The organism is Empedobacter sp. EJD.6dd (assembly GCF_057369435.1).
Genome location: NZ_CM170667.1, coordinates 2,998,044 through 3,113,386 on the forward strand (window position 1 = coordinate 2,998,044; position 115,343 = coordinate 3,113,386).

Annotated in this window: 108 protein-coding genes, 3 tRNA genes, 3 rRNA genes and 1 pseudogene (1 of these 115 only partly in view); 72 read left to right on the forward strand and 43 right to left on the reverse strand. The window is 31.5% G+C overall.

What is annotated here, in order from left to right; genetic code table 11:
- Positions 1-77 precede the first annotated feature (77 nt).
- From AC2I98_RS14040 to AC2I98_RS14065, 6 genes are all read left to right on the forward strand, one after another.
- Positions 78-1,244: a tetracycline-inactivating monooxygenase Tet(X2) gene (locus AC2I98_RS14040; protein WP_008651082.1), complete on the forward strand. Its 1,167-nt coding sequence runs from the start codon at positions 78-80 to the stop codon at positions 1,242-1,244.
- A 198-nt stretch (positions 1,245-1,442) separates the two neighbouring features.
- Complete coding sequence (locus tag AC2I98_RS14045) at positions 1,443-2,516, forward strand: hypothetical protein (protein ID WP_486412278.1); 1,074 nt, start codon at positions 1,443-1,445, stop codon at positions 2,514-2,516.
- A 210-nt stretch (positions 2,517-2,726) separates the two neighbouring features.
- On the forward strand, positions 2,727-2,996 hold the full coding sequence (locus AC2I98_RS14050) for a hypothetical protein (protein ID WP_225542878.1): 270 nt from the start codon (positions 2,727-2,729) through the stop codon (positions 2,994-2,996).
- Positions 2,984-3,457 carry a macro domain-containing protein gene (locus tag AC2I98_RS14055; RefSeq protein WP_225542877.1) on the forward strand — a complete coding sequence of 158 codons (474 nt, stop codon included), beginning with the start codon at positions 2,984-2,986 and terminating at the stop codon, positions 3,455-3,457. The genes AC2I98_RS14050 and AC2I98_RS14055 overlap by 13 nt, the downstream gene beginning before the upstream one ends.
- 224 nt (positions 3,458-3,681) lie before the next feature.
- On the forward strand, positions 3,682-4,485 hold the full coding sequence (locus AC2I98_RS14060; protein WP_486412279.1) for a hypothetical protein: 804 nt from the start codon (positions 3,682-3,684) through the stop codon (positions 4,483-4,485).
- 168 nt (positions 4,486-4,653) lie between these two features.
- Positions 4,654-5,262 (forward strand): hypothetical protein, encoded by a 609-nt coding sequence (locus tag AC2I98_RS14065; protein WP_486412280.1) that lies wholly within the window; start codon positions 4,654-4,656, stop codon positions 5,260-5,262.
- Between the two features lie 27 nt (positions 5,263-5,289).
- Here the strand turns inward: AC2I98_RS14065 and AC2I98_RS14070 are convergent.
- Positions 5,290-5,883, reverse strand: a pseudogene (locus tag AC2I98_RS14070) (transposase); the annotation flags it as partial.
- A gap of 59 nt (positions 5,884-5,942) precedes the next feature.
- On the opposite strand from AC2I98_RS14070, the gene AC2I98_RS14075 reads away from it, so the two are divergent.
- The gene (locus AC2I98_RS14075) at positions 5,943-6,857 is read left to right on the forward strand and encodes an IS481 family transposase (protein WP_486414082.1); all 915 of its coding nucleotides are present in this window, start codon (positions 5,943-5,945) and stop codon (positions 6,855-6,857) included.
- Positions 6,858-7,242: 385 nt separating this feature from the next.
- Here the strand turns inward: AC2I98_RS14075 and AC2I98_RS14080 are convergent, their stop codons facing one another.
- The 11 genes from AC2I98_RS14080 to AC2I98_RS14130 all read right to left on the reverse strand — a co-directional run bounded on the left by AC2I98_RS14080 (position 7,243) and on the right by AC2I98_RS14130 (position 14,177).
- Positions 7,243-7,527, reverse strand: coding sequence for a helix-turn-helix domain-containing protein (locus tag AC2I98_RS14080; RefSeq protein WP_230475676.1), 285 nt, complete (start codon positions 7,525-7,527; stop codon positions 7,243-7,245).
- Positions 7,528-7,721: 194 nt separating this feature from the next.
- Positions 7,722-8,615 carry a hypothetical protein gene (locus tag AC2I98_RS14085; RefSeq protein WP_486412281.1) on the reverse strand — a complete coding sequence of 298 codons (894 nt, stop codon included), beginning with the start codon at positions 8,613-8,615 and terminating at the stop codon, positions 7,722-7,724.
- Between the two features lie 114 nt (positions 8,616-8,729).
- The gene (gene arsB / locus AC2I98_RS14090; protein ID WP_486412282.1) at positions 8,730-9,764 is read right to left on the reverse strand and encodes an ACR3 family arsenite efflux transporter; all 1,035 of its coding nucleotides are present in this window, start codon (positions 9,762-9,764) and stop codon (positions 8,730-8,732) included.
- Between the two features lie 3 nt (positions 9,765-9,767).
- Positions 9,768-10,379: an arsenate-mycothiol transferase ArsC gene (locus AC2I98_RS14095; RefSeq protein WP_486412283.1), complete on the reverse strand. Its 612-nt coding sequence runs from the start codon at positions 10,377-10,379 to the stop codon at positions 9,768-9,770.
- Between the two features lie 4 nt (positions 10,380-10,383).
- Positions 10,384-11,454, reverse strand: coding sequence for an ArsO family NAD(P)H-dependent flavin-containing monooxygenase (locus tag AC2I98_RS14100; protein WP_115001976.1), 1,071 nt, complete (start codon positions 11,452-11,454; stop codon positions 10,384-10,386).
- Between the two features lie 168 nt (positions 11,455-11,622).
- A complete protein-coding gene (locus AC2I98_RS14105) occupies positions 11,623-12,087 on the reverse strand; it encodes a DUF6428 family protein (RefSeq protein WP_068599374.1) in 465 nt (154 codons plus the stop codon).
- 59 nt (positions 12,088-12,146) lie between these two features.
- Positions 12,147-12,476: an ArsR/SmtB family transcription factor gene (locus AC2I98_RS14110; protein WP_280037919.1), complete on the reverse strand. Its 330-nt coding sequence runs from the start codon at positions 12,474-12,476 to the stop codon at positions 12,147-12,149.
- 190 nt (positions 12,477-12,666) lie between these two features.
- Complete coding sequence (locus tag AC2I98_RS14115; protein ID WP_219035457.1) at positions 12,667-12,924, reverse strand: Txe/YoeB family addiction module toxin; 258 nt, start codon at positions 12,922-12,924, stop codon at positions 12,667-12,669.
- A complete protein-coding gene (locus AC2I98_RS14120; RefSeq protein ID WP_486412284.1) occupies positions 12,925-13,179 on the reverse strand; it encodes a type II toxin-antitoxin system Phd/YefM family antitoxin in 255 nt (84 codons plus the stop codon). It abuts the gene before it with no gap.
- An 88-nt stretch (positions 13,180-13,267) separates the two neighbouring features.
- Entirely contained in the window at positions 13,268-13,945 is a 678-nt protein-coding gene (locus AC2I98_RS14125) for a tyrosine-type recombinase/integrase (RefSeq protein ID WP_291060599.1), read from the reverse strand.
- 100 nt (positions 13,946-14,045) lie between these two features.
- A complete protein-coding gene (locus AC2I98_RS14130; RefSeq protein WP_221857142.1) occupies positions 14,046-14,177 on the reverse strand; it encodes a transposase in 132 nt (43 codons plus the stop codon).
- A 725-nt stretch (positions 14,178-14,902) separates the two neighbouring features.
- Between AC2I98_RS14130 and AC2I98_RS14135 the strand changes: the two genes are divergently transcribed.
- From AC2I98_RS14135 to AC2I98_RS14160, 6 genes are all read left to right on the forward strand, one after another.
- Positions 14,903-16,421: ribosomal RNA gene (locus AC2I98_RS14135) — 16S ribosomal RNA — on the forward strand.
- Between the two features lie 184 nt (positions 16,422-16,605).
- Positions 16,606-16,679: transfer RNA gene (locus tag AC2I98_RS14140), tRNA-Ile, on the forward strand.
- Positions 16,680-16,723: 44 nt separating this feature from the next.
- A tRNA-Ala gene (locus tag AC2I98_RS14145) sits at positions 16,724-16,797 on the forward strand.
- Between the two features lie 201 nt (positions 16,798-16,998).
- Positions 16,999-19,780, forward strand: a 23S ribosomal RNA gene (locus tag AC2I98_RS14150).
- Between the two features lie 186 nt (positions 19,781-19,966).
- A 5S ribosomal RNA gene (rrf, locus tag AC2I98_RS14155) occupies positions 19,967-20,074 on the forward strand.
- The 16S, 23S and 5S rRNA genes sit together here with 2 tRNA genes alongside, the layout of an rRNA operon.
- A 530-nt stretch (positions 20,075-20,604) precedes the next feature.
- On the forward strand, positions 20,605-21,033 hold the full coding sequence (locus AC2I98_RS14160) for an NUDIX hydrolase (protein WP_486412285.1): 429 nt from the start codon (positions 20,605-20,607) through the stop codon (positions 21,031-21,033).
- On the opposite strand, the gene AC2I98_RS14165 is transcribed toward AC2I98_RS14160, so the two are convergent.
- Genes AC2I98_RS14165 through greA form a run of 4 tightly spaced genes read right to left on the reverse strand, consistent with a single transcriptional unit; the run spans position 21,030 to position 22,881 of the window.
- Positions 21,030-21,413: a hypothetical protein gene (locus AC2I98_RS14165; protein ID WP_486412286.1), complete on the reverse strand. Its 384-nt coding sequence runs from the start codon at positions 21,411-21,413 to the stop codon at positions 21,030-21,032. The two genes, AC2I98_RS14160 and AC2I98_RS14165, sit on opposite strands and share 4 nt — an antisense overlap.
- Complete coding sequence (locus AC2I98_RS14170; protein WP_486412287.1) at positions 21,414-21,983, reverse strand: tetratricopeptide repeat protein; 570 nt, start codon at positions 21,981-21,983, stop codon at positions 21,414-21,416.
- 3 nt (positions 21,984-21,986) lie between these two features.
- The gene (locus AC2I98_RS14175; RefSeq protein ID WP_486412288.1) at positions 21,987-22,379 is read right to left on the reverse strand and encodes an HIT family protein; all 393 of its coding nucleotides are present in this window, start codon (positions 22,377-22,379) and stop codon (positions 21,987-21,989) included.
- 22 nt (positions 22,380-22,401) lie between these two features.
- A complete protein-coding gene (gene greA, locus AC2I98_RS14180; RefSeq protein WP_486412289.1) occupies positions 22,402-22,881 on the reverse strand; it encodes a transcription elongation factor GreA in 480 nt (159 codons plus the stop codon).
- Between the two features lie 133 nt (positions 22,882-23,014).
- Here greA and AC2I98_RS14185 point away from each other — a divergent pair, with 133 nt between their 5' ends.
- The 8 genes from AC2I98_RS14185 to AC2I98_RS14220 all read left to right on the forward strand — a co-directional run bounded on the left by AC2I98_RS14185 (position 23,015) and on the right by AC2I98_RS14220 (position 30,240).
- Positions 23,015-23,464: a hypothetical protein gene (locus AC2I98_RS14185; protein ID WP_486412290.1), complete on the forward strand. Its 450-nt coding sequence runs from the start codon at positions 23,015-23,017 to the stop codon at positions 23,462-23,464.
- A gap of 196 nt (positions 23,465-23,660) precedes the next feature.
- Complete coding sequence (eno, locus tag AC2I98_RS14190) at positions 23,661-24,953, forward strand: phosphopyruvate hydratase (RefSeq protein WP_486412291.1); 1,293 nt, start codon at positions 23,661-23,663, stop codon at positions 24,951-24,953.
- 80 nt (positions 24,954-25,033) lie between these two features.
- Positions 25,034-26,317, forward strand: coding sequence for a citrate synthase (locus AC2I98_RS14195; protein WP_486412292.1), 1,284 nt, complete (start codon positions 25,034-25,036; stop codon positions 26,315-26,317).
- A 131-nt stretch (positions 26,318-26,448) separates the two neighbouring features.
- Positions 26,449-27,117 carry a sterol desaturase family protein gene (locus AC2I98_RS14200; RefSeq protein ID WP_486412293.1) on the forward strand — a complete coding sequence of 223 codons (669 nt, stop codon included), beginning with the start codon at positions 26,449-26,451 and terminating at the stop codon, positions 27,115-27,117.
- Between the two features lie 305 nt (positions 27,118-27,422).
- A complete protein-coding gene (locus AC2I98_RS14205) occupies positions 27,423-27,890 on the forward strand; it encodes a hypothetical protein (RefSeq protein WP_486412294.1) in 468 nt (155 codons plus the stop codon).
- A 70-nt stretch (positions 27,891-27,960) separates the two neighbouring features.
- Positions 27,961-28,869, forward strand: coding sequence for a M28 family metallopeptidase (locus AC2I98_RS14210; RefSeq protein ID WP_486412295.1), 909 nt, complete (start codon positions 27,961-27,963; stop codon positions 28,867-28,869).
- 63 nt (positions 28,870-28,932) lie between these two features.
- Positions 28,933-29,451, forward strand: a complete 519-nt coding sequence (locus AC2I98_RS14215; RefSeq protein ID WP_486412296.1) for a DUF421 domain-containing protein — start codon at positions 28,933-28,935, stop codon at positions 29,449-29,451.
- A gap of 216 nt (positions 29,452-29,667) precedes the next feature.
- Positions 29,668-30,240: a DUF1572 family protein gene (locus tag AC2I98_RS14220; RefSeq protein ID WP_486412297.1), complete on the forward strand. Its 573-nt coding sequence runs from the start codon at positions 29,668-29,670 to the stop codon at positions 30,238-30,240.
- Positions 30,241-30,263: 23 nt separating this feature from the next.
- Here the strand turns inward: AC2I98_RS14220 and AC2I98_RS14225 are convergent, their stop codons facing one another.
- The 3 genes from AC2I98_RS14225 to gcvP form a co-directional block, all read right to left on the reverse strand.
- Positions 30,264-31,457 carry a PDZ domain-containing protein gene (locus AC2I98_RS14225; protein WP_486412298.1) on the reverse strand — a complete coding sequence of 398 codons (1,194 nt, stop codon included), beginning with the start codon at positions 31,455-31,457 and terminating at the stop codon, positions 30,264-30,266.
- A gap of 46 nt (positions 31,458-31,503) precedes the next feature.
- Complete coding sequence (gene aqpZ / locus AC2I98_RS14230) at positions 31,504-32,214, reverse strand: aquaporin Z (RefSeq protein ID WP_486412299.1); 711 nt, start codon at positions 32,212-32,214, stop codon at positions 31,504-31,506.
- 139 nt (positions 32,215-32,353) lie between these two features.
- Positions 32,354-35,209, reverse strand: a complete 2,856-nt coding sequence (gene gcvP / locus AC2I98_RS14235) for an aminomethyl-transferring glycine dehydrogenase (protein ID WP_486412300.1) — start codon at positions 35,207-35,209, stop codon at positions 32,354-32,356.
- Between the two features lie 228 nt (positions 35,210-35,437).
- Here gcvP and hisE point away from each other — a divergent pair, with 228 nt between their 5' ends.
- The 3 genes from hisE to AC2I98_RS14250 are packed head-to-tail and all read left to right on the forward strand — an operon-like array spanning position 35,438 to position 37,263.
- A complete protein-coding gene (hisE, locus tag AC2I98_RS14240) occupies positions 35,438-35,782 on the forward strand; it encodes a phosphoribosyl-ATP diphosphatase (RefSeq protein ID WP_486412301.1) in 345 nt (114 codons plus the stop codon).
- 19 nt (positions 35,783-35,801) lie between these two features.
- The gene (locus tag AC2I98_RS14245) at positions 35,802-36,578 is read left to right on the forward strand and encodes a M48 family metalloprotease (protein WP_486412302.1); all 777 of its coding nucleotides are present in this window, start codon (positions 35,802-35,804) and stop codon (positions 36,576-36,578) included.
- Between the two features lie 16 nt (positions 36,579-36,594).
- On the forward strand, positions 36,595-37,263 hold the full coding sequence (locus AC2I98_RS14250) for a TPM domain-containing protein (RefSeq protein WP_486412303.1): 669 nt from the start codon (positions 36,595-36,597) through the stop codon (positions 37,261-37,263).
- A 450-nt stretch (positions 37,264-37,713) separates the two neighbouring features.
- On the opposite strand, the gene AC2I98_RS14255 is transcribed toward AC2I98_RS14250, so the two are convergent.
- Positions 37,714-38,115 carry a thiol-disulfide oxidoreductase DCC family protein gene (locus AC2I98_RS14255; RefSeq protein WP_486412304.1) on the reverse strand — a complete coding sequence of 134 codons (402 nt, stop codon included), beginning with the start codon at positions 38,113-38,115 and terminating at the stop codon, positions 37,714-37,716.
- A gap of 72 nt (positions 38,116-38,187) precedes the next feature.
- Between AC2I98_RS14255 and AC2I98_RS14260 the strand changes: the two genes are divergently transcribed.
- Positions 38,188-39,576 carry an HTTM domain-containing protein gene (locus tag AC2I98_RS14260; protein ID WP_486412305.1) on the forward strand — a complete coding sequence of 463 codons (1,389 nt, stop codon included), beginning with the start codon at positions 38,188-38,190 and terminating at the stop codon, positions 39,574-39,576.
- 42 nt (positions 39,577-39,618) lie between these two features.
- The gene (locus AC2I98_RS14265) at positions 39,619-40,122 is read left to right on the forward strand and encodes a DUF2314 domain-containing protein (RefSeq protein WP_486412306.1); all 504 of its coding nucleotides are present in this window, start codon (positions 39,619-39,621) and stop codon (positions 40,120-40,122) included.
- A 73-nt stretch (positions 40,123-40,195) separates the two neighbouring features.
- Here the strand turns inward: AC2I98_RS14265 and AC2I98_RS14270 are convergent, their stop codons facing one another.
- On the reverse strand, positions 40,196-42,328 hold the full coding sequence (locus tag AC2I98_RS14270) for a Tex family protein (RefSeq protein WP_486412307.1): 2,133 nt from the start codon (positions 42,326-42,328) through the stop codon (positions 40,196-40,198).
- A 364-nt stretch (positions 42,329-42,692) separates the two neighbouring features.
- Here AC2I98_RS14270 and AC2I98_RS14275 point away from each other — a divergent pair, with 364 nt between their 5' ends.
- A complete protein-coding gene (locus AC2I98_RS14275) occupies positions 42,693-43,115 on the forward strand; it encodes an acyl-CoA thioesterase (protein ID WP_486412308.1) in 423 nt (140 codons plus the stop codon).
- Between the two features lie 55 nt (positions 43,116-43,170).
- Positions 43,171-44,376 (forward strand): RsmB/NOP family class I SAM-dependent RNA methyltransferase, encoded by a 1,206-nt coding sequence (locus tag AC2I98_RS14280; RefSeq protein ID WP_486412309.1) that lies wholly within the window; start codon positions 43,171-43,173, stop codon positions 44,374-44,376.
- Positions 44,377-44,436: 60 nt separating this feature from the next.
- Here AC2I98_RS14280 and AC2I98_RS14285 read toward each other — a convergent pair whose 3' ends face one another.
- A complete protein-coding gene (locus AC2I98_RS14285; protein WP_486412310.1) occupies positions 44,437-46,671 on the reverse strand; it encodes an OmpA family protein in 2,235 nt (744 codons plus the stop codon).
- Positions 46,672-46,918: 247 nt separating this feature from the next.
- Between AC2I98_RS14285 and AC2I98_RS14290 the strand changes: the two genes are divergently transcribed.
- The 6 genes from AC2I98_RS14290 to AC2I98_RS14315 all read left to right on the forward strand — a co-directional run bounded on the left by AC2I98_RS14290 (position 46,919) and on the right by AC2I98_RS14315 (position 54,326).
- Positions 46,919-47,785: a cupin-like domain-containing protein gene (locus AC2I98_RS14290; RefSeq protein ID WP_486412311.1), complete on the forward strand. Its 867-nt coding sequence runs from the start codon at positions 46,919-46,921 to the stop codon at positions 47,783-47,785.
- Positions 47,786-47,950: 165 nt separating this feature from the next.
- A complete protein-coding gene (locus AC2I98_RS14295; RefSeq protein ID WP_486412312.1) occupies positions 47,951-49,267 on the forward strand; it encodes a Na+/H+ antiporter NhaC family protein in 1,317 nt (438 codons plus the stop codon).
- 64 nt (positions 49,268-49,331) lie between these two features.
- Complete coding sequence (mnmA, locus tag AC2I98_RS14300; protein WP_486412313.1) at positions 49,332-50,525, forward strand: tRNA 2-thiouridine(34) synthase MnmA; 1,194 nt, start codon at positions 49,332-49,334, stop codon at positions 50,523-50,525.
- Positions 50,526-50,834: 309 nt separating this feature from the next.
- The gene (gene nagB / locus AC2I98_RS14305; RefSeq protein ID WP_486412314.1) at positions 50,835-52,760 is read left to right on the forward strand and encodes a glucosamine-6-phosphate deaminase; all 1,926 of its coding nucleotides are present in this window, start codon (positions 50,835-50,837) and stop codon (positions 52,758-52,760) included.
- A 98-nt stretch (positions 52,761-52,858) separates the two neighbouring features.
- Positions 52,859-53,836 carry a hypothetical protein gene (locus AC2I98_RS14310; RefSeq protein ID WP_486412315.1) on the forward strand — a complete coding sequence of 326 codons (978 nt, stop codon included), beginning with the start codon at positions 52,859-52,861 and terminating at the stop codon, positions 53,834-53,836.
- A 100-nt stretch (positions 53,837-53,936) separates the two neighbouring features.
- Positions 53,937-54,326 (forward strand): GNAT family N-acetyltransferase, encoded by a 390-nt coding sequence (locus AC2I98_RS14315; RefSeq protein ID WP_486412316.1) that lies wholly within the window; start codon positions 53,937-53,939, stop codon positions 54,324-54,326.
- 4 nt (positions 54,327-54,330) lie between these two features.
- On the opposite strand, the gene AC2I98_RS14320 is transcribed toward AC2I98_RS14315, so the two are convergent.
- On the reverse strand, positions 54,331-55,053 hold the full coding sequence (locus tag AC2I98_RS14320) for a YqjF family protein (protein ID WP_486412317.1): 723 nt from the start codon (positions 55,051-55,053) through the stop codon (positions 54,331-54,333).
- Positions 55,054-55,143: 90 nt separating this feature from the next.
- Between AC2I98_RS14320 and AC2I98_RS14325 the strand changes: the two genes are divergently transcribed.
- Positions 55,144-56,178, forward strand: coding sequence for an alpha/beta hydrolase (locus tag AC2I98_RS14325; protein ID WP_486412318.1), 1,035 nt, complete (start codon positions 55,144-55,146; stop codon positions 56,176-56,178).
- A gap of 76 nt (positions 56,179-56,254) precedes the next feature.
- On the opposite strand, the gene AC2I98_RS14330 is transcribed toward AC2I98_RS14325, so the two are convergent.
- Complete coding sequence (locus AC2I98_RS14330) at positions 56,255-56,746, reverse strand: metallophosphoesterase family protein (protein ID WP_486412319.1); 492 nt, start codon at positions 56,744-56,746, stop codon at positions 56,255-56,257.
- A 34-nt stretch (positions 56,747-56,780) separates the two neighbouring features.
- On the opposite strand from AC2I98_RS14330, the gene truA reads away from it, so the two are divergent.
- The 4 genes from truA to AC2I98_RS14350 all read left to right on the forward strand — a co-directional run bounded on the left by truA (position 56,781) and on the right by AC2I98_RS14350 (position 60,850).
- Positions 56,781-57,536, forward strand: a complete 756-nt coding sequence (gene truA / locus AC2I98_RS14335; protein ID WP_486412320.1) for a tRNA pseudouridine(38-40) synthase TruA — start codon at positions 56,781-56,783, stop codon at positions 57,534-57,536.
- A complete protein-coding gene (locus AC2I98_RS14340) occupies positions 57,523-59,283 on the forward strand; it encodes an ABC transporter ATP-binding protein (RefSeq protein ID WP_486412321.1) in 1,761 nt (586 codons plus the stop codon). The genes truA and AC2I98_RS14340 overlap by 14 nt, the downstream gene beginning before the upstream one ends.
- Positions 59,284-59,359: 76 nt before the next feature.
- Positions 59,360-59,776 carry a hypothetical protein gene (locus AC2I98_RS14345; RefSeq protein ID WP_486412322.1) on the forward strand — a complete coding sequence of 139 codons (417 nt, stop codon included), beginning with the start codon at positions 59,360-59,362 and terminating at the stop codon, positions 59,774-59,776.
- 123 nt (positions 59,777-59,899) lie between these two features.
- On the forward strand, positions 59,900-60,850 hold the full coding sequence (locus AC2I98_RS14350) for a LysR substrate-binding domain-containing protein (RefSeq protein ID WP_486412323.1): 951 nt from the start codon (positions 59,900-59,902) through the stop codon (positions 60,848-60,850).
- A 70-nt stretch (positions 60,851-60,920) separates the two neighbouring features.
- On the opposite strand, the gene AC2I98_RS14355 is transcribed toward AC2I98_RS14350, so the two are convergent.
- Positions 60,921-62,039, reverse strand: a complete 1,119-nt coding sequence (locus AC2I98_RS14355; RefSeq protein WP_486412324.1) for a calcium:cation antiporter — start codon at positions 62,037-62,039, stop codon at positions 60,921-60,923.
- Positions 62,040-62,205: 166 nt separating this feature from the next.
- On the opposite strand from AC2I98_RS14355, the gene AC2I98_RS14360 reads away from it, so the two are divergent.
- Positions 62,206-62,520, forward strand: coding sequence for a DUF3817 domain-containing protein (locus tag AC2I98_RS14360; protein ID WP_486412325.1), 315 nt, complete (start codon positions 62,206-62,208; stop codon positions 62,518-62,520).
- Between the two features lie 29 nt (positions 62,521-62,549).
- On the opposite strand, the gene AC2I98_RS14365 is transcribed toward AC2I98_RS14360, so the two are convergent.
- A complete protein-coding gene (locus AC2I98_RS14365) occupies positions 62,550-62,855 on the reverse strand; it encodes a helix-turn-helix domain-containing protein (RefSeq protein ID WP_486412326.1) in 306 nt (101 codons plus the stop codon).
- A gap of 594 nt (positions 62,856-63,449) precedes the next feature.
- On the opposite strand from AC2I98_RS14365, the gene fabV reads away from it, so the two are divergent.
- Positions 63,450-64,649 carry an enoyl-ACP reductase FabV gene (gene fabV / locus AC2I98_RS14370; protein ID WP_486412327.1) on the forward strand — a complete coding sequence of 400 codons (1,200 nt, stop codon included), beginning with the start codon at positions 63,450-63,452 and terminating at the stop codon, positions 64,647-64,649.
- Positions 64,650-64,959: 310 nt separating this feature from the next.
- Positions 64,960-66,369 (forward strand): amino acid permease, encoded by a 1,410-nt coding sequence (locus AC2I98_RS14375; protein ID WP_486412328.1) that lies wholly within the window; start codon positions 64,960-64,962, stop codon positions 66,367-66,369.
- A gap of 109 nt (positions 66,370-66,478) precedes the next feature.
- On the opposite strand, the gene AC2I98_RS14380 is transcribed toward AC2I98_RS14375, so the two are convergent.
- Positions 66,479-66,563: transfer RNA gene (locus tag AC2I98_RS14380), tRNA-Ser, on the reverse strand.
- Between the two features lie 173 nt (positions 66,564-66,736).
- Here AC2I98_RS14380 and AC2I98_RS14385 point away from each other — a divergent pair.
- Both AC2I98_RS14385 and AC2I98_RS14390 read left to right on the forward strand, forming a co-directional pair.
- The gene (locus tag AC2I98_RS14385) at positions 66,737-67,159 is read left to right on the forward strand and encodes a GNAT family N-acetyltransferase (protein WP_486412329.1); all 423 of its coding nucleotides are present in this window, start codon (positions 66,737-66,739) and stop codon (positions 67,157-67,159) included.
- 44 nt (positions 67,160-67,203) lie between these two features.
- On the forward strand, positions 67,204-68,385 hold the full coding sequence (locus AC2I98_RS14390; RefSeq protein ID WP_486412330.1) for an MFS transporter: 1,182 nt from the start codon (positions 67,204-67,206) through the stop codon (positions 68,383-68,385).
- On the opposite strand, the gene AC2I98_RS14395 is transcribed toward AC2I98_RS14390, so the two are convergent.
- Positions 68,360-68,743 (reverse strand): hypothetical protein, encoded by a 384-nt coding sequence (locus tag AC2I98_RS14395; RefSeq protein WP_486412331.1) that lies wholly within the window; start codon positions 68,741-68,743, stop codon positions 68,360-68,362. The two genes, AC2I98_RS14390 and AC2I98_RS14395, sit on opposite strands and share 26 nt — an antisense overlap.
- Positions 68,744-68,957: 214 nt before the next feature.
- On the opposite strand from AC2I98_RS14395, the gene AC2I98_RS14400 reads away from it, so the two are divergent.
- Both AC2I98_RS14400 and AC2I98_RS14405 read left to right on the forward strand, forming a co-directional pair.
- Positions 68,958-69,584, forward strand: coding sequence for a hypothetical protein (locus tag AC2I98_RS14400; protein ID WP_486412332.1), 627 nt, complete (start codon positions 68,958-68,960; stop codon positions 69,582-69,584).
- Between the two features lie 87 nt (positions 69,585-69,671).
- Positions 69,672-69,923, forward strand: a complete 252-nt coding sequence (locus tag AC2I98_RS14405) for a hypothetical protein (RefSeq protein WP_486412333.1) — start codon at positions 69,672-69,674, stop codon at positions 69,921-69,923.
- Positions 69,924-69,984: 61 nt separating this feature from the next.
- Here the strand turns inward: AC2I98_RS14405 and lysA are convergent, their stop codons facing one another.
- Positions 69,985-71,196: a diaminopimelate decarboxylase gene (gene lysA, locus AC2I98_RS14410; RefSeq protein WP_486412334.1), complete on the reverse strand. Its 1,212-nt coding sequence runs from the start codon at positions 71,194-71,196 to the stop codon at positions 69,985-69,987.
- Between the two features lie 161 nt (positions 71,197-71,357).
- Positions 71,358-72,491, reverse strand: a complete 1,134-nt coding sequence (locus AC2I98_RS14415; RefSeq protein WP_486412335.1) for an MBL fold metallo-hydrolase — start codon at positions 72,489-72,491, stop codon at positions 71,358-71,360.
- 131 nt (positions 72,492-72,622) lie between these two features.
- On the opposite strand from AC2I98_RS14415, the gene AC2I98_RS14420 reads away from it, so the two are divergent.
- From AC2I98_RS14420 to AC2I98_RS14465, 10 genes are all read left to right on the forward strand, one after another.
- A complete protein-coding gene (locus AC2I98_RS14420) occupies positions 72,623-73,171 on the forward strand; it encodes a YeeE/YedE family protein (RefSeq protein ID WP_486412336.1) in 549 nt (182 codons plus the stop codon).
- A 4-nt stretch (positions 73,172-73,175) separates the two neighbouring features.
- The gene (locus AC2I98_RS14425) at positions 73,176-73,589 is read left to right on the forward strand and encodes a YeeE/YedE family protein (protein ID WP_486412337.1); all 414 of its coding nucleotides are present in this window, start codon (positions 73,176-73,178) and stop codon (positions 73,587-73,589) included.
- A gap of 2 nt (positions 73,590-73,591) precedes the next feature.
- Positions 73,592-74,221, forward strand: a complete 630-nt coding sequence (locus tag AC2I98_RS14430; protein WP_486412338.1) for a Crp/Fnr family transcriptional regulator — start codon at positions 73,592-73,594, stop codon at positions 74,219-74,221.
- Between the two features lie 229 nt (positions 74,222-74,450).
- The gene (locus tag AC2I98_RS14435; protein WP_486412339.1) at positions 74,451-75,302 is read left to right on the forward strand and encodes a YeiH family protein; all 852 of its coding nucleotides are present in this window, start codon (positions 74,451-74,453) and stop codon (positions 75,300-75,302) included.
- Positions 75,303-75,408: 106 nt separating this feature from the next.
- Positions 75,409-75,972: an MBL fold metallo-hydrolase gene (locus AC2I98_RS14440; protein ID WP_486412340.1), complete on the forward strand. Its 564-nt coding sequence runs from the start codon at positions 75,409-75,411 to the stop codon at positions 75,970-75,972.
- A 36-nt stretch (positions 75,973-76,008) separates the two neighbouring features.
- Positions 76,009-76,803: a rhodanese-like domain-containing protein gene (locus AC2I98_RS14445; RefSeq protein ID WP_486412341.1), complete on the forward strand. Its 795-nt coding sequence runs from the start codon at positions 76,009-76,011 to the stop codon at positions 76,801-76,803.
- Between the two features lie 25 nt (positions 76,804-76,828).
- Positions 76,829-77,095, forward strand: coding sequence for a rhodanese-like domain-containing protein (locus AC2I98_RS14450; protein WP_486412342.1), 267 nt, complete (start codon positions 76,829-76,831; stop codon positions 77,093-77,095).
- Positions 77,096-77,538: 443 nt separating this feature from the next.
- On the forward strand, positions 77,539-77,916 hold the full coding sequence (locus tag AC2I98_RS14455; RefSeq protein WP_486412343.1) for a GreA/GreB family elongation factor: 378 nt from the start codon (positions 77,539-77,541) through the stop codon (positions 77,914-77,916).
- A 392-nt stretch (positions 77,917-78,308) separates the two neighbouring features.
- On the forward strand, positions 78,309-81,026 hold the full coding sequence (locus AC2I98_RS14460) for a M36 family metallopeptidase (RefSeq protein ID WP_486412344.1): 2,718 nt from the start codon (positions 78,309-78,311) through the stop codon (positions 81,024-81,026).
- 17 nt (positions 81,027-81,043) lie between these two features.
- On the forward strand, positions 81,044-83,452 hold the full coding sequence (locus AC2I98_RS14465; RefSeq protein ID WP_486412345.1) for a T9SS type A sorting domain-containing protein: 2,409 nt from the start codon (positions 81,044-81,046) through the stop codon (positions 83,450-83,452).
- Between the two features lie 73 nt (positions 83,453-83,525).
- Here AC2I98_RS14465 and murI read toward each other — a convergent pair whose 3' ends face one another.
- The 4 genes from murI to AC2I98_RS14485 all read right to left on the reverse strand — a co-directional run bounded on the left by murI (position 83,526) and on the right by AC2I98_RS14485 (position 86,791).
- The gene (gene murI, locus AC2I98_RS14470; RefSeq protein WP_486412346.1) at positions 83,526-84,335 is read right to left on the reverse strand and encodes a glutamate racemase; all 810 of its coding nucleotides are present in this window, start codon (positions 84,333-84,335) and stop codon (positions 83,526-83,528) included.
- 51 nt (positions 84,336-84,386) lie between these two features.
- Complete coding sequence (locus AC2I98_RS14475) at positions 84,387-84,968, reverse strand: hypothetical protein (RefSeq protein ID WP_486412347.1); 582 nt, start codon at positions 84,966-84,968, stop codon at positions 84,387-84,389.
- 235 nt (positions 84,969-85,203) lie between these two features.
- Entirely contained in the window at positions 85,204-85,758 is a 555-nt protein-coding gene (locus AC2I98_RS14480; protein WP_486412348.1) for a DUF4256 domain-containing protein, read from the reverse strand.
- Complete coding sequence (locus AC2I98_RS14485) at positions 85,751-86,791, reverse strand: hypothetical protein (protein ID WP_486412349.1); 1,041 nt, start codon at positions 86,789-86,791, stop codon at positions 85,751-85,753. The genes AC2I98_RS14480 and AC2I98_RS14485 overlap by 8 nt, the downstream gene beginning before the upstream one ends.
- 203 nt (positions 86,792-86,994) lie before the next feature.
- Here AC2I98_RS14485 and AC2I98_RS14490 point away from each other — a divergent pair, with 203 nt between their 5' ends.
- The 5 genes from AC2I98_RS14490 (at position 86,995) to proA (ending at position 97,007) form a co-directional block, all read left to right on the forward strand.
- A complete protein-coding gene (locus AC2I98_RS14490) occupies positions 86,995-87,567 on the forward strand; it encodes a helix-turn-helix domain-containing protein (RefSeq protein ID WP_486412350.1) in 573 nt (190 codons plus the stop codon).
- Between the two features lie 12 nt (positions 87,568-87,579).
- The gene (locus AC2I98_RS14495; RefSeq protein ID WP_486412351.1) at positions 87,580-88,404 is read left to right on the forward strand and encodes a DUF3347 domain-containing protein; all 825 of its coding nucleotides are present in this window, start codon (positions 87,580-87,582) and stop codon (positions 88,402-88,404) included.
- Between the two features lie 23 nt (positions 88,405-88,427).
- Positions 88,428-88,853, forward strand: coding sequence for a hypothetical protein (locus AC2I98_RS14500; protein ID WP_486412352.1), 426 nt, complete (start codon positions 88,428-88,430; stop codon positions 88,851-88,853).
- Between the two features lie 9 nt (positions 88,854-88,862).
- A complete protein-coding gene (locus tag AC2I98_RS14505) occupies positions 88,863-91,127 on the forward strand; it encodes a multicopper oxidase domain-containing protein (protein ID WP_486412353.1) in 2,265 nt (754 codons plus the stop codon).
- 168 nt (positions 91,128-91,295) lie between these two features.
- Complete coding sequence (proA, locus tag AC2I98_RS14510) at positions 91,296-97,007, forward strand: anti-phage protein ProA (protein ID WP_486412354.1); 5,712 nt, start codon at positions 91,296-91,298, stop codon at positions 97,005-97,007.
- Between the two features lie 57 nt (positions 97,008-97,064).
- On the opposite strand, the gene AC2I98_RS14515 is transcribed toward proA, so the two are convergent.
- From AC2I98_RS14515 to AC2I98_RS14525, 3 genes are read right to left on the reverse strand one after another with little or no spacing between them, the layout of a single operon-like run.
- Positions 97,065-97,643: a TlpA family protein disulfide reductase gene (locus AC2I98_RS14515; RefSeq protein ID WP_486412355.1), complete on the reverse strand. Its 579-nt coding sequence runs from the start codon at positions 97,641-97,643 to the stop codon at positions 97,065-97,067.
- A gap of 2 nt (positions 97,644-97,645) precedes the next feature.
- A complete protein-coding gene (locus AC2I98_RS14520; RefSeq protein WP_486412356.1) occupies positions 97,646-98,617 on the reverse strand; it encodes a TQO small subunit DoxD in 972 nt (323 codons plus the stop codon).
- Positions 98,618-98,668: 51 nt separating this feature from the next.
- Positions 98,669-99,031 carry a hypothetical protein gene (locus tag AC2I98_RS14525; RefSeq protein ID WP_486412357.1) on the reverse strand — a complete coding sequence of 121 codons (363 nt, stop codon included), beginning with the start codon at positions 99,029-99,031 and terminating at the stop codon, positions 98,669-98,671.
- 112 nt (positions 99,032-99,143) lie between these two features.
- On the opposite strand from AC2I98_RS14525, the gene AC2I98_RS14530 reads away from it, so the two are divergent.
- From AC2I98_RS14530 to AC2I98_RS14545, 4 genes are all read left to right on the forward strand, one after another.
- The gene (locus AC2I98_RS14530; RefSeq protein ID WP_486412358.1) at positions 99,144-100,121 is read left to right on the forward strand and encodes a FecCD family ABC transporter permease; all 978 of its coding nucleotides are present in this window, start codon (positions 99,144-99,146) and stop codon (positions 100,119-100,121) included.
- Positions 100,118-101,107, forward strand: a complete 990-nt coding sequence (locus tag AC2I98_RS14535; protein ID WP_486412359.1) for an ABC transporter ATP-binding protein — start codon at positions 100,118-100,120, stop codon at positions 101,105-101,107. Before AC2I98_RS14530 ends, AC2I98_RS14535 begins: the two co-directional genes overlap by 4 nt.
- On the forward strand, positions 101,076-101,765 hold the full coding sequence (locus AC2I98_RS14540) for an SDR family NAD(P)-dependent oxidoreductase (protein WP_486412360.1): 690 nt from the start codon (positions 101,076-101,078) through the stop codon (positions 101,763-101,765). The genes AC2I98_RS14535 and AC2I98_RS14540 overlap by 32 nt, the downstream gene beginning before the upstream one ends.
- A 74-nt stretch (positions 101,766-101,839) precedes the next feature.
- Positions 101,840-102,664 (forward strand): GLPGLI family protein, encoded by an 825-nt coding sequence (locus AC2I98_RS14545; protein WP_486412361.1) that lies wholly within the window; start codon positions 101,840-101,842, stop codon positions 102,662-102,664.
- A gap of 114 nt (positions 102,665-102,778) precedes the next feature.
- On the opposite strand, the gene AC2I98_RS14550 is transcribed toward AC2I98_RS14545, so the two are convergent.
- Genes AC2I98_RS14550 through aroB form a run of 4 tightly spaced genes read right to left on the reverse strand, consistent with a single transcriptional unit; the run spans position 102,779 to position 106,130 of the window.
- The gene (locus AC2I98_RS14550) at positions 102,779-104,110 is read right to left on the reverse strand and encodes an MATE family efflux transporter (protein ID WP_486412362.1); all 1,332 of its coding nucleotides are present in this window, start codon (positions 104,108-104,110) and stop codon (positions 102,779-102,781) included.
- A 9-nt stretch (positions 104,111-104,119) separates the two neighbouring features.
- A complete protein-coding gene (locus tag AC2I98_RS14555) occupies positions 104,120-104,506 on the reverse strand; it encodes a hypothetical protein (protein ID WP_486412363.1) in 387 nt (128 codons plus the stop codon).
- A 47-nt stretch (positions 104,507-104,553) separates the two neighbouring features.
- On the reverse strand, positions 104,554-105,090 hold the full coding sequence (gene msrB, locus AC2I98_RS14560; protein ID WP_486412364.1) for a peptide-methionine (R)-S-oxide reductase MsrB: 537 nt from the start codon (positions 105,088-105,090) through the stop codon (positions 104,554-104,556).
- Positions 105,078-106,130: a 3-dehydroquinate synthase gene (aroB, locus tag AC2I98_RS14565; RefSeq protein WP_486412365.1), complete on the reverse strand. Its 1,053-nt coding sequence runs from the start codon at positions 106,128-106,130 to the stop codon at positions 105,078-105,080. The genes msrB and aroB overlap by 13 nt, the downstream gene beginning before the upstream one ends.
- Before the next feature lie 162 nt (positions 106,131-106,292).
- Here aroB and AC2I98_RS14570 point away from each other — a divergent pair, with 162 nt between their 5' ends.
- From AC2I98_RS14570 to AC2I98_RS14600, 7 genes are all read left to right on the forward strand, one after another.
- On the forward strand, positions 106,293-107,447 hold the full coding sequence (locus tag AC2I98_RS14570; RefSeq protein WP_486412366.1) for a GlmU family protein: 1,155 nt from the start codon (positions 106,293-106,295) through the stop codon (positions 107,445-107,447).
- Positions 107,448-107,576: 129 nt separating this feature from the next.
- On the forward strand, positions 107,577-108,614 hold the full coding sequence (locus AC2I98_RS14575) for a PLP-dependent cysteine synthase family protein (protein WP_486412367.1): 1,038 nt from the start codon (positions 107,577-107,579) through the stop codon (positions 108,612-108,614).
- A gap of 93 nt (positions 108,615-108,707) precedes the next feature.
- On the forward strand, positions 108,708-109,967 hold the full coding sequence (locus tag AC2I98_RS14580; protein WP_486412368.1) for an aminotransferase class I/II-fold pyridoxal phosphate-dependent enzyme: 1,260 nt from the start codon (positions 108,708-108,710) through the stop codon (positions 109,965-109,967).
- Positions 109,968-110,128: 161 nt separating this feature from the next.
- The gene (serC, locus tag AC2I98_RS14585; protein ID WP_486412369.1) at positions 110,129-111,199 is read left to right on the forward strand and encodes a 3-phosphoserine/phosphohydroxythreonine transaminase; all 1,071 of its coding nucleotides are present in this window, start codon (positions 110,129-110,131) and stop codon (positions 111,197-111,199) included.
- Positions 111,200-111,283: 84 nt separating this feature from the next.
- A complete protein-coding gene (locus AC2I98_RS14590) occupies positions 111,284-112,234 on the forward strand; it encodes a D-2-hydroxyacid dehydrogenase (protein WP_486412370.1) in 951 nt (316 codons plus the stop codon).
- Between the two features lie 33 nt (positions 112,235-112,267).
- Positions 112,268-113,515: a DUF1015 domain-containing protein gene (locus AC2I98_RS14595; RefSeq protein ID WP_486412371.1), complete on the forward strand. Its 1,248-nt coding sequence runs from the start codon at positions 112,268-112,270 to the stop codon at positions 113,513-113,515.
- Positions 113,516-113,521: 6 nt separating this feature from the next.
- Positions 113,522-114,181, forward strand: coding sequence for a YggS family pyridoxal phosphate-dependent enzyme (locus tag AC2I98_RS14600; RefSeq protein ID WP_486412372.1), 660 nt, complete (start codon positions 113,522-113,524; stop codon positions 114,179-114,181).
- Between the two features lie 197 nt (positions 114,182-114,378).
- Here the strand turns inward: AC2I98_RS14600 and AC2I98_RS14605 are convergent, their stop codons facing one another.
- Together AC2I98_RS14605 and AC2I98_RS14610 are read right to left on the reverse strand one after the other, a co-directional pair.
- Entirely contained in the window at positions 114,379-115,314 is a 936-nt protein-coding gene (locus AC2I98_RS14605) for a pyridoxal-phosphate dependent enzyme (RefSeq protein WP_486412373.1), read from the reverse strand.
- Between the two features lie 2 nt (positions 115,315-115,316).
- On the reverse strand, positions 115,317-115,343 hold the 3' end of the coding sequence (locus AC2I98_RS14610) for a RidA family protein (protein WP_486412374.1). It continues 351 nt past the right edge of the window; only the last 27 of its 378 coding nucleotides appear in the window; the start codon falls outside the window, past its right edge; it ends in the stop codon at positions 115,317-115,319.

Genomic DNA, 115,343 nt, shown 5'->3' on the forward strand with positions numbered 1-115,343 from the left:
TTTCGGTCTGAATTGAACATTCGCTCAATTCAAGCCCGCACTTCGTCAAGCCGCGGCCCGTTATGTGCCATTTTTGAATGACAATGCGAATAGATACAGACAAACAAATGAATTTACTTAGTGATAAGAACGTTGCAATAATTGGTGGTGGACCCGTTGGACTGACTATGGCAAAATTATTACAGCAAAACGGCATAGACGTTTCAGTTTACGAAAGAGACAACGACCGAGAGGCAAGAATTTTTGGTGGAACCCTTGACCTACACAAAGGTTCAGGTCAGGAAGCAATGAAAAAAGCGGGATTGTTACAAACTTATTATGACTTAGCCTTACCAATGGGTGTAAATATTGCTGATGAAAAAGGCAATATTTTATCCACAAAAAATGTAAAGCCCGAAAATCGATTTGACAATCCTGAAATAAACAGAAATGACTTAAGGGCTATCTTGTTGAATAGTTTAGAAAACGACACGGTTATTTGGGATAGAAAACTTGTTATGCTTGAACCTGGTAAGAAGAAGTGGACACTAACTTTTGAGAATAAACCGAGTGAAACAGCAGATTTGGTTATTCTTGCCAATGGCGGGATGTCCAAGGTAAGAAAATTTGTTACCGACACGGAAGTTGAAGAAACAGGTACTTTCAATATACAAGCCGATATTCATCAACCAGAGATAAACTGTCCTGGATTTTTTCAGCTATGCAATGGAAACCGGCTAATGGCATCTCACCAAGGTAATTTATTATTTGCTAACCCCAATAATAATGGTGCATTGCATTTTGGAATAAGTTTTAAAACACCTGATGAATGGAAAAACCAAACGCAGGTAGATTTTCAAAACAGAAATAGTGTCGTTGATTTTCTTCTGAAAGAATTTTCCGATTGGGACGAACGCTACAAAGAATTGATTCATACGACGTTGTCATTTGTAGGATTGGCTACACGGATATTTCCTTTAGAAAAGCCTTGGAAAAGCAAGCGCCCATTACCCATAACAATGATTGGGGATGCCGCACATTTGATGCCGCCTTTTGCAGGGCAGGGAGTAAATAGTGGGTTGGTGGATGCCTTGATATTGTCTGATAATCTAGCCGATGGAAAATTTAATAGCATTGAAGAGGCTGTTAAAAATTATGAACAGCAAATGTTTATCTATGGCAAAGAAGCACAAGAAGAATCAACTCAAAACGAAATTGAAATGTTTAAACCCGACTTTACGTTTCAGCAATTGTTAAATGTATAAAATGGAATAAAACGGCACATAACAAACAAATTGGCAATAGAGCCGGTGAAGTACTTCTATTGAACTTTTGTGCAATGTTGAAGATTAGTAATTCTATTCAACATTTGTGCTAAAAGTCGGCTCCATCGCCAATTTGCCAAACGTTAGCGCAAATATTTCCAAACCAGAACTCTAGAATGACACCAGAATTAAAAAGTATTGAAAAGCAAATTAAAAAAAACTCACAAATTTGCTTTTACACCAAAATATAAAACGGAATTTCACACTCAACTTTCTGAGAAAGCATTTTTTGCTATTACAAACCAAACTTTTGAAAAATTAGATTGGGACATAGTTTACGTTGATGAACACTCCATTGAAGCTAAACGAAAAGCTAAAAGTTTAGGAATGAGTCAATATACAGAATCGATTATCGTTTCCTTTAATTATGGCAATGTAACTGTAAAAAGCGAATCTTTAGGTAATGAATTTTGGGATAATGGTCGAAATTCAAAAAGAGTTCATCTTTTTATTCACGTTTTTCAAGATATTGAAAAAAATTACAATCGAGAAGAATTAAAAGAACTCGAAGAACAACAAGAATCAAAAGAAAATTGGAATGATTATCAAATCCCAACTAAATTACCTATGCCCAACCCTATTCGTAAATCAAATATTGTTTTCGCTATCCTATTTGCATTTATTAGCGCAGTAATTTTAGCATTTTTAATTGCAAAAATATCTTTGACAGGAAAATATATAATATTCCTATTTGAATTTATTGTTGGTTTAGCTTTAGCATATTCATTAAAACTTGGAATCAAGTTTGGGAATTTTACAGATTTCAATAAATTGAGAAATATTTTAATATCTTCTATTTTTATAGTTTTTATTGGAAATCAACTGTTTCAATATAATCTAATTTTAGCTGAAAACAATTTTGAAAGAATTGGATTTTTTGATTTTCTAAAACTTCGACTTCAACAAGGTTTAACAATAAAAAGTTTAAATCTTGGTTCTGTTGGATTAATAATTAGTTGGCTTTTACAACTTGGATTAACGTTTGTTTTTGGTTATTTAAACTTAACTCGTTTTTTAATTTCTTATGTTGTTAAAAGAATTCCAACTGAAGTAATTGACTTTGCTTTTTATCATTTTGTTAAAGGCAAAGACGAGGCTCAAGTTAGAACCGAACTATCTTCTTTAGGTTGGACTAATGAACAAAATCAAAACGAAGTATTTGAAGCAATAGATGGAATTCAAGGAAATAATGAAATGAATAGAACAACATAAAAATACTTCCGCTAACAAGGGTTTGGCGCAATGGCGGGTTAAGGTTAAAATATGAAGTTTTGGCATTCAATTCCGCAAAATCCAATTATATTGACTTTTTTCTTAAATTTATTCAATTAATTGGCTTTTGCTTACCGTGTCGCTAAATTGAAACTTTTCGCTTCAATTTCCGCCACTGACGCAAAGCCCCAAAACGTTAGCGGCAACCCTATGAAAAAACTTTACTACAAAAGATATTTTAACGAAATTAGAATTGAACAAGATGAAGTTTGGGGAACTTGCAACTATTATTTTGAAACACTTCAAAACGGAGAAGTATTGCGCCAAATTGAGGTTTATGAAAATGATAAAGAATTAAGATATGACAATAAGCATAGAGAAGATGAATATGGATTTTTGACTGACCAATTTCTTTATCTTGATGAGTTTGAAAATTATTCAATAACTGAAACTGAATTTGAATCTAAATGGCAAAATTGAATTATTTAATTGGTGATGCAACAAGTCCGCATATAAATGGAAACAAAATAATTGTTCACGTTTGTAATGACATTGGTGGTTGGGGAAAAGGATTTGTATTAGCAATTTCTAAAAAATGGAAAGAACCTGAACAACAATATAGAGAATGGTTTAAATCAAATGTAAATTTCAATCTTGGAAATGTTCAGTTTGTACAAGTTGAAAAAGACATTTGGATTGCTAATTTAATCGGACAACATAAAATTAATAAAGATGAAAATGGTAATGTTCCAATTCGTTATGAAGCCATTTTAAAAGGACTTGAAAAAGTTTCTTGCTTTTCAATTGATAAAAACGCAAGTGTTCATATGCCGAGAATTGGTTGTGGTCTTGCTGGTGGAACTTGGGAACAAATTGAACCCTTGATAAACCAATCACTAATTGAAAAGGATATTGAAACGTATGTTTATGACTTAAAATAAAAGGGCAGCCGCTAACACGGTATTGCCAAAAGCGGGGCTAAAGTGAATAACTCAACATCTGCCCTACTATTCCGCCAAAAACGAATTTTATTCGTTTTTTATTTTTAAATTTAACTCATATAAATTCGTTTTGGCTCGCCTCGGTGCAAAATCGAAACTTATCGCTTCGATTTTCCCGCCTTCGGCAATACACGAAACGTTATGTGTAACTGTAAAAGACGACAATGACAGACAATTTACCACAGAAACCAAAAGCATTTATAACAGACTTGAATGACTTTGACAAGAACGAAAAGTCTTTACATATGGCTGTTTCTGCTAAGAACCTTGACAGGCTAAAAGAATTGTCAATTGAAAACTTATGGCTTATTGGAGCTAACGACAGGGAATTAAGAAAAATACTTCCATTAGTTAATTTAAAGTATCTAAACTTATATCAAGTATTAGCGAAAGACTTGACAATTCTTGAAACACTCAACAAGACCGAAACGATTATTTTGAATTGGAATACCAAATCAACATCACTTTGGGACATCAGTAAAAACATAGGCTTAAAGACACTTGAAATAACTGACTTTTCAAAACTAGAAGAAATCGACCAGCTTTCATTAGCAACTCAAATAAGCGACTTGACACTTGGTGGCGGACACGACAAGCCATTGAAAATTAAAACAATTAAGCCTTTAGCTGGGCTGAAAAACCTGAAGTATCTCGGTTTGACAAATCTTAAAATTGCAGACGATACGTTACAACCAATAGGTCAACTTAAAAACCTCGAAATACTTGAAATATCAAATCAGTTTGAAACAAGAGAATATGCTTGGTTAGCAACTAGACTTCCAAATACAAAATGCAAAATGTTTCAAGCAATAAACTCTTGTAACATTGTTGGTGCTGACAATAAATTAGTTTGGGACACAATGGTGACAGGACGAAAGAAATCATTTTTGCTCTCAACCAAAGACCAAGTGAAAATTGACAAATACATTAAAGACTTTGAAAGACTAAAAAATGAACTTGCGGAATAAAACAGCTACACATAACAGCACCTACCCAAAAGGCGGGGTTTTGTGTTCTAAAGACAGCTTGGTTGTTAATCAAACTTTAGTTTTTCAAATCAAGTTTTGTGGTAAAAGTCCCGCCCTTCGGGTAGCTGCAAAACGTTATCTGCAAGCTTTCCAAACATTGCGCTCAAAATGAAATACATTTTTTATATCATATTTGGATTATTCTTACCTCAGACAATTTTCGCTCAGGTTGAAACTGTTGCTGAAGTAAGTATTCGACAACTATTTGACCGAAGTACTATTATTAATAATTTTAACCTTAATGATAATGCAGTTTTTGTAATAAATGGAATTTCATACAGTCAAAATGATAGTATAAAACTAAATGATAAATTAAAATCAATTAACAGTCAAACAATAACCGATTTTACATTCATTAAAAATAAAGGTCAAATAGGAATCGGCGATAAAGATATTATTGTTATTAAATATGCAATTATTCAGCACAAGAAATATATCAAAGAAAAACTTAGAGAATTAAATAAATTATTTAACGATAATTATATAAGTTCTTCACAACATATTTATTTAGACGCAAAAGATCCCGTTTTATTTATTGATAATCAGAAAATATTTCACACTGAAATTAAAAAGAAATTATCAAATCTTAAACCTCAAAATATTGCTGACATTTCAATTAAAAAGGAACCTCAATCTTCTGAAATCTATGGACAAAATGCCAAAAATGGAATTGTTATAATTTGGACAAAAAATGGATTGAATAAAGCCAGCAGATAACATCGGTAACTGTTGCACAACTCCAATTTACAGTAAAAAACAGAATATATGACCTCGTTTAAGCCTTTTTAAGCGAGGTTTATTTTTAGAAAAATATATTAATGTAAAATTAGGTTTGCTTAAAAACTCTCTTTTTAAGGAGTGAAGGAGTGATTTTGTAGAAGCGTAGTTCTTCCCTTGTTTTAAAGAAATAACTTGGGCTAAAACACTTGATTTTTTGACTGTAAAGCGTAGATATTTCTTCAAGTTGTAAGATAAACTTGACATTAGTACATGTTTATTGGCTTTAGACATTCCTCTGCTGTTGATTCGTTTTAAGTTAAAGAAGTTAATCAACGTTCCTAAAACTGGTTCTACTGTAGAACTTCGACGTTTAACTAACCTGCGGTGATACGCTTTATTTTGGGTGAGTTTTTCATGCATTTTATCGTACAAAGGCTTGTGAATGCTATCTTCCAACTTTTTAAACTTGGTTACTTTTCCACAACAACTTTCTCGTAAAGGACATTGTCCACAATCTTTTTCCGAACTTCTATAGCTTTTCTTTTCGTAGCCTTTGCTATCTGTTAAAGTTCGTTTGAAAGGCAGAAAAGCTTTATTTCCTCCTTCTTGAATACATTCGTTGTAGGTACGTCACATCCTCGTAGACTAAATTAGTAAAAAACTAATATAGCTTTATGATGATTAAAAAGACAAAAGAAATAGCAGCTTATTTAACTTATAGTAAAAAACTACAAGTTCTAAAATATGCCAAAGAATATGGAAATAACTCTATAGCATATAATTTTTTTGGCGTGAAAAAGAGTACATTTTATAAATGGAAAAAGGCATATGAAGAACATGGAGAAGAAGGTTTACTTAGAAAGAAAACAACACCTCGTACTTTTCCAAATCAAATTAAGCAAGAAGTTGTAAATAAAGTATTAGAACTTCGAAAAGAACATAAATTAGGGACTTGGCGAATTAAATGGTATTTAGAACGTTATCATGATATTTTAATATCAGAATCAAGTGTTTATCGTATTCTAAAACGCAATAATGTTGCTAGATTAGACAGAAAGGCAACTAGAAGAGCTATGCATAGTATTCGATATGAAAAAGAAACACCAGGTCATCATGTACAGGTTGATGTTAAATTTCTAATTTTTCAAGATGCAAATGGCCATAAAATCAAGCGATTTCAATATACAGCAATTGATGATGCTACACGAATTAGAGCGCTTAAAATCTATGAAAAGCACAATCAATTAAGTTCAATTGATTTCATAAATTATGTTGTAGATAAATTTCCTTTCAGAATTAATACAATTCAAACAGATAACGGACATGAATTTCAATCAAAGTTTCATTGGCATGTTCAAGATTTAGGAATGAGACACCGATTTATAAAAGTAGGAACGCCTCAGTTAAATGGAAAAGTTGAACAATCTCATTTAACTGATAAAAAAGAGTTTTATCAACTTTTAAGCTATACTGATGATGTCGATCTAAATCAAAAATTAGAACAATGGGAAAAACTTTATAATTTCAATAGACCACATGGTTCATTTAAAGGTAAAACTCCTTATGAAATACTAAAATCAAAACTAAAATAATTATATTTAATGTCTATGAAGTGATGAAGTACGACACTCATAGTATTGAGATTTGAGATGTTAGTTATTAGACTTTTGTTATTGTATGTTCTTTTTTATTCATTGGTTTATTGTTTTATGAATAATGTATTCATGAATCCTTTGGATTTGGCTTGATACAAAAACATTTGAGATGTTTGCTATTATTATGTTCATTTTATTAATTACTTTTTTCTTGATAAAAAAGTAATCAAAAAATGAAGGCTTCAATTCTGGACGGTCAATCTTCATTTCGCTTCACTAAAATGTTTAAATCACTCCTTTCAGTCGGTAAACATTTTTACGTTTCACTTAACGGATTGACATTCGTCTGCGAATTTTTATGCCAGGTTATTGCTCTTAATTTTTAGCGTTTATTAGTGAATGATTTGTTGTAGTGTTCGTTCAATAACTTTTCGACATCAGACATTTTGTAGTAGATTTTGTTGCCTACTTGACAGAATGAAACCTTTCCTTCATCTCTCCACGTTTGAGCTGTACGTTTTGAAATTTTCATTAGCATTAGAAACTCTTGGTTATCCATAAATGTTTCTTGTTTAGCTGCTAATGCTTTGTTTAATTTTTTAGTGATTTCCTCTAATTGGAATACGATCGCATCGTATTGTTCCTTTGTTAAAATGATTGCTTCCATTTTCTGAATTATTTAAGATTATGGAACAAATGAAGTATAGAAAAAAAAGTCGCCAGGTCTTAAGTTGGTCTTATAAGACCAAAATAATTTTGAAACTAACTGTTTATCTATGATTGGTTAAAGACTTGCTATTTTTTGAATAAGACCTTTTTGAGCAAAAAAAATCCTAACTGAGTAAGTTAGGATTGAATGCTTTAAAGCAATTTATCTATATCTATTCGCTTATTTACATTTGGTCGTTTATCTTCTCGTGATGGAGTTAAAATTGTTCGAACGGTTTTTAGGCTTAATTCGTTTCCATCTTTATCAACAAAATTGGACACAATTACTTTTGCGATATCATTGAGATTTCCATCTAAAAATGGTTTTCCATCTACAAAAAGTTCTCTAGACATTTGATAAAATATATCAACCAGTTGATTTACGTTTCCATAAAACCTAAGTTTATTATAAATCATTTTCTCAAGTTGATTGTCTTTTAATTCTTCTTTAATTAATCTTGTATTTTGTAATTGACTGATTTTCTTTTCGCATTGTTCAGCGTAGTCTTTTAATTTTGGATTAATAAAATGAATATTCGCTTGTTCATACTCGTATTTTTCGTTGGTTAGAAATAGAATTTTATCACAATAATCATCGATTAAATCAACTTCTTTACTCGTTTTAGTGAATGAAAAATAGCGTTCTTCTGATTCGGCATTTATAAATCTTGGTGCTGGTTTGTCCTCGTCTTTTATCTCTATTGGTTTATATAAACCTAATCGAATTATTTCTGTTGAAGTATAAATTTTCATTAAACGAGTTTTATTTCTTCCTTTTTTAAACAGAAATTCGTTTACTGAAACTAACTTTTCAAACTTATTGATCCAATGCGTTTTATCCTTTACATACAAAAGTTGATGTTTGATAAAATCAGCAATTTCAGAATGAGAAATCTCAAATACTTTGTCAATTAATGCTTGACAATACCCGTCATTTGTAAGAGGTTGCACCTCTATAATATCAAATTCTTTCGACTTTACATTGTGTAAAGCAACTTGTGTAAACTCTTTGAATTGTACAGTTTCTTTTATCAAATACTTCATCATAAATTAAGTTTTAGCAATTAACCTTTTATAGTGTAATTTGATATAAATTAATACATTACAAAGATAAAATGTGTCGTTAAAGATATTTAAAACTTCCTTATTCGATGTATTGCTCTATTCTTTATAATATATGCTTTTCAACCACAAACTAGCTTTTACTAAAAGTATTAATACAGGAACTTCGACCAACGGACCAATTACTCCTACAAAAGCTTGTGGTGAGTGAATACCGAATATTGCAATGGAAACTGCAATAGCTAATTCGAAATTATTTCCTGTCGCTGTAAATGAAATAGATGCATTTTTATCATAAGGAACCTTCATTGCTTTATTGATAAAAAAACTGATGAAGAACATCAGTGCAAAATAGATTATTAACGGTATAGCAATTTTAACTACATCCATTGGTAATTCAATTATTTTATCACCTTTTAGGCTAAACATTACCACAATGGTAAATAACAAAGCATAAAGTGTTATGGGAGAAATTTTGGGTACGAATACACGATTATACCATTCTATACCATTCTTTTTAATTAAAGTGAATCTCGTGATAAAACCTATTAAAAATGGAATACCTAAATAGATCATTACACTTTGTGTAACTTCTATCATTGAAACCGAAACATTAAAATTAGCTAAGTCTAATTTTGCAGGTAATACATTGATGAATAACCAAACTAAAAAGCTATAACTTAAGACTTGGAAAATACTATTTAGTGCGACTAACATTGCTGTGTATTCTCTATTAGCTTTCGCTAAATCGCTCCAAACTATCACCATTGCGATACATCGTGCTAAACCAATTAAGATTAATCCCGACATATAATCCGGTTCGTCGTGAAGAAATAGTACGGCTAAGCCAAACATTAAAACCGTTCCGATTACCCAATTTAGGATTAAGGATATTCCGATTACTTTTTTATTTTTAAATACCTGTGGTAACAGAGAATAATCTACTTTGGCTAATGGCGGAAACATCATTATTATCAATCCTAAAGCTAAAGGTATATTGGTTGTACCCACGCTCATCCGCTCTAGTAAAACAGACATATTTGGAAAGATATAGCCAATTGTAACACCTAGAAGCATTGCGATAAAAATCCATAAGGTTAGGTATCTATCAAGGAATTTTAATTTGGGTTGCATCGTTTATTTAGTGATTTGTGAAAATATGTACATCATTTCAGTTGCAATTTGAAAACTGCGTTGTTTGTAAACTTCGGTTTGTTCGGCTGTACCATCCGATATTTTAGGATCTTCGTAAGTTATTGGGATTCGCTTTTCTGCACCTGCAATGAAAGGACAACCATCATCTGCTTGGGAGCAAGTAAGAATTGCAGCAAAGTTTGAAATTGGATTGTATGCATCATCATACTTCTTAGAAAATCCTATAATTGGTAAACAATTTTCATCAAATTTTATGGCATAAATAGGATTTTTACTATCTGCAACTTTTAGGATTTGAAAGCCTTGATTTTCTAATGTTTCTACTATTTTAGGAAACAAAGCTGTTTCTTGTGTACCTCCTGAATAACAGTGTACATTATCTATGTTATAGAATGATGCTGAAGTTTGCGCCCAAACCTGTGATAAATGACTTCTTCGAGAATTGTGTGTACAAATAAAATTAAGGTTTACCGGTTTTTTACTATTTACCTTTCCTTGAATGTAATCTATTAAAGGTTGTAAAATGTTTTTGCGATCATTACTGATATTTTCAAAATGAAATTGCTCTACAGTTTTTAATATTGTTGAGTACATATTTTTAATTAATTTTTAAGTGTTTAGATAAAAAATCTTGAATTTCTAAAATTGTTTGTTTTGCGGTTCTGTTTACCCCAATTAAAGATGCAGATGCATAACCTGTCCAATTACCATAGCCTACAAACCATAAACCTTCAATATCTAAAGACTTAGTTTCATTGGTTTTTGCAATACCTTTTTCATCTAGTTGTATTAGTGATTTTAGGAATGTAGTATCGTAACCGAAGCCTGTACACCAAATAATTGCATCAAAATCTTCTTGTTCGCCGTTATCCCAAATTACTCCTTTGTCGTAAAACTCACGGAATGTACCACTAGAAATTAACACTCCTCTTTCACGAGCTTCTTTTACAGGTGGAACCATAACAATACTGGCTAAATTGTAATTTGATGCATCAAATGTTTTTCCTTCTAATTCTGCTTTATATCTTGCGTTGGCAATTTTAAACAGATAATAGCCGTCCACTTCATCGGGTAGAAATTCAGGTGTTTTTTTTGTTGACCATTTTACTGTCGTATTTTTTGATACTTCAGCAACAATTTGAGCACCAGAATTACCTTCTCCAACAACCAATGTTTTTAAACCATTAAAATCTTCGGGGTTTTTATATTTACTTGAATGTATTTGAACACCTTTGTAATTTTCTATTCCCTTTAAATTCGGAATGAAAGGATTTCCCCACGTTCCTGTAGCAGAAATAACTGTTTTGGTTTTAAAAAAACTTTCTTGCGTGTGAACTTGAAAAAAATCTCCATTTTTTTTAATTTCAACAACTTCACTATTTCTTTTCACATTAAGTTGATAATATTGCTCGTATTGTCCTAAATAATGTATAACCTCTTGTTTTGTAGGGAATTTATTTTCAGAATTTGGCATTATCAATCCAGGTAACGAGCTATAATCTGCTGGAGAAAATAGGGTTAAACTATCCCAAGTATGGAGCCAAGCCCCGCCTGAAGTATTTTGCTTATCCAAAATAATATACTTCAGTTTTGCACGTCTTAGATAATATCCACAAGCTAATGCACTTTGCCCGCCTCCAATAACTATAACATCAAATATTTCATCCATTGAATTGTTTTTATCTGATTTATGCATTCACAAATTAATACTTTTACGTTTCTATAAATTCTTATCTATATTAATACCGTTTACTGTTTGATAATCCTTGTTTATCGATTTTTACAACTCCTAAAAAATTATCATTGGTAATTGTTATAATATTTATGGTTACAATATTTAGCAACACCCCGAATTTGGTGTACAAGAAGATGATTGGATTTCTGACAATTTCACTTTTGGTTTTTCTGAAGGAATACCACAAGCATCTTCGGCTAAACAAGCTGTTTTTTTATTTTTTAAAATGAAATGTTTTCCATTAAACTCTAAATCATATTTACCAATTGTAGTCGATTGATATTCAACTTCAATTTCTGCATCTTCAATCCCTAATTTGTTTTCGGATAAGCGAATGATATTTAATAATTTTCCTGGTTTTAAACGATGTTCGTAATCATCTGCATTCCACAGTTGAAAGTTTACTACTTTTTCATTTCTAATAACTCCACCACAATCAATAAACTTCTTTGTGATTTCTCCCACTTCTGTTACATGGAAATGCTCTGGTACGAAAGTACCATCTTCTAATTGAAATTCAACATTCTCTAATGTTGGTAAAATTTCTTTGATTTCTGAAAGTTTCATATACTTTAATTATAATTCATTAATCGCAATATTACGATGATTTATTTTAAAAAAATGCTTTAACAGCATTTCTCTATTTTGACATTTTGATTGAAAAAGTTAGAAAACTCCTTTTGAATTGCAGCCCAAACCTTTTCATCAATACAATAACAAACTGATTTCCCTTCGATGGAACCTTGGATAATTCCTATACTTTTCAATTCTTTTAAATGTTGAGAAATTGTGGCTTGTGCTAATCCTAACTCATCTACTAAATCTGTACAGATACAGGCATTTTGCTTGATAATATGCTGAATAATAGCCACACGAGCAGGATGTCCTAATACTTTGAATAAAGTAGCTAGTTTATTTTGCTCATCTGTGAATATTTCTGATTTAGTTGTTCCCATCATTAATTTATTATCATTGCAATATTACGATATGTTTTATAAATACTAAAATTATTTAATACTAATTATTCAATATACTGTTCTACTGCTTTATCTAATTCCTCGTTTACGATTTTGGCATAAAAAAAAATCTGTTACGTTTTACAACCTAACAGAATTCTATCTTATTTATATCTTAAAAATGGATTATTTAATCGTAATGGAAACGGCACTTTGCAATTAATATCTGATTATCTTCGTACTTGTAAATTAAACGATGTTCTTCGTCTATTCTACGTGACCAAAACCCTGAATATTTATGTTTTAATGGCTCTGGTTTCCCAATACCAGTAAAAGGAGTACGTGAAATATCTTTCAATAAATCATTGATGCGTTTTACTTTTTTATTATCGGTTTTTTGCCAAAATAAATAATCTTCCCAAGACTCATCTACGAAAATATATTTCATCTATTCCTCGATTAATTCTCTTTCAAAAGATTGGCTGTTTTTTAATTTTTCAATGGCAGCATCTAATCTTGACTCATTGATACGAGAAGATAATTCATGATTTGTAGCCATTAATGAATTGTATTCTTCTAAAGACATTACAACAATACCAGAATCTTTCCCTCTGTTGATGATTAAGGTTTCAAAATTTTTTGAAACACTATCTAAATAAGATTTAATATTTTTTCTGAAATCTGAAACACTTGCTATAATCATAATCTTGTATTTTATTGTGTACAAATATATGTACAATATTTTGATTTGGAAAATCTATTTTTATACATTATTCTAAAATAATTATCTATTATTCAATAAATTGCTCTACAGCTTTATCCAATTCTTCGTTTACAATTTTAGCGTAGATTTGAGTTGTTCCGATATCGGAGTGATCTAAAAGTTTAGAAACATACTCAATACGCATACCGTTAGCTAAGGCTTGTGTTGCAAATGTATGTCGGTTTAAATGAAATGATAACGAGAACGGAAATTCTAATTCTTTACCGATTCTACGCAATTTCTGACCACATAATACATTTTTGCTACCAATTACTTTTAGTTGGTATTCGTTGGATTGTTCGAAGAAATTAGCTTCTGAAATGATTGGAAATACAAAATCATCTGGTTCGGAAGTTTCTTTTTTGTATTTGTTTAATATCTCTAAAGCAGATTGACCTACTTTGAATTGATGTGAACGTTTTGTTTTACGAATGTTTAATCTGATACGTTGTTCGTTTTCATCGTAGTTTTTCCATTGTAAGGTAACGACATAACTAAAACGTAATCCTCCGGCATAACAACTAAAAATAAACATATCTCTGAAGTAGGTATCTGTTTGACCAAATGAACTCTTGTGGTTTTTTAGCTGCTCTATTTGTTCTTTGTTTAAAAACAGTCTTGTACTCTTGTCTTTTTTGATTCGTACACTTGCAAATGGGTAAGTATTTAAACTGATTACTTCTTCACGAATGGCATCTTTAAACATTATCGCTAAAATTGAACATTTGTATTAAAACTAACATTAGTAATTTATGAACAAATTGAAATAACTGTAAGAAAGCTTCTTTACCAAAAAGGACGCAAGTTTAACAAATTGTGGAATGCCAAGGTAGTTTTTCGTTTAAATCATGACCTAAAAATAAACGAATATCCAAACAGTTATTGCAATAGCGAATCAATGCTCTGTTGTTATTAATATTATTTAGATAACTGTCCATTCAAATCTTGAAAGAGACAATTAGATTATGAAATAAAACAAATTTCTACAATTAAAAACATGATAGCTTTGAAATTTCATATAGAAAACTTGCTGAAAAGGCGAGAGTCAATTTAGCGTAATGAGCGTAAAAATGGCTTACTGTTCGCGCAACCTTCCTCTCGTAAACCCAAAATAGTAACTCAAAAAGCGTGCTTTTCTCGTTAAAAATCTAATATCTCACATCTCATATCTAAAAAAATCAAAAAATATTTTCCATTGTACCAGTAACTTAAGAGAAGAATGTAAAATAAATGTAAAGTATGTTTGGAAGTTCGGAAAAATGGGTTGTATATTTGCAACCTCAATACGAAAGACGAGTAGTATTGTAGTTGACATAAGGACTTATATATCGCTAAAAATTATTTAAAAATAAATTTGCGAGTTTAGAAATAAGTTTTACCTTTGCAATCCGATTCCGAAAGGGGTTTGAAAGTGAGAGTAAATTTGACTTGTTGAAATAAAAACTTTAAAAATTTATCAAAATAAATTTTGTTAGTTAAAAAAATAAGTTTTACCTTTGCAGCCGCAAATACCGAGAGGATTTGCTAAATGAGAAGTTCATTTGAAATTATAAAATATACAGAAGAAAAAATAGCCGAATAAAACGAAGTCAATCCTTTAATAATGGAGCTATAGGAAATTCGAAGTTGTAAAAACATAGGTAGCAATACCAAAAGAAAAATTACAATGGAGAGTTTGATCCTGGCTCAGGATGAACGCTAGCGGGAGGCTTAACACATGCAAGCCGAGGGGTATAGTTCTTTCGGGAACTAGAGACCGGCGCACGGGTGCGTAACGCGTATGCAACTTGCCCTACTGAAAAGGATAGCCCTTCGAAAGGAGGATTAATACTTTATAATAGAGATTATGGCATCATAATTTTTTGAAAGATTTATCGCAGTAGGATAGGCATGCGTAAGATTAGTTAGTTGGTGAGGTAACGGCTCACCAAGACGATGATCTTTAGGGGGCCTGAGAGGGTGAACCCCCACACTGGTACTGAGACACGGACCAGACTCCTACGGGAGGCAGCAGTGAGGAATATTGGACAATGGGTGGAAGCCTGATCCAGCCATCCCGCGTGTAGGATGACGGCCTTATGGGTTGTAAACTACTTTTATCTGGGGATAAACCTACTCACGTGTGAGTAGCTGAAGGTACCAGAAGAATAAGCACCGGCTAACTCCGTGCCAGCAGCCGCGGTAATACGGAGGGTGCAAGCGTTATCCGGATTTATTGGGTTTAAAGGGTCCGTAGGCGGATTAATCAGTCAGTGGTGAAATCTCATAGCTTAACTATGAAACTGCCATTGATACTGTTAGTCTTGAGTGATGTTGAAGTTGCTGGAATGTGTAGTGTAGCGGTGAAATGCTTAGATATTACGCAGAACACCAATTGCGAAGGCAGGTGACTAAACATTAACTGACGCTGATGGACGAAAGCGTGGGGAGCGAACAGGATTAGATACCCTGGTAGTCCACGCCGTAAACGATGGATACTTGCTGTTGGGTTTTCGGATTCAGTGGCTAAGCGAAAGTTATAAGTATCCCACCTGGGGAGTACGTTCGCAAGAATGAAACTCAAAGGAATTGACGGGGGCCCGCACAAGCGGTGGAGCATGTGGTTTAATTCGATGATACGCGAGGAACCTTACCAAGGCTTAAATGCATAATGACGTTATTGGAAACAGTAATTTCTTCGGACAGAATGCAAGGTGCTGCATGGCTGTCGTCAGCTCGTGCCGTGAGGTGTTAGGTTAAGTCCTGCAACGAGCGCAACCCCTATCATTAGTTGCCAGCGTTTAAAGACGGGGACTCTAATGAGACTGCCGGTGCAAACCGCGAGGAAGGTGGGGACGACGTCAAGTCATCACGGCCCTTACGTCTTGGGCTACACACGTGCTACAATGGTAAGTACAGAGGGCAGCTACTTGGCAACAAGATGCGAATCTCTAAAACTTATCTCAGTTCGGATTGGAGTCTGCAACTCGACTCTATGAAGCTGGAATCGCTAGTAATCGCATATCAGCCATGATGCGGTGAATACGTTCCCGGGCCTTGTACACACCGCCCGTCAAGCCATGGAAGCTGGGGGTACCTGAAGTCGGTGACCGTAACAGGAGCTGCCTAGGGTAAAACTGGTAACTAGGGCTAAGTCGTAACAAGGTAGCCGTACCGGAAGGTGCGGCTGGAACATCTCATATTTAGAGAACGACGAATTTTCTTCTATTGTAAGAAGATTGATTTTGATTCGGCTTTTTATTCTGTAATATTTATAAATATATTAGAAGTTAGATATTAGAATTGAGAACTTAGATAAATCTAAATACTCATATCTCAATACTAAAATCTTACAACTAAAAAGACCACTCTTTAAGAGTATTAAAGAGTCTCATAGCTCAGCTGGTTAGAGCGCTACACTGATAATGTAGAGGTCGGCAGTTCGAGTCTGCCTGAGACTACTAAAAACGAAGTTCGGTTAACGAATTTCGAAATACGACAAAGAGGGGGATTAGCTCAGCTGGCTAGAGCGCTTGCCTTGCACGCAAGAGGTCATCGGTTCGACTCCGATATTCTCCACGAAGCGATAAACGAATTTCGAAATTCGTCTAAAGCAGAAGAGTTCATTGACATTATTAGAAACAAGATTATAATTTATTTATAATCGCATACAATCAAAACAGATTTAGAAATAAATCAAAGTTTATATAAGGTATACAATTAATCAAGAAAACGAGTAAGATTAACATAACCGCTCAATAATATGACGGTTAAATCGAGAAAAAAGTTACAAAGGGCGTACGGCGGATGCCTAGGCTTTGAGAGGCGATGAAGGACGTGATAAGCTGCGATAAGCTACGGGGAGCGGCACATACGCATTAATCCGTAGATTTCCGAATGGGACAACCCGGCATGTTGAAGGCATGTCACCCAGCAATGGGAGCGAACGTTGGGAACTGAAACATCTAAGTACCAATAGGAAAAGAAATCAATTGAGATTCCGTAAGTAGTGGCGAGCGAACGCGGATTAGCCCTAAAGACTTTATAAGGATAACAGAATAACCTGGAAAGGTTAACCGTAGAGGGTGATAGTCCCGTAGGTGAAATTTTTATCTAGTTGATAACGAGTAAGGCGGAACACGAGAAATTCTGTCCGAATATGGGAGGACCATCTTCCAAGGCTAAATACTCCTCAAAGACCGATAGTGAACTAGTACTGTGAAGGAAAGGTGAAAAGTATCTCGAATAGAGAGTTGAAATAGAACCTGAAACCGTACGCCTACAAGCGGTCGGAGCACGTAAGTGTGACGGCGTGCCTTTTGCATAATGAGCCTACGAGTTAATGTTGCTGGCAAGGTTAAGGACTTCAGGTCCGGAGCCGTAGCGAAAGCGAGTCTGAATAGGGCGCTTAAGTCAGTAGTATTAGACGCGAAACCTTGTGATCTACCCATGGGCAGGTTGAAGCTTTGGTAACACAAAGTGGAGGACCGAACCGGTTGACGTTGAAAAGTCTTCGGATGACCTGTGGGTAGGGGTGAAAGGCCAATCAAACTAGGAAATAGCTCGTACTCCCCGAAATGCATTTAGGTGCAGCGTTTAGTTAAGTATATTAGAGGTAGAGCTACTGATTGGATGCGGGGGCTTCACCGCCTACCAATTCCTGACAAACTCCGAATGCTAATATATGTTTCTAGGCAGTGAGGGCATGGGTGCTAAGGTCCATGTCCGAGAGGGAAAGAACCCAGACCATCAGCTAAGGTCCCCAAATATATGCTAAGTTGAGAAAACGCGGTTGGATTGCATTGACAGCTAGGATGTTAGCTTGGAAGCAGCTATTCATTTAACGAGTGCGTAACAGCTCACTAGTCGAGCGATCCGGCATGGATAATAATCGGGCATAAGCATATTACCGAAGCTATGGATTTGTACTTATGTACATCTGGTAGGGGAGCATTCTAACGGCGCAGAAGTCACCTGGTAATGGGTGGTGGAGCTTTTAGAAAAGAAAATGTAGGCATGAGTAACGATAAAATAAGTGAGAAACTTATTCGCCGTAAGACTAAGGTTTCCTCAGCTATGCTAATCAGCTGAGGGTTAGTCGGGACCTAACACGAACCCTTTGGGGGTAGTGGATGGCAAACGGGTTAATATTCCCGTACCTGCACTCAATAAAAGTGACGAATGATTGTAGGAGGTGCGTACTGACGGAATAGTACGTTGAACCTACGTAAAGTAGGGATAGTACACGAAGGTTTCGGCTGGAGTGATAATCCTCTGAACATTGTTCCAAGAAATAGCGAGATGTGCAGCCCGTACCGTAAACCGACACAGGTGGTCGAGGAGAGTATCCTAAGGCGCTCGAGCGATTCATGGTTAAGGAATTAGGCAAAATAGACCTGTAACTTCGGGAGAAAGGTCGCTGACAGCAATGTCAGCCTCAGTAAAAAGGCCCAGGCGACTGTTTATCAAAAACACAGGACTCTGCAAAATAGAAATATGACGTATAGGGTCTGACACCTGCCCGGTGCTGGAAGGTTAAGGAAGGAGCTTAGAGGTAACTCGAAGGTTTTGACTGAAGCCCCAGTAAACGGCGGCCGTAACTATAACGGTCCTAAGGTAGCGAAATTCCTTGTCGGGTAAGTTCCGACCTGCACGAATGGTGTAACGATCTGGGCACTGTCTCAACCATGATCTCGGTGAAATTGTAGTATCGGTGAAGATGCCGGTTAATCGCAACGGGACGAAAAGACCCTGTGAACCTTTACTATAGCTTTGTATTGACTTCGGGTAAATAATGTGTAGGATAGGTGGGAGACTATGAAGCAGTATCGCTAGGTATTGTGGAGTCATTGTTGAAATACCACCCTTTATTTACTTGGAGCCTAACTTCCATTTGGAAGGACAGTGCATGGTGGGTAGTTTGACTGGGGTGGTCGCCTCCAAAAGAGTAACGGAGGCTTTCAAAGGTACCCTCAGCACGCTTGGTAACCGTGCGTAGAGTGTAATGGCATAAGGGTGCTTGACTGTGAGACCTACAAGTCGATCAGGTGCGAAAGCAGGACATAGTGATCCGGTGGTTCCGTATGGAAGGGCCATCGCTCAAAGGATAAAAGGTACTCCGGGGATAACAGGCTAGTCTCCCCCAAGAGCTCACATCGACGGGGAGGTTCGGCACCTCGATGTCGGCTCGTCACATCCTGGGGCTGGAGAAGGTCCCAAGGGTTGGGCTGTTCGCCCATTAAAGTGGCACGCGAGCTGGGTTCAGAACGTCGTGAGACAGTTCGGTCTCTATCTGTTGTGATCGTTAGAAGTTTGAGCGGAGTTGACTCTAGTACGAGAGGACCGTGTTGAACAAACCTCTGGTGTATCAGTTGTGCCGCCAGGTGCACCGCTGAGTAGCTACGTTTGGAAGAGATAAGCACTGAAAGCATATAAGTGCGAAACTCGCCGCAAGATTAGACTTCTTTAAAGGGTCGTTGTAGACTACAACGTTGATAGGCTATAGATGTAAAGGCAGTGATGTCATAGTCGAGTAGTACTAATTACCCATAGACTTTTTCGAAAGTACGAATCAGAGATAGTTGGTAGCAATACCAATAAAAATTAAATTAAAGATTAAATACTAACAAATGATTTAATCGTCATAGAGAAGGTTAGTTAATCTTATTTGGATTAAACATGTAATACCAGATTGTATAAAACTAGTAATGTCAAGCTATAATAGAAACTAATACCTATTTAAAAATATTAGGGTGACTATAGCTGCAGGGCTCACCTCTTCCCATTCCGAACAGAGAAGTTAAGCCTGCCTGCGCCGATGGTACTGCTATTGCGGGAGAGTAGGTCGTCGCCAGTTTTTATAAAGATCCTCAAGATTTATTTCTTGAGGATCTTTTTTTGTTGTTATACGTCGCGCTTTAGGCTGAACGTTTTAAGCTTTACGCATCTCCAAACTATGTTTTATAAAACAAGAAGCTTGCTTTCATCCAACAAGAGGCTTCTAATTAGTCAACGAGAAGCTTCTTCTTGATAAAAAGAAAGCTTCCTTTTTACAACTTACTCAGAACTTGAAAACACCCTTATGATAGTTTAACTTCTACTTCTATTCTGTAAGTCTTAAATCTTACGTCTTATAACTTATAACTTATAACTCAAAACTTAGAACTCAACCCGCGTTAGGGATAGTAGTGGAAATCCTTTTGTTTTTTGTACTTCGACAGGCTCAGCAACCCCAAAAAACAAAAGATTGGAACGGATAGCCCGACCGAGCTATATGTAAGACTTTTTTATTATCGAATGCTTATTAGAGAGGGAACGACCAAAAATATTTTTTACTTTAATTATAAAATATTTATTTACTTTTAACTATTATAATCTGTAGAATATATGAAACCATTTAACGTACGTATATATGCGTTATTAGAGCATAAGGGAAAAGTATTGGTCATTCATGAACCATTTCAGGGAAAGCTGATTTATAAGTTTCCTGGAGGTGGTTTGGAATTTGGTGAAGGAACTAAGCAATGTTTGATTCGTGAGTTTAAAGAAGAGCTAAATCTTGATGTTGAAATTAGTTCTCATTTTTATACTCAGGATTTTTTTGTATTAAATGCTTTTGATCCCTCTGAACAGGTTATTTTAATTTATTATAAAGCTACAATTACTGATAAGGCTTTAAGTCAATTAAAAATTTTGGATGCTGATATCAACGAATTGTTGTGGATAGAACCTCAGAATTTAGATGCAAAAAAGTTTACGTTAGATGCTGATAAAGTGGTTGTAGAAATGTATAAAAAAGAAAACTTCGAATCTTAAGATTCGAAGTTTATAATTTTTTGATCATCAAAATACTGGATAACTGCGTATTTCATCAATAAAGTTTGCTCATTTGTTTTAAGCGGTGGTAAATCTTCCAACAACTCAAAATGTGGCCAACCATCAGGGTCTTGTCCGTCAAATCGGTAAAATCCGAAAGGTTCTAACACTCGACAAACAGCAATGTGTAATAAATTAAGTTTATCATCTTTTTTGAATCGTTTTTTTCCTTGTCCTAATTCTTGAACACCGATTAAAAAAAGAATTGTATCTAAATCTGGTCGTTCTCCGTCAGTGAAATTTTGCATGAAGAATTCTTCAATTTGTTTCCACTTGTTGTTATTTGATGATGTTTCTTCTGTAAGTTTTGAAATATCCATTTAGAATTTACGTCCTTTGTGACGCATATGTGGGTTTTGTAATTGCGAATTACTTACGTTGAAACGTTTCATTTGATCGTTCATCATTTTGATTTGATCAGTAAACATTCCTTTCGAATCGTTTTTCTTCGCCTCTTTTATATAGCCTTCAGCTTCTTTCTTTTTACCTTTTGCCATTGCAGCACCTGCTAAAGATAAGTTTGCCATTGCTCTGTCATGATCAAAAGATAAACCGTAATTTAAAGCTTCTTTCATGTATTTTTCTGAAACAGAAACATTGTCTTGTGCTTCAGTAATTCCCATCATGTAATGGTAATATCCCATTTGTTTTGGGATTAATTGCGATGATGGATTGGTAATCTTTTGTAACCATTTTTTCGCTTTTGCCATATCCTCTTTACGTAAAAACCAGAATGCCAACAAAATGTTTTCATTTCTGAAATAAAATAAAATTGGAAATACAGCGACTAATAACGAAACAAATCCCCAACCGTATTCGCGAATGGTAAACAAAAAGATTGCTAAAGCGATTAATACAGCGGCGATTACTAATTTAATGTATTTGTTCATCGATTATAAATATGATTTGATATTATCTGCAATTTCAGTCATTTTCTCCGCAGATAATTGAAGTTTTGGATTTGAGAAATTGATATTGTCTATTGAATTTAGAGGAACCAAATGCACATGTACATGTGGTACCTCTAATCCAACAACTGATACGCCAATGCGTAAACAAGGTATTGCTTTTTCTATAGCTTGTGCAATTTCATATGAAAAGTCCATTAGACCTAAATATGTATCTTTATCTAAATCGAATATTTTATCGACTTCTTTTTTCGGAATTACTAATACATGACCTTCTACCAAAGGAAAAGCGTCCAAAATAGCGATATAATGATCGTTTTCGGCAATTTTGTATGATGGTATTTCTCCGTTTATAATTTTAGTGAAAATGCTTGCCATATGTTTTTTAATTTTTGAAATCTTAGTCCAAAGATATTTCTAAAATTTCAAAATTTAAAGTCATTCCGTTAGGTAATGTAATTTCTGCAATATCACCAAGAGATTTTCCTAATAATCCTTTTGCGATTGGAGTGTTCACAGAGATACGCATTTTAGCTAAATCAGCTTCAGATTCTGGTACTAAAGTGTACACTAATTCTTGATTGTTAGCTGTATTTTTTATTTTAACTTTTGATAATATAGATACTTTTGAATGGTCTAACTTAGATTCATCAATTACACGAGAATATGCTACAACTTCTTTTAATTTAGCAATTTGCATTTCTAACATTCCTTGAGCTTCTTTTGCAGCATCGTATTCTGCATTTTCAGATAAATCTCCTTTATCACGCGCATCAGCAATTTGTTGCGAAATCTTTGGACGCTCAAAAGTTTCTAACTGATGAAGCTCTTCACGTAACTTTTCTAATCCTTCTTTCGTTACATATTGTATATTTGCCATAACAACAATGTTTAATTAATTTTTTATTAAATAGTCATATAAAATAAATAATCCTACACATATAGTTGTTATGCGCAGGACTATTTTTATTTTTCTATTACAAAGATAGTAAAAAATATATACGAAATTAAAAATGAAAGAGTTTATTAAAACGATTCTAAATAAGGTTTTATTTTTTGGTGCATTTATCTTGATTTTACAATCTTGTAATTCGGATGATGGGACTGTAAGTTGTGTACCTTTAACAACTGTAAGTGTTTCTATTAATACCACATTACCTTTGTATTCTAATCTAAACAATCCTGGTGGATGGATATATGTAGATGGAGCAACAGCTGGCACTAGAGGTATAATTGTAGTCCGTACAGCTTCGGGATATAAAGCATACGATCGCAATGCACCCCATATTTGTCCAGGAGAAAAAACGACATTGTATGTGAAAAATGATATTAGCATAGTTTGTGATCAAGATGGATCTGAATGGATGTTGTTAACAGGGCAACCAACAAAAGTTGCAAATCGTGCTCCACGTACTTATCAGGTTTTTGCTAATCAAAATGGTGTGATAACTATTACGAATTAATAAATTTTAACTCAACTTATTAGTTCATGAAAACCATTGAGAATTCAAATTTATACTTCTTTATTATGCATGCATAAATTTTTTAGATTATTTTTGGATCAAATTATTTTTAAAAAAAGGTAATTTCGTTGTAAAGATTATACAAATCCACTATTTTTGGTAAATCAAAATTTTATCAATTAAAAAAGTAACAAGAATGAGCATTATTTCGCATATCCATGCAAGACAAATTTTAGATTCTCGCGGTAACCCAACTGTAGAAGTAGATGTAATCACAGAATCAGGTATATTAGGTCGTGCAGCTGTTCCATCTGGAGCATCTACAGGAGAATATGAAGCAGTAGAATTACGTGATGGCGGAGATTTATACTTAGGAAAAGGAGTATTAAAAGCGATCGAGAATGTAAATGAAGTTATTGCTCCAGAATTAATAGGTTTTTCAATTTTCGAACAAAATTTGATCGATCAAGTAATGATTGATTTGGACGGAACAGAAAATAAAGCAAAATTAGGTGCAAATGCAATTTTAGGTGTTTCTTTGGCAGTAGCTAAAGCAGCTGCAGAAGAATTAGGTTTACCATTATTTAGATATATCGGAGGTGTTAATGCAAACACATTACCAGTTCCTATGATGAATATTGTAAACGGTGGTTCTCACTCTGATGCGCCAATTGCTTTCCAAGAGTTTATGATTATGCCAGTACAGGCTGAATCTTTCTCTGATGCTTTACGTAAAGGAACTGAGGTTTTTCACTCATTAAAGAAAATTTTACACGATAGAGGTTTATCTACTGCAGTAGGTGACGAAGGTGGATTTGCACCAACTTTTGATGGTACAGAAGATGCTTTAGATACCGTAATTTCTGCAATAGAAAAAGCAGGTTACAAAGCAGGTGAAGAAATTATGATTGCTTTAGATTGTGCGTCATCAGAATTCTACCACGATGGAAAATATGACTATACAAAATTCGAAGGAGAGAAAGGAGCTATCCGTACTTCTGCAGAGCAAGCAGCTTATTTAGCAGAATTGACAGAGAAATATCCAATTATTTCTATCGAAGATGGTATGGATGAAAACGATTGGGAAGGTTGGAAAATCTTAACAGATAAAATCGGTAAACGTGTTCAGATTGTTGGAGACGATTTATTGGTGACGAATGTAACTAAATTAGAAAAAGCAATTGATGCTGAAACAGCAAATTCTATCTTAGTAAAATTTAATCAAATTGGTACGTTAACAGAAACAATCAAAGCGGTACAAATGGCACAAAATGCTCGTTACACAGCAGTAATGTCTCACCGTTCTGGGGAAACAGAAGATGCTACTATTGCTGATTTAGCAGTAGCATTAAACACAGGACAAATTAAAACTGGTTCTGCTTCTCGTTCTGATCGTATGGCAAAATACAATCAATTATTACGTATCGAAGAAATTCTTGGAGAGACTGCAATCTTCCCAGGTCTTAAGGCTTTTAAAATTAAGCGATAAAATTATTTCGGGCTGACAATTATCAGTCCCGAATTAATAAAATAATTGTAAATTACGCAATAAATAATATAAACTATAAAATGTCAGATAAGGTAATATTAAATTACAATGGAAATGAGTTGGAACTTCCAGTTACAACAGGATCAATGGACGAGAAATCTATTGACATTTCTAAGTTAAGAAGTGCTACTGGGTTAATCACGATGGATCCAGGGTATAAAAATACAGGATCATGTGAGTCTAAAATTACATTTTTAGATGGTGAAGAAGGGAAATTGATGTACCGTGGCTATCCTATTGAGCAATTAGCAGAGAAATCTTCTTTCGTAGAAGTGATGTATTTGTTAATCAAAGGAGAATTACCTACTCAAGCTGAATTAGATAAATTTGTAGCAGATATTAATGAGTACAACTATGTATCAGAAGATTTAATCAAAATTTTAGATGCATTCCCAAGTTCTGCTCACCCAATGGGAGTTTTAACTTCTTTGACAGCTGCTTTATCTGCATTCAACCCAAAATGTGTTGACGTTTCTTCTCCAGAAGATATGTACCGCGCTGCAGTTACTTTATTAGGTAAATTCCCTGTATTAGCGTCTTGGACTCAAAGAAAAATCAAAGGTTTACCAGTAAACTACTCTAACGATAAATTATCTTACGTAGAAAACTTTTATCAATTATTATTCAAAAAACCAGGTCAAGAATTAGAATTAGACCCAGTTATTATTGATGCAATTGATAAACTATTAATCTTACACGCAGATCACGAACAAAACTGTTCTACATCAAGTGTACGTTTAGTAGGATCTTCTCACGCAGGTTTATTTGCTTCAATCTCTGGTGGTATCTCAGCTTTATGGGGACCATTACACGGAGGTGCTAACCAAGCAGTATTAGAAATGTTAGAAGCGATCAAAAATGATGGTGGAGATGTTGAAAAATACTTAGCGAAAGCAAAAGATAAAAACGATCCATTCCGTTTAATGGGATTCGGACACCGTGTTTATAAAAACTTTGACCCTCGTGCGAAAATCATCAAAGTTGCTGCTGACAACGTTTTAGAAAAATTAGGAATCAACGATCCTATTTTAGATATTGCGAAAAAATTAGAAAAAGCTGCTTTAGAAGACGAGTATTTCAAATCAAGAAACTTATATCCAAACGTAGATTTCTATTCAGGAATTATCTACAAAGCGTTAGATATCCCTACAGAAATGTTTACAGTAATGTTTGCTGTTGGACGTCTACCAGGATGGATTGCACAATGGATGGAAATGCGCGAAACGAATCAACCTATTGGTCGTCCTCGTCAATTATATACAGGAGCTCCATTACGTGATTACGTTAACATCGAAAACAGATAAGAACTTTCTTATTGACTATACAATCCGAAAATCAAATCTTGATTTTCGGATTTTTTTATAATAAATTTTTAGAGTTTATTTGTTTAAAATGTGCTAAAAACTTATATTTAAGTGAATTAAATTTTATCCACATGAAATTTGAGAAAATACATAATAAAGGTCAAGCACAAATCTTCGAAAATAAATACCTCGAAATGTTGACAAAAGGTCATCCCGCAGTTATTTGGGGAATGTATATTCCGTTACTTTCTTATTGTATTTATTATGGAATTTCTCGGTACAATTTATCTACAATAACGGTTATTTCATTTTTTTTTGGTGCCATGTTATTTTGGACTTTGTTCGAATATTTTGCTCATCGTTATCTTTTCCATTGGACAGCAGAACAAAAAAGTTTGAAACGAATTGTTTATATTTTTCATGGTAATCATCACCATTATCCACGCGATAAACAACGTCTTTTTATGCCTCCAGTGCCGAGTATTATTTTGGCGTCAATTATATTTTTTATTCAATATTTAATTCTCGGAAAATATACATTTGCTTTCTTTCCTGGTTTTATGATTGGTTATTTATTGTATGCGTCTATGCATTATTTGATTCATGCTGTTGCGCCGCCTTTCATGTTTATGAAACCTCTTTGGCGCAATCATCATTTGCATCATTACAAAGACGAAGAGTTGGGTTTTGGAGTTTCTAATACCTTTTGGGATCGTGTTTTTGGTACAATGTTCGATCTGAAAAATGAAAAAGAAGACAAAGAAAAAGTAAAAGAATTGATGTTTGAGAAGAGAAAATAATAAACTTGTTTAAACTTTCAAATAATGATTTTTAAATATTCAGCTAGTTTTCCTTTATTAAGGATTGAAAAAAAAAGGTATTTAAAGCTTTTACGTTAATAAAATTGAATAAGCGTAGGATATTAATGATTTAATGAACGTATGTGAATTTTTAAATCATTTCCGAAGTGTTGATAATTTTTAGTCAAAGATTTATAACCTTGATTTTTTTGTTTCGTTTTTTTATCAAGAAAAAAATGAAAATAAAAAGAGATTAAAGAGTTATATCACGTTTTGTATAGTAAAAAAGTTTAAACAACTATAATATGAATAGTATCAAAACTATAATACATCTATTGTTATTTTCTAATTTACTTTTTGCTCAAAAGAAAGATGAAGATTTTTCTGCTGAATTAGTTGTTTTAAATGACGTAAGCTTAAAGGAAATAATTTCTGAAATAAATCTTTATGAAAAATGTAAAAGAGAGGGGTATGTTTGGGTTTTAGATTTTAGAAAGGAAGATTATATTGAATTAACAAGTTCAAAGAAAAGTAAACTACTTCGACCAAATACTAATATTTTTAGTACAATGTTGAGTGATGAAATTGTGTTTATCATTTTGAAAAAAGATAAGTCAATTTCAATAGAAAAAACAGGATTTAAGATTGATCTCAACAGATATAATTTTTATGATGTATCAACAGGTCCTATTGTTTCTTCTTGGTATCTTAAAGAAGTAAAAGGTAAAACGGAATTGATAAAAGAAGATATCTATCCTTGTGTATATAATTAGATGTTATTTTGAAAATTGTAATTATTATAAAAATTTAATTATCTTCCGTCAAATTATCACACTTAGAAAAATGAAAAAATATACTTTCCTTGCAATTGGATTGCTTGCTTTCAATCAAGCTAATGCTCAATATTCAAAAGAAAATCAAAAGAAATATGTAGAAGAATTAGCTTCTGATGCTATGCAGGGTCGAAAATTTGGAACACCAGAAAATCGTTTGGCTGCTGAATTGATTGCAGAAAAATTTAAACAAAATAAGCTAAAACCTTGTGTAGGAGATTCATATTTAATCGAATTTGAATATAAAGGTAAAACAGGACAAAATGTTTGTGGAATAAAAGAGGGAAAATCGTCTGAAATTTATGCTGTAGGTGCTCATTTTGATCATATCGGAACTAATGATAGTGATGCAGATAAAGTATTTAATGGTGCCGATGATAATGCGAGTGGAACTTCTGCTGTAATGGCTTTATCTGATTATTTTAAGAATAAAAAAGTGAAGCAAACAATGATGTTTATGGCTTTTGATGCAGAGGAAATAGGCTTAATTGGTTCTAAAATGTTGGTAGAAAATACAGATTTTCAAACGTATTTACCAAACATGAAAGTGATGCTGAATTTAGAAATGATAGGTACTGTTTCTGCATTTGGTGAAGGAAAAGTATATATGACAGGAAGTGATCGTTCTGATTTGATGAGTTTGATGAACAAAAATTCTTCCAAAACATTCAAGGTTGAAAATGATCCTTATTTACAACAACAATTATTTTTCCGCTCAGATAATGTCAATTTCGTGAATCATAAAGTAGTTTCGCATGCGCTTTCGTCTGTGAATATGGAAAACCAGAAACATTATCATCAAAAAAATGATGAGATTTCGGTGATTAATTTTGATAATCTTTCAGAAATCACACAAGGAATTGCAAATTCATTATATGGAATGATGAAGAAAAATGAAGCTCCAAAATATTTAAAATAAAGATTTAATCCGTTCAATTTGAACGGATTTTTTTATTACCTTTTGTTGTCATAAAACTATTATATGGAAGGCTACTTAGGAATTGTGTTACGTTGTATTTCGGTTTATTTTTTTATGCTGATAGCGTTAAGAATTTTTGGAAAGCAACAATTATCACAATTGAATACAGCAGATGTTATTTTGATTTTATTGATTAGTAATGCGGTTCAGAATGCAATGGTAGGTTCAGATTCGAGTTTGCAAGGAGGTTTGATTGCTGCTTTTGTATTATTTCTTTTGAATTTTGTGGTGAAAAGAATTTTATTGAAAAATAAGTTTTTAGGAAATTTAATCGAACAAAAAGCTGAAATTCTGATCAAAGATGGAAGAGCAGATTTTACAATGTTGAGTAAATTGGGAATTAATTCGGAAGAATTGAATGAGGCGATGCGCGAACATGGCGTAGAACATATAAAAGATGTGAAATTGGCGATGATGGAAATTGATGGAAATATTTCGATTGTGACGACAGACAAAAATCAATTTAAAGAAACTCATTATAAACGCAAACATAGCCACAAGAATTTACAAGGCGCAAATTAAAGAGAAAATTATCTACTAAAAATTATACTTATGAATAAAATTATCAATCCATTAAGTTATTGCATTCTTGCAATTTTATTGTTTTTGATTCTTTCGGTTAACTTTTTCCCGATAGAAGGTTTGGAAAAATTATACAAATATATAATTGTATTGATAGTTCTTTATGTTGTATTGCGACTATTAAAACATTTTGTATACAAAGAAAAAAAACAATAAATGAGTGAAGTTATGAATGGAATTATTAAGCAATTCCAATATTATAAACAATTAGGTGAAAAAACCTTTTCGCAATTAAATGAAGAAGATTTATTTTGGCAATACAATGAAAATTCGAATAGTATTGCAATTATCGTAAATCATTTAGCTGGAAATATGTTGTCACGCTGGACTGATTTTTTGACTACAGATGGAGAAAAAGAGTGGCGAAATCGAGATCAAGAATTTGAAGATATAATTAAAACTAAAGAACAACTTTTAGAGAAATGGAATAATGGGTGGAATTGTTTATTTGAAGCACTTTCTCAAATAAAAACAGATAAAGATTTGGAACAAATTATTTTTATCAGAAACGAAGGACATACCGTTTTAGAAGCTATAAATCGTCAACTGGCTCATTATCCATATCATGTTGGTCAAATTGTTTTTATTGGAAAGATGTTAAAAGACAATGAATGGTATTCACTTTCAATCCCAAAAAATAAATCATCTGATTATAATCAAACTAAATTTTCTTCCGACAAAAAAACTCAACATTTTACAGATGAGTTTTTGAAAGATGAAAATAAATAAGGTTTTTTTAAATAATCTGTTTATTATTTAAAGATATTGGGAAGATATTCAACAGATGATTCTATATAATAAGTTTTATTATTCCTTAATATTTCAAGATTTATATTTGCTTTTGTATCAATAATTTCTTTTTTCCATAAAATATCATCGCCTAATTTTTCAACAGGAATAGTATTTATTTTTATTATTTGATCTTTAATTTTTAATCCATTTTTTGCAGCTTTAGAGTTTAAATATAGAGAAGTGACAATCCATCCTTTATGAATATCAGTTCTATCTATAATTGAAAAACCTAAAGTGTTTTTATTGAAACTTTTATCTAAGCTTTGAGTTTCTTTCAAATACAAAAAAAAATTTTGTCGATCAAAAATAAGATCAAATTTATCAAGTATTTCATTTCCAATAGTACCTGTATAACTAGGATTAGCTAGTGCACCTAATTTATCAGTTGATATATCAATAATTGTATTTTTTAAAATGAAATTTTGTATTTTAATTAAATTTGAAATAGTGGTAAAACCTGTACTTTCTCCACCGATTCCTCCAGAAATATAATTACTTTTTTTGCTTATTCGATTAGCATTAACAATACCACTATTTATGGTTATTGTACCAGGATATCCTGTGTCAATCATAAATAATCCTTTTATTTTAGTTGAATCTAATTTGATTTCAGTCTCAATAAAAAAACGATTATCTTTTATGATAAGAGGTAGTTTTTTGTAATGTTTTAAAACGGAATTGTTAATTGTATCATATAAAATCATTTTTTGATTTTTATAATCAAGTTGAATTTTTTTATTCATGAAAAAATTTAAACCAAATATTCCATTTCCCCTTTTACCTACAATATTTTTGATATCAATTATAGGTGTAATCTTTGATGAATATTCATCTTGATTATCTATTTTAAAATTTATAGAATCGATAATAACTCTAACAATTTTTTTATTTTCTCCTGCTCCTGATATTTTTCCTTTAGCAACTTTTTTATCTTTTAAAAAAAGATTGTTTTTATAATAAATACTATCAATATATAAATCGGAACTACCTGTGTCAAAAATAAAGCTTCTATTTTTATCATTATCTTTTTTTGAATTTAAAAGAATATCGAAATATAAATGACTACCATAGTAATTTAACTTATACTCTTTGTTTGTTTGCGAACAAGAAAAAAAACTAAATGTTAGAAATAATAAAAATATTTTGAACTTCATTATATTTTGTTATTTAATTATAAAAGCTCCATTCGGAGCTTTCTATTTATGCTTGACTTTCGTCTTTTTGTAATAATAATTTATAAATCAATCCTCCTACAATTGCACCAGCGATTGGTGCAACCCAGAATAACCATAATTGCGTTAAAGGTTCACCGCCTACAAAAATAGCTTGTGATGTAGAACGGGCAGGATTTACAGATGTGTTAGTGATTGGAATAGAAATTAAATGAATTAATGTTAAAGCCAAACCAATTGCGATTCCAGCAAATTTTCCGTTTGCAAATTTATCTGTTGCACCTAAAATTACAATTAAGAAGAAAGCTGTTAAAACAAATTCTGCTATAAATGCAGCTTGCAAGCTATAGCCATGTGGAGAAAAGGCTCCATATCCATTCGATGCAAAAGCACCAGCTTTGGTATTGTCAATTGCAAAATCTGAGTTTCCAGATGCGATTAAGTATAATACACCAGCTGCAGCAATACCACCTAAAACTTGAGAAATAATGTAAGGTGCTAATTGTTTTGCATCAAAACGACCACCAGCAACTAAACCGAAAGATACGGCTGGATTGAAATGCCCTCCCGAAATATGTCCTACCGCATAAGCCATTGTCAATACTGTTAAACCAAAGGCAAGTGAAACGCCTGCATATCCAATTCCTAATTCGGGAATACCAGCTGCAAAGATTGCACTACCACAACCTCCGAAAACTAGCCAAAATGTACCGAAAAACTCGGCTGCATAATTTTTCATATTTATTTTTCTAATAGATTAGTGATAGTGAATTTAAGAAAATTTTAAGAATTAAAAACATTTTTAAGTTAAAATGCATAAAAAAATCGCTCCGAAATTTTTCGGAACGATTTTATATTTAATGAAAATCTATTTTTTATTAATCCATATAAGCCTCAATTGGCGCACATGTACAGATTAAGTTACGATCTCCGTAAGCATCATCAATACGAGAAACAGATGCAAAGAATTTACGTTCGCGAACCCATTCTGCAGGATATGCAGCTTTAGAACGAGAGTAAGGATATTCCCACTCATCTGCTGTAATCAAGTGAATTGGGTGAGGTGCGTTATGTAATACGTTGTTGTCAACTGGATAATCTCCGTTTGCAACTTCATCAATTTCTTGACGAATAGATATTAATGCATCACAAAAACGATCTAATTCTGCTTTGTTTTCAGATTCTGTAGGTTCTACCATCAATGTTCCAGCAACTGGGAAAGATACTGTCGGCGCGTGGAATCCGTAATCAATCAAACGTTTTGCAATATCAGTAACTTCAATACCTGCTTTTTTGAATGGACGACAATCTAAGATAAATTCGTGTGCCACTACATTGTTTGCATTTGTATATAAGATATCAAAATGTTTCTCTAAACGAGTTTTCATGTAATTAGCATTTAAAATTGCACCTTGTGTTGCTTTCAATAAACCTTCAGCACCTAACATTAAAATGTAAGAATAAGAAATAGGTAAAATGAACGCAGAACCATAAGGCGCCGCAGCAAATGTATTTGTCGCTTCTTTTCCTCCAGTTTCGATTAATGGAGAAGATCCTAAGAAAGGAGCTAAGTGTGCTTTAACACAAATTGGTCCTACACCAGGTCCACCACCTCCATGAGGAATAGCGAATGTTTTGTGTAAGTTTAAGTGACAAACGTCTGCACCAATATTTCCTGGAGAAGTTAATCCAACTTGTGCATTCATATTTGCACCGTCCATATAAACTTGACCTCCATAAGCGTGAATCATTTCTGTAACTTCTTCGATATTGCTATCAAAAGCGCCATAAGTTGATGGATAAGTAATCATCAATGCAGCTAAGTTATCTTTGTATTTTTCACATTTTTCTTTCAAGTCCACTAAATCTGTTTCACCAGATTCTAAGTTTTTCACAACAACAACTTGCATTCCTGCCATTGCAGCAGAAGCAGGGTTAGTTCCGTGAGCAGATTGTGGAATTAAAGCTACATTTCTGTGTCCTTCTCCTCTTGCTTCAAAATAAGAACGGATTACCATCAATCCTGCATATTCTCCTTGCGCACCAGAGTTTGGTTGTAAAGAAGTTGCATCAAAACCAGTGATTACAGCTAAATAATCTTCTAAGTTTTTAATTAATGTTTGGTAACCTTCTACTTGATCTTTAGGTGTGAAAGGGTGTACATTCCCCATTCTTTCCCAAGACATGTGCAATAATTCTGTTGCAGCATTCAATTTCATTGTACAAGAACCTAATGCAATCATCGATTGGTTAAGAGCCAAATCTTTACGCTCTAAACGTTTGATATAACGCATTAATTCAGTTTCTGTATGATATAAATTGAAGTTTTCGTGAGTTAAGAAATCAGAAGTTCTGATTAAATCTTGAGGTAAATAAGAATCATCTACTTCAAATTCGAAACCATCTTCTGTATTTTTAATTGTTGCAAAAACACTTAAAATTTCGAAAATATCTTCTTCAGAAGTCATTTCATCAATTGTGATTGAAATTTTTCCGTTTTCGAATCCATTTACATTGATTTCTTCTTCATTAAAAATCTTAACGATTTCGTCAGAGTTTTCTACCTCGATTTGTACAGTATCAAAGAATTCAGTATTAACTGTTTTGAATCCTAAATGTTGTACTCCAGCATTTAAAATTCCAGCTTTTGTATGAATTTCGTTTGCGATATACTGTAAACCATCTTTACCATGGTAAACTGCATAGAAAGAAGCCATAACAGCTAACAATACTTGCGCTGTACAAATATTAGAAGTTGCTTTTTCACGTTTAATATGTTGCTCGCGCGTTTGTAAAGCCATACGTAAAGCATAGTTTCCTAAACGGTCTTGAGAAACACCAATAATACGTCCCGGAATTACACGTTTGTATTCTTCTGTACAAGATAAGAATGCAGCGTGTGGTCCTCCGTATCCCATAGGAACACCAAAACGTTGAGATGTACCAATTGCGATATCAGCTCCCCATTCACCTGGAGGTGTTAATAATGTTAATGCTAATAAATCTGTTGCTACAGCAATTTTCACATTAACAGCATTTGCTTTTTCTACAAATGATTTATAGTTATTGATTTGTCCTCCTTTTCCGATGTATTGTACAATCGCTCCGAAGAATTCTTCAGTTATTTTAGTTGTTTCAAAGTTTCCAATAACCAATTCAATTCCTAAACCGTGTGCTTTAGTTTCTAAAACAGCTACAGATTGTGGAAATAAATTATCAGCTACAAAAAATTTGATAATATTGTTTTTCTTTTGATCACGAGAACGAGATTCAAATAACATGTGCATTGCTTCACCACAAGCAGTTCCTTCATCTAATAAAGAAGCATTTGCGATAGGTAAACCTGTTAAGTCAGAGATAACCGTTTGGAAATTTAATAAAGCTTCTAAACGTCCTTGAGCAATTTCTGCCTGGTATGGAGTATAAGCAGTATACCAACCTGTATTTTCTAAGACATTACGTTGAATTGGCGCTGGTAAAATTGTACCATAATATCCATATCCAAGATAATTTTTTACTTTTTTATTTTTAGAAGCGATTTCAGCTAAATGATTAATAGCTTCAAATTCTGATAAAGCTTCTGGTAAATCTAAAGCATTTTTCAATCGAATGTTTTGAGGAACTGTAGCCTCAATTAAAGAATCAATAGAATCTTTCCCAATTACAGAAAGCATTTCTGCTGCTTGCTGCGCATTGTTTCCAATATGTCTAATGGAAAAATCGTTTGTGTTCATTGTGTTTGCGCTATGTTTATTTTCGTGTAAAAATACATTTTTTTCTCTTAAAATAAAAGTGAATAGTTTTGTTAAAAATTAATCTAATTGGAGGATTTCAATTTCTTTTTTTTAATATTATTAAGAAGAAAAACTTTCTTTTTTTTCAAAAAATAGTAATATTGGCAATAAAATTGAAACAATTAATTCAGTAAAATTCCTTAAATTTATTCTACGTTTAAAAAATCTATGCAAACAAACGATTTTATGGAACTTAATGAGAAAACTTCTGAAGTCAAAAAAGAGAAAAAATTTCCTTTCTTAAAAAAATTGGAATTATTGATGGAAGATGCAAAATTAGAAGATGCGAAAAAATCTAAAATGAAACGTGTTCATAAAAAAGGTAATTCGCAAATCGCTAAAAAAATGGGTGAAGAAGCTGTAGAAATGGTTATTGCTTCGGAACAAGATAGTGATGAAAATTTTTTAGAAGAATCGGCAGATGTTTTCTTTTATTACCTAATGGCTTTACACGCTCGAGGTTTTGAATTGAAAGATGTTTTAGAAATTCTAAAAAAAAGACACAAAAAATAAATTAATACTTAACACTACTATGCAAAAAGGCGGAACGTCGATTAAATTAATAATTGCAGCAGCGATTGTTATATTTTCTGTTATTAAGTATTTTTCATCTTCTTCTGTAAACGAAATTACAGGCGAAAAGCAGTATATTTCTTTAACCAAAGATGATGAAATTGCGATGGGAATTAATTCGGCTCCGCAAATGGCGCAAGAATTTGGTGGATTATCCCGAAATGCACAATATCAAGAACTCGTAAAGCGAGTGGGAGCGAAAGTTGTCAACAATAGTGACGCACACAAAACCAATTATCCCTTTCAGTTTTACGTTTTGGCAGATAACCGAACAGTAAATGCTTTTGCGTTACCGGGTGGACCAATTTTTATTACCGAAGCGTTGTTGACACGATTGCAAAGCGAAGATCAGTTAGCTGGAGTTTTAGGACACGAAGTAGGTCATGTTATAGCTCGTCACAGTGCAGAGCAAATGTCGAAACAAGAACTTTCTCAAGGAATTGCAGGAGCGGCTGGTGTTGCAGCTGGAGATGCTAATTCGGCTTATTATGCGCAAGTTGTAGCGAATATGGTCAACATGAAATATGGTCGTGATGATGAATTGGAGTCTGATGATTTAGGTGTTCGATTTATGATTCAAGCGGGATATAATCCGGAAGCGTTGATTGGTGTTATGGATATTTTGGAAGAAGCTTCAGGAGGAAGCAATGTGCCTGAATTTCAAAGTACGCATCCATCGCCAGCAAATCGTCGCGAAAAAATAAAAGCTGCTATTGAGAAATATAGGAATCAATAGATTTTAATTCGTTGTAATGATAAGAAATATACTTCTATTAGTTCTTTTATTTGCAAATATTGCATTTTCTTATGCTCAAGATTATGATCAAATAAGTAAAGAAATTTGTAAATCATTTAAAAAGAAAAAGCCAGCTAAAAATTTATTTGATTTTAATAAATACCTCAATTCTGAAGCAGAAGATTTTTTAGCTTCAGATGTAAATGTTTTTCAGTTCAATTTACAAAAAAGTTTGATTAAAAATTGCACTGAATTTCCTTTTATAGAGAATTATTCTTTGGTTCCGTTTTCAAATGTTGTTGATTTAGAAAAAGTATTTGATAGGGAAGAGTTATCTAATCTTGAAGTATTATTGATTGAGACTCAAGCAGCAAATAATCTACAAATTTTTGTTATTTCGACGGATGATTATTTTCCAAATGAAAATATAATAGATTATTCATTTTCAATTCTTAATAACAATAGTTCGGATCGATTTCAAAAAGGGAATATGATAATTGTATTTAATTTAAAATTAAGAGAAGTTAGAATTTCGACGAACAAGATTTCTCAAAATATTATTTCTGACGATTTTTCTCAAAATCTAATTGACGAGGTAATTGTTCCAAATTTTAAGGAAGAAAAGTATTTTGAAGGAATTAATGAAGCTATTGTAAAAATTAAAGAGAAAATAGTAGTTGATTAAATAATTTAAACAGAATTATAAAATATGAAAGTTCATTTCTCTTTCCTTGAAGTTTTATATCTTTTTCAAATCATTTGTTGTTTTATCTATTTTAAATTTACAGATGGATTAGTTTATATGATAAATGAAGATACTTTTTATAAAGTGTCGAGTTTGTATATGCAACCAGAACAAGATGATGATGCTTGTTTTGTTCTTATAGGATTTTTTTCTTTTTTATCTTTATTAATTAGTATGTTTAATAAAAATAAATTAACAATCCTTTTCATTTATTTATTATCAACGTTTCTATCATTCTTAATTATAAAAAAGGGGGAAATAGATTCAACTATTCTAAATGGAAATTATATTCTCTTAATAATTGTAATCATAAATCTTTTTTTGACTTTTTATTTTTGGTTAATCCTTTTCAAAAAAATTAAAAACTATTTGATTCAAGAAGATTAAAAATTAATCAATAAACTTCGCTTTTAATTCTGGAGTAGGTAACCAACAACTTTCTTGTTTTCCAAACCAACGATAACGATTTTTCGCAATAAAACTATAAACCACATCTCGCAAAGGTTTTGGAACAATCATAAAAATAGTCAACCACGAAGTTATTCCGTCCAAATATTTCGAAATTTTAAGTGCGGCAGATGATTTGGTATAAAATTTATCATCTTCAATAAAAACGACAGAATCAAATTTTGTCGCATCCAGATTATTTTCTTTCAAGAAATTTTGTCCAAAATCAGATTGTAAAGAAGCAAAACGAAACTGATTTTTTTTGTCATGTTCAATTACAAACTGAACAGATTGATTGCATAAATTGCAAATTCCATCAAACAAAATAATTTTACTCGTTTTCATACAATAAATATACGCCAAAAGTAGCTAAACTCTAAAGGTTATTTTTAAATTAGCCAAAATTAACAATCAATCATGTTTAGCGAATACTTATTCCGAAAAGTTGATAATTCTCCACTTGTAATTTTCCGAATTATTTTTGGTTTATTAATTGTTGCAGAATGTTGGGGAGCCATTTTTACAGGTTGGGTACAAAGTAATTTTGTTGAACCGCAACTTACATTTTCGTTCATCGGATTCGAATGGACAAACGTTTTCTTGGGACAAAATATGATTTATTTGTACGTGCTCATGGGAATTTTGGGATGGTGTATTGTATTTGGTTTTGCTTATCGATTTTCAATCATTTTATTTTCAATTTTATGGTCGTTGACGTACTTCATGCAAAAAACAAGTTACAATAATCATTATTATCTGTTTATGCTAGTTTCATGGATGATGACGATAATTCCTGCTCATCATTTCTTTTCGATTGATAGTTTGATTTTTCCTAAGATAAAACGTCTAACAATGCGCAATTGGGTGCCAACATTATTTATCATTCAATTATTAATTGTCTATACATTTGCGGCTTTTGCGAAGATTTATCCTGATTGGTTTAACGGTGTATTTCTTCAAATGAAATTCCACGAATACGGAGATTTATTAACAACAAAATATAATTTGATCGGATTAGGAAAAGTTGTAAGTAGTTTAGAATTTGCACAAGTGTTTGCTTGGGGAGGTTTCTTTTTTGATTTATTAATTATTCCAGCAATGTTGATGAGTAAAACACGAGGAATCGCTTTTAAATGTGCTGTGTTCTTTCATATTTTTAATTCTGCAGTTTTCGGAATTGGTATATTTCCTTTTTTCTCTTTAGCAATGTTAATTTTCTTTTACGATCCAGTTAAAATTCAGGAAGTTGTTTTTCCTAAAAAATCATTTATGATGGATCGTTCTGATGATGATAATTTGTTGACAACACGACGTGTTATGTTTTCGTATTTGATGTTTTTTTATGTTATTTGGCAAATATATTTACCTATTCGTCATTATTTTATACCGGGAAATGTTTTTTGGACCGAAGAAGGTCATCGTATGGCTTGGCGCATGATGTTGCGTAATAAAGCTGGCGAGGTTACAGTATATGTTTCGAAGCCTGATCCTCATAAAAAAGGTAAGTTTTTGGAACGAGAAAAAGTCGATTTACCTCAATATTTAACCTTCAAACAAATGTCAAAAATGGCGGTTAGTCCAGATATGATGTGGCAATTTGCTCGATTTGTTAAACATGATTATGCAGAAAAAGGAATAAAAGATGTTAAGGTTTTTGTTGATGCAAAAGTGTCTGTGAATGGAAGTGAATATTATCAATTTACAAATCCTAATTACAATTTAGCTTACACGACATGGAGTTATTTTGGTCATCAAAAATGGATTCAGCCAACGCCAAAGGAACTGAATTTATCATATTTTGAATAAAATTATGTAACTTTATAGGACAACAATCAAAGGAATACAATTATGAAATATACATTATTTGCAATAGCATTTTCGGCATTATTATTTTCTTGTGGAAATAAAGAAAATGCTGGAGTAGAGGCTTACAAAGGATTGGATAGACAAAAGCAAGAACAAAAAGATTTGGATAGTATTGGGAAAGAAGCTCAACAAACGTTTGATGATTTTAAATTGGCTTTGTCGATGAAAGATACAACAACAACTAACTTTATTGTAAAACAGATGTACGATATTCCGAATGCAACTCAAAAAGAGCATATTTGGATTCGCGATGTTTATTCAGATAATGATCAATTAAAAGGGATTATAGACAATGTTCCACAATATACAAAACTGGTAAAACACAATGATACAGTTGTTATAGATCCTACAAAATTATCAGATTGGATGTATTATAAAGGTGATAAAATGATTGGTGGTTTTACGATAAAATATATGCGAAGTAAATTAAAACCAGAAGAACGTGCAAAATTTGACGAACAATACAAAGTTAAGTTCGAAGATTAATTTCTTCTTTAAAAAATAATAAAATCAAAAAGGCAATCTTTCGTTAGATTGCCTTTTAATTTTGAAATATTTGTTAATCAATCAAAGATAATTGAATTTTACGTTTTTCCGTATCAATTCCGATTACAGTTACTTCTATTTGTTGACTTAAATGCACCTTCGTATTAACATCCGAAATAAATTCATTTGAAATTTTAGAAATATGAATCAAGCCATTTTCTTTAATTCCTATATCTACAAAACACCCAAAATTGGTGATGTTATTGATAACTCCAGGAACTTTCATTCCTAATTTCAAATCTTCGAATTTCTTTAAGCGCGGATCAAAACTAAAAACTTTGGCTGTAGAACGCGGATCTATACCTGGCTTTTCCAATTCCTTTTTGATGTCTTCTAAAGTTAATAATCCTACTTTTTCGGAAATATAATTGTTTAAATCAAGTTGATTAATCAATTCTTTATTTTGAATCAAATCTTTTAAATCTACTTTTAAATCTTTTGCCATTTTTTCAACAATTGCATATGATTCTGGGTGAACAGCAGAATTATCTAACGGATTTTTAGCATTCGGAATTCGTAAAAAAGCAGATGCTTGTAAGAATGCTTTTTCACCCAGTCGTGGAACTTTTAAAAGTTCTTTTCTCGAATTAAATGCACCATTTTCGCTCCGATAATCGACAATGTTTTCAGCCATTTTTTCGCCAATTCCAGCAACATAATTTAGCAAATGTTTACTCGCTGTGTTTAGGTTTACACCAACTTTATTCACACAAAATGAAACAACATCATCTAACTCATTTTTCAATAAATTTTGATCAACATCATGTTGATACTGACCAACTCCAATCGATTTTGGCTCTATTTTTACCAATTCTGCCAAAGGATCTTGTAAACGACGACCTATAGAAACAGCGCCGCGAACAGTAACATCTTTATCTGGAAATTCGTCGCGTGCAATTTTAGAAGCCGAATAAACCGAAGCTCCAGCTTCATTCACTACAAATACTTTTAATGGACGATCAAAAGCAATTTGCTGAACCAAATTTTCTGTTTCTCGAGAAGCTGTTCCATTTCCAATAGAAATTGCATCTACATTATAAGCGTTTACAAGCGATTTTAGTTTTTTGATTGCTTGCGCTTTTTCATTTTGTGGAGCATGAGGATAAATATTTTCATTGTGTAATAAATCTCCTTGCTCATCTAGCACAACAACTTTACATCCAGATTTGAAACCAGGATCAATTGCTAAAATTCTTTTTTCACCCAAAGGTGGCGCCAGAAGCAATTGATTTAAGTTTTTTGAAAAAACATTGATAGAGGTTTCATCAGCTTTTTGTTTAGCTTCTTTTAAAACTTCATTTGAGATTGATGGAGCCAAAAGTCGTTTGTAAGCATCTTTAATAGCTTCTTCGATAATCCAAGAAACTTCAGGTTGAATAGATTTTATTAAAGTATATTCAAGAAATTTGAACGCTTCTTTTTTATCGATTGTAACATTTACTTTTAAGAATCGTTCGTTTTCGCCTCTCAAAACAGCTAAAAGTCGGTGGGAAGCAATTTTTTTCAAAGGTTCTTCGTATTCAAAGTAATTTGAAAATTTTTGAGCTTCCTCTTCTTCAGCTTTTGATTTGACAAGTTTACTTTCTATCAATGCAGATTTTCTAAAAATATCTCTCAATCGATGACGAACATATTCATTTTCATTAATCCATTCTGCAATAATATCCTGCACACCAGCAAAAGCATCTTCTATACTAATAACATCTTTATTGAAATATTTAGTAGCTAAACCTTCTAAATCAGGAATGTTATTCTGTTTCATTATGATTTTAGCCAAAGGTTCTAATCCTTTTTCTTTCGCAATCGTCGCACGCGTTTTTTTCTTCTTTTTATATGGAAGATATAAATCTTCTAATTGAACTAAATCAAAGCTTTTCTGAATACGTTGTTGTAATTCAGTTGTCAATTGATTTTGCTCTTCTAATGTTTTTAGAATAAATTCTTTTCGAGAAATAATTTCTTGATAATTCGTCTGTAATTTTTTGATAGTAGAAATTTGAACTTCATCTAAATTTCCAGTCAACTCTTTTCTATATCTTGCAATAAAGGGTATGGTGTTATCTTCGTTTAAACAATTTATAGTATTGTTAATCGATTTTTCTGAAATAGAATGAATATGTTGATGAATGTATTGAATCAAATTCATGTTAAAAGTTTGGACCTGCAAATTACTATTTTTAGTAAACATAAAAAATAGTAAGTTTTATTTATATAGGTCGTATTTTTTCTTCAATTTTTACCTATTTTATTTTTAAAAAACAGACAATTTTATGATAGTCTTATTTTAAATGAAAAAAAATAATAATTATTTTCTAAAAAGTTTTGGTGTTTATTAAATTATTTCTAAATTTGACCTCAGGTAGTAGAGAGTAAGATTGATTTTTTTTAATGTTAAATTTATACTTACTAGTGTAAGTTTTTTTTAAAAATCAATTGGGTTTAAGCTGAGGAGCTTAAACCCGTTTTTTTTATATCAAGTTTCATATCTTTGAGTCAAAATACATCTACAAATGGCTCGTATAAAATTAAATTTTCCTGATACTTTTTTATTTTCAACAATAATACCAGTACGCATAACTGATTTGAATTATGGAAATCATTTAGCGAATGATAAAGTATTATCTATTTTACATGAAGCACGAATACAATTTTTTCAACATTATGGTTATTCTGAACTTGATTTTGAAGGTGTAAGTGTTATTATGGGGGATGTCGCAATCGAATATAAAAATCAAGCTTTTTATGGAGATGAACTATTGATTGAAATGAATGTACAAGATTTTTCGCGCGTTAGTTTTGATATTATCTATAAAATTTCGATCAAAGAAAAATTAATTGCAAAAGCAAAAACAGGGATTGTCACCTTCGATTATCAGAAAAATAAAGTGGTTGAGGTTCCAAAAAAGATAAAAGAAATTTTTCAAAGCGTATAAACTTCAAAAATTAATTACGCTAATCATTTAAGTCTTTGTAAATTTGCACCGAGTTATGAAGATTTTACCATATAAAAATTTATTTGTCGGAATTACCGACACCTTGCAACAAATTTTCTTCGAGGGAAAATATGCAGATAAAGAAGTTGAACGAACATTGAAATCGAACAAACAATGGGGAGCGCGTGATCGTGCTTTTATTGCTGAGACTGTTTATGATTTAGTTCGTTGGAAACGTTTGGTGGAAGGGGCAATGAGTCGTCCACTTTCTCCTGATACGATTTGGGAGTTCGTAGGAACTTGGTTTGCTTTAGATCCAGAGCAAACGTTACCTAAATGGGAAGAATTTCAGAAAATTTATCCAAAAGAAGTACTAAAAAGACATCATCAATCTTCTAAGAATATTGCTGTAGCAGAATCTTATCCAGATTGGATGTTCGAGTTGGGAGAAAAATCTTTAGGAGATCGTTGGTTAGATGAAGTACGTGCAATGAACTCGCAAGCGCCAACAGTTTTACGTGTTAATACATTAAAATCTGATCGTAAAACTTTACAAAAAGCATTAAAAGAACGTCAAATAAAATCAAAAGTTTTATCAAAATATCAAGACGCTTTAGAACTTGAAGAGAAAACAAATATTTTTAGAACAGATGAATTTCAGAATGGTTGGTTCGAAGTTCAAGATGCAGGATCTCAATTAATCGCTCCTTATTTACGTGTTCAACCAGGAATGCGTGTTGTTGATGCGTGTGCTGGAGCTGGAGGAAAGACATTGCATTTAGCTTCTTTGATGGAAAATAAAGGACAAATTATTGCGATGGATTTGTATGATTGGAAACTGAAAGAGTTGAAACGTCGTGCAAAACGTAACAATGTTCAGAACGTACAAACAAAGGTAATTGAAGCGAAAACAATCAAGCGAATGGAGAATTCTGCTGATCGTTTGTTAATTGATGCGCCTTGTTCTGGAATGGGTGTTTTGAAACGTAATCCTGATGCAAAATGGAAATTAAGACCAGAATTTATTGATGAGATTACAGCTATACAAGAAAAAATCTTAGCAGATTATTCTAAAATAATTAAAGTTGGTGGGTTAATGGTTTATGCGACATGTTCTATCTTGCCGCAAGAAAATGAAGAGCAAGTAAAAAAATTCTTAGCAAATCATCCAAATTATAAACTGATTTCGGATAAAATGCACTATCCTTCTGAGACAAATTACGATGGATTTTACATGGCTTTGATTGAAAGAATTTCTTAATTCAAACGATTTATAAAATATTAAAAGACCGAGATTTTCTTGGTCTTTTTTATTATATGATTATTCTACTTTAAACTTCACTCGTCGATTTTCGAAATTTTTCCAATCAATACAATTCGTTGCAGGATTACATTCTTTGTGTTTCAAATCAGAAAAACCTTTTCCAGAAATAGTGAATCGATTTTTATTCAAACCTTTTTCAACCAAATAATTCAATACTGCATTCGCTCTTCGTTGAGACAAATCAAAATTGTATGATTCCGTTCCTACTGCATCAGTATGTCCTTCTATTACGAAATAAAATGTAGGATTTCGCTTCATCATCGTTACAATTTGATTCAATTTTGGATAGTCAACAGATCTAATTTCTGCTTTATCAAAATCAAATTCGACCGTTTCCATCAAATAGTTTGAAAAATCTTGCACATAATTTCCGATTTTTTCTTCGTTCAAATTTTCTTCTGGACAACCATTTCCAAAACGATTTCCTTTTACAAGCGGACATTCGTCTTCGAAATCCATCACGCCATCACCATCCGTATCATAATCATTGTTGAAATTTTCAAGAAGATCTTTTTGAATTAATAAATTATAGGGAGTTGAAATATTAAATTCAGTTCCAATTTTCTCAATTTCTTTTCTATATCGCCCGTCTTTCTTACACATTTCACCACATCGTTGTTCATCTTTCAAGAGATAATCAATTTTTTGTTTTGCCCAATAAAACTTGATCGCTTCTGTAAAATCACTTTGATTAGGTTGAGTAATTTCAAATTTTTCACTGAAATTTTCATTGGATTGATTTCCTATTAATTCTATTTTTTTTGGATAACGACGATTGCAATCACGTGAAACAAAATTGACAGAATTCTGCGCTAAATAAGTATTGAAATTTTTTGGAAACGTTTCATTAAGGTTGATTTGAGCTGATTGAATTTTTAAATGATAAATAGAAGAGTTGAGAATAGCTTGATAAAATTGAGTGATTTTTTTGTTAAATTCTTTCTGATCATTTACAGTAATAGGAAGAGTTCCTGTCGCTAAACTAATAAAATTCATTGCTTGATAATCTAATTCTCGTCCAATACCAAGCGTTATAAATTGAGAGTCTTTTGCATAATTTCGAAGCGAATTATAAACAGTTTCGTTCAAATTCATTTTTCCATCCGAAATAATAGCAATGATTCTTTTGTAATTTTTATCAAAAGGATTCTTTTGTATTTGATTGATAGCTTCATCCAATAATTTTTCACCATTTCCTTTTAATGAATTAATTTTTTCTAAAGCAAAGTTGATGTTTTCTTTGGTTGGAAAATTTGATTCTTTAAAAATTAAATCATTTTTTGATGAATAGATTAATACATTAAATTTATCTGTTTCGTTTAGATTAGGTAAAATTTGATTCATCAATTTTTTTGCAGTTTCAATTGGCTGATCCATCATCGAGCCCGAAGCGTCTAACACAAACAAAAATTCTCGAGGAGCAGAATAATCTGAATTAATTTTTCCTGGTTCTAAAGTTCCTAAAATATAATCGCAACCATTTTCTGTAAAGGTTTCAATTCCTGTTTGAAGTTCGTTTTTTGTATACGAATATTGAATTGTAGGAAGTTTATTTCCAATAAAATTACTTGAAAAATTTCCGTCTTTATTTTTATTAAATTTTAAATCAGAATCAATTTTAGAAATGGGAAAATTCCCAGAAATCTGAATTGTAGAATTGGTGTTTTTAGAAAAGCCATTTAATTTAGTGTTCCAACGATTAATTTGTGTAAAAGATTCTGTTCGTTTAACGATAAATTCGGGAAATGAAAGTTGATAACTCAAGTTATTTTCATCAATAATTTTCGAAACTTTTAGTTTAATTTTAATTGTTGCATTAGCGGGGATTTTTCCAAAATCTAATTGCAGAAATTGATTGTTTTTCTGAGTTTTAAAAACAGTTGATGCATCGATGTTTTTTAATTCTTTTCGAATATCAACAATTGATTTGGACTGAACTTCAAAAGCTTTATCATTTACAAATGCTTTCAGTTCGTAAATATTTTGAGAAGGTTGATATGGATATATGAATTTAGCCGAAATTTCTTCTGACGAATGATTTTGGAAAAGATAAGTGCTATTAATATTTCCTAATAAATGATGAAAATTGTATGTGTTATCAAGTGATGTAGCTTCTATTTTTTCGAAATCATCATCGCTTTTAAGTTCTAAATACGGAAAGATTTGTTGAGCATTGCAAAACGTCGTTAGAATGAAAAAAATGAAAGAAAAATATAGATTTTTAGTATTCAAATTGAGGCTTTAAAATTTATCAATGTAAAGATAACGAAAGAATTGATGAATTGTCTATCACAATTTATTGTAAAGATTATTTTATATTTATACAACAAGATGTTTATCTCAAAATTAATGAGAATTATTGATGTATATTAAATCAGATAAAATTATTGTACAATACCCAAAAAAGATTGGTTTGATAATTGCTGATTCAGATTTAACAAAAAAGTTAAGTAAATTTGCACTTTATTTTACATAAAAGATGAATTTTAATTTCACAGAAGTTGAAAGAGTAGAAAGTATTTCTGCAAAAGATTTCCAGAAGTATTACGTAAAACCTCAAAAACCACTTGTTATAGAGCGAATCACAGAAGATTGGCCTGCTTATGAAAAATGGAATTTTGAGTATATAAAACAAGTTGCGGGCGACAAAGTTGTCCCTTTATATAATAATGATCCGGTTGATTATACGAAGAAAGTAAATGAACCTGTTGCAAAAATGAAAATGACTGAATATGTAGATTTGTTACAAAGTCAACCTACAGATTTACGCATTTTTTTGTATAATTTAATGAGTCAAGTGCCACAATTGCAACAAGATTATAAAATGCCAGATTTGGGATTGAATTTATTTAAATCGATGCCAATGCTGTTTTTTGGAGGTGAAGGATCAAATGTTTTTATGCATTATGATATTGATTTAGCCAATATTTTGCATTTTCATTTTGCAGGAAAAAAACGCTGTATTATTGTTCCGCCAGAAGATTCGAAGTACATGTACAAAATTCCGCATTCGGTAATTTGTCGTGAAGATATTGATTTTGATAATCCTGATTTTGATAAATGGCCAGCATTGAAAAATATAAATCCGATGGTTGCAGACCTTAAACATGGAGAAATGTTGTATATGCCAGAAGGTTGGTGGCATTACATGAAATATTTGACGCCAGGTTTTTCTATGAGTTTACGCTCGTTAGCACATAAGCCAAAACATTTGTCAGAAGCGATTTATAATGTATTTTTGATGCGTACGTATGATAATATTATGCGAAAAATAAAAGGTCAATCTTGGATTGAAGAGAAAAATGAAAGAGCAATTACAGAAACGAATAAATTAATTGCACGATAAAAATAAAGAATTTAGAAAATTTTTCTAAATGAAGGAATGTCTATTGAAAGATGTTCCTTTTTTTATTCTACTGTCTTAAAAACTTATAAATCAATAAATATTTAATTTTCATGTTATAAATTTTCGATTGATATTTGTAGAATATTTTTCTGAATTTTAAGTAATATGATCATAAAAAAAGGAAATTTTTGGGCTTTATTACCCTTAATCATTTTCATACTTGTCTATTTTTCGGCTTCAATTTATTTGAACGATTTTTACTCAGTTCCAGCATTAGTTGTTTTTATGTTGGCGTTGATAATTGCATTTGTTCAGTTTCCAAAAGTGTCTTTTCATACAAAAGCAGAAGCATTTTGTAAGAACGCAGGTGAAGAAACAATTATGTTAATGATCTTAATTTTTCTTCTTGCAGGAGCTTTCGGAAGTTTAGGATCGACTATTGGTGCTGTTGAATCTACAGTGAATTTATTTTTAAATTATCTTCCATCTTCCTTTATTGTAGCGGGTTTCTTTTTGTTATCATGCTTTATTTCTACAGCGTTAGGAACATCTGTGGGAACAATTGTTACCATTGCGCCAATTGCAGTACAAATGGATAAAATGATTCCTGGTTCTATGCCTATTTTATTAGGTGCAGTGGTTGGTGGAGCAATGTTTGGCGATAATTTATCGTTTATTTCTGATACTACAATTGCTGCTACACGTACGCAAGAAGTGAGTATGAAATCTAAATTTAAAACTAATTTTCGAATAGTAGTTCCAGCAGCTATTGTTTCGACAATTATATATTTTTCACTTTCTCAACATTTTGACACAACCAATTTCCAAGGAAAACAGTTAGATTTTGACTTAATTTTAGTATTACCTTATTTGTTAGTTTTCGGAATAGCAATGTCTGGTATTAATGTAATTTGGGCTTTAATTTTAGGAATTCTATCGTTTCTTGGAATTGGTTTGTTTTATTCTGGTATTCCGATGCTAGATTTGGTTTCGTCTATTAATGAAGGCTTCAAAGGAATGTTTGAGCTAAGTATTATCTGTTTAGTAATAGGAGGAATTGTAGGAATTATTCGTCTGAATGGTGGTTTAGATTTTATCATTTATCATTTAACGAAAAATATTAAAACAAAACGTCAAGCAGAAATGAGTATTGCTTCACTTACAGCGTTGGCAAATGCATGTTTAGCAAATAACACAATCACAATTTTGATTTGTGGAAAAATTGCTAAAGACATTTCAGATCATCATGATTTAGAAGGAACACGCGTAGCAAGTATTTTAGATACAGTTTCATGTTTTGTACAAGGAATTTTACCTTATGGCGCACAAGTTTTAGCAGCGGTTGCAGCAGCAAATGCAATTTCGAGTGTTACAAAAGTTTCTTCGATAGATGTTTTATCTAATTTATATTATCCATTTTTAACTGGAATTTGTACCCTTATTTTTATCTTATTTTTTCAACCAAAATCAATCAAAAAATAGATTGATATATGATATTCATTCGTCGAATATTATTTTATAACTTTGTAGACTGAAATTTTTTAAGATGAAAAGAGTTGTCGTAGGACTTTCTGGAGGAGTAGATTCAAGTGTTACAGCCTACTTGCTAAAAGAGCAAGGGTATGATGTGATCGGATTATTTATGCGTAATTGGAACGATGCATCGGTAACGCTGGAAGATGAATGCCCATGGATAGAAGATAGTGCGGACGCTTTGTTGGTAGCTAAAAAATTAGATATTCCTTTTCAGGTAATTGATATGTCTGATTCGTACAAAGAACGTATTGTAGATTATATGTTTAATGAATACGAGCAAGGAAGAACACCAAATCCTGATGTATTATGTAACAGAGAAATTAAGTTCGATTTGTTTTTGAAAACAGCTTTAGAACTTGGTGCAGATTACGTTGCAACAGGACATTATGCACGAAAAACTTCTACAATTGATGAAAATGGAAAAGAGATTTTTCAATTGTTAAAAGGTAATGATAACAATAAAGATCAATCTTATTTCTTATGTCAATTGTCGCAAGATCAATTAAGCAAAGCATTATTCCCTATTGGAGATATTGAAAAGCCAGAAGTAAGAAGAATTGCGCAAGAACAAGATTTGGTAACCGCTAATAAAAAAGATTCGCAAGGATTATGTTTTATTGGAAAGGTAAGTTTGCCAGAATTTTTGCAACAGCAATTAAAACCAAAAGAAGGTGTAATTATAGAAATTGCAAAAGATTGGAACGGCTACAAACGCGAAATTCCAACTTTTGAAACGAAATACGAAGTATTAGACTTCGAAGCAAAAGGTTTTTCTTATAAACAGGAAGATGGAGAAGTTGTGGGTAAACACCAAGGTGCACATTACTTTACTCGCGGTCAACGAAAAGGATTGGGAGTTGGAGGAAAAATAGAACCTTTGTTTATTATTGATACGGATGTAGAGACAAATGTTATTTACACTGGTCAAGGAGCAGATCATCCTGGTTTATTGAAAAAAGCATTGTTTATTAAAGAAGAGGAAGTACATTGGGTTAGAGAAGATTTAGCTCTGAAAACGGATGAAACAATGGAAATTATGGCGCGTATTCGATACCGTCAACCTTTACAAAAAGCAATTTTACACAAAGCAGAAAACGGAATGTATGTAGAGTTTGAGAATCCTCAATCGGCAATTACAGAAGGTCAATTTTGTGCTTGGTACAATGGCGACGAACTTTTAGGTTCTGGTGTTATTAATAATTAAAATGTATTGATTCAATATATAAATCGAACGCTCAAGATTTTCTTGAGCGTTTTTTTTACATTTTTTTTAAAATAATTATTAACTGATTATTTCCTTCTTTCTAATTTATTAATCACAACAAATAATACTTATTAAAATAATTTTCTGATTTATTAAAATTATCGGAAAATTATTTTATAAAAATCTCTTGTGTCATTGATTGTGAGAGGTTTTTGTGAAATAATAATCAGTAAAATCCTTCTTTATTCTTTGATGTTTTATTATTTTTAAGTCTCAAAACATTATTAACACATTTTATCAACTACAAAAATGGCGAGATTAAACTTTTTAGAGGAAACGCGTTTTGAGAAAGTTCCTGTAACAGTCTACCCAAATCAACAAGTCGCTTCTCTACAAGTCGCGCATAGAATTGCTTCTATAATCAAAGAAAAACAAGCAAATAATGAAACGGCAGTTTTAGGTTTAGCCACTGGTGCTACTCCAATTGGTGTTTACAAGGAATTGGTGCGTTTACACAAAGAAGAAGGTTTAAGTTTTCAGAATGTTGTGACATTTAACTTGGATGAATACTATCCGATGCAGCCAACTGCAGAGCAGAGTTATGTAACATTTATGAACAAAAATTTATTTGATCATATAGACATTCCAAAAAATAATATTAATATTCCTGATGGGACATTAGAAGTTTCGGAAGTACAAGCTTTTTGTGAAGCTTATGAGCAAAAAATATCTGATTTTGGAGGATTAGATATCCAAATTTTAGGAATTGGACGTACTGGGCACATCGGGTTTAATGAGCCAGGTTCTGCGCCAAATTCTGCTACACGAATGGTTATTTTAGATGATTTAACTCGTCGTGATGCTTCTCGTGATTTTGGTGGGAAAAAAAATGTGCCAACAAAAGCCATTACAATGGGAGTTGGTACAATTTTCAAAGCCAAAGAAATCGTCTTAATGGCTTGGAATGAGAAAAAAGCAGAAATTCTAAAAAAAGCAGTAGAGAAAGAAATCTCTCCAGAAATTCCGGCAACTTATTTACAATTATCAGATAATGTAGAATTTGTTGTAGATGAAGATGCTGCTTCTTTATTAACACGTTTCGATACGCCTTGGTTAACACACGAAGTAACTTGGGATGATGTTATTACAAAAAAAGCAGTAGTTTGGTTATCGTTAAAATTAGGTAAAGCTATTTTGAAGTTAACGGATGATGATTACAATAATAATGGTATGGCTGACTTAGTTACTGAACAAGGTCCTGCATATAATATCAATATCAGAATTTTTAACGATTTACAACGTACGATTACAGGTTGGCCAGGTGGAAAACCAAATGTAGATGATTCAAATAGACCAGAGCGAGCAGAACCAGCGAAGAAAGATGTAATTTTATTTTCGCCTCACCCAGATGATGATGTGATTTCGATGGGAGGAACTTTTATTCGTTTAGCAGATCAAGGTCATAATGTACATGTAGCTTATCAGACTTCAGGAAATACTGCGGTTTGGGATGATGATGTATTGCGTTATTTAGAATTCGTTCAGGATTATGCTGGAGCTATTGACGAAAGTAACACTGTTACGAAAAAAACATACGAAGAAGCGCGTGAATTTTTCAAAAACAAAAAACCAAACGAAATCGATCCTGAAATTATCCGTACAATTAAAGCATTAATTCGTAAAGGAGAAGCTATTGCAGGTGCTCGGTTTGTAGGGTTGAAAGATGAAAATATTCATTTCCAAGATTTACCTTTTTATGATAGAAGTAAATTTGAAAAAAATATTTCGTTTGAAGATGATATTCAGCAAACAATGGAGTTATTGCGTCAAGTAAAACCACAACAAGTTTTTGCTGCTGGTGATTTTGCTGATCCACATGGAACGCATAAAGTTTGTTTTGATGTTTTATTCGAAGCATTGACTCGTTTACGAAAAACAGACGAATGGACAAAAGATTGTTGGTTGTGGTTGTATCGTGGTGCTTGGCACGAATTCCCTATTCATGAAATAGAAATGGCAGTTCCACTTTCTCCGCAGGAAGTAAAACGCAAGCGTTTAGCAATTTTTAAACATCAATCACAAAAAGATGTTCCAGTTTATCCAGGAGATGATCCTCGTGAATTTTGGGTTCGTGCAGAAGATCGTACAAGCGAAACAGCAGAGTTGTATAATAAATTAGGACTTGCAGATTACGAAGCAATAGAAGCTTTTGTAAAATGGAAGTTCGAAGATTAATAAAATACAAACGCTCAAGAAAATCTTGAGCGTTTATTTTTTATAAGTGTTTTGTATAAAACATTTTACTAAATTTATTTTATTTAAAAACATAAATCATGAAATACTTTGTACTATTACTGACTTTTTATTTTTCATCATTTACATATTCTCAAAGTAACGATTATAATTTGTTTACTTGGGAATATAAAATAGGAATTGTTAACAAAAATGGAGATGAAATAGTACCTCCAAATTATGATGAAGTAGTTAATAATATTGATAAATATGCTACTTATTTTGCGTTGAACGGAGAGAATGGCGCTGCTTTTATTTCTAATTATACTGATGAGATTGTAAAGTTTTCTTATGTGAACACTTATGATAAATTAAGTTTATATAATCAAAAATATTTTCATGCGATACAGAATGACGTATCTTATTTAGTTTCAACGAAAATTCTTAATGATAGAATCAGACTTCCCAAAAAATATAATCATGTTTTTAAAAAAGGAAATTATTTAATTGGATATTTAGAACAAAAGCCACCTTTTAATATTAACATAATTGATGTTAACAGCTTAAAAATAGTTAAAGAATTAAATAATGTTGAAAATTTAAGTTCGTATAAGGTAAGTGGAAATGGTAATGGTAATGTTTATTTTTATATTAATAAAAACCAAGTTATTTTTTATAATGATAAATTAGAAGAAATTGGCAAGATTAAATCTACATTTAGTAAACAAGAAATTGAAAACTATATTGAAAATACATTGAAATTAAAAATAGTAGATGAAGGATTTGTTAGTAGAAATGACACTTATGATACGGATATACCTAAATTTCCTCAAATTGAGATTTTACAAAATGAATCAGATTTAATTAAATGTTTTGTAAGTTATAAAGACGGAAGTAGAATTGAATTATTTACAATCAATTCGAATAATTATGTAGTTGAAGCGAATAATTATTTTAATGAAATTAGTTATCTCGATAAATCTAAAAAAGTGTTTATAAAATTTCATGTAGATCCAAAATCAATGCAAATTTTATTACCAAAAAAGTATTGGAATTTAATAAATTTACAAAAACTATAATATAAATGACACGCCAAATCCATCTAAATTCTACGACGAATCACATCACGCCGAATTAATCAACTATACTTTACCGGAAGATCAGATACCTTTTACAGCATTGCCTCATGAAACATTTGAACGATTAGAAATGCGTACGGATGATTATGCAAAACCAATTACAATTCTGTTAGATAATCAGCCGATTGGTTTGTTTGTCTTGGATTATGGGAATGATAAATTTGAGATGACAGCCAATGAAAATGCTTTGTTGTTACGCTCTTTGTCAATTAATCCGTTGTATCAAGGTAAAGGTTATGGAAAGGTAGCAATGCTTTTGATAGATAATTTTGTAAAAGAAAATTTCTTAACAATTAATGAATTAGTTTTAGCTGTTAATTTTAAAAATAAAGCAGCGTACGATTTATATGTAAAAGTAGGTTATATAGATGATGGTTTGCAGCGTGAATGGCACAATGGGATGCAGCATTTATTGAAAAAAAAGCTGTGATAAACTACAACTTTTCTTTCTCCCAGGCAACAACTTGTACTCCTTTTGAGTAATGAATTAAATCTGGATATGAGTCCAATTTTAAATCATTAATTTGATAATCAATCGCTAAAAAATCTAATTCAAGTTCGTCAATTTCCCATGGTAAATGATGAGTTTCGTAACGAAATAGTTGATTACTTTCTTCTAAATACAAACAATAACGTTCTGTCAAAAAAAGATCTAATTCAGTTTTGTGTTTCAGACTCATTCCGACATGAAAATCTGCTAAAAGAGAAAAATTTCGTTTTTCGTGCTTCGCTTGATACGAATTTTCAGTTCGTTGAATCGTTGATTTTTCATAAGGTAATCCCGAAAGTGATTTTGCAAGAAGTGCAGATAATAATTTTCCAGCTTCAATCGATAGAAAATAAACACCAGCTTTTCCGTCTTTTGTAACATACGTTCTTAAATTGATTTCATCAAAATCTGAAATAGGAGAAAAAGGAGGTAAAAAACGTGGACGAATTTTTTCCATTGTAAAAGCAACCACCGAAATCCAAGCTGAACCATTTATTTCGTCAATTTCTAACTCTTTTGGTACCAATTCTCTCAAAATTTGAGCGTCAATTCTATAATGAAAAAACAACGCTTTATTCCATTCTTGGTAATATTTCCACGGTTTTGTAGGATATTGCCAACTGCGATGTTTCGTTTCTTTTAAAATTTGTTTGATTGTATATTTCACTTAAAAGCTTGTTAAACTTATGATTGAAGATACTAAATCTATTGCGAAATAAAGAAAATTGTAGTTACTTCGTATACCAATTTTTATCATATGAAAAACGTATTTTATATTGTGTTGATTAGTTTGTTAACGTCATGTGCGGCCATTCATAATGTTCCAACTTCTCAAAATCCGAATAATTTTATTCAACCAAATACCACAAGTTCATTTGTTGATCAAAATGGAAATTTTTATCCAGATAATTGGTTGAAATCTTATGGTAAACCTCCTAAAAATGCAAGTCGAAGAGATTATTCATTGATGAAAATTGCGACTGAAAATAATTTTCAGACTCAATTGAGTTCTTACGAAGATTTGCGTTTAAAGAATATCGAAAGTAGAGTTAAGAATAAAAAACGTGTTATCATTTTTGTGCATGGAATCGATAATGATTATTTATTTAGTTTAAAGAATTACAACAAAGCCAAAACTTATATGAATATTAATTCGTCAAACGATGAGGTAATTAACTTTTATTGGGACGGATTGGTTAACGAAAGCCTTTTTGGTGCAGCTAAAGTTTGGGTAAGTGCAACTACAAATAGCCAAATGGCGGGTGTTTTTGGGTTACGAAGAATCTTGAATGTTATTCATAATAAAGATGTTTATTTGATTTCGCATAGTCGTGGAGCTTCAGTTGTATTGAGTGCTTTGGTAAATCCTTCGTTACGTGGAAGCGAGATAAAACGTGCCGAAAATGCGCATCATGTTGATTTTACAAATGCGCAAGCTTTATTAGAAAATAACAACAAAATTTACAGCATTATGTTAGCGCCAGCAATTGGAAAAATAGACTTTACAACAGATGCAGATCAACTCAAAACATTTACACCCCAATTAAAACGAATGCATATTACGATTAACAATACTGATTATGTGTTAGGTAAAGGTAAGATTGGTTTTTTATCACGAAACTTGATTGCGACTGATTTTGGCTATAAAAAAGATTTGTATGACGAACTTTCTAAAAATTATACGTTTTTAGAAGAAACAGATTTTTCAGGTCAAGATTCACATGAATTTAGAGAATATATCACAAATCCGAAATTTGTTTCTATTCTGAAAGAATTTAAGTTGACGAAATAAAGCGAAAAGCGAAGTTTTAATCTCGCTTATTCATTTCGTAAATCGTAATTCATACTTCATACTTCGTAATTATACGTTATTTCTTAAATTCAATAACTTCTAAATTTTCAATTTTCCCATCATTCAATTCAAAACGTAACATTGTACGAACTTTCTGAAAACCATGTTTACCAACAGCGCCAGGATTCATGTGAATTAAATTTAGTTGTTTATCGGGCATTACTTTTAGAATATGAGAATGACCACAAATAAATAATTTTGGAGGATTTTCGGTGATTTCTTTTCGAATTACAGGATTATATTTTCCTGGATAACCACCAATATGCGTCATCCAAACATCAACACCTTCTAAGGTAAATCTATTGTTTAGTGGGAATTCTGCACGAGCTTTATTGTCATCAATATTTCCATAAACAGCACGCAAAGGTTTTATTTTTGCTAAACTATCGGTTACTGAAATATCTCCTATGTCGCCAGCATGCCAAATTTCATCTGCTTGTTGCGCATATTCCAAAATTCTATCGTCGATATAAGAATGCGTGTCCGAAAGTAAAAGAATTTTCTTCAAAAGGTTGTATTTTTGTTGTTCAAATTTACAACAATTGCGATATTTTTTAGAATTAGCATACAACGGAAAAAATTATTTTGGTTACCAAATTCAACCCAATCAAATTTCGGTTCAAGAAGTTATCGAAGATCGATTGTCTAAAATATTAAGAAAAGAAATTTCGATTGTCGGTGCAGGGCGTACAGATTCGGGAGTTCATGCCAAAAAAATGTTTATACATTTTGATTATGAAGAAGTGTTGAATTATGATTTAATTAAAAAGTTAAATTCTTTTTTACCAAAAGATATAGCTGCTTATCGTTTATTTTTGATGGATGATGAAGCACATGCTAGATTTGATGCAACTTCACGTTCATACAATTACTTTATTTCGCCTTTCAAGGATCCTTTTGCTTTTGATAGCGCTTGGATTTTTAATCGTGAATTAGATGTTGAAAAAATGAACGAAGCAGCAAAATTGTTAATTAAGCAAGGAGATTTCGGAAGTTTTGCTAAATTACATACCGATGTGAAAACAAATATTTGTGATGTAAGAGAAGCGTTTTGGCGAAAAAATGAAAACGGACAATTGATTTTTAAGATCACGGCTGATCGTTTTTTACGAAATATGGTTCGCGCAATTGTTGGAACATTGGTTGAAGTTGGATTAGGAAGAATTTCTATCCACGATTTTGAAGAAATTATTGAACAAAAACAACGTTCCTCTGCTGGCGCTTCTGCACCGGCGCAAGGATTGTATTTAGTGGATGTTCAATATCCAAAAGAATTATTTAAAAATGAGTTCAAATAACGAGAATACTTCGTTTGATTTTAATGGATTAAAACGTGTTTTACAAATCGGTGCACAAAGCAAATTTTTGTTTTGGTCGGTGGTTTTTGTAGCGGTTTTTAGTGCAGTTTTTTCTGTTTATCGTCCATATTTAACTGGGAATATTATTGATGATTATATTCAGACCAAAGATCTACCAGGTCTTCAAATGCAAATCGTAAAACTAGCCTTGGTGTTGGTTTTCGAAGGTGTTTTGTCTTTTTTTATGGTTTATCTGGCGAATGTTGTTGCACAGCGAGTTATTCGTTTGTTGCGTGTTCGTTTGTATAATCATTTGATCAAATTTAAACTTGGTTATTTTGATAAAACACCAAATGGAGTTTTGGTAACACGCTCTGTTTCTGATATCGAAACAATTGCTGAGGTTTTCAATGATGGAATTTTAGTGATGTTGGGCGATGTGCTAAAAATTGTGTTCATTGTGGTTGTAATGTATTGGATGAATTGGGTTTTGGCAACTGTTGTTATCATTATTCTTCCATTGATGATGATTATTACACGATTGTTTCAAAAAGCCTTAAAAAATGTTTACCAAGAAGAACGTACCATTGTAGCAAAGTTGAACACTTTTGTGCAAGAGCGTTTGACAGGAATGAATATCATTCAAGTATTTAATCGTCAACAAGCAGAATACAACAAATTCGTTACGATTAACAATGATTTGAAGAAAAATTATCTAAAAACAGTTTTCTATTTTTCACTTTTATTCCCAGTTGTTGATGTTATTTCAGCTTTAGCAACAGGAAGTTTAATTTGGTTTGGAGGATTGAGAACTGCTGTTTATGGAGATGTTTCGGTTGGTGATTTAATTGCTTTTACACAATATGTTACGTTGTTAACAGCACCAATGCGTGCAATTGCAGAACGTTTCAATACGATTCAACGAGGTTTGGTTGGAGCAGATCGTGTATTTAAAATTTTGGATGATGATCAAACTTTGCCAGATAAAGGAAAAATCAAATTAGATCATGTAAAAGGAAAAATTGATTTCGAAGAGGTGAAGTTTTCTTATGTTCCGAATAATTTGGTTTTAAAAGGAATTTCTTTTTCAACAAGTCCAGGTGAAAAAGTAGCAATTGTAGGTGCTACTGGAGCAGGAAAATCGACCATTATTAATTTATTAAGTCGTTTTTATGACATCGATTCAGGAGCAATAAAAATAGATGATGTAGATATTTACGAAATGGATTTGAAAAATCTACGTCATCATGTAGCAGTTGTTTTACAAGATGTATTTTTGTTTAATACAACTATTTACGATAATATTGTTTTAGGAAATAAAGATATTTCGTTAGAAGAAGTACAAAATGCTGCAAAAATTATTGGAATTGATAATTTTATAATGTCCTTACCAAAAGGTTATTATAGCGAAGTAAGTGAGCGAGGTTCTACACTTTCTGTAGGACAAAGACAATTGATCTCGTTTTTGAGAGCATATTTATATAATCCAGAAATTTTAGTATTAGATGAAGCAACTTCTTCAATAGATACAGAATCGGAAGAATTGATTCAGAAAGCAACAGATAAGTTAACGCAAGGTAGAACGTCTATCATAATTGCACATCGTTTGGCAACTATTCAGAATGCAGATAAAATTATTGTAATGGATAATGGAATGATTGTTGAGCAAGGTACACATAGCGAATTGTTGGCAAAACATGGATATTACGCCAATTTATATGAAGTACAATTTTCGAAAGAAAATTAAAAAAATAACAAAAATAAATCATTAGATTTGTTTATATTGAACAATCAATAATATTAACTTTAAAACTCTAATTAAAATGAAAAAATTATTTTTAGCCGCTGCAGTATTAGGTGTAGTTTCTTTATCTTCTTGTAAATCTGAAAAAGAAAAAGTAGATGCAAAAGTAGAAAACACACAAGAAAATGTAGCAGAAACAGTAACTGATCAAGTAGAAGCTGGTAAAGAAACTATGGATAAAGTTGCTGATGTTGCAAAAGATTTTCCAACTTTCTCTAGTCCAGAAGCTAATGATTGGGCGAAAAGATATGGAGAATTAGCAGGAGAAATGAAAGTAGCTGCTACAGCTGGTGACCAAGCTAAATTAGCTGAATTAACTAAAAAAGCAGTAGATTTATCTACAGAGTTACAAAAAATTACTCAAAAATTATCTCCAGAGGATGCAAAGAAATTACAAGAATGGTCTGCTGAAATTCAGAAACAATTAACAAAATAATTAAACTTATTTTAAACGGTAAGCTCGAATTTATTCGGGCTTTTTTTATGATTTATGATATAGATTGATAATATAATAATCCATATCTTTATCACAAAAATTTATAGATATCAATTTTAATATATGACATTAGTACAATTACAATATGTGTTGGCTGTTGCTGAGCATAAGAACTTTACAATTGCTGCTGATAAATCTTTTGTAACTCAACCAACTTTGAGTATGCAAATTCAGAAATTGGAGAAAGAGTTAAATATTGATATTTTCGATAGGACATCACATCCAATCAAAATCACACAAATTGGAGAGAAAATTGTTGCACAAGCAAAAACAATTTTAATGGAAGCTAATCGGATGAAACACCTTGTTAATGAAGAAAAAGGTTTGTTAGAAGGTGATTTTATCATTGGAGTTATTCCAACTGTGTTACCATCTTTGGTACCATTGTTTTATAAAACGTTTCAAAAAAATAATCCGAAATCGAATTTGATTATTAAAGAATTACAAACGGATAAAATTGTAAAAGGTATAAAAGACGGTTCGTTAGATTTTGGTATTGTTGTATCTCCTCTTTTCGAAGATCAAATTATCGAAAGACCTTTATATTACGAGCCTTTGGTAGGTTATGTTCCGAATGGACATCGTTTAGCTGGAAATGAAAAGATTAATGAAAATGATTTAGACACTTCAGATTTATTGATTTTACAAGAAGGTCATTGTTTTAGAAACAATGTGCTGGCATTATGTGATACTACACATATGAAAAATCGACCAATTAAACTAGATTCAGGTAGTTTTGAAGCATTAGTTAAATTAGCAAATGATGGTTATGGAATGACATTATTACCATCATTGGTTGCAGATGATTTACCAGAAGAATATAAACGATTTGTGAAAAACTTTGAATCTCCAGTCCCAACTAGAGAAGTTTCATTAATTTTTCACCAATCTCAGTTAAGAGATTCGTTCGAAAAAGAATTGATGAATACAATTCAGAGTATTTTAAGAGGAAAAATTTTCTTAGAAAAAGATCAGAAAATGGATGCGAACATGGTTTCGTTACCGAAGAAATAAATGATTTAATTTTAATAAATAAAAAAAGCGACTTGAATTTCAAGTCGCTTTTTAGTTTATTGAACTATTTTTATGGGACAATTGTCGTAAATAAATAGGTTGCGAAAAGTGTTAATAATACAATTCCTTGTTGAATATTTGTACGTCCTGAACTTAAGGATAAATAAACAGTAAACAACGAAAGTACCAATAGAATAGAGGACTTTGCATCAATTCCTAAAGTCACTTCCAAACCAGTGAAATAACAAACGATAGCTACAGCTGGAATTGTTAATCCAATTGAAGCTAAAGCTGAACCTAAGGCTAAGTTAAGACTTGTTTGTAAGCGATCTTGTTTTGCGGCTTTGTATGCAGCTAAACCTTCTGGTAGTAAAATAACACCAGCAATGATGATTCCTACTAAAGATTTCGGAGCACCAAGCTCCATAACTATTGATTCAATAGTTGGAGACAATTTTTTTGATAATAAAACAACAGCGACTAATGCAATGATTAATAAAACTAAACTTGAAATTGTAGTCAATAAATTAGGTTTCTCTACATGTAATTCAGAAGCAACATTATCAGCGTTATTTTGTGGAAGAAAATAATCTCTGTGTCGTATTGTTTGTACAGAAATAAAACCTCCATATAAAATAAGAGAAATAATTGCGACAAAGATTAATTGGGAAGAAGAAAATTCACCTCCCTTTTCTGATGTCAAAAAATTTGGTAAAACCAAGGTTAATATTGAAATAGCAACTAACGTAATAAGCGCAGTTGAGACCCCTTGTTTAATAAAATTTTGTTCTCTAAAGCGTACTCCTCCAGCTAACAAACAAATTCCAATTATTCCAGTTAAAATAATCATAACAGCAGCAAAAACTGTATCTCTGGCTAAGACGGATGGAAATCCTGTAGGTTCTGACATCATTAGAGAAACAATGAGTGAAACTTCGATTACAGTAATGGCTAATGCTAAAATAATAGTTCCGAAAGGTTCTCCTACTTTATGAGCGACAACTTCTGCGTGATGGACAGCTGCTAAAACTGCAAATATTAATATGACTCCTAAAGCACCAGAAAACCATACATAATCTTTAAAATTGTCAGCAAGTCCTAGTGAAATTATTGCAATTATTGGACAAATGATTGTCCAATAGGGTAATGCTAAATTGAATTTTTTGGAAATAAAATTGTTTACGTGCATTAAATATATGATTTTGGATGAGTTACAAAAATAATCAATAATATTGATAATTAATATGTGTAATTATCATAAAAACCAATAATTATAGTTGTTTAATGATAAATTTACTGATTTTATACTAATGATTATCATAAATTGAGTATGAATAAAAAATTAAATTTGTAGTATGTTAAATGTATCTGACGAAAAGTTAAAAAAATGGTTTAGTATAGCTTGTGTGTGGGAAACGATAAGTTGTGCACTTTTATTTTTAGTTGCAATGCCAATCAAATATCAATTTGATTATGTGTTACCAATGCCATTTGCTGGCTGTTTTCACGGTTTTTGGTTTACAGCTTACTTGTTATTACTTTTCAAAGTCAGAAAAATATATAAATGGGATGACGAAGATTTTATCATTTATATTATGTATGCATTTGTGCCGTTTGCAACTTTAGCGGTACATAAAGTGATAAAAGAAGATAAAAATAATAATCAATAAAAAAACGGCTTCATATTGAAGCCGTTTTTTTAATAATCATAAATTTTTCGCCATTTGGCAACAGTATTTCTACTGATTTTAAATTTGTCAGCTATGACTGTATTGGTGTAATTATTTTTTTTCTGAACATCTAATATTTTAATAATAGAATCTAAATCATAAGATTTATGCTTTTGATTTTCTGAAGTCTTTCTCGCATTCAAAATTTCAGAAACTTTTATGACATCCAAAAAATCCATGTCTTTTTTTAAAAGCTTTTTGGTTTGGTTGATTTTTTCTGGAAATTTTTTTTGAATAATATCTTCGTAAATTTTTTGGTAGTTAGGTTTTTGCATAATGAGTAAGGTTTAATTTTGTGGTAGGTATTTTTTTATCCAATTATGAATGGTATTTTTAGGTATATTATATTCATTCGAAATCTCCTGAATCTTTTTATTTTCATTGGCGTATAGATCCAATACAAAATCAATAATTTCTTTTGTATAAACACTTTTACGATAATTTGGCAAAGAAGAACTAGTAGAAGAACTTTTCTTAGAAGGTGTTTTGCCAACAGGCGCATATAATATGATATGTTGTGTATAAATTCTAAAAAAATCGTACTCTAATAACTTCGACTATTTTAATAAATCGTCTGTTAAAATTGTTTTACTCTTGTAATGATTTTTTATATCACTTTCTGTGTAAGTCTTAAAGAAAGCGACTATTCTGGATATATCAATTTCCAATTCTTCAACTCTTTTTTGGATCAAAGAGCCTATGTGTATATCTTTCATAGGTAATAGGTTTAGTAGTAAGTAATTGTAAATATAATAAAATGAATATATTAAACCTAAAATATCTTTGTTAAATTTTGTTGATCACATCAAAAAAGAAGGTTTCGTTATATTGAATTTATTTTATAATTTTATGCAACTAAATTAAGTATAATGATTATTCAACCAAGAACAAGAGGTTTTATTTGTATTACAACTCATCCAGAGGGTACTGCAAAAAATGTTCACAATCAAATTGAGTACGTAAAATCAAAAAATATATTAGCCGAAGGACCAAAAAAAGTATTGGTAATTGGAGCTTCGACAGGTTTTGGTCTGTCATCTCGTATTACAGCTGCTTTTGGATATAATGCTGCAACAATAGGTGTTTTCTTCGAAAAACCTGCTGCTCCAAAAAAACCTGGTACTGCTGGTTGGTATAACACGGCTGCTTTCGAAAAAGAAGCGCACGAAGCTGGTTTATATGCTAAGAGTATCAATGGCGATGCTTTTTCTGATGAAATTAAACAACAAACGATTGATTTAATCAAACAAGATTTAGGTCAAGTAGACTTAGTGGTGTATAGCTTGGCTTCTCCACGTCGCACACATCCTAAAACAGGAGTAGCATATTCTTCAGTTCTTAAACCAATAGGTGAACCTTTTACGAATAAGACAGTAGATTTTCATACTGCAAGTGTAACGGATATTACAATTAATCCGATTGAATCTCAAGAAGAAATTGATAATACAATTGCGGTAATGGGAGGTGAAGATTGGAAATTTTGGATGGAAGATTTAAAAGCTGCTGGTGTTTTAGCTGAAGGGGTAAAAACAGTTGCTTATTCTTACATTGGACCAGAATTAACACATAGAATCTATAAAGATGGATCTATTGGTATGGCTAAAAACGATTTAGAAAAAACTGTACCTGTAATCAATGAATTATTAGCTGATTTGAATGGTGTTTCTTATGTTTCTGTAAATAAAGCGTTGGTAACACAATCAAGTTCGGCAATTCCAGTTGTGCCATTGTATGTTTCGTTGTTGTACAAAGTGATGAAAGAGAAAGGGATTCATGAAGGAACAATCGAGCAAATGCAACGTTTATTCGAGGAGCGTTTATATACAGCAAATGGAGAAGTTCCATTAGATGAAAATGGACGTATTCGAATCGATGATTTAGAAATGCGCGAAGATGTACAAAAAGAGGTTGATGATTTGTGGAAAATTGTAACGTCTGAAAATATCAACGAAATTTCAGATATTAAAGGTTATCGTGATGAGTTTTTCCAATTATTTGGATTCAATTATGACCAAATCGATTATGAAGCAGAAACTGACGAATTGGTAACAATTCCAAGTATTTCTTAAGACAAGAATTTTATAATCATATAAAGCCTCGAAAATTTTTTCGAGGCTTTTTTTGTCTCAATAAAATAAGTAAAAAATAATTTTATTCGTATTCATTCAGTTTATTGGATTTGGTTTTGTTAAAAATGTAAATCTATTTTTATGAATAATTTAAAAAAAAACAGTTTAATAATTGTTTTAAATTATATTATTCTTAAGTTTTAAGTTTTCTTTTAGAAATATATCTAAATAATATAAAATTTATTTTTCGAATCTTAAAAATATATCCGAAACACTTTACATTTCGTCAAGTTTTAACACATGTATTTTTATGTCAATTTGGAAAATTAAACCATTAGCGAAATTAATAGAAGATTCGCAAGAAACAGAAGGTGGTTTAAAAAGATCTCTATCTTCGGGAGCTTTGGTCGCTTTGGGAATCGGTGCAATCATTGGTGCAGGATTATTTAGTTTAACAGGAATTGCGGCAGCAGATCATGCTGGTCCAGCAGTTACTTTGTCGTTTGTATTAGCAGCCGTAGGTTGTGCCTTTGCAGGTCTTTGTTATGCCGAATTTGCCTCAATGATTCCAGTTGCAGGAAGTGCTTACACGTATTCTTATGCAACGATGGGAGAGTTTATTGCTTGGATTATTGGTTGGGATTTGGTGTTAGAATATGCTTTAGCAGCGGCAACCGTAAGTGTGAGCTGGTCAGCATATGTCGATAAGTTTTTGCAAGGAATTAATATTCATTTACCTCAAGAATTACTACATGCACCAGCTGATGGAGGAATGATTAATTTACCTGCAATATTTATCGTGTGCTTGTTGTCATTAGTATTAATAAGAGGAACAAAAGAATCTGCGATTATCAATAATATTTTGGTTATTTTGAAAGTAAGTGTGGTAATCGTTTTTATTGTTTTGGGATGGAGTCATATTAACCCTGAAAATCATATTCCATTTATACCTAAAAACATTCCAGGAACTCAATTTGGTGGTATGCCTGGTATTGCAGCAGGAGCAGCAGTTGTGTTTTTTGCTTTTGTAGGTTTTGATGCGGTTTCTACTGCCGCACAAGAAGCAAAGAATCCACAAAAAGGAATGCCGATTGGTATTTTGGGATCTTTGGTGATTTGTACGATTTTGTATGTGTTATTTTCGTGGGTAATGACAGGATTGGTTCCTTATCAAACTTTTAAAGGAGATGCTTCTCCAGCTGCTACAGCTTTTGCAGTAACAAGTTATACATTTTTGCAAAGTGTGTTGATTTTAGCAATTATAGCAGGCTATACATCAGTTATATTAGTGATGTTATTAGGACAAAGTCGCGTGTTTTATAGCATGAGTAATGACGGATTGTTACCTTCTTTCTTTTCAGATGTTCACAAAAAATTTCGCACACCTTGGAAAACCAATTTATTCTTTTTGGTTTTTGTAAGCATTTTTGCAGGATTTGTACCAATCAAAGATTTAGGACATATGGTAAGTATCGGAACTTTATTCGCTTTTACATTGGTTTGTATTGGAATAATTGTAATGCGCAAAAAAATGCCAAATGCAGAACGTAAGTTTAAAGTGCCATTGGTTCCTTTAGTTCCAATCTTGGGAATAATTGTATGTGTTTATTTAATGACATCATTAACGATGGAAAGTTGGTGGCGACTTTTAATTTGGTTAGTGATTGGAATTTGTATTTACTTTTTCTACGGAAAACAACATAGTAAAGTTGATGGTTAGGAAATCATCGTTTTGAGTTTTTAGAAATCCTTTGTCTTTTAGATAAAGGATTTTTTTATTCATTTCAATTAAATAAAAAAAGCTTCAAACAAATGTTTGAAGCTTTTAGCGGAGAGTGAGGGATTCGAACCCCCGGAGGTGTGACCCTCAACAGTTTTCAAGACTGCCGCATTCGACCACTCTGCCAACTCTCCAACACAGCGTTTATTGCCGTATTGCGAGTGCAAATATAGAACGCTTTTTCGTTTTTCCAAACTCTAAAAACAATTATTTTTAAAATAATTTTTAACAAAATGATTATCAGTTGAATATTTTTTAAAAAAATTTCAAATAGTAGTATTTATCTTTGTTACGATTAATTTTTAAGATGATTAGAAGGGTAGAAGATGATGATTTTTCGAGATTGAGAGAAATTTGGGAAAGTTCGGTTTTGCATACACACGATTTTTTAACAGAAGTGGATTTTGAATTTTATAAAGAAAACTTACCTAATTATTTTCCGCATGTCGCTTTATATGGTTTTGAAATTAAAAGTCAATTAGTAGGATTTGTAGGTGTGGCAGAGCATAATCTTGAAATGTTGTTTATTCACAACGATTTCCGAAGAAAAGGAATTGGAAAAGCTTTGTTAGAATTTTCGATTCAAGAATTGAATGTAAAATCAGTTGATGTAAACGAACAGAATAAACAAGCAGTAGATTTTTATTTGAGTCAAGGCTTTCATATAGTTTCACGATCTGAAAAAGATGAAGAGGAAAAAGATTATCCAATCTTACATTTGAGTTTATAGTTTGAAATTAGTGCATTAACTTTGCAGATTATTACATTTTAGCCATGCATTCATCGATCGAATTATCATCTACTCAAAAAAATCGTATTCGTTTCGCCGTTTCGCTTTTCTTTTTTTCACAAGGTTTAGCATTTTCGTCTTGGGCAAGTAGAATTCCAACAATCAAATCAGATTTAGGAATTTCAGAAGGTCAATTGGGAACATTACTTTTATTGATGCCAATTGGGCAATTGTGTACAATGGCACTTTCGGGTAAGTTAGTTGCTAAATTCGGAAGTAAAAATGTATTAAAAATTGTTGTATTAATTTATCCTTTAATTCTTTGTTGTATTGGTTTAGCGCAAAACTTTTATCAATTAGGAGCAGTTTTGTTCTTTTTTGGTGTAGTTGGAAATATGTGTAACATTTCGGTGAATACGCAAGGCGTTGAGGTAGAAAAAATATATGGTAAATCAATTATGTCATCTTTTCATGGAGCATGGAGTATTGCTGGTTTTACGGGGGCTTTGATTGGTTTATTGATGATGAATTTACATGTAAATACATTTTATCATTTTGTAATTGTTTATGGTTTAATTGTCCTGAATTGGTTAATTAATAAAAAATATTTGGCCAATTCTACTCCAACAGAAATTAAAGAAAAGAAATCAATTTTCTCTAAACCAGATGCTATTTTGGTTCAACTCGGAATTATAGGTTTTCTAAGTATGGCAACAGAAGGAGCGATGTTTGATTGGAGTGGAGTTTATTTTCAAGATATTGTAAAAGCGCCTCAAAACTTAGTTGTCGTGGGATATGCTTCTTTTATGGTGATGATGGCGACAGGACGATTCGTAGGTGATTATTTTATCAGTAAATATGGAAAGCAGCGTATTATGCAATTAAGTGGTGTATTGATGTTTTCTGGCTTGATGCTTTCGGTGTTTTTTCCTCAATTTATAGTATCTACCATCGCTTTTATGATGGTTGGATTAGGTGTTGCTTGTAATGTACCGACGGTTTATAGTGTTGCAGGAAAAAATAAAAATGTAAATCCAGGTGTTGCATTGGCAATGGTTTCGAGTATTTCTTTTTTAGGATTTTTGATGGGACCACCGTTGATAGGCTATATTGCAGAAGCTTTTGATTTGAGGTTTTCGTATGCGCTATTTGCTTGTTTTGGGTTGATTATGATTTTTATGGTTGGAAGAATGAAAATCTTTAAGACTGAACAGTCTGAAGATTAGTTTTTTGAATCAAGTATGGTTTATGGATTTTTAGATAGAAAATAACTCCAGCAAAATAACTTATACTATCAAAAAAATCAGCTGTATAATCATTTGATATTTTAGGCATTATGACTTCTAATAAAATACTCAAAACAAGTGCTGTAATAATCAAATAACTTGTTGGATAAATATACAATTGTCCGTTATATTTTAGTTTCGAAATGATATAACTTCCCAAGTGCGTCATGGCAGGAACTGCAAAAATATCAGTTAAATAATGATTGAGATACTCAATTTCTATAGAATATAGACGAGTAAGTTTGATGAATATCCAACTCAATAAATAGAAGCAAAAATAAGGGTCGAATAATTTCATACTTACACAACTAACAATATAATTAAGACACAAAAAACACCCAAAATCGCAAGAAATATAAAAAATGTATCGTCTATTATTTTTTGAGTTGGACTTCGTTTGTCTTTATTTTCCATTACCCGAACAAGTTTTTACAAAATTATTTTATTCAATTTGATATAGAGGAGATTAATATCATGTTTATTCTTATATTTAGTCCTATGATTAGCTAAATATGAAGAGTTTTTTAGAATCAAAATGGTTTGATTTTTTTATTATTTGTGTCAGAATTTCAATGATAAGGTTATTTTTAGGCTATGGTTGGACCAAGTTGACAGAAAATCAGTTTGGAGTATCTCCTGAAGTATTATTAACACCTTTAAAAGACTTATCATTATTTCAAGTTGGATGGTATTTATTTGATCATCAACCATTCAAATTTATAATTGGTATTTCTCAAATAATTTGTGCCTTATTATTAGTTTTTAATCGAACAGTAATTATTGGAACGTTAATGTTTATAGTAATTACTTTTAATATTCTGATTATAGATGAAACTATTATGCCCGATGTTATGAGAATTCCATTTAGACATAGATTGTTGACATATATAGCTTTAGCTTTTGTTATTTTATATCATTATAGAGAACGGTTTTTACCAGCAATAAAAATAATACTTAGTAAATATCAACAAAAAATTAAAGTAAAATTTTGGTGGTTTTTATTGATACCCGTAGGATTAATTTTAGTTGAATTGATATCTGTTTTTGTTTCCATAATAATTAAGTTTATTACTGATTATAATTCTGCAGTAAGTTCTGTCTCGGAAATGTTTAACTTTTTATTAGATAAAATAAAATGAAAAAAAATAATACTATTTCTATTCTTTCCAATTGCTCTTTTTGCACAAGAAGTTGCTCAGAATGATCAATTAAAAAATAAGTTGTTGATGAATTTTAGTCAACAATCTGGCTATTTTGATTTTAAGTATTCGCAAGATTTATCGCTCGAAAAGAATAATGAATTGATGCAAGATTATTTTAAAAATTATACAAATCAACAACAAGATGTTTCTCCTTTAAAGCCAGTTGAGAAAAGAATTCCTTATGAATATGATGATTCAAAAACATATGGACAAAATTTAGTAAGAAGTGTTGTACATGAGATGTTTTTTAGCAAGCCATTGAAATTAGGGAAATAAAAAAAGCCCAATCCTTGGATTGAGCTTTAAAATACTATAAAAATATATAAAAATTCTGAGCTTAGAATTTTATATCTTCTGTGGTAGCGATCAAATCTTGAATAGTTTCGCGACGACGAATTAAATAATCTTTGTCGTCAATTAACAAGACTTCCGCTGGTTTGAAACGCGAATTGTAGTTAGAAGCCATAGAGAAGCAATACGCTCCTGCATTATGGAAACATAAAATATCACCTTCGCTAATTTCATTTATTTTACGATTCGATCCAAACGTATCTGTTTCACAGATGTATCCTACAACCGTATAATAACGGCTGCGTCCTTCTGGATTAGAAATATTTTCAATTTCGTGATGAGCACTGTAAAACATTGGACGAATCAAGTGGTTGAAACCTGTATCAATTCCCGCAAAAACAGTAGACGTTGTTTGTTTTACAACATTTACAGATGCTAAGAAAGATCCTGCTTCAGAAACCATGTATTTTCCTGGTTCGAACATCAATGTTAATGGTTTTCCGTACGCTTTTTCAAACTCATTGAAACGAGCTGATAAACGTTCACCTAAATATTCAATATCTGTTTCATCTGCTCCTGGATAATAAGGAACTTTAAATCCTGATCCAAAATCGATGTAAGATAAATTCTTGAATTCTGCAGCAACTTCAAATAAAATTTCAGCACCTTGTAAGAAAACATCAATGTCTAAAATATCAGAACCTGTGTGCATGTGAACACCATCTAAATGTAAGCCTGTATTCTCTACTACACGTTTGATATGCGGTAATTGGTGAATAGAAATTCCAAATTTAGAATCGATATGTCCTACCGAAATATTTGCATTTCCTCCTGCCATAATATGCGGATTGATACGTACACATACTGGGTATTTAGGGAAATCGTGACCGAAAATTTCTAACACCGAAAGGTTATCAATATTAATTCTTACACCTAAAGCAATAGCTTGTTTAATTTCTTCATAAGAAACACCATTTGGTGTATAAATAATTTCTTTTGGTTTGAAACCAGCCATTAATCCTAATTCTACTTCTTGAATAGAAACAGTATCTAATCCTGAACCAAGAGATTTGAAATACTTTAAAATATTAAGATTTGTGTTTGCCTTACATGCATAATTTAACTTTAAACGTTTTACTGTAGAAAATGCATTTGTCATCTTATCATATTGCGATTTTATTTTATTCGCATCATATACATATATTGGTGCGCCATATTTTTGCACCAATTCTAATAGACGTTCTCTATTCAGTTCCATTTTGTTTATTTTTTGTTTAAAGTTAAATTTCAGATCCCAAAATTACGGATTACAAATGGTTTTCTGAAGATAATTCAGAATAAACTTATTAAAAATCAGTAATTTCGAATATTATTTAAACGATTAAAAAGTATTTCGAATATTATTCGGTAATATGAGATTTAATCCTTCCACCATTCTTTGAAGTTGAACACAGAATCGTTCAAATTTAGAGGTTCACCAATCATTGGAGTCAAAATATCGAAGTTATTCTGCTTACCATTCTCCATAATTTTTTCTAAAGGTTCGTCCCAAGCATGTTTTGCTAAAGCAAATTTTGCAGCATGCACAGGAATAATATGTTTAACTTTTAAATCGGTAATAATCGTAGGTAAATCTGTTGGTAAAGCATGAATGTATTTCCAAGCATCGTTGTATTGTCCATTTTCTAGAATCGCATAATCAAACGGACCATATTTATCTCCAATTTGTTTGAAATGTGTGTCATAACCACTATCACCACCCAGAAATATTTTTTGAGTTGGCGTTTCTAACACATAAGATGTCCAAAGCGTTGTATTTCGTTTAAATTTTCGACCAGAAAAATGACGAGCTGGTGTAAATGTAATTTTAAGATTGTTTTTTAAAATTACACTCGCATTCCATTCTTCTTCGATTAATTGTTCTGGTAGATAATTCCATTTCTCAAAATGCGCACCAACACCTAAAGGTAAAATTACTTTATCCACTTTTGGACGCAATTCTTTTACCGTTTCATAATCTAAATGATCATAATGATCGTGAGAAATAACTAAATAATCAATCTTAGGAAAATCTTTTACATGATAGGTATTTGCACCTTTAAATGCTTTATTGAAAATTGGCAAAGGTGAACCATATTCGCTAAATACAGGATCGATTAAGAAATTAATACCGTCTAATTGAATGTAATAAGATGAGTGTCCCAACCAAATAAATACATTTTCTGATTTTGGAATTGATTTAATATCTGTCTGAATATGAGGAATGGAATCTGTTGGATTTAATTTTGGATTTTTTGTGCCAAATAAAAATGAAACCATTTCTTTTTTCATATCGTAACCTTCTGCCAATGCAGGCGTATGATGAATATTTTGAAAATGTCCGTCTTTGTATAATTTAGATTGTTTCATTCGTTCCAATCTTTTTCCAGAAGGTTCGGCACCAAATGTATTCATTTGTAGAACCGCGAAAGTTGCAATTACAAGAATCACAATCAAACTTAATAGGAAGTAAAGCATTCGTTTTAAAACTTTTCGTTTATTGATTTTTTTCATTGATGTTCAAAAGTATAAAATTCTTAAGTAGCTTTTAAAAATTAAATACTTAAATAGTAATGTAACATTTGTAACTTTCAACTTGTATTAATTTTATCAACTTTGTAAAAGAAAATAGAAAAGTAGACAGAATGGAATTTATCTTACAACCTTGGCCGTGGTATATTGGCGGTCCAATTATAGCAATTGTGATGTTATTGCTGATATATTTTGGAAAAAGTTTTGGATTTTCGTCCAATTTCAGAACAATTTGTTCAGCTTTTGGAGCAGGAAAATCATGCGATTTTTTCTCATTTGATTGGAAAGCTCAAAAATGGAATTTATTATTCTTGGTTGGTGCAGTTATCGGAGGTTTTGTATCAGTACATTTTTTATCAAATAATCAAATTCCTGCTATTTCAGAAGCAACAATTACAAAGTTGAATGAAATGGGATTTGAAAGTGCAGGAAAAGCTTATTCTCCAACAGAAATTTTCGAGACGATGTCAGTTAAAAATATTGCTTTATTATTTGTTGGTGGACTTTTAATTGGTTTCGGAACACGTTACGCTGGTGGTTGTACATCTGGACATGCTATTTCGGGTTTAAGTGATTTGCAAATACCATCATTAATAGCAGTTATTGGCTTTTTTATCGGTGGACTTTTGATGGTTCATGTTTTATTTCCTTTAATTTTTTAATCTCATGAGAAGTTTAATTTATATCATATTAGGTGTTATCTTTGGTGTAACCATGTACAAGGCAGAAACTGCTTCTTGGTTCCGAATTTTCGAAATGTTCAATTTTCAATCTTTCCATATGTATGGATTTATCGGTTCGGCTTTAGTAGTCGGTTTGATTGGAATACAATGGATGAAAAAGAAAGAAGCAAAAGATGTCGATGGAGAGAGAATTGTAATTCAACCCAAAGCAAAATCAATTGCACGTTATCTAATTGGAGGAATTTTTTTCGGATTAGGTTGGGCATTAGTTGGAGCTTGTCCTGGACCAATATTTGTATTATTAGGAGCGGGAGTTTACCCGATTTTAATTACAATTGTAGGTGCATTAATTGGTACTTTTCTTTACGGAAAAATTAGAAACAAAATCCCACATTAAACATGATAAAAGAGAAAATAGAAACAACTTATCCATATCAATTTGAAGACGAATTGTTAAATGAAATTGATGAATTAGGATCTTTAGTTGAATTTAAAGCGAATGATGTTATGATTGATTTGAACCAATTTATCAAAGGAATGCCAATTCTTTTGAATGGTGCAATCAAAATTATGCGCGAAGATTTTGACGAAGGTGAATTGTTGTTATATTTTCTCGAAAAAGGAGATACATGTGCCATGACAATGGCGTGTTGTATGGGGGATAAACAAAGCAAAATTAGAGCTATTGCCGAAACAGATGGTGAATTAGTCATGATTCCGATAAATAAGATGGACGAATGGCTAGCGAAGTATGCCTCTTGGCGTCGTTTTATTTTTGATAGTTATAATAATCGTTTAGACGAAATGTTAGTGGCGATTGACAACTTAGCTTTCAATGATATGAACGAACGATTAAAAAAATATCTTTTGGATGTTGCGAGTATCAACAAAGGAAAAGTTGTGGTGAAAACGCATCAAGAAATTGCTTATGAGCTAAATACTTCACGTGTTGTAATTTCTCGTTTGTTGAAAGCGTTAGAAAAAGAAGGTTTCCTTCAACTGAATAGAAACGAAATCACGATTAAGTAAAGAATTATTTTAAAGATATAAAAAGGAATCTCAATTTTTGAGATTTTTTTTTGTTAATCTTGTTTTGTCTAGAAAAATATTCTGTATAAGTGTTTATTTGTAACAAATGTTACAAACCATTTTAATTTACTGATTTACATTTGTTTTGTTATTAAATGACAAAATGATTGCCCGTATAGTTTATTTTAGTTTATTGCTATTCTCATTTTTTTCTTTTTTAGAGTCGTCTTTGGCACTAGTTTTAGGAATTAGTTATGGCTTAATTTTTCGGAATGAATTTTCAGATATCTCAAAAAGGTATTCAAAGAAATTATTAAATATAGCAATCATAGGTTTAGGGTTTGGTTTAAATCTCCACGAAGCAGTTTCGGTTAGTAAAGATGGTTTTTTACTTACTTTTATTTCAGTTTTAAGTGTTTTTGTATTAGGATTTGTATTCTACCGATTATTAAAAATTAATAAGAATACATCGTTGTTGATTACTTCGGGAACTGCTATTTGTGGAGGAAGCGCGATTGCGACCATTTCTTCGGTTTTACAACCAAAAGCCAATCAAATAACCATTGCAATGGCTGTTGTTTTTGTATTGAACGCAATAGCATTGTTAATCTTTCCATTTGTCGGACATTTTTTTCATCTATCACAATATCAATTTGGTCTGTGGTCTGCAATAGCAATTCATGATACGAGTTCTGTAGTGGGCGCTGCAAAACAATATGGTGAACAAGCCTTGGAAGTTGCAACGACAGTAAAATTAAGCAGAACATTATGGATTTTTCCTTTAGCTTTATTCATCGGTTATTTTAATAAAAAAGAAAATTCTACTTATAAATTTCCCTATTTTATTTTAGGTTTTATTGCCTCAATGCTAATTGCTACTTATTTACCGCAAGGTGAAAAAGTTTATCATTTTTTACAAGGTGTTTCAAAACAATTAATGGTAGTCGCTTTATTTATGATTGGCTCATTAATTAATCTACAATCTATTAAACAAGCAGGTTTTAAAACCTTGTCTTATGGTATCTTACTTTGGATATTTATTTCAGTATTATCTTTAGTATTGATTTTAAAATTTTTCTAATTCGTTGACTTTTCTTTGTAACATTGGTTACTGTTCATTGTTTTTTAGCGACTTAACTTTGTATTTATAAATAAAGAAAAGGTTAAACCATTAAAAAAATACACATATGTTTTTTCAACACATTTTCGAGAAGTCTTTAGCACATTCAAGTTATTTAATCGGGTGTCAGGCTGAAGGAGAAGCAATTGTAATTGATCCTAAACGAGATATTGACATTTATTTGAAAATTGCGGAAGAAAATAATCTTAAAATCACGCATATTGCCGAAACGCATATTCATGCTGACTATCTTTCTGGAAGTCAAGAGTTGGCTTATGTAACTGGTGCAAAAATGTATTTGTCGAATGAAGGTGGAAAAGATTGGCAATACGATTTTGAACATATTGGATTGAAAGATGGAGATAAAATAGAAGTAGGAAATCTAATCTTTGAAGTGATGCACACACCAGGACACACGCCTGAAAGTATTAGTTTTTTATTGACAGATACACCTGCAACAACAGAACCAGTCATGATTTTTACAGGAGATTTTGTATTTGTTGGAGATATTGGTCGTCCAGATTTATTGGAAGAAGCTGCTGGTTTAGTGGGAACGAAAGAAGTAGGAGCGAAGCAAATGTTTGAGTCATTGAAAAAGTTTCAAGCTTTGTCAGATTATCTACAAGTTTAGCCAGCGCATGGAGCAGGATCAGCCTGTGGAAAAGCGTTGGGAGCGGTTGCAAGTTCAACAGTTGGCTATGAAAAAATAAGAAACTGGGCATTTCAATTTGATAAAAATGAAAAAGGTTTTATTGATTATTTATTAGCAGATCAACCAGAAGCACCAGCTTATTTTGCCATGATGAAAAAGTTGAATAAAACAAAACGTCCATTATTAATTGAAGTTCCAAGATTAACTCAATTAACCTACATCGAATTTGAAAAAGCGAAGAATTTTGGAATGAAAGTGATTGATACAAGAGCAAAAACAGATTTCTCGGATCTTCATTTGCATGGGACATTAAATATTCAGCACAACAAAACATTTAATACATGGATGGGATGGATGGTCAATTATCAAGAACCAATTGTGATAGTTGTTTCCGAAGGTGAAGTAGAAGAAATGACTCGAAAACTAATGCGAATCGGTTTAGATAATATTTATGGATATATTACGCCAGAAGATTTACTACGCAATATAAATTCGTCAATATCATCTGTTATCATTGATGCTGAAACAATGCAAAATTACATTGGAAATAATGAGGTTCAGATTTTAGATGTTAGAGGAGAAGAGGAGTATAGAGAAGGTCATATTGAAGGAGCGAAGCATATTTTCGTAGGATATTTATCCAAAAGATTCAACGAATTAGACATCAATAAAAAAGTTGTTTTGCATTGCCAAGCTGGGGATAGAGCTACAATTGCGCAAAGTTTTTTAGAGTCTAAAGGATTTGAAATTGAAAATTATAGTGCAGGAATTGCAGATTGGAAATTGAATAAAAAACCATTAATCAAGTAGTATGTTTTTTAAAAAGATTTTAAAAATGTTAACATCAAACTCAAACGTAGAAAATTATTTAAAAGAAGGTGCATTGTTACTAGATGTACGTACAAAATCTGAATTTTTAGTAGGACATCATCTAGATGCTATTAATATTCCGTTACAAGAATTAGAAGCAAGAATGGACGAATTACTGAGTAAAAAAATAGTAACAGTGTGTAGAAGTGGAGCAAGAAGTGCGCAAGCTGCAATTATTCTAAAGAAAAAAGGTTTTGATGCGATAAATGGCGGACCTTGGAATTTGATTTAAGTGTTTAGTATATAGAGTTGGTTAAAAGGGTTTCAATCTTGTGTTGAAGCTCTTTTTTTTCAATGAAGCAAAGACAATATGGTTTATACTACTTCAATATTTTTTATCTCGAGAAAGAAACCGTAACTTTGATTTTTACACGTAACGAAAATTATGGCAAATTATATCGACATATACAGAAGGAACAACCAATCGTGGTTGTTTTTGTCGTTAGCTTATTTGCATGATGATACTTTCTTAAGACGCTCGAAAGAGTTTATCAACTAATCCCTGTTACGATTCAAAACAGGGAACCTCCGTTTATATTATTTATCAATTATTTCAATTTTCCAGATGGAGATTTGTATCAAATTATAGCGTTTTAAACTTTCATATTGATTTGGTATTTGGATCTTTAAAAGTCAACTCTGGATAATTGAAAAATTAACTAAGAATTTATCATAATGACAACAAATATTATATTAACAACAGGATTATACGATTTAATTAAAGACCATTTAAGAAGAAAAAAAGTAACAGCAGAACAAGAAAATATTTTAACAAAAGAATTGAGACATGCAGAACAAATTCTTCGTCGCGATTTGGCTGAAAATATTGTTTCGGTTGGAAAAAAAGTAACGATCAAGGAATTGAATTCGAATCAAGAATATCAATTAAATTTCGTTAGTCCAGAAAAAGCAAAACCTAAGAAGAATCGTCATTCTATTTTAATGGATGAAGGTTTGGCAACAATTGGTTATAAAACAGGTGATGTAATTGAGTGGCCAACGCTAGCTGGAGCAAAAAAATATGAAATTTTAAATGTAGAAACTGTCGCTTAGTTTCTTAATTGAATAGAAAAAACCGAGCAAATTTGCTCGGTTTTTTTATGATTATAAATTAATAATGAATTTTGTACTATAATAAAGACTAGCATTAAAGATATTTTTCTTGTATAAAAAGTTGAAAATTCATAATCGTATTCAATAATCATAATTATTATAGTGTAATAAGTATTTAATAAGTGTCTACAATGAGTCTACATATGAATTATGAGTTCTTTATTTTTTTAATTAACTAACTATTAATAAATACTTTAAGTGTTTATGTCTTGTCTACAATTTGTCACTTTTTGTAGATAGTGTAAAAGGAAGTGATTTTGATGTTATTATAATGTTAATTTTAGATAAACGAAATATTATCAATTTGATAAAATTTTTTTAAATAATAAATCATGAGAAAAAATTACTTTTTACTACTACTTCTAAGTTTTTCTTCAGTCTCAATTTTTGCTCAATCGCCCGCGCAAATTGTTGACGATTTTTTAAATCAAAAACAAAGAAAAGGAGTACTTAATACACAGTTTGATTATGCTGTGATTAATGAAAATGTTATTGGGAATAATGTAGCAGACTATGTTAAAATTCAACAAAAAATTAATGGAATTCCCGTTTATGGAACAATAGGTACGTTTCATGTTCAGAATGGAGAAGTTATTAATCACAATGAGAATTTTATAAATTCAACTGTTGATAAAAATTTATCTGTAACTCCAAAATTAACAATTGATCAGGCTGTATCTGGTTTAGCAAAATCTTTAGGTAAACAGTATATTGAAATTGACCCTAAAAATATTACATCGGAATTTAAACAATTTGCGAAAGGTTTAGAGAATAAAGAATATGTCGCTTTTATAAAAGATTTTCCAAGTTTATTAAACTATTATAATGATAATGGAACAATAAAATTAGCTTGGATTACATTAACTGAGATCAAAAATGCAGATAGCACAGATAAAGATAAGTTAGAACGTGTTTATGAAACTATAATTGATGCGAATACTGGGCAACTTCTAGCTAAAAAATCTATTATTAATAGTTGTAATTTTGATGCTTCTGCGAAAAGTAACAATGTATTTTATAATAATCCAGAAGATTTTAAATGGGTAGAAAGTGCATTTAGTAATCCCGCTTCTTCTAAAGAATCTGCTTTATTAGTAGACGCCCCTTTAAATGCTACTTATCGAGTAATTCCTGCTACTCAACAAAGTCCATTAAAATCAGATTTCAAATTATTAACCAATACCTACGACCCAGTAGCTTCTAAAGAAGGTTGGCATAAATTAATTCCCGAGGCTGCAGAGAGAAATCCTAATCTTACAAAATACCATACAGTAGGTAATAATGTACAAGTAGGCTATGATAAAGATGGGGAATTTAGTGACATAGTTTTCGGAATTTTACAACTTTTTATTGCATCAGGTGATAAATTTGTTAAAAATGAGGCTTATGGAGGTGAAAAGCTTTTGTTTGATTTTCCTACACCTGGAAATTCGATGAGTTATAATCCATTAGATTACACAGAGGCAGCAACAACCCAAATGTTTTATTCAATGAATTCTATTCATGATATTTTACATTATCACGGGTTTAATCCCAAAGCAGGTAGTTTCCAAATGAATGATGGTGATAAAAGTAGAGTAATCGGTTTTTCAACTTCTGGTTTAGGAAAAACAAATACTATAACAAATAATGCTGTAATGGCTTATGCTCCAATTTTAGGTAAAAATCCTGTAACGATGTTTTTTACTTTTAATACGTTGAAAGAAGATGCAGGTATTTTAGAAATAAAAGAAGGCGATTTGAAAGGTATTTATAAAGGTGCAACAGGGAATAATACAGGATTTGTTTTTGGTAAATCTACTCCAGTTACTGCTGAAATGGTTTTAATAGACGATAAAACAGGAGCTGATGTACATGATGGTTGTGAAACGATTGTCAATGGAGATCAATTAAAAGGAAAGTTTGCTTTAGTAAATAGAGGTTTATGTGCTTTTGGTATAAAGGTTAATAATATTAAAGCTTTTAATCCTGCTGGAATAATAGTGCTTAATAATGCTTCTGGAGAATTTACAGGAAGTATAGATATCACAAATCCTGATTTGCAAATTCCAGTCGGAGGAATTTCACAAGATTTAGGTGATAAAATAAAAATTGCTCTTTCTAAAAATGAAAAAATTGTTGGCACTATGCCTTCATCTAATTATGGAGATCGAGTAAGAGATAGTGATTTTGATAGTCAAGTTTTGTTACACGAATATACTCATGCGGTTAGTAACCGTTTAAGTGCTGGATTGATCAGTGGTGAAGAAGGTATGGGTGAAGGATGGAGTGATTATGTCGCTTTAAATTTAACGCAACAAGCTTATCATACTGCTAAAGATTTAATCAATATGGGAGAATATTCATATGATGGTAAAGGGCTTAGAGAATTGCCATATACAACAGATATGAATGCAAATCCACATACCTATGATAAATTAAAACAAATTGGTCCTGGAGATAATAAAATGCATCCAACAGGTTATGTTTGGGCATTAATGCTTTGGGAAATGCATTGGAAATTGATTGATAAATACGGATTTAATCCGGATTTCAAGTCCAATACAGGAGGAAATAACATGGCACTTGATTTAGTTTTAGAAGGAATAAAAATGCAAAAATCAAATCCAGGTTTTGTTGATTGTCGAGATGGAATTTTAATGGCAGATGTTGTACTAAATAAAGGAGAAAATCAATGTTTAATTTGGGAAGCTTTTGCTAAAAGAGGTTTAGGGTATACTGCAGATCAAGGTGATCCACTTTTAAGAGCTGATGGGAAAGAAGCGTTTGATTTACCACCAACATGTCAAAAATTAGCAACCGATGAGTTAGACGTTCATAACGTAAGTATATATCCAAATCCAGTAAAAGATTTAGTGTATATCAGTTCGAAAGATAAAGTAGAGAAATACGAAATTATTGATGTTACTGGGCGTGTAATAAGTTCAGGATCTGTAAAAAAAGATGGGCAAGTAAGTAGTGTGTCTACGGATAATTTGTCTGCTGGTTTATACATCTTAAAGTTGCATACAGATAAAGGAGTTGTAACGAAGAAAATCATCAAAAAATAATTATTAAAACTAATAATATGAAAAAACATCTAAATATCCTTTTCTTATCTCTTATAGGAGGAAGTATGTTTGGTCAACAGTTATCATCTAAAGCATTAGAAAGCTGGCTAAACCAAGCTATAAAACCTATTAAAATTGAGAATCCTATTGCTCAAAATACATTAGTTCAATCAATTCAAAATAAATTAAACTTGACGTATTGTACGCCAGAAGAAATTTCATCGCCAGAAGAAATAACAAGGGTTAGTATTAAAAGTTCAGTAAATACATTGTTAGATCATGCAAGTGCAAATAATACTGCAATTGGTTATGAAGATTTTACAGCTGTTAAACCAGCCGAATTGGGACAAACTTCAAAATATAAATTTAGTTTTCAAGGTGATACAAAAGGAGCTTATTACAGTTCTTTTACTGTCATGATTGATTATAATAATGATGGCATTTTCGGATCAGTATCAGCTGATGATTTTGTTAACGATAGAGAAATCATCAATATTAAAGGCTTATTATATAATTCGAATGGTGTAGATGGGAAATCTGTTTCACAAGAGATAGATATTCCTCAAAATGCTACATTAGGCGAAACAAGAATGCGTATTCTTAAAAGACAAACCGATTATAAGTCAGCACTTCATCCTAAAACAGCTTGTGATATAGGAAGTGTATACGGTCAAGTAGAAGATTATACCATTAACATAGTTCAGCCAAAAGTTTGTACTAATACACCAAATGGAGCAGCTTATCAAGGTACATTTATTCCTACTAATAACACTTTTGAATCTTTTCAAAATGTAAGTTTAGGGAGTTATGTTGATATTTTTGTTTACGAAGGAAATAGTTATGCTTTTGAGCCATCAATTAAGAATGCATATCTTTCTATAAAAGATTTAAAAACAAATACAAATCTAGCTGCAGTAGAAGGTATATTCAATTGGGAAAGCAACGTAACAGGTACTATCAGGTTATATTTGCATGCAGATGAAAATTGTAATGTATCTACAGAGAAAACAGATGTTATGATTTTTGTAACCAATACAAATAAGAATCCGATTAATGAGCCATGTAGTTTGGGTATCCCGTCAGTAGATTTTAATTTGACGAAAGAATTAAATGGAGCTAAAAATCAAGAAATAGCATTTGATATTAATGTATTTGGAGGGAGGTCAACTAAAATTTCTGGATTAAAAATTAATTTACAAGGTGATACAAGTAAAATTGATTTTGAATTGTTAGAAGATGCAAATGGATTACCTTCTACATTGGTTTCAAAAATTGGAGGAAAAATTGTTTCTAAAACATCTCTTGGCGTAATAAATGGTAAACCAAGCTATCAATATGATATAGATTTTGATAAACCGATTGAGTTAAATGAATTAGAAGGGACTACTTCTATTAAGAAATGGTTAAAATTAGTAACTGATGCCCAAACGTTAGAAGTGAATTCAAATTTTGTTGCAGGAAGTAAATTAGCAATAAAAAATACAACAGATAATCAAGGAAAATGGAAAACTTCTTCTAATCTAGAAGCGGTGTATCAATTAAAAGCGGAATGTCTTAGCAATATGTGTAATCAGAGTGTTCCAGAAACACCAAAAATAGAAGGTGTGTCATTACCTGCTTTTGATGGGAGTGCAGCATCTGAAACAGCAATAGATATTGTTGCTGAAAAAGGAAAAAAACTAACGGTTTCAGGTATAGAAATAGATGGGTGGTACATGGGAATATCTATAGATGGTACAATTCCTAAAGACGGATTACCAAAAATGAAATTGAATTTGTTATCAGCAAACTTAGATTTAGATCAACCTGTGAATAAAGATGAAGATAAAAATGTATTGCCAATTGGAATTGAAAAATTGGACACTGTAAATCTTGAAAAACTTTATTTCCCTGGTGATCAATATTCATTAATATTGATAAAGAAAAGAATAACGATTAAATTTGATAAACCACTTACGATAGATGGTGACATTGCGAGTAAATATTGGTTATCATTTAGTGATGTAGGGAATATATTCTCATGGGATGTAAATCCGAATGTAGAAGCAACAATTGGAAGTTTTCCTAAAAATTTTGCTATGAAAGCTAGTCCTCCTTTTATGCCTAATGATTTGTGGATACCATATAAGTCAGAAATAGTTTATAAATTAATTTCTACATGTAATAATCTTGCTACTAATGATCAGGTGAAGTTAACAAAAACAAGAGTTTCGCCAAATCCGTTTACAAATCAAGTAACTATAGAGTCGGCTAATTTGATAAAATCTGTAGAAGTATTTAATATGGCTGGACTAAAAGTTAATTCTCAAGATGTTAATTTGAAAAAGACGAATTTAAATTTAGGACATCTAACCAAAGGAGTTTATTTAATTAGAATTTTAGATGAAAATGGTAATGTAGAAACACAAAAACTTATCAAAAAATAAAATTTCTTATAGTTTCAAGTAATAAAAAAACCGAGCAAATTTGCTCGGTTTTTGTTTGAATTATAGTGAAAAATTAAACTTCTATATGTGATGCTGTAATGGGTTGACCATAAAAAATAGTTGTATTCGCTTCAAAACTTTTTGCATCATCGGTTGTGTAAAATGTAAGATGTCCATTTTTAGAACACTGTGTTTCTACTTCAGCATGATGCTGTAAATAATCTGTCAATTTATTTGCGACCAATTCTCCTTGCGAAAGTATCGTGACATGATGAGGAACATATTCTTTTATAACGGGCAACAACAAAGGATAATGCGTGCAAGCTAAAACAATGGTATCAATTTCAGGTGATTGAGAAAATAAACGTTGAATATCTTTTTCTACAATATCATGAGCGGCTTTACTATCAATTTCATTGTTTTCAACTAACGGAACCCAAAGTGGACAAGCGTGCTGAAAAACATCTATTGTTGGATGAAATTTATTGATTTCGATTTTATATGATTCAGATAAAACAGTTCCTTGTGTGGCTAAAATTCCGACTTTATTATTTTTTGTGTATTCATTAATCGATTCGGTTGTGGGACGAATAACGCCTAATACTTTTTTACCTTCTGGTAAATCATTTTGTTGAATTGTTCTCAAAGCTTTTGCAGAAGCTGTGTTACAAGCTAAAATAACCAAATTACAACCTAAATCAAAAAGCTTAAAAACACATTCTTTTGTGTATTCATAAACTGTTTCAAACGAACGAATTCCGTACGGAACGCGCGCATTATCACCTAAATAGATATAATCGTATTGCGGTAATTTTTTCTGAATTTCTTTGAAAACGGTTAAACCTCCATAACCAGAATCAAAAACACCAATTGGTCCTTGCATTTTAGCATTGTTATTAGAGAACAAAATTACAAAATGTATTGAGAAAATAAGTTAAAACTCAAATTCATCTACCTTGTTTAGTTTACATTCATTGTACACAATATCAAAATCTGAAATATTATCCGCTTTAGTATAATTTTCTTTCCATTTAGTGTTATTTTTAGAAAATTCAAATTCATATACCAAAGGTTTTTCATTAATCATTTTCGCTTTGAAAGAAAACTTGTTTTTAGAAATAGAATCTATTTCATGTTCAGCATAAAAAGCATTTTCACCTAAATTTCCATGCTTAACAAGTTTGTATTTTTGAATCTCTCCATGTTTTATTTTAAGATGAAAATTTTCAATAATCATTTTTCGGTCGTTTATCCAATCACAAGGAGCGTACAAAACATAGTTTTTATTGTATTTTTCAACTCTTAACCATTTAGAATTTCGTCCATTTGATTTATCATTTTTATCAAAAACACTATCAAAATCGGTGAAATCTAAAAGTTGAGTATATAGTTTTGATGTTTTATCTTTAATAAGATATACTTTGTTGTCTTTATTTGTTTGAATAACAATATTTTTATTTTGAGAAAAACATAAACAATAAAGGTTGATTAGGAATAGAGAAGTAAAATATTTCATGATTTTACTGTTTTGAATTAATTTATGAATTCGAATTTTTTTTCTTTTTACTGTTTTGTATCAATTTAAAGATAAATAAAATAACGCCAATTATTTGAATGAAATAAGCTAAGAATAAAACTAAATTTGCTGAAATGATAAAGTAAAAATGTGTTATTTTACATAGAACGCCATAAATAAATATGATTGTTCCGATTAAAAAAATGATTAATGTATGTATTATTTTCATACACATCTAAACTTTTAAAATTCCTCTAAAACCACGTGCTGCATAATAAGATTGTGCACCATTGTGATAAATAAAAACTGTTCCGTAACGATAATCACCAAAAATTACTCCGCCTAATTCGCGAATGTTTTCAGGAGTTTTTAACCAACTCGATGTTTTTTGATCCACAGTTTCTACAGCTTGCAATAAGCGATATTCTTCTTCAGTTAATAAGTCAATATGCATAGATTTTGCAACATCCATCGCGTTATTTTTTGGTTGATGTTCTTTGCGAGAAGTTTGTCCTTCATAATCATACGCCAAACTTCTACGTTCTTTCGGGCTTTCTGCAGAGCAATCTATAAAATGATATTCATCTGTTTTTTTGTCATAAAAAATAACATCAGGTTCACCTCCAGAAATTTCCATTTGATGTAATGACCAAATATATTCAGTGTTTTTAATTAATTTCTCTTCAATATTTTGCCAAGTTAAATCCTTGTGTCGATGTATATTTTTTTCAAAACGTTGTTTTAAAATTTGAATGCAGCTTTGTTGTTCTGAGACCGTTAGTTTATTCATGTGTATTAAATTTAACTAATTTGTATCCATTTTTAGTTTTTAAAAACTCTAAGAAATCTTGTCCTTTTTTATGATGAATTGTTACACTTAATAATGGATAAATCCAATCTTTCGATTGCCCACAATTATCGTAATATTCTTCGAAAGCTGGAAATTTTTTGTCATCAAAAAGATAAGAAGTATCCAGATAACTTTTAGAAATACTGTATTCTGAAGTTGGCAAACGATTCAAAATTTTTATTATTTTCGAATAATTTAACGCTATGTTTTTTTGATTATCAATCAACTCATTATATTCAAAACTATCTATATATGGATGCGTGTTTGCTATAAGATTTTCTTTAGAAGTATTTTTTATAAACTTAGTTTCAAACCAAATTTTAAAGGCTTTTTCATCATTTATAAAAGAATAATATTTTCCATTTTTACCCAAATAATTTTCATGAATACCATCTAAAATTGGTCGATTACTAATCTTAAGAGAAAAAATATCTAACACATAATTATTCTTGAAATTTTCAATCAAAACATTATCATTGGTATCAATAAGTATTTCTTCACCATCAGTCCACCAAAAATGTTCACCATCTTTCTTTTTCTTTGCATTTTTTAGCGCAACGAGTTGACCATTCATCACTTTAGACAAGGTATTGTATTTTGCAGGAATTATTACTTTCCCATTTATGTCGAATAAACCTGTATTTTCTGACTTTTTTTTATTCTGAAATCGTATAAAACCTTCATTTTCGCAATCAAATGAATAATCAAAAATATATGTACTATCTATTCCAAATGAATTTCCAGTTTTTGTGAGAAAATAATCTTTCCAATTATTTTTTGTTACTTCCATCACACTCATAACATGTTCAAATTTTCGATTAGCAAAATTGGGAACAAACTTTGGTTCTATTTTTACAACATTTTTCTCGTCTTTATAACCAATTAATGTAGAATCTTGATTATAAAAAGGATACCAAATATCATTTTTTTGTGCTGTGCAAATGATACACAAAAAGATTAAAATAAATCTCATAATAAGAAAGATTGATTCACTCAAATATATTCAAAAAAAGAGTTCAAATTCTGAAGTTGTTCAGAAATAAATAGTTATTTCTATAGCAATCTGTAAATTTTGTACAAGCTCTTGCAAATTGTATAAATCATTGTAAAAAAAGAAGAACGAAATTTGTAACAGATTAGTCGTAAATTTAAAAGAACTCACAAATAGTAATTCAGATGGAAAATATAAATAAATTATTTATAAAAAATATGGTTTGTCATCGCTGTAAAGTGGTGGTTGGAAGGATTTTAAAGATGAATAACATCGAAACAAATCATATTGAATTAGGAGAAGTTGAGTTGAAAAATTCTATTGATTCAGCACAATTAGAATTAATTCGAAATGAATTAGAAGAAGTTGGTTTTGAACTAATAGATGATAAACGAAGCAAGCTAATCGAGCAAATAAAAACATTAATTATACAATTGGTTCATCAAGAAAACAATGAATTAAAGGTGAATTTGTCTGATTATTTGAGCGAACAAACCAAGTTAGATTATAAATATATTTCGAATCTTTTTTCGGAAATGGAAGGTCAAACCATCGAGAAATATTTTATTCATCAGAAAATCGAAAAAGTAAAAGAATTGATGGTCTATGATGAATTATCCTTGAGTGAAATCGCCTTTCAATTAAACTATTCGAGCGTTGCACATCTTAGTGCACAATTTAAAAAAGTAACAGGTTTAACGCCATCAGTTTTTAAGCAATTGAGCAAACATAATAGAAAAGCAATTGATAAAATTTAATCCAATTAAATGATGAAAAAATATAGTCTATTCATTTTCGTTAATCTTTTTGCTTTTGCGACCAATGCGCAAAGTAAAAATCTTGAAACGAAACAATTTCAGGTTAAAGGAAATTGTAATTCAGCCAAAGAATTAATAGAAAAAGCGGGAAATCAAAATCGAGTTTCTAAAGTGAATTTTGATACAACTTCGCAAATTGCAACAATTTCTTATGATGCAAAAAAAACATCTACGAATGATATTTTGAAGAAAATTGCCTTAGCGGGTTTTGATAATTCAGAATATATGGCGCCAGATGAAGCGTATACGAAATTGGGAAAAGATTGTCAATATCCAAGAGATAAAAAAATGGTGATGAATCATCAAGAAATGAATCATTCTAATCATAATCAAACTGAAACTTCTCAACAAAAGAATCAATTATCAATAGTTTTTGATTCGTATTTTCTATTAAAAGATGCTTTTGTTGCAGGAAATGCAAACGAAATTTCAAAACAAACAACTGCTTTTTTTCAATCAATTTCTAAGGTTGAAATGGGAAAACTTTCGCATGAATCTCACATGATTTGGATGGAAGTCTTGAATAATTTAGAATCAACTTCAAAACAATTAGCGCAAGAAAAAAATATTGATAAACAACGAATTATTTTTTCGAAATTATCCGAACCAATGTACAAATTAGCCCAAAAAGCTGAATTAGGTTACACTGTTTATTACCAAAATTGTCCAATGTTTAATGGAGGTTCAAATTGGTTGAGTAAAGATTCATCAATTAAAAATCCATTTTACGGAAATATGATGCTAACATGTGGAAGTACAGTTGAAGCATTGAAATAATTAAAAAATAGAAGAGAATGAAGATGTTAAAAATAGTTTTAGGGAGTTTGATGTTGAGTGTTTTTGTTTTGACATCATGTCAAAATAAAACAGAAGAACCAACAGTTACAGCTCATGAAAATCATACAACAGAAATGATGCAACCATCGCAAACATTAGCTTATAATGTTGGTGATAAAGTACCAAATAATCAAGTGTGTATGGTAAACAATGCGTATATGGGAAAAGATCAATTCGAAGTTCCATATGATGGAAAAACATATTATGGATGTTGTAATATGTGTGTAGAAAGAATTCCAAACGATGAAACTGCTCGTATAGCAACTGATCCTTTTACTGGAAAACAAATTGATAAAGCAAACGCTTATATCGTTTTGAAAGATCAAATGGGAAATGTTGATTATTTCGAAAACGAAGAGAATTATAAGAAGTTTAGTCAAATAAAATAAATTCCAAACATGAGGAAATTACTTTGTTTACTTATTGTTCCATCTGCAATTGCTTTACACGCTCAAAAACGTGTAGAGTACGATTTGTATGTTCGCGATACCATTGTAAATTTTTCTGGAAAAGATAGAAAAGCGATTTCGGTAAATGGTCAAATTCCAATGCCGACCTTAGAATTTACAGAAGGAGATACAGCGGTAATTCGAGTTCATAATCAATTGAACGAAGATACTTCTTTGCATTGGCATGGTGTGTGGTTGCCCAATAAGGAAGATGGTGTGCCAATGTTAACGCAAATGGGGATCAAACCTGGTGAAACTTACACTTATTCGTTTCCAATTATACAGAACGGAACGCATTGGTATCATAGTCATTCGGGTTATCAAGAACAAATTGGAATGTACGGTTCGATGATTTTGAAAAAACGAGAAAATGACCCAACTTTCCGAAAAGGAATTGATGATCTACCAACAATTCCAGTAATGTTGAGTGAATGGACAGATCTTAATCCAAAAAATATTCAACGTATGTTGCATAACGCGAACGATTGGGCGGGAATCAAAAAAGGTTCTACACAAAGTTACGCAGAAGCAATTCGTGAAGGACATTTTAAAACTAAAATTACCAACGAATGGAAACGAATGTTGGCTATGGATGTGAGCGATGTTTATTACGAAAAATTCTTGATAAATGCAGCGAATGAAAGCCAACTAAAACAATTTAAAGCAGGCGATAAAGTTCGTTTACGTATTTCGAATGGTGGCGCATCAACCTATTTTTGGTTACGCTATGCAGGAGGAAAAATTACGGTGGTTGCAAATGACGGAAATGATGTTGAACCATTAGAGGTTGATCGATTGATTATTGGAGTTTCTGAAACTTACGATGTGGTGGTTACAGTTCCTGAAGGTGGTTTGTCGTACGAGTTTCAAGCAACTTCGGAAGATAGAACAGGTTCGGCTTCGTTGTTCATTGGCGAAGGAAAAAAACAATTGATGGAACCACTTCCAAAATTGAAGTATTTTGAAGGAATGAAGATGATGAACGACATGATGAATTTGGATGGAACGATGAACGATATGGGCATGAAAATGAGCTTGCAGCAAATGGACATGAATACGGTTATGTATCCTGAAATTTCGGGTGAACCTAAAAATAAATCCAAAAAATCGAAGAAAGATTCGGCAGAAAATCATCAAGAAATGAATCATTCGGAAATGAGTGAGATGGATCATTCTTCTCATGGAAATACATCATCAAACATTACTACATTAAATTACGGAGTGCTTCGTGCACCAGAAAATACAACGCTTCCGAAAGATGCGCCTGTAAAAGAAATGCGTTTCGAGTTAACCGGAAATATGAGTCGTTATGTGTGGAGTATGGATAACAAAGTGTTTTCTGAAACAGATAAGATTCCTGTAAAAAAAGGTGAAATTTTACGCATTACGTTGTACAATAATTCGATGATGCGTCATCCGATGCACTTACATGGTTTCGATTTTCGTGTCATCAATAAAAATGGTGAATATTCGCCGTTGAAAAACGTGTTGGATATTATGCCAATGGAAACAAATGTGATCGAGTTTATCGCAAATACAGAAGGAGATTGGTTTTTCCATTGTCACATTTTGTATCATATGATGGCAGGAATGAATCGTGTTTTTGAAGTTGGAGATTATCAAAATCCAAATTTACCAAACAAAAAACATGCGTATAAAATGTTGCAAATGGAGAGTAATATGAAGCATGTAATGGCCGAAAATGATTTTGCATCGAATGGTTTAGACGGATCGTTTATGGTGCAAGATGCACGTTGGGCATTGACTTCTGAATGGGGAATTGGTTATAAACCAGAACATGGCTATGAAGTTGAAACACATTTGAGTCGTTTTATAGATCGCAATCAATGGTTTCAGGTTTTTGTAGGATTTGATTGGAATCAGCACAAAATGTTAGCAGAACATGGAAATGTAGAGAAAAATATTTTTGGTCAAAAAACAGATCGCAACAAAGGTTTATTCAGCGCAGGTTTTGTGTATAAATTACCTATGTTAATCGATTTTCAGACCGAGATTTATCACACAGGAAAAGTTCGTTTGCAATTGATGCGCGAAGATATTCCGATCTCGAAACGTGTAAGAGCAGGTTTTATGTGGAATACCGACAAAGAATATATGGGCGAATTAAGTTATATTCTGAATAAAAATGTGCATATCCGAACACATTATGACAGTGATATGAAATTTGGTGTAGGATTAAAATTGGTGTATTAATTTTGAATAGTAAATAAAAAAAATGAGTTCGATATTTCGAGCTCATTTTTTTATGATATCATTAGAAAATATAAACTTTAATAGGTTATTGTTTGTTAATAATAGAACATATTATTTTGATTTTTAATATATTCGAACGAAGATTTATTTAATATTAAAACTTAAACCATGAATACAGAAAAATTTCTTCCAGAAATAATTGTAGAACATTTTCCTTATATTAACTATACATTTTGTCTCAATAAATATAATTTTATTCAAGAAATTCAGGTTAATCATTTGGATATTGACCTTGAGAATATTGAATTAGAGATTTCTTCAAGCTTAGGAATTATTGATCAATTTCAGATTTATATCGATAAAACAACACAATCTACTTTAAAAATTTATCGTTTCGATTTTACATTTAATCTTCAATTATTAAAAAATCTTACCGAAAAAGATATTGATACAATCAAAATTATTTTAAAAGCAAATAACGAAGAAATCGCCCAAAAACAATTTTCTATTGATGTACTTCCAATGGATTATTTTGGTGGTTTGCAAGTTTTACCGCAATTATTGAGTTCCTATATTATATCTAATCATCCTACTGTTTATGAAATAAAAACTGCTGCGATTAAAATTTTAGAAGACAATAATCTAAAACCTGCTTTTGAAGGTTATCAAAGTCACGATAAAACTCGTGTTTTACAAATTGTGTCGTCTATTTATAAAGCTATTCAGAATCAGGAATTGGTGTACAGTTCTATGCCGCCAAGTTTCGAAAATCATGGACAGCGTATACGATTAATCGATCAAGTGATTTCGACAAAATTTGGAAATTGTATTGATATTTCATTGCTTTTTGCAGCTTGTTTAGAAGCTGTTGACCTTAATCCGATTCTGATTATTACCAAAGGTCACGCTTTTGTTGGCGTTTGGTTAGAAAATCATCGTTTTGATGCAATGACAATTTTTGATCAAACAGCAATTTCAAAACGTATCGCAACAGGAATAAAAGAAATAGCGCTTATAGAAACTACAAATTTATGTAGAGGAGCAAGTATTTCGTTTAGCGAAGCTATGATAAATGCAGAAATTCAGTTGATGAAAGCAGATGATTTTTTATTAGCAATTGATGTTAAAAATTGTCGTTCAAATGAAATTTCACCATTACCGATTATAAAGTCAACAACTGAGATTGGAAATATGAATCAATTTTCTGAATCAGTTGATGATACAACAATTGATGATGAATACGATCTTGGTGAAAGTTATGATAATCTCGAGTTAACCGATTTAACGAATTTAACGAAACAAAAAATTTGGGAACGAAAATTATTGGATTTATCACTACGTAATAATTTACTCAATATTCGTTTTACCAAAAGTATGCTTCAAATTGTTGATTTGAAAATTAATCTTCTCGAAGATACTTTAGCCGAAGGAAAAACCTACACAATACATCCAGATAATAATCAACCAATCACGCGGAAATATAATAATTATAGTGCACCATTGCATTCTTCTTTGCCACTTTTTACCTTAGCAAATGATGAGTTTCAGTACAATCGTTTACTGACAACATATCACAGTGATGATTTGGATATGATTTTGACAAATCTTTACCGCAGTTCGAAATTAGCCGAAGAAGAAAATGGAAAAAGTACGTTGTATTTAGGAATTGGATTGTTAAAATGGTTTGATCCTAAAAATAATCAAATGCGATTGGCACCAATTTTATTGATTCCGGTTGAGCTTTCTCGTAAATCTGTCAATTCAAAGTTTACACTTCGAAGTAGAGAAGAGGAAACTATGATTAACATTACTCTAATCGAATATTTGAAGCAAGAGTTTAAATTAAACCTAAATGCTTTAGAAAATCTTCCGATGGATGATTTTGGTGTAGATGTCGCACGCGTATTGGCAATTGTACGAAACGCCATTTTAAATTTAGAAGGTTGGGATGTTTTAGAACAAATTGTTTTAGGAACTTTTTCGTTTAATAAACTAATTCTTTGGCAAGATATTTCAAAATATTCGGATGAAATACAGAAAAGTTCGATTGTAAAGAGTTTAATTGATGGCAAATTAGCAACAACATTAGAAAGTGTCGAAGGGAATGATGCTGAGTTAGAAACAATGCCTGCAGCAGAACTTACTTTGCCAATTTCTGCGGACAATTCGCAGTTAAATGCTGTAAAAAATGCAAATCTCAACAAAACGTTTATTTTACATGGACCTCCAGGTACAGGAAAATCGCAAACGATTACAAATATTATTGCAGATGCCTTGGCAAATGATAAAAAAGTATTGTTTGTAGCAGCCAAAAAAGCGGCTTTAGATGTGGTGCATCATCGTTTAGAGAATATAGGTTTAAGTCCTTTTACATTAGAATTACATTCAAATAAATCGAAAAAATCAGATGTTTTACAACAGTTTGAGAAAACTTTGGAAACGCCAAAGTATCATTTGAACAAAGATTTTGAAGAAGAAGGAAAACGATTAGATGAGCGTCGAAGTGAATTAAATAAATATGTAACATTATTGCATAAAAAAAATGCAATTGGTTGGAGTTTGTTTGATAGTATATCTTTTTTAGAAAATAATAAAGTTGGTTTTGATGAAAAATACAAAATATCTTTTACGATAGATAATTTAGATACAAATCAATGGAATTTGTGGTCAGATTGGATTGTGCCTTTTCATGCAATAGTGTCTAAAATTGGTCAGCCATCTGCTCATCCATTAAAAAGTGTGAAATTAATTACACATCAATTCGAAAATCAAACCAATTTAATTCTTGCAATAGATCGTTATATACAAAGTAAGCGAAATTCGGAAATCATTTTTTCAGAATATAATATCAATGATAACAATGATTTAAAAGTATATTCGGCTGTTGTAAAATTTATTCAAGAACATACCATAAAACCTGCTTTATTTGACTATTATTTTAATGAAGAACGTTATATTATTTTAAGAAATTGGATAAATCTTCAATTAAAAAAACAAGAAATCGAAACGTTAGTTTTACCAACTTTCAATAAAAATATCCTAACCTATAATGCCGAAAGTTTACAACTTTTATGGAATCAATCTAAGCACACATGGTTTTTGCCAAAATGGTTGAAACAGCGAAAAGTAAAATCTCAATTGCAAGGATATGCTCATAAAAAACTAAATTCTGAACAAGAAATAGATCAAATTTTTGAAAGTTTAGAAGCGTATAAATCGGTTCAGAATAATTTAAAAGAAAGTAATTATCTGCAATTTGAAAGGCTTCACAGGAATTACCTTTTAAATGAACAATTTGATGCAAAAGCTTTAGAAAATGATATAGAAAACATTCATCAACTGAATGAATTGGTTATTAAAACAACGACAGAGAATGCGAAAGAATGGATTGTAACTAATTTTACTGAACAAGATATTTCGAAAAGTACAAGTGATATTTTAGTTTTGTTGAATGATTTAGATGAAGCAAAATCAAATTTATTAACCTATTTGTATGAGATAAAACCGGTTGAAGATTTACAATCAATAAAAAATAACATCCAACAATTAGAAGATTGGATAAATTATAATGCTTACAAATTGAAAGCAAATGAGTTATCATTAAATTGGTTGATAGAAAAATTAGAAAATGGTTTAATAGAATCTAATGCAATTGAATTCGAATTTCAGAAAATTTTGCATCTTAATCATTTTATTCAAAGTATCAATCAAACCGAAGTTTTCAATCGTTTTGATGCTTCTATTTATGAATCGCAAATCAAACAATACAAGGATTTGTACCAAGAATTTATTACGATTTCTAAGAATCAATTAATTGTAAAATTAAGCTCAAATATTCCAAATTTTAATCAAGAAGCTGCACAAAGTTCGGAAATTGGAATTCTTCAAAAAGCGATAAGAAGTCGTGGTAGAGGTTTATCAATTCGAAAATTATTTGATCAAATTCCAACTTTAATTCCTCGTCTAAAACCATGTATGTTGATGAGTCCAATTTCGGTTGCTCAATATTTTGATGTGAATACAGATCATTTTGACTTGGTTATTTTTGATGAAGCGTCGCAGTTGCCAACTTCGGAGGCGATTAGTGCGTTGGCGCGTGCAAAACAAGCAATTATTGTTGGCGATCCGAAGCAAATGCCACCAACCAGTTTTTTTGCGTCGTCTAAAGTGGATGAAGATAATCTTGAAATAGAAGATTTAGAAAGTATTTTAGATGATTGTTTGGCATTGTCGATTCCGTCAAATTATTTATTAAGACATTACCGAAGCAAACACGAAAGTTTAATTTCTTTTAGTAATCAGAATTTTTATGATAGTAAATTATTGACTTTTCCTTCGCCAGATGATTTGAATCAAAAAGTAACCTTTGATTTTGTTGATGGTTTTTATGATAAAGGAAAAACAAGAACCAATAAAAATGAAGCTGCTGAGGTTATCAATTACATCAAAAATCATTTACTTTCAAAAAATAAAAAATCTTTAGGAGTGGTTACATTTAGTCAAACTCAACAAAGTTTGATTGAAGATTTATTGCAGAAATTATACCAAGAAAATCCGACTTTAGAGGAAATCGCATTCAATAATGAAGAGCCAATTTTTATCAAAAATTTAGAAAATGTACAAGGAGATGAACGTGATATTATTTTATTTTCTATTGGTTATGGACCAGATGAAGAAGGAAAAGTATCAATGAATTTTGGTCCTTTGAATCGCGATGGAGGATGGAGAAGATTGAATGTTGCTGTTACGCGTGCACGTTATGAAATGAAGATTTTTTCGTCACTTCATGGTGATCAAATCGATTTGAGTAGAACAAAATCTGAAGGTGTAAAAGGTTTGAAAGATTTCTTGAATTTTGCAGAAAAAGGAAACTTTGTGTTAAAATCGACTAATGAAATTACATCAAATTCATCAATTGTAGATGCGATTGCGAATTATTTTACAGAAAATGGTTTATCTATCAAAAAATACATTGGAACATCAGATTATAAAGTTGATATTGGTATTTTACATCCAGAAAATGATAAAGAATATATTTTAGGAATTTTGGTTGATGGCACTAATTATTATGATATTCACACAACAAATGACCGAGAATTGTTGGTTCCAAATGTTTTAAAAGGTTTAGGTTGGAATATTTATAGAATTTGGACATTAGATTGGTTAAAAAATAAGGACAAAATTGTAGCAAAAATTAAAGAAGAGATTCAAGGAATTTTAAGTCAACCAAAATTTGTTGAGGAAAAATTTGAAGAAAAAATATCTGTTGAAGAACCTTTAAAATCGACTATCGAGTTTTTAGAAGTGACAGAAATTGCATCAAATAATTTTATGATTCCTTACGAATCTGCAAATATTGAAAACTTGTCTTCCGCTAATTCTGAAACGATATATTATCCAGAAAATCGTGTGCTTATTTTGAATCAAATCAAAGAAATTATGAAGATTGAAGCTCCGATAAGTAAAAATTTATTGTTCAAAAAAATATTGAAATTATGGAATATTTCTCGTGCAGGAGCAAAGTTAAATACTTATTTAACTGAAATTGTATCAGCTATTCCAGAAATTTCAAAAACTATTTCGCATCAAGAATTTTATTGGACAAATGAAAAACAACCAAATAATCAAACGACTTATCGAGACAATTCGGTAGAAAAACGAATTATTGATGATATTTCGCAAGAAGAAATTCAGGTTGCAATTCTCGAAATGATGAACGTTAATTTGAGTTTATCGAAACAAGATTTAATACGGTTAATTGCTAAAACTTTTGGATTTCTGAAAGTAGGTTCTCAGATTGATGCTGTGGTAAATCAAACGCTAAATAAATTAATTGAAGAAGGTAAATTGAAAGAAATAGATGACAGAATTACTTTATAAAACAAAAAGCTTCGAGAATTTTCTCGAAGCTTTTTGTTTTTAAATGATGTTGAAGGATTAATTCATCGCTTTCAATTCATTCAGGAAATCAACAATATCTTGTCCAGAATAATCTGCCATTCCCATTGTTGTGTGTGCAATGTTTCCTTTCTTGTCTAAAATAACAGTTGTTGGTAACGAACCATTAAAAAACTCTGTCGGTATAGATGAATTTGGATAAACAACTGGTAACGAAAGTTTTTTACGTTCCATAAATTTCGCAACTTTATCACGTTTTCCTTCTACTTCAACTGTCAAGATCACGATGTCTTTGTCATCTTTTACTTTATCATATAGTTTTTGAATAGACGGCATTTCTGCAATACAAGGAGGACACCAAGTTGCCCAAAAATTCATAAAAACAACTTTACCTTTCAAATCTTCCATGTTTACAGCTTTTCCATCTGCATACACCATCTCGAATCTATAATTGGCTTCAGAAGTTGGTTGAGTTGATGTTTCAACTTTTTCTAATTTTGGTTCAAATAGTCCTAATTTCATCAAGCCTTGCTGCATCATTGCTTTAGCTTCAGGTACAAAAAGTAAGACTAAAGCTAGCGCTCCTACGATTATTGTTGAATAATTTCTTTTTAACATTGTTATAAATTTATTGTTTGTTCCCATTGTAATCCGCTTATATCGGTTAATACTACTTTGTGAATTTTATTTTCTATTTCAAAGTTCAAATTAGCTTTCGCTCCCAAAGGTAGCACCAAACTATGTTTATGTGGTGTAACTTTTGCTACATAATAGTTCGAAATTTGTTGTTGATCTAAACTAGCTAAATCTTTCATATCTAAGGTTTCTACGATTTCATTTTGATGATTATGAAAATCAATTCTGATCAAAAAAGAACCATAAACATCAGCGCCTTCTATCCGCATTACATCAAATGAAACCTTATTTTGATGTTGTTTTAAATTGGTTATTTCTACTTTTGGCTTTAACGATTTATTGTGTAAAGTTCCGTAAACGCCTCCATGAAAAACTTGATTTGTAAACAAAGTAACGAATAAAATGAAAAAACTAAAACCAATAAAATGTGGTGAGTATTTTTTATATGAGATAGAATTCCAATTCTTTTCTTGTTGAATAAATTGATTTTTATTGAAAAGATAATCCAACGAAATTTTTCCAGATCCAGCTTGCATCAAGGTAAATCCTCCAGCCAAACTTAAAACACCAATTTGCCATTCGTCCAAACAAGTTGTACCAATCCAACCCGAGCCAAGTAAAATTCCCATTGCTAAGAAAAATACTCCAATACTCATGATACGAGTTTTGTAGCCAAGGATTAAAAGTAAACCAACTACGCCTTCTATTATCGTGAAAATCCACATGTTCCACAGTAAAGCTTCGGGATTTTCGACTAAATATTGAATAAGCGGTTTGATGAAAAGAGCGTTTGGTAAAAAATGATTGAATTTTTCGCCAATATAGCCTGCAGCTTCCGGATCGAGTTTATTTTCTAAGATTAATCGCCTCCAAAAGGCAGAAAAGTACGTCCAACCAATGACTAATCGCAATGCCAAAACAGCATTACCCATTGATAAAACAGATTTATTTTGCATGAATATTTTATATAAGTTTTTGAATAATTGTTGTCTAATTAATTGTGAAAATTATGACAACAACGAATATTTCAATTGCTTATACAAAAGATAAAAAGGAATTTTAGGTGATTGAATTTCATTTGAATTGGAATCTTCTTCGATTAAAGAAGAGCGAGCAAATTGAATGAAATTAAAAGGTGTTTGTGGTAAATCAAATGTAGAAAAATCAAGTTGTTTTGTTGATTTCTTAATCGTTTCAAATTTAATTATTGAACACGAAGTTGATTTACTCTGAATTGTTTTGCTTTGAGAAGTTTTAGTTTGTTGAACATTTTCAACTTCCAAAATAGTATGAATAGAAGCCTTTATACTACATGGTGTAAGTAGTATAAAAATCGAAGAAATGATTAAAACGAGACTTCTAAAATTCATGAAACGAAACTAATCATAAATTCTCAATTAAAACCAATTTACAATTAAACTTTAAGAAATTATTAGAATTTCTATCTTTGTCTTGATGAAAGAGAAACCACTATTTTTTGTAATGATAATTCTAACGCTTTTACTTTTTGTTTTAAGTTTAAGTGTTGGGAAAGTTTCGATTTCTTTCTCCGAAATTTACAATGTACTTGTAGAAAATTCAGATGAAATAAACCACAATCTCGTGCTCAATTTTCGTTTGCCGAAATCGTTAACAGCATTATTGGTTGGTATTGCTTTGCCAATTTCAGGTTTTTTGATGCAAGAATTGTTCAAAAATCCTTTGGCAGAACCTTCTGTGTTGGGAATTACTTCGATGGCGAGTTTAGGCGTCGCTATTGTGATTTTTCTTTTTTCGATGATTGGTTTCGATGAATTTCTAAATAATCCTTGGATTACAATTATCGCTTCATTCATAGGAGCAATTATCGCTTTGTTGATGGTGATTTCACTTTCTTTTCGTGTCAAATCTTCTGCATCTTTAGTGATAATCGGATTTATGATTGCAGGTTTAGCTGGAGCATTAATAGGAATGATGCAATATTTCGCACCTTCTGATAAAATAAAAGCCTATTTAGTTTGGGGATTTGGCTCATTAAGCGGTTTATCTTGGGAACAAATAAGCGTTTTTGGATTATTTGTTTTGAGCGGAATTATTGTCTCATTGTTTACTTTACGTGGAATTACAGCTTTATTATTAGGTGAAAAATATGCGCAATCGTTAGGAATCAATATCAAAAAATTACGATTTACAATTCTTATTTCAACGGCACTACTTACGGCATCGGCAACAGCATTTGCAGGTCCAATTAGTTTTATTGGTCTTGCTGTGCCACACATTTGTAGAACGTTATTTCGAACTGGAGATATGAAAATTCTTTACCGATGGATTTTTGTTTCGGGTATATTTTTTATGTTATTCTTTTCGATTTTGACAGAGGTTTTTCCATTTGGAACTTTACCAATTAATATTATAACAGCCTTGTTTGGAGCACCGATTGTCATTAGTATTTTGTTGAATAATAAAAATGAAGTGCGATGAAGAATGAAGTGTTGAGATTAGAAAACCTTTCGGTTGGTTATGGTTCTAAAGAAATTGTTTCAACAATTGACGCTACAATACATTCAAATGAATTAATAGCTGTTTTAGGCAAGAATGGAGCAGGGAAATCAACGTTAATAAATTCGATTTTAGGTTTTCAGAAGAGTTTAAATGGTGAAATTTATTTGGAAAATAAGTCACTTAAAAAATTATCTTCTCAAGAAATTGCTCAAGAAATTGCGGTTGTTTTACCACGTTTGTCAATTGTTCCAAAAATTAAAGTTTCGGAATTGGTTGCAATGGGACGTTTGCCTTATCACAAAGTGTTGAAAAAGATTTCTATTGATGAACATAATTTGATTGATGAGGTTTTGGATTTGGTTGGTATTACAAATTTAGCAAATCAATTTGCGAATGAAATTAGCGAAGGTCAGTTGCAATTGGTGATGATTGCTCGTGCTTTGTGTCAAGATGCGAAATTGGTGATTTTGGATGAACCAACGTCTAATTTAGATTTAGCGAATCAATATAAAATATTCAATTTACTGAATGAATTAAAACTGAAAACTGATAAATCATTTTTAATGATTACGCATGAAGTTGATTTCGCGTTAGAAAAAGCGGATAAGATTTGGTGGATAGAAAAAGGTGATTTTTTTGAAGGAATTCCAGAACAAATAGCGTTTGAGCATCAAATTATTCAAAAATTATCCAACCAAAATTTAATTTATGATGATAAAAATAATCGATTTTCTACGCAAAAGAATTTTTCTAAGTCAATTGATGTAAAAGGGAATTCAGAATTAGCTTTTTGGGTGAAAAATGCGTTGATTCGAAATGGAATTTCTGTAGGAAATACTGCTGAAAATCATATTGAAATCACAGAAAATAACATCATCTTTGAAGGACAAAAGTTTGAATCGATAGAACAAATTGTAAATTTTGTGCAACAGTATGAAAAATATAATCGTAACGGGAGCGAGTAGAGGAATTGGTTTTGAATTAGCAAAACAACATTTGGAATTAGGTAATCGAGTGTTGACAGTTTCTCGAAATGTAGATAAATTAAAGGAATTAGAAGTTTTTGCAAAAGAAAATAACTATCAGTTTATAGGAATTGACTTGACAAATTTTGAGAAGATTTCAAAAATTTTAGAAGCAGTAGCTTCTTGGGAAAAAGTTGATATTTTATATAACAATGCAGGAATTTGTATTAATAAGCCTTTTGAAGAAATAAAAGAAGAAGATTTATTGACTTCTTGGCAAGTGAATTTTATGGCGCCATATCGTCTGATACAAGTTTTGATGCCGAAATTTGATACATCATCACATGTTGTAAATATTTCGACAATGGGAGCTGTACAAGGTTCTGTTAAATTTCCAGGATTATCAGTTTATTCATCTTCTAAATCAGCAACAGTTAATTTAACTGAATTGTTAGCGGAAGAATTGAAAGATCATGGTCCTCGAATTAACGCAGTTGCCTTGGGAGCTGTACAAACAGAAATGTTAGAAGAAGCATTCCCAGGTTATATTGCGCCTTTACAACCAAATGAAATGGCTGAGTATTTAGTTGATTTTGGATTGAACGGTTGGAAATATTTTAACGGAAAAATTCAACAAGCATCTATTTCTACCCCTTAGAATTAGAAGAATAAAAAAAATAAAAGTCGCTTTTCAGCGACTTTTTTAGTATATTGTAATTAAATCAACACTTTATGAGATACTTAATTACAATTTTAGCTTTGGTCGTTACAGTTATTAGCTGTAAAAAAACATCGAATTATCTGGTAAAATATAAATTCAATTTTGTTCCAGATTCTTTGAATAAATCGGATGTGAAATCAGATGAGATGATACTCCATACAAATAAATTTGGGTATGCATTTTTATCTAATGACTTGTTTACTTCTGACACAACTGGAGTAGATATTACTACGTTGATTAAAAACAATAAAGTTAGTAGTGATGGCCTATTGGGAACAAAAACTTCTCCGAATAATCATTTAAAATTGTATTTTAGAAAGGATTCTAATCTGTATTATATTAATTCTTCTGTGAATCGCTTGAATTATAGTTTTGAAGATAATGCTCCAGAAATTTCATGGAAATTATTAGACGAAGAAAAGGTAATTGATAATTATAAAGCAAAAAAAGCAACCACAAATTTATTTGGAAGAACTTGGGAAGCTTGGTATACAGAAGAAATTCCAGTTTCTTATGGACCGTATAAATTCCAAGGATTACCAGGTTTGATCTTAGATCTTCGAGATTCTGAAGGATTTTTTCATTTTGAGCCAATTAGTATAAAAGTGAATGAAGATGATTTCGAATATCCTATTTATAAAGATTTTAGTAAAACAAATTCGAATAAATCTGAATTTGTAAAATACATTAAAGAGTATAAAGAAAATCCAAAAGTTATTACTTCCAAAACGGGAGAAAATTTAAAGAATGATGTTGAAAAAAATCTTAAAAAGAAAGAAGAATTAGAGAAGCTAAATAACTCTATTGAAAGAGGTTTGCAATTTAATATCAAATAAATTTTTCAACCTGTTTTTCTCTTATACATTAATAGAAAATTCAACAAGCATCTATTTCTACACCTTAAAATGAGAAGAATAAAAAATACTAAAAGTCGCTTTTCAGCGACTTTTTTATTGATTAAAAACTCGTTTTCTAAAAATATACATCAACGGAAGACTGCGTAAAAACATCCAAATTCCGAAGGCAATCCAAATTCCGTAGATGTTTAAACCGAAATAGTCTGTGATGAAAATAGTTGGTAAAAAGCCCAAAAAAGTAGCGACAATTAAATTGTTTCGAAGCAGTTTTGCATCGCCCATTCCTTTGAAAAAACCATCAAAAATATAGGCAAGTGTGTTGATTGGTTGCATAATTAAAACCATCCAAAAAACAGAATTAAATACGTTTAAAACATTAGGATCTTGATTGAAAATTGTACCAATTTGATTGTAAAAGATGAAACAAATCGCAATTAAAATACACGCAATAAGAACTGAATATTTGGAAATATCTTTACTTAAAATCCAAAGTTTAGGATAGTTTCGTTCGCCTTGTAATCGTCCTGCCATCGCATTTCCTGCACCTGCATATCCATCAATAAAAAAAGAGAAAAACAACCAAATATTCATCAAAATGCTTTGCGCGGCGATATAATCTTTTCCATAATCTGTTGCGTAAGAATTGGCAAGAAAAAATGCGACATTAAGCGAAGCTGTACGTAAAATGAAATTGAAACTTAGGTTTACATATTTTTTGAAAAGTGGATGAAGAGTTTTTCCAGGATTTAAATCAAAAGATGTTTGGGTGAAATAGTAATAAAATGCCATTACAACCATAATAAATTGCGCTATTAGACTCGCATAAGCAGCGCCTTTGATATGTAAAGCAGGAATAAGTCCGTCAACTCCAAAAATTAAAATATAATCTAAAAAAACATGTACAAAAGCTGCTGTCAAACTGCATTTCATTGCCCAAATTGTGTTTTGCATTCCTCGAAATGCTCCAAAAAGTGTTAATGAAATAAGCGTCAGCGGAAAACCAAACGCTCTAATTTTATAATAATCGACAGAAAATTGTAGAACTAATCCTTTTGCATTGTAAAGTTCGAAAAGATTTTGAGCAAAAAAATAAGTTGGAATTAATATTAATAAGCTCAAAAAAACATTGAAATACAAGGCTTGAGGAACTAAGGTTTTTAAACTATCCAATTTATTTGCGCCAAGACTTTGAGAAACCAAAGACGAAATAGATGTTTTGGTTTGTGCAACAATCCAAATAATTCCAGAAAGAAACGAACCTACCAATCCTGTTGCAGCAAGCGCTTCAACCGAAAATTCTTTTACATTACCCACCATTGCAATATCGGTTAATGTAATTAAAGATTCTGCCACTCCCGCAAAAATTGCAGGAATAGCTAATTTATTGATTTGTTTGAAGGTAATTCTATCCGAAACCGAATTCATTTCGAGGGTTTATTTTTTGACGCGTTTGTACGGAGGTTTGTTTTTAATAAGCTGACTTAGCATAAATAAAGTAATTCCAACTAAAGTAAAATAGCTTAAAAGTGGTAAGCCAGGAATGTGATAGTCGTTGTATTTGAACATGAAAATACAAACTAAATAAGCAGCAAAAATTAGATAGTAGAATACTTTTTTAAACGATCCGTAAGTGAATTTTCCACGGATATATTCAATTAAATTAAAGAGAATTAAAACGAAATAAAATCCGAAAAAGATATAACGTAATGGATTTACAGGACGATCTGTTGTTCTGAAATTAACCATTAAGTTGTAATTATAAATACCGTTATAAATTAATAACAATAAGATAAGAACGATGATGATACGAAGTATTTTCATAAAATAGATACGATTAAAAAAAGCTGTTGAGAACAGCTTTTAGAAAATTATTTTTGAGGTTTAAAATCTAAAGATAGAGAATTGACACAGTAGCGTAAGCCGGTTTGTGTAGGACCATCATCAAAAACATGACCTAAATGACTTCCACAATTTCCACAAAGAATTTCTACTCTTGTCATTCCATGTGAAGAATCTACACGCTCTACAATTTTTCCGCTTTCAATTTCTTTATCAAAACTTGGCCAACCACAATGTCCGTCAAATTTAGATGCTGAAGAAAATAATTCTTCATTACAAGCAGCACAAGTATATACGCCATTCTCGAAATGCATATTGAATTTTCCTGTGAAAGGACGTTCTGTACCAGCTTCTCTTAATACATAATACTCTTCAGAAGAAAGTTCTTTTTTCCACTCTTCATCTGATTTATTTACTTTAAATTGAGGTTTCTCATTCATCGCAACTGTATTTTGTGGTTGTTCTACTTTTTTTTCATCTTTTTTATGTTGCGATTTACAAGAAGGTGTAAAGCTTATGAGTAACGCTACAACAAAAAAAGATGTATATTTTTTTAGGCAATCCATTGATTATATTTTTCAAAAGCTTGTCTGATTTCTTCTTCAGTACAAACTACATCATAACGACAGTGTCCAATTTTATTAATCAAACTAAAGTTGATTGAATTATTTTGGTTCTTTTTGTCGTGTTTCATCCATTCCATTAAATTAGGGAAAATTTTCATGTCGATTGTATTTAATGCATACATTGACGAAAAACTTTCGCAAACTTCTTCTAAATCAGCTTTAGAAATTAATTCTTGATCATAACTAAGGAATGTCTCAATAATCATTCCGATAACAATTGCTTCTCCATGTAAAAGAGGAAAATCTGTTTCTAAAGATTCACTTTCTATAGCATGACCAATTGTGTGACCAAAATTTAAAATCTTACGTTCGCCTTTTTCGTATGGATCATTGTCAACAACATTTTCTTTGATATGAATAGAATCCATGATAAATGGTGCCAAAGCTTCGGCATCATGTGAAGGTAATTGAACCAAGTTGTCCCAATGATCACGATTTTTAATTAAACCATGTTTCAACATTTCTGCTAATCCTGATTTTACTTGACGTTGTTCTAATGTCAATAAAAATTTTGGATCAACTAAAACCATTTCAGGTTGAGTAAATGTACCAACCATATTTTTCATACCTTCCAAATCAATTCCATTTTTACCTCCTGCAGATGCATCAACTTGAGATAATAACGTTGTAGGAATGTTTATAAACTTTATTCCACGCTTGAAAGTAGAAGCCATAAAACCTCCCATATCAGTTAAAACTCCTCCACCAACATTAATCACTAATGAATGGCGATCAGCACCTAATTCACTAAGAGCTAACCAAAGATTTTGTACGGTATCAATGTTTTTGTTTTCTTCTCCAGAGTCAATTTCAAGAATTTCGTAAGCAGAAATATTGTCCAAATCGGCTAATAATAGTGGTAAACAATGCACATGTGTGTTTTCATCTACCAAGAAAAAGATAGAAGAAAAAGAGTTTTTTGCAAGGTAATCGTCTAAAATATATGCGATTGAACCAAAATGAATCGGAGCTGATTTCAAAATGAAAAATGTTTTTTAAAATGTGCCTAAAATTACGGCGACCTTTTTACATCAACCAAATATTTTGACTGATTTATTTTAGTTGTTGTGTTGAGAGAATCTATATTGATCGTATGGAGTTATAAAATAATTATTTTTAAATTTGCACAAATTCATAGATCAATGAACATAGTTCTTTTTGATGGCGAAGAATATGAAGATTTTTTGCCCCTAACATTTACAAGACCAATTGCAGCCCTTAGAATGGGGATTTTAAGTTTTGCAGAACGTTGGGAAAAAATACTAAACACAGAGGTTTCATACCAAACCAAACCTTATTTGCAAGAAAAATTTCCTGCAAAAATCCAAACCGAAAACATATTTATCAACCCAACTTTTTTTCCGAACGAAAAATTAATTGAAGCGATAAAAAATTTGCAACCCAACCAAACCCTACTTTTTGATAATCATCTTGTAGCAGTTAAATCAACTGAAAATACTCCTCAACTTACAGCAGATACTATTCAATTCGAACATGAAGTTATTCATCTGCAATATTCTTGGGATATGTTTACATACAATTTTCAAGCAATAGAATTTGATTTTGATTTAGTAACAAAAGGAAGAACTTCTCAACCAATATCAACGACGAACCAAGTTTTATCTCCAGAGAATATATTTATTGAAGAAGGAGCTAAGGTTGAATTTTCGATATTAAATGCTTCTGAAGGTCCTATATATATAGGGAAAGATGCTGAGATTATGGAAGGTTCTATGATTAGAGGTGGATTAGCTTTATGCGAGCATGCAACTGTAAAAATGGGTGCAAAAATATATCCTGGAACAACAATAGGTCCTTACAGTAAAGTTTGTGGAGAATTGAGTAATGTTGTTTTAATTGGTTACACAAACAAAGGACACGACGGATATTTAGGGAATTCTGTTCTTGGAGAATGGTGTAATTTAGGTGCAGGAACAAATAATTCGAATCTGAAAAATAATTACGATATTGTAAAAATATGGAGTTACAGAGAAAAACGATTTGTAAAAACAGGTTTGCAGTTTTGTGGCGTAATTATGGGCGATCATGGAAAGGCTGCAATTAATACCCAAATAAATACTGGTACAGTTGTTGGAGTTTGTGCAAACATTTTTCAAGCAGGTTTTCCACCAAACGTTGTAAAACACTATAGCTGGGGAGGAAGTTCAGATGCGCCAGTTTATAATTTAGATCGTGCTTGTGAAGCAGCAGAGCGAATGATGAAGAGAAGAAAAATTGATTTTACAGCTGCTGACAAAAGAATTTTAGAACATATTTTTAATTTAAATAATAACTAATTTGATAAAGAGTAAATACTAAGAATTTTAGCTAAAAATTGTAATATGATTAATTTTACGTGTTAATCTTTTAACAATTAATTAAAAAATCCTTAATTTTGCTTTTTGTTAGAAAAGAATATTTGTGAAATGACTGGTAAATATAAAAACGTTTTAGAGTTAATTGGAGATACTCCATTAGTTCAATTAAACAGAATTAACCAAGACATTCCAGGCGAAGTTTATGCAAAGTTAGAATGTTACAATCCTGGACATTCAACAAAAGACAGAATAGCTTTACATATTATAGAAGAGGCTGAAAAAAATGGTCTATTAAAACCTGGTGCTACTATTGTAGAAACAACTTCAGGTAACACTGGATTTGCTGTAGCTATGGTTGCTATCGTAAAAGGGTACAAATGTATCTTAGCGGTATCGGATAAAACAAAAGCAGAAAAAATTTCATTTTTAAAAGCGATGGGTGCAAAAGTATTTTTATGCCCTGCAAATGTACCTGCTGATGATCCAAGATCATACTACGAAGTAGCAAAACGTATTGCTGCGGAAACGCCAAATTCTCTTTATATTAATCAATATTTTAATCAAGGGAATACAGAAGCTCACTATTTAACAACAGGTCCTGAAATCTGGAAACAAACAGAAGGAAAGATTACTCACCTTATTGGTTGTACAGGTACAGGAGGAACTTTGACAGGTAGTGCACGTTATATAAAAGAACAAAACCCTGATGTGAAAATCATCGGAGTTGATGCATATGGATCAATCTTGAAAGGTTATCATGAAACTGGAAAGGTAGATCAAAATGATATTTATCCATATAGAATCGAAGGAATGGGAAAAAACTTAGTTCCTGGTGCTTTAGATTTTGAAATGGTAGATAAATTTATAAAAGTAACAGACGAAGAATCTGCTTATCGCACACGCGAAATTGCTTTGAAAGAAGGAATTATGGCAGGATATACTTCTGGAGCTGCTACTCAAGCATACAAACAATTGGCTGAAGAAGGAGAATTTGACGAAAATTCTTTGGTAATTATCTTATACCCAGACCATGGATCACGCTATATGACAAAAGTATTTAGCGATGACTGGATGGCTGAGGAAGGTTTTACAAATAGCAGACTCAATGGTTTAGAAGCACGTGCAACTGTTGAAAGAATCAAATAAAACGTATATTTGTAAAAAATTAAATAATAAAGTAGGTAGTGTTAGTTCACTTTCTACTTTTTTTCAATTAATAAAAAATTAAACTAAAATAAAATGGACATTTTTGAACGTTTAAAACAAAACCCTGGACCATTAGGTCAATTCGCTGATTATGGTGAAGGTTATTATGTTTTTCCACAATTAAAAGGAGAAATCGGACCAGTAATGGAATTCCAAGGTAAAAAAGTAATTACTTGGTCAATCAATAACTATTTAGGTTTAGCTAACCATCCAGAAGTTCGTAAAGCTGATGCTGATGCGGCTGCTGAATATGGTATGGCTTATCCAATGGGAGCTCGCGCAATGTCTGGACAAACAGATTTTCACGCACAATTAGAGCAAGAATTGGCTGATTTTGTTCAAAAAGAGTCTGCTTATTTAATGAATTTCGGATATCAAGGAATGGTATCTACAATTGATGCTTTAGTGTCTAAAAACGATGTAATCGTTTATGATGCTGAATGTCATGCTTGTATCGTTGATGGTGTTCGTTTACACTTTGGTAAACGTTTTATTTATCAACACAATAACATCGAAAGTTTTGAAAAAACAATTATTCGTGCACGTAAATTAGCTGACAAACAAGGAGGTGGAATTTTAGTGATTACAGAAGGTGTTTTCGGAATGACAGGTAAGCAAGGTATTTTAAAAGAAATCGCTGCTTACAAAGACGAATACAAATTCCGTTTATTAGTTGATGATGCGCATGGTTTTGGTACTTTAGGTAAAACTGGAGCTGGAGCTGGAGAAGAGCAAGGTTGTCAAGATGCAATTGATATCTATTTCTCTACTTTCGCAAAATCTATGGCTGGTTTTGGAGCTTTTATCGCTGGAAATAAAGATATTATCCGTATTTTAAAATATAACTTACGTTCTCAAATTTTTGCGAAATCATTGACAATGCCAATGGTAATCGGAGGTTTAAAACGTCTTGAATTATTACGTAATCATCCAGAGCTTAAAGATAAGTTATGGCATAATGTAGAAAAAATTCAGAAAGGTTTACAAGAAAGAGGATTTGATATTGGTGGATCTGATACATGTGTTACACCAATCGTTTTAAATGGTTCTCCTATCGAAGCAACTGTTTTAGCGAAAGAAATGCGCGAAGAGTACGGAATTTTTGTTTCTGTAGTAGTTTATCCAGTTATTCCAAAAGGAATGATTATCTTCCGTATTATTCCAACTGCTGCTCACGAAGACGAACACATCGAATATACGTTAAACTCATTTGCTGAGATTAAAGATAAATTGGCAGATGGTTATTACAAAAGAAAAGCTGAAGAATTGAATGTAGATTTCGTTCAATACTAAAATATAATTCAATCAGAATTTTTAAAACCCTAAGCTAAAAGTTTAGGGTTTTTTTGTTTGCAATTGTGTTTAAAAGTTAAACGTTTTAATCCCTAATAAGAATTTTTGATTTACTATATTTGTTACAATTTAATACACACAAACACACAACAATTTTAATTATGAAAATTCACAATTTTAGTGCAGGGCCTTGCATTTTACCACAAGTCGTTTTCGAAAAAATGGCACAAGCTTGTATCGATTTTAATAATTCAGGAACATCTATTTTAGAGATTTCACATCGTCGTAAAGATGCGGTAGAAGTTATTGATACAGCAAGAGCTTTGGTAAAAGAATTAATGCATGTTCCAGAATCGCATGATGTTCTATTTATGCAAGGAGGAGCTTCTCTACAATTTCCTACGGTAGCTTATAATCTTTTGAAAGAAGGAGGAAAAGCAGCGTATACACAAACGGGAAAATGGGCAGAAAATGCTATTAAAGAAGCAAAACGATTTGGAGAAATAGAAGTGATTGCTTCTTCAAAAGATAAAAACTATAATTATATTCCGAAAGGATATACGATTCCAACTGATGTAGATTATTTTCACTGTACATCTAATAATACAATTTTTGGAACTCAAATGAAAGAGTTTCCAAATTCGCCAGTTCCTATGGTTTGTGATATGTCTTCAGATATCTTATCGCGCGATATTGATGTTTCTAAATTTGGAGTAATCTATGCCGGAGCTCAAAAGAATATGGGACCTGCAGGTTCTGCTGTAGCCATTGTTCAGAAAGACTTATTAGGAAAAACAGGACGTAATATTCCAGATTATTTAAATTATGATGTTCACATCAAAAAAGAATCTTCATTTAATACTTGGCCAGTAATTGCAATTTACGGTGTCATGTTAAATTTACAATGGTTAAAAGAACAAGGAGGAGTAGAAGCGATTGCAAAAATTAATACTGCAAAAGCAGATGCAATGTATGCAGAGATTGATCGTAATGGCTTGTTCACAGGAACTGCTGCAACAGAAGATCGTTCTCAGATGAATGCTACTTTTGTGTTAAACAACGAAGATTTTAAAGCAGATTTTGATGCTATGTTAAAAGAAGCTGGAGTTGTTTCGTTAGCAGGACATCGTGATGTTGGAGGTTATCGTGCATCAATGTACAACGCTTTACCACTAGAATCTGTTCAAGTTTTGGTAGAAGTTATGAAACAATTTGAACAAAAATTTGGATAAAAATATGTTTAGTAGTTAGTAATTAGATTTGAGTTCTTAGAGCTATCTAATTACTAATTACTTTTCACTAATTACTATAATAAAATGAAAATATTAGCAAACGACGGAATTTCTAAAGCAGGACAAGAAGCTTTAGAAGCAAAAGGTTTCGAAGTCATAACAGCTCATGTAGCACAAGAACAATTAGAAAATTATATCAATCAACACAACATCGAAGTGCTTTTAGTGCGTTCTGCAACAAAAGTTCGTCAACCATTAATTGATGCAACAAATCTTAAGATTATTGGTCGAGGAGGAGTTGGTATGGACAATATCGATGTAGAATATGCTCGTAACAAAGGAATTCAAGTGATCAATACGCCTGCATCTTCGTCTCAATCTGTAGCGGAGTTTGTAATCGCGCATTTATTTTCTATCGTTCGTAATTTACACAATGCCAATCGTAATATGCCTTTAGAAGGTGATTCTAATTTCAATGGATTGAAAAAAGCGTACGCAAAAGCAATCGAATTGAGAGGGAAAACGATGGGTGTAGTTGGTTTCGGACGAATTGGAGTTGAAGTAATTCGAGAAGCAATTGGTTTAGGAATGAATATTTTAGTATATGATAAATTTCCTGCTACGCGCGATATCGAATTAGAATTTTTTGATGGGCAAAAAGTAAACTTTTCAATATCTTCGGTTAGTTTTGATGAAGTAATAACAAAAGCAGATTTTATTTCGTTACATGTACCAGCACAAGATGGATATATTTTAGGAGAAAAAGAATTTGCTAAAATGAAGGACGGAGTTATCGTAATTAATACTGCACGTGGTGGAGTAGTTGATGAGCGTGCTTTGGTTGATGCAATTGAAGACGGAAAAGTTGCAGGAGCAGCTTTAGATGTTTTCGAAAATGAACCAACGCCAGAAATGGGATTGTTAATGAACGAAGCTTTGTCGTTATCTCCACATATTGCAGGTTCTACAAACGAAGCTCAAGATCGAATTGGAACTGAATTAGCAGCGCAAATCGTAGAGATTTACGGAAAATAATTTAGGTTTTCATTTCATTTAAAGTTAGTTAAAATGCCACAATTTAAACCATTCAAAGGAATTCGTCCAACAGAAGAAACTTCTCAAGAATTTGTTACCCTTGCGGTTAATCAATACTCAAAAGAAGAAGTTGATTATTATATCAATACAAGAGAAAACTCTTTTTTGCATATTATTTTACCAACTTGGGACGAATCTATAACTGATTCGAAAGAAAGATTTAGAAAAGTTCGTCAGAACTTAGAAGAATTTATCGAGAAGAAAATTTTGATTCAAGATAAATCGTCATATTATATTTATCAAGTTATTCAGCCTAATGGTCGCGAGACAAAAGGACTTTTGGGACTTGTGAATATTGATGATTATCGCAACAATAAAATAAAAAAACACGAAGAAACATTGGAGCGTCGTGTAGAATTGTTTGCCGAATATCTAAAAGAATCTCATTTTCATGCAGAACCTGTTCTGTTGACATACAAACCTGCTCAGCGAGTAGATTTGTTAATTGACACAGAAATGAAACGTAAACCGATTCTGAAAATTGAGGAGTCTAACGGGACACAACATTTGTTGTGGCGAGTTGATAATCGATTAAATTTAAAACAATTAAAAGATTCTATCGAGAGGTTAGATGAATTGTATATTGCAGATGGACATCATCGTATGGAAAGTTCAGAGCGTTATACGAAATATGCGTCAGAAACTTCTACAGATGAGGTGTATGGTGATGAAGCGTTCAATTACACGTTAGCACTTTTAGTTTCAAACGAAGAATTGATTATCAATGATTATAATCGTTTAATTAAGGATTTGAACGGTTTATCTACAACAGAATTTATTCAACGTTTAGAGGAATATTTTGAAGTGATACCAAAGAATGACGAATTAGTTGTTCCGACAAAAAAACATCATTTGGTGATGTATTTAGATGGTCAATATTATAGTCTTTATGTCAAAAATAATGTATTAACGACAGAAGGTTTAAGTGAATTGGACACGTATATTTTCGAAGAAACAGTCTTGAAACCAATTTTAAATATTCAAGATTCTAAGAAAGATAAACGCGTGCATTACGAATGTGGAACACGTGATAAAGTTGGAATCGAATCTTTGAAAGATAAAGTAGATCATCACGATTATATCGCTGCATTTGCTTTTTATCCAGTAGACGTTAAAGATTTACAATTGATCTCTGATTTAGGACTTAAAATGCCTCCAAAAAGTACATATATCGAACCAAAACCGTTGAGTGGTTTTGCAGTATTTGATTTGAAAGAATAAAATAAAATGAGTATTCAAGATAATTTAAAAGCAATAGAAGCAACTATTCCTGATCATGTAACACTTGTTGCGGTTTCTAAAACAAAACCTGTAGAGGATTTGCAAGAGGCTTATGAAGCGGGAATAAGAGACTTTGGCGAAAACAAAATTCAAGAAATGTGCGATAAATACGAAGTTCTTCCAAAGGATATTCGTTGGCATATGATTGGGCATGTACAAACCAATAAAGTGAAGTATATGGCATCTTTTGTACATTTGATTCATGGTGTTGATAGTTTGAAATTATTGAAAGAAATCAATAAACAAGCGGAGAAAAACAATCGTGTAATTGATGTTTTGTTACAACAATTTATTGCAGATGAAGAAACAAAATTTGGATTAGATGTAGAAGAAATTCGTCAGATAATGCAAGAAGAAATTCAGCATTTACCAAATGTTAGAGTTGTCGGTTTAATGGGAATGGCGACATTTACGGATGATGAGAATCAAATAAGAAATGAATTCAAAACCTTAAAATCTAACTTTGATTCTTTGAAGACTGCTTTCGAGCATCTAACTATTTTATCAATGGGAATGTCTGGAGATTACGAAATCGCTATTGAAGAAAGTAGTACAATGGTTCGCATTGGAAGTTCTATTTTTGGACACCGTAATTATTCAATTTAAAATTCGTCAATTCGAGTGATTTTTCGAAAAGTATTGTAGAAAAATTGTATCGAGAATAGAATTTTATTTTTCAAAACCTCATTCTCGATACAAAATTCTTTGAGAATTTCACTCGAATTGACAGTTTTGATTAATATTTTAAATAGAATAAATCCCTCTAAAAGTATAATTTTAGAGGGATTTTTATTTTGAACTTCTTAAAAAGGAAGTGTGTCTAAATTGACATTTCCACCAGAAATTATGATTCCAATATTTCTATTTTTATAATTTTCTTTCTCTTTGATTAAAGCTGCAAAAGCAACTGCAGAAGATGGTTCACAAACTATTTTCAATCGTTCCCAAATTAATTTCATTGCTGCAATAATTTCTTCTTCTGTTACCCGAATTATTTTTTCTACACCTTTTTGTATAATCGGAAAATTGATGTCACCTAATTCTGTTTTCAATCCGTCTGCAATTGTATTTGTTGTAGAGTTAGACTCTATTTTTCCACTTTCTAACGAACGATATGCATCATCTGCTTCAAAAGGTTCTCCTCCAATTACTTTACAATTCTTTCCAAAATTTTTGGCAGCAATAGCTGTACCCGCAATTAATCCACCACCACCAACAGGCGTAAAAATATAATCTAACTCGGGATAGACTTCTAACAATTCCTTTGCAGCAGTTCCTTGCCCAAGAATAACATTCAAATCGTTAGAAGGATGGATAAAAGTCGCACCTTTTTTTTCTTCAATTTCTTTCGCTGTTTTTTTTCTTGCTTCTAAAGTTGGTTCACATTCTATAATTTGTCCATTATAACCTTTTACAGCGTCTTTTTTTACTTGTGGAGCCGTTGAAGGCATTACAATAAAAGCTTCGATTCCTTGACTTTTAGCTGCAAGAGCTAAAGCCTGAGCAAAATTTCCTGAAGAATGTGTCACAACGCCTTTTTGTTTCTGTTCATCAGAAAGTAACATCACTGCATTTGTTGCGCCCCGCATTTTAAAAGTACCCATTTTTTGGAAGTTTTCGCATTTAAAAAACAAATTTGCTCCAATCATTTCATTGAGTAAAGTTGAGGTTAAAATAGGTGTATTGTGAATAAAAGATGAAATTCGTAGGTGAGTTTCAATGATTGCTTCTTTGTGCATATTTATGGTTTTGTGATTGCAGTTACTTC

Coding starts and splice junctions, on each gene's coding strand:
- AC2I98_RS14375 (WP_486412328.1), top strand. CDS start 64,960: ATGTCAATTTGGAAAATTAAACCATTAGCGAAATTAATAGAAGATTCG.
- AC2I98_RS14600 (WP_486412372.1), top strand. CDS start 113,522: ATGAGTATTCAAGATAATTTAAAAGCAATAGAAGCAACTATTCCTGAT.
- AC2I98_RS14175 (WP_486412288.1), bottom strand. CDS start 22,379: ATGGCAAGCATTTTCACTAAAATTATAAACGGAGAAATACCATCATAC.
- AC2I98_RS14415 (WP_486412335.1), bottom strand. CDS start 72,491: ATGAAAAAAATCAATAAACGAAAAGTTTTAAAACGAATGCTTTACTTC.
- AC2I98_RS14570 (WP_486412366.1), top strand. CDS start 106,293: ATGAACATAGTTCTTTTTGATGGCGAAGAATATGAAGATTTTTTGCCC.
- AC2I98_RS14170 (WP_486412287.1), bottom strand. CDS start 21,983: ATGAACAAATACATTAAATTAGTAATCGCCGCTGTATTAATCGCTTTA.
- AC2I98_RS14395 (WP_486412331.1), bottom strand. CDS start 68,743: ATGAAATTATTCGACCCTTATTTTTGCTTCTATTTATTGAGTTGGATA.
- AC2I98_RS14210 (WP_486412295.1), top strand. CDS start 27,961: ATGAAAAAATATACTTTCCTTGCAATTGGATTGCTTGCTTTCAATCAA.
- AC2I98_RS14400 (WP_486412332.1), top strand. CDS start 68,958: ATGAAGAGTTTTTTAGAATCAAAATGGTTTGATTTTTTTATTATTTGT.
- AC2I98_RS14130 (WP_221857142.1), bottom strand. CDS start 14,177: ATGGACAGTTATCTAAATAATATTAATAACAACAGAGCATTGATTCGC.
- AC2I98_RS14465 (WP_486412345.1), top strand. CDS start 81,044: ATGAAAAAACATCTAAATATCCTTTTCTTATCTCTTATAGGAGGAAGT.
- AC2I98_RS14545 (WP_486412361.1), top strand. CDS start 101,840: ATGAGATACTTAATTACAATTTTAGCTTTGGTCGTTACAGTTATTAGC.
- AC2I98_RS14480 (WP_486412348.1), bottom strand. CDS start 85,758: ATGAATAAACTAACGGTCTCAGAACAACAAAGCTGCATTCAAATTTTA.
- AC2I98_RS14050 (WP_225542878.1), top strand. CDS start 2,727: ATGAAAAAACTTTACTACAAAAGATATTTTAACGAAATTAGAATTGAA.
- AC2I98_RS14125 (WP_291060599.1), bottom strand. CDS start 13,945: ATGTTTAAAGATGCCATTCGTGAAGAAGTAATCAGTTTAAATACTTAC.
- AC2I98_RS14160 (WP_486412285.1), top strand. CDS start 20,605: ATGAAACCATTTAACGTACGTATATATGCGTTATTAGAGCATAAGGGA.
- AC2I98_RS14060 (WP_486412279.1), top strand. CDS start 3,682: ATGACAGACAATTTACCACAGAAACCAAAAGCATTTATAACAGACTTG.
- AC2I98_RS14440 (WP_486412340.1), top strand. CDS start 75,409: ATGTTTTTTCAACACATTTTCGAGAAGTCTTTAGCACATTCAAGTTAT.
- AC2I98_RS14595 (WP_486412371.1), top strand. CDS start 112,268: ATGCCACAATTTAAACCATTCAAAGGAATTCGTCCAACAGAAGAAACT.
- AC2I98_RS14555 (WP_486412363.1), bottom strand. CDS start 104,506: ATGAAAATACTTCGTATCATCATCGTTCTTATCTTATTGTTATTAATT.
- AC2I98_RS14095 (WP_486412283.1), bottom strand. CDS start 10,379: ATGTACTCAACAATATTAAAAACTGTAGAGCAATTTCATTTTGAAAAT.
- AC2I98_RS14310 (WP_486412315.1), top strand. CDS start 52,859: ATGAAATACTTTGTACTATTACTGACTTTTTATTTTTCATCATTTACA.
- AC2I98_RS14200 (WP_486412293.1), top strand. CDS start 26,449: ATGAAATTTGAGAAAATACATAATAAAGGTCAAGCACAAATCTTCGAA.
- AC2I98_RS14255 (WP_486412304.1), bottom strand. CDS start 38,115: ATGAAAACGAGTAAAATTATTTTGTTTGATGGAATTTGCAATTTATGC.
- AC2I98_RS14165 (WP_486412286.1), bottom strand. CDS start 21,413: ATGGATATTTCAAAACTTACAGAAGAAACATCATCAAATAACAACAAG.
- AC2I98_RS14535 (WP_486412359.1), top strand. CDS start 100,118: ATGAAGAATGAAGTGTTGAGATTAGAAAACCTTTCGGTTGGTTATGGT.
- proA (WP_486412354.1), top strand. CDS start 91,296: ATGAATACAGAAAAATTTCTTCCAGAAATAATTGTAGAACATTTTCCT.
- AC2I98_RS14245 (WP_486412302.1), top strand. CDS start 35,802: ATGCAAAAAGGCGGAACGTCGATTAAATTAATAATTGCAGCAGCGATT.
- AC2I98_RS14515 (WP_486412355.1), bottom strand. CDS start 97,643: ATGTTAAAAAGAAATTATTCAACAATAATCGTAGGAGCGCTAGCTTTA.
- hisE (WP_486412301.1), top strand. CDS start 35,438: ATGCAAACAAACGATTTTATGGAACTTAATGAGAAAACTTCTGAAGTC.
- mnmA (WP_486412313.1), top strand. CDS start 49,332: ATGAAAAGAGTTGTCGTAGGACTTTCTGGAGGAGTAGATTCAAGTGTT.
- AC2I98_RS14385 (WP_486412329.1), top strand. CDS start 66,737: ATGATTAGAAGGGTAGAAGATGATGATTTTTCGAGATTGAGAGAAATT.
- AC2I98_RS14450 (WP_486412342.1), top strand. CDS start 76,829: ATGTTAACATCAAACTCAAACGTAGAAAATTATTTAAAAGAAGGTGCA.
- AC2I98_RS14390 (WP_486412330.1), top strand. CDS start 67,204: ATGCATTCATCGATCGAATTATCATCTACTCAAAAAAATCGTATTCGT.
- AC2I98_RS14530 (WP_486412358.1), top strand. CDS start 99,144: ATGATAATTCTAACGCTTTTACTTTTTGTTTTAAGTTTAAGTGTTGGG.
- AC2I98_RS14205 (WP_486412294.1), top strand. CDS start 27,423: ATGAATAGTATCAAAACTATAATACATCTATTGTTATTTTCTAATTTA.
- AC2I98_RS14275 (WP_486412308.1), top strand. CDS start 42,693: ATGGCTCGTATAAAATTAAATTTTCCTGATACTTTTTTATTTTCAACA.
- AC2I98_RS14055 (WP_225542877.1), top strand. CDS start 2,984: ATGGCAAAATTGAATTATTTAATTGGTGATGCAACAAGTCCGCATATA.
- AC2I98_RS14110 (WP_280037919.1), bottom strand. CDS start 12,476: ATGGGAACAACTAAATCAGAAATATTCACAGATGAGCAAAATAAACTA.
- AC2I98_RS14295 (WP_486412312.1), top strand. CDS start 47,951: ATGATCATAAAAAAAGGAAATTTTTGGGCTTTATTACCCTTAATCATT.
- AC2I98_RS14475 (WP_486412347.1), bottom strand. CDS start 84,968: ATGAAATATTTTACTTCTCTATTCCTAATCAACCTTTATTGTTTATGT.
- AC2I98_RS14455 (WP_486412343.1), top strand. CDS start 77,539: ATGACAACAAATATTATATTAACAACAGGATTATACGATTTAATTAAA.
- AC2I98_RS14425 (WP_486412337.1), top strand. CDS start 73,176: ATGAGAAGTTTAATTTATATCATATTAGGTGTTATCTTTGGTGTAACC.
- AC2I98_RS14080 (WP_230475676.1), bottom strand. CDS start 7,527: ATGGAAGCAATCATTTTAACAAAGGAACAATACGATGCGATCGTATTC.
- nagB (WP_486412314.1), top strand. CDS start 50,835: ATGGCGAGATTAAACTTTTTAGAGGAAACGCGTTTTGAGAAAGTTCCT.
- AC2I98_RS14220 (WP_486412297.1), top strand. CDS start 29,668: ATGAGTGAAGTTATGAATGGAATTATTAAGCAATTCCAATATTATAAA.
- AC2I98_RS14345 (WP_486412322.1), top strand. CDS start 59,360: ATGAAAAAATTATTTTTAGCCGCTGCAGTATTAGGTGTAGTTTCTTTA.
- AC2I98_RS14325 (WP_486412318.1), top strand. CDS start 55,144: ATGAAAAACGTATTTTATATTGTGTTGATTAGTTTGTTAACGTCATGT.
- AC2I98_RS14495 (WP_486412351.1), top strand. CDS start 87,580: ATGAAAAAATATAGTCTATTCATTTTCGTTAATCTTTTTGCTTTTGCG.
- AC2I98_RS14365 (WP_486412326.1), bottom strand. CDS start 62,855: ATGCAAAAACCTAACTACCAAAAAATTTACGAAGATATTATTCAAAAA.
- AC2I98_RS14460 (WP_486412344.1), top strand. CDS start 78,309: ATGAGAAAAAATTACTTTTTACTACTACTTCTAAGTTTTTCTTCAGTC.
- AC2I98_RS14525 (WP_486412357.1), bottom strand. CDS start 99,031: ATGAATTTTAGAAGTCTCGTTTTAATCATTTCTTCGATTTTTATACTA.
- AC2I98_RS14075 (WP_486414082.1), top strand. CDS start 5,943: ATGATTAAAAAGACAAAAGAAATAGCAGCTTATTTAACTTATAGTAAA.
- AC2I98_RS14105 (WP_068599374.1), bottom strand. CDS start 12,087: ATGAAACTTTCAGAAATCAAAGAAATTTTACCAACATTAGAGAATGTT.
- AC2I98_RS14580 (WP_486412368.1), top strand. CDS start 108,708: ATGGACATTTTTGAACGTTTAAAACAAAACCCTGGACCATTAGGTCAA.
- aqpZ (WP_486412299.1), bottom strand. CDS start 32,214: ATGAAAAATTATGCAGCCGAGTTTTTCGGTACATTTTGGCTAGTTTTC.
- AC2I98_RS14360 (WP_486412325.1), top strand. CDS start 62,206: ATGTTAAATGTATCTGACGAAAAGTTAAAAAAATGGTTTAGTATAGCT.
- AC2I98_RS14500 (WP_486412352.1), top strand. CDS start 88,428: ATGTTAAAAATAGTTTTAGGGAGTTTGATGTTGAGTGTTTTTGTTTTG.
- AC2I98_RS14250 (WP_486412303.1), top strand. CDS start 36,595: ATGATAAGAAATATACTTCTATTAGTTCTTTTATTTGCAAATATTGCA.
- AC2I98_RS14280 (WP_486412309.1), top strand. CDS start 43,171: ATGAAGATTTTACCATATAAAAATTTATTTGTCGGAATTACCGACACC.
- AC2I98_RS14355 (WP_486412324.1), bottom strand. CDS start 62,039: ATGCACGTAAACAATTTTATTTCCAAAAAATTCAATTTAGCATTACCC.
- AC2I98_RS14520 (WP_486412356.1), bottom strand. CDS start 98,617: ATGCAAAATAAATCTGTTTTATCAATGGGTAATGCTGTTTTGGCATTG.
- serC (WP_486412369.1), top strand. CDS start 110,129: ATGAAAATTCACAATTTTAGTGCAGGGCCTTGCATTTTACCACAAGTC.
- AC2I98_RS14215 (WP_486412296.1), top strand. CDS start 28,933: ATGGAAGGCTACTTAGGAATTGTGTTACGTTGTATTTCGGTTTATTTT.
- msrB (WP_486412364.1), bottom strand. CDS start 105,090: ATGGATTGCCTAAAAAAATATACATCTTTTTTTGTTGTAGCGTTACTC.
- AC2I98_RS14085 (WP_486412281.1), bottom strand. CDS start 8,615: ATGATGAAGTATTTGATAAAAGAAACTGTACAATTCAAAGAGTTTACA.
- AC2I98_RS14225 (WP_486412298.1), bottom strand. CDS start 31,457: ATGAAGTTCAAAATATTTTTATTATTTCTAACATTTAGTTTTTTTTCT.
- AC2I98_RS14120 (WP_486412284.1), bottom strand. CDS start 13,179: ATGATTATAGCAAGTGTTTCAGATTTCAGAAAAAATATTAAATCTTAT.
- fabV (WP_486412327.1), top strand. CDS start 63,450: ATGATTATTCAACCAAGAACAAGAGGTTTTATTTGTATTACAACTCAT.
- AC2I98_RS14350 (WP_486412323.1), top strand. CDS start 59,900: ATGACATTAGTACAATTACAATATGTGTTGGCTGTTGCTGAGCATAAG.
- AC2I98_RS14185 (WP_486412290.1), top strand. CDS start 23,015: ATGAAAGAGTTTATTAAAACGATTCTAAATAAGGTTTTATTTTTTGGT.
- murI (WP_486412346.1), bottom strand. CDS start 84,335: ATGCAAGGACCAATTGGTGTTTTTGATTCTGGTTATGGAGGTTTAACC.
- AC2I98_RS14430 (WP_486412338.1), top strand. CDS start 73,592: ATGATAAAAGAGAAAATAGAAACAACTTATCCATATCAATTTGAAGAC.
- gcvP (WP_486412300.1), bottom strand. CDS start 35,209: ATGAACACAAACGATTTTTCCATTAGACATATTGGAAACAATGCGCAG.
- AC2I98_RS14540 (WP_486412360.1), top strand. CDS start 101,076: ATGAAAAATATAATCGTAACGGGAGCGAGTAGAGGAATTGGTTTTGAA.
- AC2I98_RS14100 (WP_115001976.1), bottom strand. CDS start 11,454: ATGGATGAAATATTTGATGTTATAGTTATTGGAGGCGGGCAAAGTGCA.
- AC2I98_RS14265 (WP_486412306.1), top strand. CDS start 39,619: ATGAAATATACATTATTTGCAATAGCATTTTCGGCATTATTATTTTCT.
- AC2I98_RS14260 (WP_486412305.1), top strand. CDS start 38,188: ATGTTTAGCGAATACTTATTCCGAAAAGTTGATAATTCTCCACTTGTA.
- AC2I98_RS14505 (WP_486412353.1), top strand. CDS start 88,863: ATGAGGAAATTACTTTGTTTACTTATTGTTCCATCTGCAATTGCTTTA.
- AC2I98_RS14270 (WP_486412307.1), bottom strand. CDS start 42,328: ATGAATTTGATTCAATACATTCATCAACATATTCATTCTATTTCAGAA.
- AC2I98_RS14405 (WP_486412333.1), top strand. CDS start 69,672: ATGAATTTTAGTCAACAATCTGGCTATTTTGATTTTAAGTATTCGCAA.
- AC2I98_RS14420 (WP_486412336.1), top strand. CDS start 72,623: ATGGAATTTATCTTACAACCTTGGCCGTGGTATATTGGCGGTCCAATT.
- AC2I98_RS14590 (WP_486412370.1), top strand. CDS start 111,284: ATGAAAATATTAGCAAACGACGGAATTTCTAAAGCAGGACAAGAAGCT.
- AC2I98_RS14065 (WP_486412280.1), top strand. CDS start 4,654: ATGAAATACATTTTTTATATCATATTTGGATTATTCTTACCTCAGACA.
- AC2I98_RS14290 (WP_486412311.1), top strand. CDS start 46,919: ATGAATTTTAATTTCACAGAAGTTGAAAGAGTAGAAAGTATTTCTGCA.
- AC2I98_RS14195 (WP_486412292.1), top strand. CDS start 25,034: ATGTCAGATAAGGTAATATTAAATTACAATGGAAATGAGTTGGAACTT.
- AC2I98_RS14550 (WP_486412362.1), bottom strand. CDS start 104,110: ATGAATTCGGTTTCGGATAGAATTACCTTCAAACAAATCAATAAATTA.
- AC2I98_RS14605 (WP_486412373.1), bottom strand. CDS start 115,314: ATGCACAAAGAAGCAATCATTGAAACTCACCTACGAATTTCATCTTTT.
- greA (WP_486412289.1), bottom strand. CDS start 22,881: ATGGCAAATATACAATATGTAACGAAAGAAGGATTAGAAAAGTTACGT.
- AC2I98_RS14340 (WP_486412321.1), top strand. CDS start 57,523: ATGAGTTCAAATAACGAGAATACTTCGTTTGATTTTAATGGATTAAAA.
- AC2I98_RS14485 (WP_486412349.1), bottom strand. CDS start 86,791: ATGAGATTTATTTTAATCTTTTTGTGTATCATTTGCACAGCACAAAAA.
- eno (WP_486412291.1), top strand. CDS start 23,661: ATGAGCATTATTTCGCATATCCATGCAAGACAAATTTTAGATTCTCGC.
- AC2I98_RS14575 (WP_486412367.1), top strand. CDS start 107,577: ATGACTGGTAAATATAAAAACGTTTTAGAGTTAATTGGAGATACTCCA.
- lysA (WP_486412334.1), bottom strand. CDS start 71,196: ATGGAACTGAATAGAGAACGTCTATTAGAATTGGTGCAAAAATATGGC.
- AC2I98_RS14490 (WP_486412350.1), top strand. CDS start 86,995: ATGGAAAATATAAATAAATTATTTATAAAAAATATGGTTTGTCATCGC.
- AC2I98_RS14115 (WP_219035457.1), bottom strand. CDS start 12,924: ATGAAATATATTTTCGTAGATGAGTCTTGGGAAGATTATTTATTTTGG.
- arsB (WP_486412282.1), bottom strand. CDS start 9,764: ATGCAACCCAAATTAAAATTCCTTGATAGATACCTAACCTTATGGATT.
- AC2I98_RS14040 (WP_008651082.1), top strand. CDS start 78: ATGACAATGCGAATAGATACAGACAAACAAATGAATTTACTTAGTGAT.